We start from the raw sequence: 110,858 nt of genomic DNA, 5'->3' as shown, positions 1-110,858 counted from the left end.
GGCAACTGGCATCAGTGGCGCACCAGGCGATCGACGCCGGGGCTCGACACGGACCGGCGGCGGTTCGGCCGCCTGTTCCTGCAGCCGCTGCTGATCGCCTGGGCCCTGTGGGCGACCCGATGACGTCGCCCTCGATCGTCTGGTTCCGCGACGATCTCCGCCTGGCCGACAACCCCGCGCTGCGTGCCGCCGTCGAGCGCGACGAACCGGTCATCGCGCTCTTCGTCCTCGACGAGGAGTCCCCCGGCATCCGTCCGCTGGGCGGCGCGGCGCGCTGGTGGCTGCACCATTCGCTGGCCTCGCTCGCCGAACGACTGCGTGAGAAGGGGGCGACGCTGGTGCTGCGGCGCGGGCCCGCCGACCGGGTCGTGCGAGAACTGATCACCGAGTCGGGTGCGGGAGCGGTCTTCTGGAACCGTCGCTACGGCGCCGCCGGGCGCGAGATCGACGCCGGGCTGAAGACGACGCTGCGCGACGAGGGGCTCCTGGTGGCGTCTTTCGCGGCGTCGCTTCTGCACGAGCCGTGGACGGTCACCACCGGGAGCGGCACGCACTACTCGGTCTTCACGCCGTTCTGGCGGGCCTGCCTGGCCCTCCCGGCCCCGCGCGCCCCGCTCCCTGAGCCCCGCGAGCTCCGCGGCGCCGCGAGGCGGCTCCCCTCTGACGCGTTGGACGACTGGGGGCTCCTGCCCACCGCCCCGGACTGGGCGGGCGGTCTGCTCGACACCTGGGAGCCCGGCGAGCCCGCCGCGCGGCGCCGGTTGCGGCACTTCCTCGCCGAAGACCTCCGTTCGTACGATCGCGCTCGCGACACCCCGGCCGCCGGTGCCACCTCCCGGCTGTCTCCGCGTCTGCGCTGGGGCGAGCTCAGTCCGTTCACCGTGTGGCACGAGGCGATCGACGTCGACGGGGCCGGCGGGTTCCTCTCCGAGCTCGGCTGGCGCGAGTTCGCCTGGCACACGCTGTTCCACTTCCCGGATCTCGCGACGAAGAACCTGCGGCGCGAGTTCGACGCGTTCCCGTGGCCTCCCCTGGACCCCGCGCGGCTGGAACTCTGGCAGCACGGCGAGACCGGAGTCCCCCTCGTCGACGCGGGCATGCGCGAGCTCTGGCACACCGGGTACATGCACAACCGGGTGCGGATGGTCACGGCATCGTTCCTCGTCAAGAACCTCCTCATCGACTGGCGGCTCGGCGAGGAGTGGTTCTGGGACACGCTGGTGGACGCCGACGACGCGAGCAACCCGTTCAACTGGCAGTGGGTCGCGGGTTCCGGCGCGGACGCCGCCCCGTACTTCCGCGTGTTCAACCCGGAGCTGCAGGCCAAGAAGTTCGACGGCGAGGGGCAGTACGTGGGGCGCTGGGCCGCAGACGCCCCCACCGAGCCGATCGTCGACCTCGGCGAGACCCGCAAGGCAGCGCTCGCGGCCTACGACGTCGTGAAGCGCTCCGGAGCACCGCGGAGCTGACGCCCGGCTCACGCCCGGCTCATGCCCGCGGCGACGGCCGCCGCATGGCAGACTGGTGCCCGTGAGCCCGTCCCGCAAGCCCGCCGTCGTGCGGGGCTTCGCGACCTCGTCGCTCGCGATCTTCGTGGCTCTCGCCGGTCACGTGAGCGGCGGCGGAGAGATGCCGGGCCCTCTGGGCATCCTGGTGCCCTGGCTGTTCGCCTTCATGGTGAGCGTGCTCCTCGCCGGACGGACGCTCTCCCTCACCCGTCTCACCCTCTCGGTGGCTGTGAGCCAGTTCCTCTTCCACGTGCTCTTCGTGCTCGGCACGGTCAGCGCGTCCGGCGTGGCTCTCCGTCACGTGCACGGCGCTCCGCTCGTGCTCCCCGCGGCCGAGGGCACGGCCGTCGTCGCGACCGCCGACGCCTCGATGTGGCTCGGGCACGCCCTCGCCGCCCTCCTCACCGTGACGGCGCTCCACCGCGGGGAGCGGCTGCTCCTCACCCTGCGCGCTCTCGCCGTCCGACTGGTCCGCTGGGTGCGTCGGCGTGCGGACGCGACGCTCGCCCCGCGCGCCGCTGCTTCTCCGTTCCGCCTCGCCGGGCTCTTCCTCGTGCCGGCGGGCCGCGGTCTTCGCCTCCTCACTCCGCTTCTCGGGCGCGCCCCGCCCTCTCTCCCCGCGCTCTGATCCGCGCCCGCGGCCTCCCGCCGTGCGGTGCGTCCTCGCGCCGTCCCCGGTGACGCGCGCGTCCGAACGCAGGTACCCGCGTCGCTCGGCGACGTCTGAAGAGAGGCTCTTCCATGTCCCCTGTCCGCAGATTCGCGGCCGGGGCGGTGCTGGCGGCTGTCGCGATCCTCGCGACGGCGGCGCCGGCGACCGCCCATGACCAACTCATCGAGAGCAGCCCCGCCGGCGGGGAACGGCTCGACACCGCGCCCGTCAGCGTCACGATGACGTTCTCGGGCGAGCTCCTCGTCCTCGACGAGTCGACCGCCGGGGCCGTCATCCTCGTCGTCGACGCGGAGGGCGAGGACTGGGCCACGGGCGAGGTGGAGGTGCGCGGACGGAACGTCACCGCCGCCCTCCTGCCCGACATGCCCGACGGCGGGTACCAGGTGCGCTGGCAGGTCGTCTCCGAGGACGGGCACCCGATCGCGGGGGTCATCCCCTTCGCCGTCGGAGACGCCGTTCCGCTGGAGTCGACAGGGAACCCGGAGCCGACCGCGTCCGCCACGGGCGGGTCGTCGACCGCATCGGATCAGAACGCAGACGAGACGGGCGGCCCGGTCCGGGTCCTGCTCGTCGGCGGGGCGGGAGCGGCACTCGCCGTCGCCGCCTTCGCCGTCCTCCTCATCCTCCGTCGCCGTCGCGCGGCCGCTGTGGCGCCGGAATCCGGCGAAGACACGGCAGAGAACTCCTGAAAGGCATCATCATGAACACTCGCACCTCCCTCCCCCGCCTCGGCGCGGCGATCGTCCTCTCGCTCGTCGCGCTCACCGGGTGCACCGCGCCCACAGCCGAGACACCGACCAGCGCCCCCGCCGGTGACGATCTCCGGATCGACGACGCCTGGGTCAAGGCCGCCGACGACGGCATGTCCGCGGCTTTCGGCGTGCTCGTCAACGAGGGCGAGGAGGACGTGACGGTGACATCGGTCACCTCCGCCGCCTCGCCGATGATCGAGCTGCACGAGACCGTGGAGAACGAGGCCGGGGAGATGGTCATGCGGGAGATCGCCGGGGGCTTCGTCGTCCCCGCCGGCGGCAGCCTCGCCCTCGAGCCCGGGGGGAATCACATCATGATGATGGACCTCTCCGAGCCTCTGGAAGCCGGTGACGAGGTCGCTTTCACCGTCACCCTGTCGGACGACTCCACGTTCGAGTTCGCCGCGCCGGTGAAGGACTACTCCGGCGCGAACGAGAACTACGACGGCGCCGACGACCACGAGGGCATGGACCACTGATGGCCGCGCGCGTCTCGGGCGCGCGCACCGGCCGCACCGGCTCGACCCGGCGGCAGTTCCTCCTCGGAGGGGCTGTCGCCGGTGTCGGCGCCGCCGTCGCGGTCGGGGCCGACCTCGCCCTCACGCGAGCGGACCCGGAGGCTCCCGCGGCCCCCGCACCGCTCAACGGCTCCCTCACCGTCCCGTTCCACGGTGTCCATCAGGCCGGGATCGACACCCCTGCCCAGGCGCACGGCTCGTTCGTGGCGCTCGACCTCCGGCCGGAGGTCGACCGCGACGGACTCCGCCGGCTCCTGCGTATCCTCACGGACGACGCGGCGCGGCTCACCCAGGGACGATCGGCGCTCGCGGACTCGGAGCCGGAGCTCGCACTCGCCCCGGCCCGGTTGACCGTCACGTTCGGCTTCGGCCCGACTCTCGTGGCACGGGCCGGCAACAGCAGTCCGTCCTGGCTCGCTCCGCTGCCCGCCTTCCGCGTGGACCGCCTGCAGCCGGAGTTCTCGGATGGGGACCTGCTCCTCCAGCTCGCCGCCGACGACCCTCTGACCGTCGCGCACGCGCAGCGCATGCTCCTGAAGGACGCGCGCGGCTTCGCGACCGTGCGATGGATCCAGCAGGGCTTCCGCCGGGCACACGGCACAGAGCGACCGGGCACGACCATGCGCAATCTCTTCGGCCAGGTCGACGGCACGAGCAATCCGCAGCCGGGGACGGACGACTTCGACCGGGTGGTCTGGAGTGAGGACGGCTGGCTGGCCGGCGGCACGGGCATGGTCCTCCGCCGCATCCGCATGGACCTCGACGCCTGGGACCGCCTGGATCGCGGAGGCCGCGAGGCCTCGGTGGGGCGGACGCTCCGCGACGGTGCGCCGCTCACGGGGACGTCGGAGTTCGACGAGCCGGACTTCGACGCGACCACGGCCATCGGGTTCCCGGTCATCCCGGCGTTCGCGCACATCCGGCGCGCTCGCGGGGACGGGACGGAGCGCATCTTCCGCCGGGCGTACAACTACGACGAGCGCCCGGCCGGAGACGGCGTCTCCGAATCCGGGCTGCTCTTCGCCGCGTTCCAGGCCGACGTCGCGCGGCAGTTCGTCCCCATGCAGCAACGGCTCGACGAGCTCGACCTGCTCAACGAGTGGACGGTCCCGATCGGATCCGCCGTGTTCGCGATGCCCCCGGGGTGCGCGGAGGGCGGCTACATCGGGGAGACGCTGCTCGACTGAGGTGCGGGGTCAGTGGGGTCCGCGTCGCCGGGCGGCGGCGACCGCGGGCCCCACGCCGTCCAGCACGGGTTCTCCGTGGCCCGTCAGGACGACTCGCGCGCTCGTCCGTGCCAGGGTGTCCAGCGACTCCATCGCCTCCGTGGTGTCGGCCGTGGCCGCCCTGGCGACGATCTGGGGCCCGGTCTCGCCGGTGTACGGGTCGAGCGTCACGAGGGCGTCGCCGGCGATGAGCACCCCGGACTCCTCGAACAGGTATGCGCAGTGCCCTTCCGTGTGCCCGGGAGTCCACAGCGCGATCGGGGTGCCTGGGGTATCGATCGGATGCTCGTGCCGCACGCGCGGCTGCGCCTCGACGCCCCGGACGTTCAGCGCTCCGGCGAGTGCCATCCGGGTGATGGTCGGGATCCCCCGCGGATGGGTGAGCACGTAGGGGACGCGCGGTGAGGCCGGACGGTAGCTGTACGGATGACGAGCCAGGTGTGCGTCGCGAGGGTGGACGAACACGGAGACCCCCTCCTCGTGCAGCCCGCACGCGACACCGACGTGGTCGAAGTGCCCGTGCGTCAGGACGACCGCATCGATGTCTGTCTCTTTCGCCGCGAGGTGACCGAGCAGGTCGCGCAGCACGCCCCTGCTGCGCGGCAGTCCCGCATCGAACAGCGTCAGCCCGTCCGCGGTCTGCACGAGGTAGCAGTTGACGTCCGCCACGCTGATGCTGAAGAAGCCGGGAACGACCTCCGTCCACTGCCACCCTCTGCTCATCCCGGTCCTCCTCGTCGTCGGCGGGTCCGCGCCCCGCATCGAAGTTGCGCTCGTACCGCTCCCTGGCCTCGAGCAGCACGTGTGCGCCGATCACGGCGATGGGTTCCACCTCACGCAGCAGCGGCTCGCAGTCGGGCCCCCGGCCGCAGTGCTCGCCTCGCAGGACCCAGGCGATGCGCTGCGGATCCTTCTCGGCGAGGTGTCGGTACTGACAGAGCTGGCGCGCGAGCCAGTCCTCCAGCGGACGCGTCCACCAGCGCTCGGCATCCAGGGGATTGACGGAGAGGCCGGGAAGCTCGAGTCCGCTCTCGGTGTCGACGCTGGAACGGCGGGCGTCCGCGTCCGGTCCCTCGGAGTAGCGGACATGCAGACCGGGGCACGCGCGGACGACCGCGGCCAGCTGCGCCAGATGGTCGATGCGTCGCAGCCCGGTCGCAGCGTCGCGATCGGTCGAGGTGCCGCAGGTGCGGTCGAGAGCGGCGTCGGTCATGGGCTGAGCGTAAGAAGCGGCCGTGACGACGCCGAGGGGGATTGACAATCCGGGCTTGGAGCTCATCATCGCCGGAGCGGCCGCGGACGCGGACGCGCGAGAAGTTACCGCGCCGCTTCCGCGGCGTCAATGCCCTCTCAGCCCGCACCCCGGGGTTCTACCTTCGGGCAACCGCACCCACCTTGGAGGGGATCATGAGCGACACCACCCGCACTACCCGCTACGCCGAGACACCGATCCAGAAGACGGCGCTGATCGTCGGCATCGTCTTCCTCATCGTCGGTATCGCCGGCTTCATCCCGGGCCTGACCCACTCGGCCGAACACCTGCACGGAGCCGGAGCAGCATCGGAGGCCCTGCTCCTCGGCCTCTTCCAGGTCTCGGTCCTGCACAACGTCGTGCACCTGCTGTTCGCCGTCGCGGGCATCGCGCTCGCCGCCTCGCCGCGCGCCTCCCGCCTCTACCTCATCATCGGCGGGCTCGCGTACCTCGTCGTCTGGCTGTACGGCCTCGTCGCGGTCGGCAACGAGCAGCTGAACTTCCTGCCGGTGAACAACGCCGACAACTGGCTCCACCTCGGTCTCGCGATCGGCATGGTGCTGCTGGGCATCTTCGTCAGTCGAGAGCCGCGCGTCCCGCGGAACGGCGCAGGCACCGCGCGCGTCTGACACTCGGTGCACCCCAGACGGGACGCCTCCTCCTCGCCTCGCGGAGGGGGCGTCCCGTCTGTCGCCGTCCCGTGCCCTACGACAGGTCCAGGTTGCCGGTGACGGCTCTCCCGGCCGGCTCCGGCACGAGATACAGGCCGCTCGGCGAGTTCGCCGTGTACGCCAGCGCGTCGACCCAGGCGCGGTTGATCTCCGGCTGGCGGCTGCCGACGTACTTGAACACCATAGAACTCCCGGCGTGGAGCCAGACGGTGATCCGTCCGCCCCCGACGCTGGCGTCCTCCTTCCAGGTGTACGGGAAGGGCTCGCCCCGCCGCAGCTTCGCGGTGATCACCAGCTGCAGATGCCGCAGCGCGCGGTCCTCGACCTCGACCTTGGTGCTTCCGTCGTAGATGAATCTGCCCATGTCCGCCCTTCCTGAGATGATCGCCACGAGGTCTCGTCCCACGGAGGTGCGATCGTCGATCGCCGGTGGTGATGTCCGTCCACCCTGTCACCGGCACCGCACCCGGGAAGACGAAGACACCGTTGTGCGGACAGGAAACGAACAGTTCGTGCGAGCGGTGTCCATTCCCCGGTCACCCCTCCGCCGGCTGCACGGCATTCCCCCAGACCCAGCAGCGGTAGGTGCGCTCGCCGGCACGGAACTCTATGCCCGCCGCGAGCGGAGTGGAGCGGACGACCTTGGCCTCCACGCGGATCGCCTCCGGGCCGAACCGCACCCACGCCCGCACCCGCCGCTGGAGCGCGTGCGGATAGACGGTGACGGCGGACTCGCGCAAGGCGAGCTCGCGATCGGACAGGGACTGCAGGGGGCCGCGGCGTGCGGCGGCCTCGATGGCCTGATGCTGCGACCGCATGTCGTTGTACGCGGAGAGCGCGCGACCCGAGTTCCCCACACCGGCTCCTTCCTCCGGCCTCTTCCAGGATACCGATATTCGAACACATCTTCGAACTCGATCCCTGCGGCACCGACACGCAGATTCGCACCGAGGTCGCAGGGCTCCGCCGTGAGGCTGCGACCTCGCGCGGATCTGCGACCCCGCGCGCGGGAGGGATGCCCCGCGGGCAAGAAAAAAACCCCCGGCAGAACCGGGGGTTTCAGGTGGTGCGCGATACTGGGATCGAACCAGTGACCTCTTCCGTGTCAGGGAAGCGCGCTACCGCTGCGCCAATCGCGCCCGTTGGGGCTATTCAGTTTTCCCGTGAGGTGGCGACGGGATTCGAACCCGTGTAAACGGCTTTGCAGGCCGGTGCCTAGCCGCTCGGCCACGCCACCGTGTGGATTGACCCCACGTGCCGCCGATCTTCGAGAAGATCTACTGCACTCGAGCGGATGACGAGACTCGAACTCGCGACCCCAACCTTGGCAAGGTTGTGCGCTACCAACTGCGCTACATCCGCATTTCGTTCCCGGTTGTCCCGGGCACTTATGAAACATTAGCCGATGATCCGCGCTCCGCCAAACCCGTGGCGAATCTCGCGCGTGTCTCCCCGACTGGTCATCGAGGCGCCCGCGGGTCGGGTAGTATCGGTTGACGTACCCCGCGGGTATGGGCGATTGGCGCAGTTGGTAGCGCGCTTCCTTCACACGGAAGAGGTCATCGGTTCGAGTCCGGTATCGCCCACAGAATCCCTCCGAAGGCCCCGATCATCCGGGGCCTTCGGTGTTTCCACCGGTCACAGGACCCTGCCGTCCCCCGGTCGCGAGACCCGCAGCCACCGATAGCCGTACGCGGGAAGCTCCAGCTCCACCCCGCCGTCGTCGTCGAGGGGCACGCGCCGCGCGTCGAGGAGGTCGACCAGGGTCGTGCCCGCGGGCTCCTCCCCCAGTCGGAACCGCGTCGTCGCCGGCCGCTCCGCGAAGTTGTGGACGGCGATCGTGCGCCCGACATCCGCCTCCAGGGAGTGCACCAGCAGGGCGTCCTGCGGCTGATCGATGACGCGGAACATCCCCCACCCGAGCTCGGGAGACACCCGGTAGCGCGCGGTCAGGTCGCGGATGAAGTGGAGCAACGATCCCCGGTCCTCGAGCTGCGCGGCGGCGTTCACGTGCGTGGGTGCGTACCCGTCCGTCGGCACCGGCGCGACCAGCCGGGAGGGACGCGCATCCGAGAAGCCGCCATTGCGATCCGCCGACCACTGCATCGGGGTGCGCACGGCCTGCCGCCCCTCGATGGCGATGTTCTCGCCCATCCCGATCTCCTCGCCGTAGAACAGCACCGGGGTTCCGGGGAGGGTGAAGAGCAGGCTGTAGGCCATCCGGATCCTCCGGGGATCGCCTTCCAGCATCGGCGGGAGGCGCCGGGTGACCCCGCGCCCGAACACCCGCTGCCGCTCGTCCGGAGCGAAGGCCTCGAAGACCTCCTCGCGCTCGGCGTCGCTCAGCTTGTCGAGGGTGAGCTCGTCGTGGTTCCGGAGGAAGTTCGCCCATTGCACCTCCGGCCCGAGGACCGGGCGGGCCGTGAGCGCCTCGACGAGCGGCTCGGGATCGCGGCGGGCGAGCGACAGATAGAGCGCCTGCATCGCCACGAAGTCGAACTGCATGGTCAGCTCATCGCCGTCCGCACCCCCGAAGTACGCCCGCTGCTCCTCGTACGGCAGGTTGACCTCGCCCAGCAGGATCGCCTCACTGGACCGCCGCTGCAGGAAGCGCCGCATGTCGCGCAGCAGCTCGTGCGGGTCGGGGAGGTCGGACGTCGTCGGGACCTCGAGGAGGAACGGCACCGCATCGACCCGGAACCCCGAGATGCCGAGCTGCAGCCAGAACCCGATCACCTTCGCGATCTCATCTCGGACCACGGGGTTGGCGATGTTGAGGTCGGGCTGGTGCTCGTAGAAGCTGTGCTGGTACCACTGCCCCGACTTGTCGTCCTTCGTCCAGATCCCGTCGGCCTGCCCGGGGAACACCGTGTTCTTCTGGCCCTTCGGCGGTGCATCGTCCCGCCAGACGTAGTAGTCGCGATAGGGCGAGTCGACGCTCCGGAGCGCCGCGCGGAACCATGGGTGACGGTCGGAGGTGTGGTTGACGACGAGGTCGACGATCACGCGGATGCCGCGGTCGCGGGCGGTGCGGATCACCTCCACGAGGTCGCCGTGGGTGCCCAGGCGAGGGTCCACGCCGTAGAAGTCGCTGACGTCGTAGCCGTCGTCGAGGTCGGGCGAGGGATAGAACGGCATGAGCCACAGGCACGTCACACCGAGCTGCGACAGGTAGTCGATGCGCTGCGCGAGGCCGCGGAGGTCGCCGACGCCGTCGCCGTCCGCGTCCAGGAAGGTCTCCACGTCGAGGCAGTAGACGACGGCCGTCTTCCACCAGAGGTCGCTCGTGTCGGTGATCTTCATGTGCGCTCCCTCAGAGCGGGCAGGATCTCGGACGCGGCCGCCTTCAGGAACCCGGTCTGCTCCCGACCGACGTGGTGCAGATAGATCCGGTCGAAGCCGACACCGACGAGCTCCGCCAGTCGTCCCGCGAGGGAACGGGCGTCATGATCGACGAGGACCGCCTTGCGCAGCCCCGCTTCGTCGACCTCGCCCACCGCGGCGTCGAAGTCCTCCGGCTGCTCGATGTTCCATGCGAGCGGCGGGGTGACGACTCCCTGCCGCCACTGCTCCTTCGCGGTCGCGTACGCCTCGGCGTCGTCGGCGCCCCAGCTCACGTGCGTCTGCAGGATGCACGGCCCCTGTCCCCCGGCCGAGCGGTAGGCCTCGACCACCCTCCGGAGCGCGGACGGCTCCTGGGCGACGGTCGCGAGCCCGTCCGCCCACCCGGCCGCCCACTCCGCGGTCTCCGCGCTGACCGCGGTGGCGAAGAGGGGTGGCGGCTGCGCCGGCCGGGTCCAGATCCGCGCGCGGTGCACGCGCACGAGACCGTCATGGTCGACCTCCTCTCCGGCTAGCAGCCGGCGGATCACGTCCACGCTCTCGCGCAACCGCGCGTTCCGGATGTCCTTGGCGGGCCAGACGTCGCCGGTCACGTGCTCGTTCATGGCTTCCCCGCTGCCGAGCGCGGCCCAGAACCGTCCGGGGAACATCTCCTCCAGCGTCCCGAAGGCCTGTGCGACGATCGCCGGGTGGTATCGCTGTCCCGGCGCGTTGACCATGCCGATCGGGAAGCGGGTGCGGGCCAGCGCCGCGGCGATCCAGCTGAACGCGAATCCTGACTCTCCCTGCTCGGGCAGCCACGGGGCCAGGTGATCGGAGCACATCGCCCCGTCGAAACCGGCCCACTCCGCGCTGACGACCGCGTCGAGCAAGGCGCTGGGCGGGATCTGCTCATGGGAGGCGTGGAATCCGATGAAGACCATAGGCCGAGTCTGGCAAGCGACGACGCCCCACGGCAGTGGTTGACAGAAGCGCCGGGTACTGGCAGGTACGGCCGATGTCCGAGGGCGGACGTAGGCTGCACCGGTGCCGAAACCCCGCCTTCTCCCCGGACCCTGCCCGCTCTGCGGCGGTCTCACCGGGCTGCGGACGGACGATGCCTGGCATTGCGCGCTCTGCGGCTGGCGCTACGGGGACTCCCCCGACCCCGACCTGCCATTCCCGCGGATCGACGTCGTGTACTACCTCCGGTACGACCGCAGGGTGAAGATCGGCACGAGCAGGCAGCCACGGCGCAGACTCGCGAGCATCCGTCATGACGAGCTCCTCGCCTTCGAACGGGGCGACCGGGTGCGCGAACAGCAGCGTCACCGCGAGTTCGCCTCCGCACGCGAAGGCGGCGAGTGGTTCACCCTGACGCCCGAGATCGGCGCTCACATCGGCCGCTTGCAGCAGGACGGCGACCCCTGGCACCAGTACGCCCGCTGGCTCAGCGCCGCTCTCCGGGGCTGAGCCGCCTATCACCACGCGCCGGATCGCACCAGGGGATCCCGTCCGTCGCGGACGGCAGGCAGACTCGCCGATGAACGGGCGCACCCGGCGCCCCGCGTGAGAGGACCGGACATGAACGGACGAGAGAACATCCCCGCCGACGACGTCAGCGCGCAGGATCCGCTCGCCGGCGACGGGAGCGGCGACCCGAACAGCGACCGCCAGTTCCTGCAGGATCTGCCTCCCGCCCAGGTCGACACCGAGCAGCAGCAGGAGCATCAGGCCGAGGCCGACGACGAGGAGTAGTCCTCGCGACGACGAGGGGCGACCGGATCGGCATGCGGTCGCCCCTCGTCGTGTCCGGCGTCAGGCGGTAGCGGCGCGTCCGCGGGTGCTCTGCGGCTGCGGCTGGGAGAACAGCACGACGACGATGACGGCGGCACCGACGACGACGTGCGGGAGCCAGACGTTCAGCGCCTCGCCCGCGAAGCCGAACAGCCACGGCGACAGGGCGAGGAAGAGGCTCGCGACGATGTCGAAGACGAGGTGCACGGGCATGGGGATCAGACCGAACGGACCCCACTCGTACTTCGTGAAGAGGCTGTAGACGATGAGGCCGACGCCGAGGACGATCGGGATGACGACGGGGGCTCCGCCCATGCCGGCGAAGCCGAAGAGCCAGGGCGCGGCGATCAGAGCAATTCCGACGACGTAATCGAGAACTCCATGGACCTTGGTCGGGATGAAACGCATGATTCCTCCTTGGGTGCCGCCGGCGGCGACTCACAGGAAGGTTCGGAGCCCTGCCCCCATCGGATGGGAACGCGGCATCCGCCTCAGCTCTGCGCCCACCCGTATCGCCGCTGGAGCGCCGCAGCGACCCGGGCGTACCGGGTACGGTCCAGGGCCGCTGCCTCCCGGCGGAGACCACGCTCGTGGACGCTGTAGAGCTGTTCGATGTCGACCCAGGACTCGCGGCCCTGCCCGTCCCACTCCCCGCTCCCGATCGAGAGGTAGTCGCGGTCGCCGTCGTGCGGCCGGCTGGTCATCCGCACCGCGTACACCCGTTCGGAGGACTGCCGCCCGATCACCAGCACCGGTCGGTCCTTGCCTCGGCCGTCGTTCTCCTCGTACGGCACCCAGGTCCAGACGACCTCGCCCGCATCCGGGGCCCCGTCCCGCTGCGGCGCGTAGGACACGCGGACGGCCGGCATGCGCCCGGCATCGAGCCGCACGGTCTCGGTGCCGCGGGCGCGTCCCGGCTCGACGCCGGCATCCGATGCCGACCGCCGCTCGCGCTCCTCGGCCGTCCGCAGACGCGCGTCCGGGCGCCGCGGACCGGGAGAGGTCCGCGACGCCCGGGGGGAGCCCACTGCTCGGCGCAGGAGATCCGCGAGTGTCTTCAGGATGCCGTTGCTGGTCGTGCCCACACGGTCACCCTAACCGTCGTCACGCGTTCGCGAGAGCGTAGCCCTCCTCGCCGTGGACGACCTGGTCGACACCGGCGATCTCGTCCTCGTTCGTGATGCGGAACCCGATCGTCTTCTGGATCACGAAGCCGATCACCCACGCGACCACGAAGGAGTAGATCAGCACGCCGGCGGCGGCGATCACCTGGACGGCGAGCTGGCGGGCGTCGCCGCCGACGAAGAGGCCGGTGCCGGTGGCGAAGAAGCCGAGGTACACGGTGCCGATGAGACCGCCGACGAGGTGGATACCGACCACGTCGAGCGAGTCGTCGAACCCGAGGCGGAACTTCAGCTCCACCGCGAGGGCGCAGACGATGCCGGCGACCGCGCCGAGCAGGAGGGACCACCCGGGGGTGAGGTTGGCGCACGCCGGGGTGATCGCCACGAGACCCGCCACCGCACCGGAGGCGGCTCCGACGGAGGTGGGCTTGCCGTCCTTGATGCGCTCGATGAGGATCCAGCCGAGGATCGCCGCCGCCGTCGCGCCGAGCGTGTTCAGGCCGATGAGGCCGACGCCGCCCATGTCCTCGGCGAGCCACTCCGCACCGGCGTTGAAGCCGAACCAGCCGAACCACAGCAGGGCGGCGCCCAGCAGCGTCAGCGGCACGTTGTGCGGCTTGAGGATGCCCTTCTGGAAGCCGATGCGCTTGCCGAGCACCAGGGCGAGGGCCAGCGCCGCGGCGCCCGCGTTGATGTGCACCGCGGTGCCGCCGGCGTAGTCGATCACGCCGATGCCGCTGTCCTCGCCGAACAGGGTGGTGCCGAGGTTCATGATCCAGCCACCGCCCCAGACCCAGGCGGCGACCGGGAAGTAGCCGACCGTGGCGAAGACGCCCGCGAAGATCAGCCAGCTGCCGAACTTCGCCCGATCGGCGATCGCCCCGGAGATGAGGGCGACGGTGATGATCGCGAAGGTGGCGCCGTACGCGACGCTGAGGAGGGCGACGTTCGACCCCTCACCCGAGGCGAGGCTGGACAGGCCGATGTCCGCGAACGGGTTGCCCGCGAAGGCCGTCGGGCTGTCCACGGCGCTCATCGAGAAGCCGAAGAGAATCCACAGCACGGCGACGAGTCCGATCGAGCCGAAGCTCATCATCATCATGCTGACGACGCTCTTCGCCTTGACGAGACCGCCGTAGAAGAACGCGACGCCGGGCGTCATGAGCAGCACCAGTGCCGTCGCGGTGATCGCCCACGAGATGTTGCCGGGAGCATCCATAGGAAAACCTCACATCCGAAGTAGTTGAGAGCTTCAGTGTGACCACGGGCGATTTCGCCCATGCGTGAGGTTTGTTTCCCCGCGGTTACAGCCCGGCTCCGCGTGTGAACATCGCGTTACGCGGGCCTGCGGGCTTACGCAGAATGCGTGAGCGCGTTGAGCCGGGAGATGGCGCGCAGGTACTTCTTGCGGTAGCCGCCGGCGAGCATCTCGTCGGAGAACACGGCGTCGAGCCCGAGGCCCGTCGCGAGGATCGGGATCTGGGCGTCGTAGACGCGGTCGACGAAGGCGACGAACCGCAGGGCCTCGGACTGGTCGGTGAGCTGGCGCACGCCCCGCAGCCCCACCCGGTGCAGGCCGTCGATGAGCCGGATGTAGCGCGAGGGGTGCACCTGCGCCAGGTGCCGGATGAGGTCGTCGAACGCGTCGTCAGAGACGGCGCCGTCCGCCGCGGCGGCGTCCACGGCGGCGCTGTAGGCGGCATCGTCCAGCGCCACGGCGTGACCGTCGATCGCGCGCTGCCGGAAGTCGACGCCGTCGATGCGCAGGGTCTGGAAGCTGTCCGACATCGCGTGGATCTCGCGCAGGAAGTCCTGCGCGGCGAAGCGCCCCTCGCCGAGGGCGTTCGGCGGCGTGTTGGACGTGGCCGCGAGCCGGGTGCCGGTGGGTACGAGCTCCCCGAGCAGACGCGTCATGACCATGGTGTCGCCCGGGTCGTCGAGCTCGAACTCGTCGATGCAGAGCAGGTCGGCGCCCTTGAGAAGGTCGACGGTGTTCTTGTAGCCGAGGGCACCCACCAGGGCGGTGTACTCGATGAACGAGCCGAAGTACTTCCGGCGCGCGGGCATCGCGTGGTAGATCGACGCGAGCAGATGGGTCTTGCCCACCCCGAAGCCGCCGTCGAGGTAGACGCCGGGCTTGAGCTCCGGCTCCTTCTTGGCCCGGCTGAACAGACCGCCGCGCTTGACGGGAGCGCCGCGTCCTGCGAAGCGGAGCAGCGTCTGCTTCGCCTCCTCCTGGGACGGGTAGGCGGGGTCCGCCCGGTAGCTGTCGAACGTGGCGTCGTCGAACTGCGGCGGCGGCACGAGGCTCGCGAGCATCTCGGGTCCGCTGACCGTCGGCGTGCGCTCGGTGAGGTGGACGGTTCCGGTGCGGGTGGTCGGGTCGGTCATCACGGTCCTGAATCAGGCAACGGCCTGTGTCGAAGTCTTACGGATCGGGTCCCGGGGGCGCGCGGAGGATCTATCGTCGAAGGGACGGATCCACACTACGCCGTCCGCACCGCACGCTCGCCCGCTCACCGCTACGGAGACCCCATGGCCATCGAGTTCGACTCCTCCTCCCCCAAGTTCGCCGAGTACGCCGAGCCCGGCCGCCTGGTGACGACCGAGTGGCTCGCCGCCCACCTGGGAGAGCCCGGCCTCGTGGTCGTCGAGTCGGACGAGGACGTCCTCCTCTACGAGACGGGCCACATCCCCGGAGCGGTGAAGGTGGACTGGCACACCGAGCTGAACGACCCGGTGGTGCGGGACTACGTCGACGGCGAGGGCTTCGCCGAGCTGCTCAGCCGCAAGGGCATCGCCCGCGACGACACGGTCGTGATCTACGGCGACAAGAACAACTGGTGGGCCGCCTACGCGCTCTGGGTGTTCTCCCTCTTCGGCCACGAGGACGTGCGCCTCCTCGACGGCGGTCGTGACCGCTGGATCGCGGAGGGCCGCGAGCTCACCCGCGAGGCGACGAACCGCCCCGCCACGGAGTACCCGGTGGTGGAGCGGGACGACACGGCCATCCGCGCCTACAAGGAGGACGTGCTCGCCCACCTCGGCAACCCGCTCATCGACGTGCGCTCGCCGGAGGAGTACAGCGGCGAGCGGACCACGGCTCCCGCCTACCCGGAGGAGGGGACGCTGCGGGCCGGCCACATCCCCACCGCGCAGAGCGTGCCGTGGGCGAAGGCGGTCGCCGAGGACGGCGGCTTCAAGAGCCGTGCGGAACTCGACGCCATCTACCGGGACGGCGCCGGGCTGCAGGACGGCGACGACGTCGTGGCCTACTGCCGCATCGGGGAGCGCTCGAGCCACACGTGGTTCGTGCTGAAGCACCTCCTCGGCTTCGAGAACGTCCGCAACTACGACGGCTCGTGGACCGAGTGGGGCAGCGCGGTGCGCGTCCCGATCGTCACGGGCACGGAGCCCGGCACCGTCTGAGGTGGGAGAATGGCGGGGATGAACGCCTCCGCCCTGCCCGAGACCCTCGCCGAGATCCGCGACGGATTCCTGGAGACCCCGGAATCGGACCGCCTGCTGCTGCTCCTGGAGTACGCGGACGAGCTGCCCGCCGTCTCCGACGAGGTGGCGGCGCATCCGGAGATGTGCGAGCGCGTCGCGGAGTGCCAGTCGCCGGTCTACATCTACGTCGAAGTCCACGACGACGTCGTGACCATGCACGCCACGGCTCCGGAAGAGGCGCCGACGACCCGGGGCTTCGCGAGCATCCTCGTGCAGGGCCTCACTGGGCTGACGGCGGACGAGGTCCTGGCGATCCCCGAGGACTACCCGCAGTCGATCGGGCTCACGAAGGCGGTGTCACCGCTGCGGATCGGCGGCATGACCGGCATGCTGATGCGCGCCAAGAACCAGGTCAGGCAGAAGCGCTGAGCCCCTGCGCCGCGAGCCACTCCGTGATCGCGGTGGTCCAGCCCTTCTCGTCGTAGTTCCAGAGCTTGGTGTGCCTCGCGACCGTGAAGCGCGGCATGGTGACGAGGTCCGGCCGCGCCTCCTGCAGGGCGTGCGAGGCGTCCGCGGGAACGAAGCCGTCGTCGTCGCTGTGCAGGATGAGGATCGGCGCGTGCAGTTCGTCGGCACGGGCGACCATGTCCAGGCGGTCGAACAGGATGGGTTCGTCCGCACCGCTGAGCTTCGCCGTGAGCGGCAGCTGCAGCGCCCCCATGGCGAGGGCGGGCAGGGGCTCGCGCACTCGGGCGACCCGCGCCTGGAAGCGCAGCACGGTGCGCCAGTCCACGACCGGCGACTCGAGGATGATGCCCGCGATGCGATCGCGATGGCCGGAGTTGACCGCAGCCTGCAGGGACACCGCCCCGCCCATGGACCAGCCCATCAGCACGACCCGCTCGGCGCCGTGACGCAGCGCGTAGGCGATCCCGGCGTCCACGTCGCGCCACTCCGACGCCCCGAGGGCATAGGCGCCCGCTCTGGTGCGCGGGGCCTCGCCGTCGTTGCGGTAGGACACGACGAGAGTGGGCAGCCCAGCCGCGTGCATCACCGGCACGGCACGGAGGCATTCGGCCCTGGTCGTGCCCCGACCGTGCACCTGGATGACCCAGGTCGAGGAGTCCCCGGGGAAGAACCATGCGGGGCACGGCCCGGCCGGAGAGCCGATGAGCACGTTCTCCCAGCGCAGGTGCAGCTCGCTCGGCGACGTGTAGTAGCTGCCGCTGAAGGACGCTCCTCGGTCCACTCTGGCGCCGGGTTCGATCTTCGTGAGGAGCTTGCGCCGCACCGTCGTGCCGTCGGCGCTGAGGACGGCACCGAGCTTGACGTAGCCGTAGGTGGCCGTCGTGAACAGGCCGTATCGCCCCGGGAGCTCGGTGTCGAGCGTGCGGCGGAGCTCGATCGTCTGAGCGCCGGTGTCGATCGCGAGGATCTCGGTGTCCTGGATGCGGCTTCGCAACGGGGTGACGACCCGGCGCGCCACCGCGATCACGAGGACCCCGACGGCAGCGCCCACAGCGAGGAGCGCGGGGACAACGATCGCAACGGCGTGCCTGAGACTCTTCATCGCCTTCCGACTCTAGCCTGTTGCCGTGACCGCACACCCCGAGGCCGGGACGCCCTTCGACGCCGCCGTGGCCGAACTGCGCGCGACCGCGTTCCGAGACGACATCGCGGTCCGTGAGATCCCCACGCCCCAGAATCTGGCCCCCTTCGCGATCGCCCTGTCCGCCGACGTCCGCCCGGGCGAGGACGGCGACTCCGTGTACGGGACCGGACGGTTCATCCTGCTGCACGATCCGGACGAGCCGGATGCCTGGGGCGGCGCCTGGCGCATCGTGATCTTCGCCCAGGCGCCACTCGAGACCGAGATCGGCACCGACCCCCTGCTCGCCGACGTCACCTGGTCGTGGCTCGTGGACGCGCTGGATTCCCGGGACGCGATCTACCACTCCCCGTCCGGCACGTCGACGAAGACGCTGTCGAAGGGATTCGGGGGCCTCGCCGACGAGGGCGACGGCGCACAGATAGAATTGCGGGCGTCCTGGACTCCGGAGGGCCCGTTCCGACCGCACGTCGAAGCATGGGCCGAGCTGGTCGGAATGCTGGCGGGGCTTCCGCCGGGTTCCGAGGGCATCGCCGTGATCGGCGCGCGAAAGGCTGTACGTGACTGAATACTCCGTGATCTCCGAAACCGAGGAGTTCCGTGCCGCCTGCGCTGCGCTCGCCGCAGGCACCGGGCCGGTCGCCGTCGATGTCGAGCGGGCGTCCGGCTTCCGCTACTCGCAGCGGGCCTATCTGGTTCAGGTGTTCCGGCGCGAGGCCGGGGTGTTCCTGTTCGACCCGCCCGCGATCGGCGACTTCGCTCCCCTGCAGGAGGCCATCGGCGACGTCGAGTGGGTGCTCCACGCGGCCAGCCAGGACCTCCCGTCGCTGCGCGAGCTGCACCTGGAGCCGAAGGAGATCTTCGACACCGAGCTGGCGTCCCGTCTGCTCGGTCACGACCGGGTGGGTCTGGCCGCCGTCGTCGAGGACACGCTCGGCATCACCCTGAAGAAGGAGCACTCGGCGGCCGACTGGTCCACCCGTCCGCTGCCCGACTCCTGGCTGGACTATGCCGCGCTCGACGTGCTGCACCTCGTCGACGTCCGCGACGCCCTCGTCGCCGAGCTCGAAGAACAGGGCAAGACCGCGTTCGCCGCGCAGGAGTTCGCCGCCACCCTGGCGCGCGCCCCGAAGGCCCCGCGCGAAGACCCCTGGCGGCGGCTGAGCGGGCTCCACCAGGTGCGCGGCGCCCGCAACCTCGCCGTCGCCCGCGCCCTGTGGGAGGCGCGCGAGATGTACGCGCAGCAGCAGGACATCTCGCCCGGGCGCCTCGTTCCCGACCGCTCCCTCGTCGCTGCGGTCCTCGCCAACCCCGCCTCCAAGCAGGCTCTCGCGGGAGTCAAGGAGTTCCAGGGTCGCGCGAGCCGCACCCAGCTCGACCGGTGGTGGCAGGCGATCGTCGACGGCCGTGCCGCCGAGACGCTGCCGCGCGAGCGTGTGCCCAGCGACGCGCTCCCGCCGCCCCGCGCCTGGGGCGACCGCAACCCGGAGGCGGACGCCCGCCTGAAGGCCGCCCGTCCCGCCGTCGAGGCCGTCGCGGAGGAGCTGGGCATGCCCACCGAGAACCTCCTCACGCCCGAGTACCTGCGCCGGGTCGCATGGGACGGCCCTGGGACGACGGCGGAGAAGATCGGCGCCGCGCTCTCCGCGCTCGGAGCCCGCCCCTGGCAGGTTGAACAGACTGCACAGAAGATCGCCGACGCCTTTGTAGAGGCGGCGCAATCGCCGGACACCACGTCCGCGACCGCTTCGTAGGTTCGATCCAACCGATTCCTCCCGGTTTCCGGCCGTTCATAGACTGAGGCCACCGCACTAACTTGGAGGCAGAGTGGCCGAGATCTCGGACGTCTTCTTCGTCGATGGAGTGCGCACCCCCTTCGGGCGCGCCGGCGAAAAGGGCATGTACTGGAACACCCGCGCGGATGACCTCGCCGTGAAGGCGACCATCGGCCTGATGGAGCGCAACGCGGCCGTACCGGCGGACCGCATCGACGATGTCGCCATCGCCGCGACGAGCCAGACCGGCGACCAGGGGCTCACCCTCGGGCGGTCGGTGGCGATCCTCGCCGGACTCCCCCAGACCGTCCCCGGACTCGCGGTGGAGCGCATGTGCGCCGGCGCGATGACGAGCGTGACGACCATGGGCGCCTCGATCGGCGTGGGCATGTACGACCTCGCCCTGGCGGGCGGTGTCGAGCACATGGGGCACCACCCGATCGGCGCGAACGCCGACCCCAACCCGCGTTTCGTGGCGGAGAAGATGGTCGACCCCGGAGCCCTCAACATGGGCGTCACCGCGGAGCGCATCTTCGACCGCTTCCCGCACCTCACCAAGGAGCGCTCCGACCGCTACGGCATGCGCAGCCAGCAGAAGGTGCAGGCCGCCTATGACGCCGGCAAGATCCAGCCGGATCTCGTGCCGGTCGCGATCAAGCGCGCCGACGGGGCCTGGGGCCTGGCCACCGAGGACGAGGGCCGCCGTCCGCAGACCACGATGGAGGACCTCGCCGGCCTCAAGACGCCGTTCCGTCCGCACGGCCGCGTCACCGCCGGAACGTCTTCGCCGCTCACCGACGGCGCGACGATGTCGCTGCTCGCCGGCGGAAGCGCCGTCAAGGAGCTCGGCCTCGCGCCGAAGATGCGGATGGTCTCGTTCGCCTTCGCCGGCGTGCAGCCGGAGATCATGGGCATCGGCCCGATCCCGTCGACCGAGAAGGCGCTCAAGAAGGCCGGCCTCGACATCTCCGACATCGGTCTGTTCGAGCTCAACGAGGCGTTCGCCATCCAGGTCATCTCCCTCCTCGATCACTTCGGCATCGATGACGACGACCCCCGGGTGAATCCGTGGGGCGGCGCGATCGCGGTCGGCCACCCGCTGGCCGCTTCCGGCGTCCGGCTCATGATCCAGCTCGCGGCGCAGTTCGCGGAGCGCCCCGACGTGCGCTACGGCCTGACGGCGATGTGCGTCGGTCTCGGGCAGGGCGGCTCGGTCATCTGGGAGAACCCGCACTACGACGGAAAGAAGAAGAAGTGAGCTACGACGACGTCGACTTCTCGCCCATCCAGGCGCTCACCGAGGGAGAGGTCGTCACGCACTCCCCCGTGCGCGACATCCGCCTCGCATCGGGCAAGGTCCTCGCCCTGATCACGCTGGACAACGGTCGTGACCACACCCGTCCGAACACCCTGGGTCCGGCCACCCTCACCGAACTCGGCGCGACGCTGGACGGCCTCAGGGCCCGCGCGGCGGCCGGCGAGATCCAGGCGGTCGGCATCACCGGCAAGCAGTACATCATGGCCGCCGGCGCCGACCTCTCCGACATCAGCAAGGTCGGTTCGCGTGACAACGCGCGGCTGATTGCCCAGCTCGGCCACAAGGTGCTCGGGAAGCTGAGCGAGCTCGGCGTGCCGTCGTTCGCGTTCGTGAACGGCCTGGCGCTCGGCGGCGGGCTGGAGATCGCCCTGAACTCCACGTACCGCACGGTCGACGCCTCGGCCGCGGCCGTGGCACTGCCCGAGGTCTTCCTCGGCATCATCCCCGGGTGGGGCGGCGCCTACCTCCTGCCGAACCTCATCGGCATCGAGAACGCCCTCGAGGTGGTCATCTCCAACCCGCTCAAGCAGAACCGCATGCTGAAGCCGCAGCAGGCCTTCGACCTGGGCATCTTCGACGCCATCTTCCCCGCGGCGAACTACCTCGAGAACTCGCTCGCCTGGGCGGACGCGGTCCTCGGCGGCACGAAGGTCGTGCGCAAGAACGAGCCGGGCAAGATCGAGCGCCTCACCAAGTGGCCGATCGCCATCAAGATGGCGCGGGGCATGCTGGAGTCCAAGATCGGCACCGTGCCGAAGTCGCCGTACGCGGCTCTCGAGCTGCTCGACAAGGCGAAGAGCGGCACCAAGGCGGAGGGCTTCGCCCGCGAAGACGAGGCCCTGGCGGAACTGGTGACCGGCGATCAGTTCGCCGCGTCGATGTACGCCTTCGACCTCGTGCAGAAGCGCGCGAAGCGCCCGGTCGGCGCCCCTGACAAGGAGCTCGCGAAGAAGGTCACCAAGGTCGGCATCATCGGTGCGGGTCTCATGGCCAGCCAGTTCGCGCTGCTGTTCGTGCGCAAGCTCCAGGTGCCCGTGCTGATCACCGACCTCGACCAGGCGCGCGTCGACAAGGGCGTCGCCTACATCCACGAGGAGATCGGCAAGCTGGAGGCCAAGGGCCGCGTGGACGCGGACACCGCGAACAAGCTGCGCGGTCTCGTCACGGGCACGACCGACAAGACCCTCTACGCGGACTGCGACTTCGTCATCGAGGCGGTCTTCGAAGAGGTCGGCGTCAAGCAGCAGGTCTTCGGCGAGATCGAGAAGATCATCGCGGAGGACGCGGTGCTCGCCACGAACACCTCGTCGCTGTCGGTCGAGGAGATCGGCGCGAAGCTGGCCCACCCGGAGCGGCTCGTCGGCTTCCACTTCTTCAACCCGGTCGCGGTCATGCCGCTGATCGAGATCGTGAAGACGCCGGCGACGGCGGACACCGCGCTGTCGACCGCGTTCGTCGTCGCCAGGAACCTCGGCAAGAACGCGGTGCTCACCGCCGACGCCCCGGGCTTCGTGGTGAACCGTCTGCTCGCAAAGGTCATGGGCGAGGCGGCGCGCGCCGTCTACGAGGGCACCCCGATCGCCGACGTCGAGAAGGCGTTCGCGCCGCTCGGCCTGCCGATGGGCCCCTTCCAGCTCATCGACCTCGTCGGCTGGAAGGTCGCCGCGCACGTGCAGGACACGATGGTGCGCGCGTTCCCGGACCGCTTCTACGCGAACGAGAACTTCCACGCCCTGGCCGAGCTCGACCAGGTCGTCGAGAAGGACAAGGGCGGCCGTGTGGTCGGCTGGACGAAGCAGGCCGAGAAGGTCCTGGCGCCCGCCGTCGGCAAGAGCCCGGCGTCGGCGGCCACGATCCTGCAGCGCGTGCAGGACGGTCTCGCGACCGAGATCAAGCTGATGCTCGACGAGGGCGTGGTGCCGGAGGTCGAGGACATCGACCTGTGCCTCATCCTCGGCGCCGGCTGGCCGTTCATCGATGGTGGGGCGTCGCCGTACCTCGACCGCGAGGGGGCCTCCGAGCGCGCATTCGGCGGCTCGTTCCACACCCCGCAGATCCGCGGCATCCAGAACCGCTGATCAGCTCTCCGCAGGGGGTCGCGCCGTGGGCGTGGCCCCCTGTGTCGTCCGCGGCGTCGGACGGGTATCCGGCTCGCCGTTGCGCGGCCAGTGCGACAGCGCGTGCTCCGCGAGGGCGGTGATGGTCAGGGACGGGTTCACCCCCGGATTCGCGGGCACAGCGGCGCCGTCGACGACGTGCAGCCCGGGGTGCCCCCAGACGCGCTGATACTCGTCCACGACACCCTCCTCCGGTGCACCGGAGATCACCGCTCCCCCGAGGAAGTGCGCGGTGAGCGGGATCCCGAAGACCTCGGGCCAGGAGCCGCGCGCCGCCGTGGGCACCCCGCCCTCACGCTGCAGACGCGCGGCGATGGCTCGGGCGGCGCGATGCGCCTCGGGCAGGTGGCTGGGGTTCGGCGCGCCATGCCCCTGGGCACTCGTGAGCCGCGTCCGCCCGAGGCGACGCCGCAGGGACAGGGTGAGCGAGTTGTCGGCGGTCTGCATGACGAGCGCGATGATCCCCCGTTCGCTCCAGCGCCGGAGGGAGGCGAGGCGGAGGGCCTGCACGGGTCGGCGCAGCACCTGCCCCGCGAGTGCGGCGAGGCGGCCCGGCAGGGCGCGGTCGCCGGGGACCAGCACGGTGGCGAGAGCGCCCATGAGGTTGGATCCCGGACCGTAGCGGACGTTCTCGACATGGGTGCGGTCGTCCACGTGGAAAGAGGTGGTGATCGCCACGCCCCGCGCCAGCTCCACCCGCTCCGGCACCCGGACGGCGACGGCGCCGTCCAAGGCCTCCGAGTTCGTCCGGGTGAGCCGGCCCACCGCGTCGGAGATCCGCGGAAGCGCGCCCGACGCCTTCATCCGATGGAGGAGCTGCTGGGTGCCCCAGGTCCCCGCCGCCAGCACGACCTCTCGCGCGATGACGGTCTGCTCACGCCGCCGGAACCAGGCACCACTGCGTCGTGTCGTGACCGAGAAGCCGCCGTCCGGCAGCTCGCGCACCTCGGTGACGGTGCGCAGCGGCTCGATGACCGCCCCGCGGCGCTCGGCCAGGGCGAGGTAGTTCTTCACGAGGGTGTTCTTCGCGCCGACGCGGCAGCCGACCATGCAGTTCCCACAGAGCGTGCAGCCTGTGCGCTCGGGGCCCTCCCCGCCGAAGAACGGATCAGCGACCCGCTTCCCCGGTTCCCCGAACCACACGCCCACGGGTGCGCGGCGGAACGTCGCGCCCACCCCGAGGTCCTCGGCGGCTCCGGCCATGATCCGCTCGACCGGTCCGTCGTGCGGATAGCGGTCCACCACGCCGAGCATGCGCCGGGCTGTGGCATAGTGCGGGGCGAGCGCGGTGCGCCAGTCCCGGATCGATGCCCACTGCGGGTCGGCGAAGAACGCCGCGCCCGGTTCGTACAGCGTGTTGGCGTAGTTGAGCGACCCCCCGCCCACGCCCGCACCGGCGAGGATCATGACGTGCGGAAGCCGATGGATGCGCTGCACCCCGAAGCACCCGAGCGCCGGGGCCCAGAGGTAGCGACGCACGTCCCAGCTGGTCTTCGCGAAGTCCTCGTCGGCGAATCGCCGCCCGGCCTCGAACACGCGGACGCGGTAGCCCTTCTCCGTGAGCCGGAGGGCCGCGACGGAGCCGCCGAAGCCCGAACCGACGATGACGACGTCCTCATCGAACATGCGCGTCCCTCCGCTCCGCCCGGGTCATGACGATCAGTGCCCCCGCGCGGATCGAGATCGTGCAGGTCTCCTCACCGACACGCTCACCGTCCGCGTAGGCCACGAGCCCCGGGGCGGCGACGGTGACCGTGCGGGCCCGGACGTGCCGCACCTCCCGGCGCGCCAGGTGCGTCCCGCGCAGGAGGAGCGGGAACAGTCGCACCAGGCGGAGGCGGCCGAGCGGACCCACGGCGACGATGTCGAGGACGCCGTCGTCGGGGGCGGCGCCGATGCACACCGGCATCCCCCCGCCGTAGCTCGCGGTGTTCCCGACCGCGACGAGCGTGCCGGGTGCCGCCGTCTCCGGGCCGTCATCGACGCGGATCGTGAAGTCGAACGGACGCAGCCGGACGAGCTCGACCAGCAGCGCGAGGTAGTACCGCAACGCGCCGGAGGGCCAGCGGAGGCGGTTGGTGCGATCGCTCACCCGGGCGTCGAACCCCAGCGCCGCCACGGTGAGGAACAGCGAGGTGCCCGTCGCGGTCCGCACCTCGCCGATGTCGATGGCACGGGGCACGCCGGTCAGCGCGAGCTCCACGGCCTCCGACACGTCCGCGCGCGGCAGCCCGAGGGCGCGCGCCAGGTCGTTCCCGGTCCCGGCGGGAACCACCGTCACCGGGACACCCGCCGCACACACGACCTCGAGGATGCCCGAGAGGGTGCCGTCGCCGCCCACGACGACGAGTCCGTCCGGTCCCGCGTCCAGGGCCACTGCGGCCAGCCGCCTCGTGTCGGCAGCCGAACGCCCGGCGTACACGCGCACGTCCGCCCCGCGCCGTCGGAGGTGAGCGAGCGCGTCGTCCGCGACCCGCTGCCCGCGGCCCTTGCCGGACAGCGGGTTCGACAGCACCGCGATGTGCCCCATCTCAGACGGTCGTCCCGGTCGGGACATCGGCGAGGACGGCGCCCGGGTTCATGATGCCGCGGGGATCGAGCTCCCGCTTCACGGCGGTGAGGATCCGCATGCCGGTGTCCCCGATCTCCTCCGCGAGCCACGGGGCGTGATCGCGACCCACGGCGTGATGGTGGCTGATGGTCCCGCCGTTCGCGAGGATCGCGTCGTTCACTTTCCCCTTCACGAGCGCCCACGCGCCGAGGGGGTCCCGTCGCAGCCCGGCGAGGACCGTGAAGTAGAGGGAGGCGCCCGTCGGATACACGTGGGAGACATGACACATGATGTATGAGCGGGCATCCGCGGCGTCGAAGCCGTCCCGCAGGGCCGCCTCGACCGCTTCCTTCAGAGTGCGCAGGTTCGACCAGGTCGTCGCGGTCTCCAGCGTCTCGCAGAACACCCCGGCGTCGAGCAGAGCGTCGCGCAGGTACGGACCGTCGAATCGTCCCGCCGCCCACTCCTCCGCGTCGCCGGTGCCGGCACTGCGGCCGCCTGCCGCAGCGAGGATCGCGGCGGTCCGGTCCCGGCGGCCGGAGGCGTCCTCGCCCTCGAACACCGTCACGACGCCGGCTCCCTTCGCGAGAGCCTTCCCGATCCGGCCGACCTGGGCGAGGCTCACCGCGGTCTCGGCTTCGTCGGAGAGGCGGATGACCGTGGGACCCGCACCGTGCTGCACCACCCGCCGGAGCGCATCGGCGCCGCGGTCGAAGTCCGGGAAGGTCCACGACTCGAAGATCCGGTCCGTCGGCACCGGATGCACCCGGACCCGGACCTCGGTGATCACGCCGAAGATCCCCTCAGAGCCCAGGAAGAGGCGGACGAGGTCGGGGCCGGCAGCCGATCCCGGTGCGCGGCCGAGGTCGAGGTCCCCCGTGGGCGTCGCGACCCGGATCCCCGTCACCATCGCATCGAAACGCCCGTTGCCCGCGGAGTTCTGTCCGGAGGATCGGGCAGCGGCGAAACCGCCGATCGTGGCGTACCGGAAGCTCTGCGGGAAGTGCCCGAGCTCGAACCCCTGGGCGCCGAGCAGCGCTTCGGCCTCCGGTCCCGTCGTGCCCGCCGCGAGAGTCGCCTGACCACTGAGCGGGTCGAGGTGGAGCAGCCCGGAGAGTCGACGCAGGTCCAGGCTGACGACGGCACGATGCCGGCCGGTCTCCGGATCCAGCGCACCGACCACGCTCGTTCCTCCGCCGAACGGGATGACGGCGATCCCGCGCTCCCCCGCCAGAGCGAGGCAGGCGCGCACGGCGTCGTGGTCCGCAGGGAACGCCACGGCGTCGGGCGCATCCTGCTCGGGATGCCGTCGTCGCAGAAGGTCGGGGGTGGAGCGTCCTCCGGCGTGCCGGAGGCGCACCGACGTCGTGACGTCCACCGCATCGGGGCCGACCACCGCCGCCAGCGCGTCGCGATCATCCGCGGTCAGTCGCGAGGGCCGCACCCGCACGTCATCCAGCGCCGGCGCACGGGGCGGACGGGGAACACGACCCAGCAGCAGGGGCAGCAGGCCGCGCACCGCGAGCGGAAGGTCTTTCGCCCGGTCCGGATCGCCCCAGCCGTTCCAGCGCATCTCGGGCCTGTCGGCCCCTCTGCCGTTCGCCTGCTCCATGGGTTACAGTGTGACACATCATGGAAGAACGTCAACCGCTCGCCGTGCGCTCGGAGATCCTCGCGCCGACCTGGGACGCCACGCAACGCCGGGTGCTCGACGCCGCCGACGAGCTGCTCGTCCGCGCCGGCGTCCACGGGGTGACGATCGCCGCCCTCGCGCGTCGTTCCGGTCTCAGCCGGCCCACCATCTACCGGACGTGGCGGGATGCCGACGACGTCGTCCGATCCGCGCTCCTCCGGCGGGTCGCCGACCTCCTCAGCCGGTTCCCCGCGACGACCGGCTCCCGGGACGCGCTCGTCGCGGACGTGCTGCGGTTCACCTCCCTGTTCCGGGCCGACCCCGTGTACGGCCACCTCCTCGACGAGGAACCCGAGGCGTTCACGCGCTACACCCTGCACCGGGTGGGGTCCAGCCAGCGGCTCATCCTCCAGTGGCTCGCCGACGCGATCGCGGCGGCGCAGGCCCAGGGCTCGGTTCGCGCGGGTGACCCCGGCGAGATCGCCGTCATGCTGCTCCTGATCGCCCAGTCCGCCGTGCTGTCGCACGGCACGGTGGCCGACCTCATCGACGAGAAGGCGTGGGAACGCGAGCTCCGCGCCGCGCTGGACGGCCACCTCCGGCCATGACCCCCGCCCCGACCGCCCTCCACGCGGCCCGCCGCCGAAGCGATCTCGCCGCGGCGGCAGACGGCACCTGCGACGTCCTCGTGGTCGGCGGCGGGATCACCGGGACGGGCGTTGCCCTGGACGCCGCGTCGCGCGGTCTCCGGGTGACCCTCATCGAGGCGGAGGACCTCGCCTTCGGGACGAGCCGGTTCAGCTCGAAGCTCGTCCACGGCGGCCTGCGGTACCTCGCGACGGGCGACGTGGCGACGGCGCGCGAGAGTGCGCGGGAGCGGCATCTCCTGATGTCGGTGATCGCGCCCCACCTCATCCGTCCGCTCGGACAGCTGCTCCCGTTCGCCCCCGGCGTGAGCGGCCGCCAGCGGGGGGCCGGGGCGGCGGGGATGGCCATGGGCGACCTCCTCCGGCTGCAGGCGCGCACGAGCGCGAAGACCCTCCCCGGGCCGCATCCCGTCGGGACCGCGAGGGCACTGCGCCTGTTCCCCGCCCTGAACCCCCGCGGACTGCGCGGCGGCATGGTCACGTACGACGGCCAGCTGTCCGATGACGCCGCCCTCGTCGTCGCGGTCGCGCGTACGGCGGCCGGTCTCGGCGCGCGGATCCTCACCAGGGTCCGCGCCGAGCGGCTGCACGCGGACGGCGCTGCAGCGACGGACACGCTCACCGGGGAACGCATCAATATCCGGGCGCGGACGGTCATCAACGCCACCGGGGTGTGGGCGGCGACCCTCGACGACGGCCTCACCCTGCGCCCGAGCCGCGGCACCCACATCGTCCTGGACGCCGCGGATCTCGGCGATCCGGCCGCGGCGCTGACCATCCCGCTGGAAGGTTCTGTCAGCCGCTACGTGTTCGCCCTGCCACAGCGCGGCGGGCGTGTCCTCGTCGGTCTCACCGATGTCGACGCGCCGGGTCCCATCCCCTCCGTCGCCGAGCCCACCGAGGCCGAGATCGGCTTCCTCCTGGAGACACTGAACCGCCTGCTCGCGGTGCCGGTGGCGCGGGACCGCGTCCGCGGAGCCTTCGCCGGCCTCCGTCCGCTCGTCGACACCGGAGCGGCCGAGACCGCAGACGTCTCCCGTCGGCATCTCGCGCGCGCCTCCGCCTCGGGGGTGATCTCCGTTCTCGGCGGCAAGCTGACGACCTACCGGCGGATGGCCGAGGACGCCGTGGACCTGGCGGTGCGGCAGTACGGCCTCCGTGCCGGCCCCAGTGGCACCGCGACCCTGCGCCTGATCGACGATTCCGCACCGGGCGATGTCGTCGAGGGCGGCGCACTCTCCCGCGCCGCCGTCGAGCACGCTGTGCGTTCGCAAGGCGCGATGACCGCAGCCGATGTGCTCGACCGCCGCACGCGGATCGGGCTCGTCTCCGACGACCGCGCCCGAGCCCTTCCGGCGGTGGAGCGGATCGTCGCCGAGACCCTCGCCGACCTGCCCTGACGGGCAGCGGACGCCGGGGGATCCTCCGTCAGTGACGCTCGTGGAGCGGGAGCTCGATCGCGCCGGTCTCACCGGCGTGGCGGGCCTTCGGGATGCGGGTGCCCAGCACCTGCGCCACGACGTCCTGGGCGATCTTCGAGGCGGTGAGACCGGCGTCGGCGAGGATCTGATCGCGCGACGCGTGATCGATGAACTCGTCGGGAAGGCCCAGCTCGTCCACCGCCGTGTCGATCCCCGCCTCGCGGAGCACCTGCCGCACGCGGGTGCCGATGCCACCCACGCGGATGCCGTCCTCCAGCGTGATCACCAGGCGATGCCGCGCCGCCAGCTCGACCACCGAGGGCTGCACCGGGATCGCCCACCGCGGGTCGATCACGGTGGCGCCGATGCCCTGGGCGCGCAGCCGGTCGGCCACGTCGAGAGCCAGAGCGGCGAACGGGCCGATGGCGACGATGAGGACGTCTTCGCCCTCGCCGCGCGCCAGCACGTCCACGCCGTCCGCGAGGCGCTCGAGCGCCGGCAGATCGGCCGAGACGTCGCCCTTCGGGAAGCGGATGACGGTCGGAGCGTCCTCGACGGCGACCGCTTCGTCCAGCGCCTCGGTCAGACGCGCACCGTCACGGGGCGCCGCGATGCGGATGTGCGGGATGATCTGCAGCATGGCCAGATCCCACATGCCGTGGTGACTCGGGCCGTCGGGACCCGTGACGCCGGCCCGATCGAGCACGAAGGTCACGCCCGCGCGGTGCAGCGCGACGTCCATGAGCACCTGGTCGAACGCCCGTCCCATGAACGTGGCGTACACGGCGACGACCGGGTGCAGGCCGCCGTACGCGAGTCCGGCGGCCGAGGCCACCGCGTGCTGCTCGGCGATGCCGACGTCGTAGACACGGTCGGGGAAGCGCTCCGCGAAGGGGGCGAGGCCGGTGGGCCGGAGCATCGCCGCGGTGATGGCGATCACGTCCGAGCGGCGCTCGCCGACCTTCACGAGGGCGTCGGAGAAGACGTCGGTCCACCCGCGGCCGCCCGAGGACAGCGTCTCCCCCGTCGTCGGGTCGATCTTGCCGACCGCGTGGAACTGGTCGGCCTCATCGTCGCGGGCCGGCTGATACCCGCGGCCCTTCTCGGTGATCGCGTGCACGATGACGGGTGCGCCGTAGGACTTCGCCAGCTCCAGGGTCTCCAGCAGCGCCGGAAGATCGTGGCCGTCGACGGGACCGAGGTACTTGATGTCGAGGTTGGAGTACAGGGCCTCGTTGTTGGTGAACCGCGAGAGGAATCCGTGGGTGCCGCCGCGCACCCCACGGAACACCGCTCGACCCACCGGCCCGAACGCGCGGAAGAGGCGATCGGACTTGTGGTGGAGATCCTTGTACGCCGCCGCGGTGCGGACCCGGTTCAGGAAGCGGGACATGCCGCCGATGGTCGGCGCGTAGGAGCGGCCGTTGTCGTTGACGACGATCACGAGGTTGCGGTCGTTGTCGTCGGAGATGTTGTTCAGCGCCTCCCACGTCATGCCGCCGGTCAGCGCGCCGTCGCCGACGACCGCGACGACGTGTCGGTCCGCGCGGCCGGTGGCGGTGAGCGCTCGGGACACGCCGTCGGCCCAGCTCAGCGAGCTGGAGGCGTGAGAGGACTCGACGACGTCGTGCGGGCTCTCCGCACGCTGCGGGTAGCCCGCGAGCCCCTCCCGGACGCGCAGCTTCGAGAAGTCCTGGCGGCCGGTGAGGATCTTGTGGACATAGGACTGGTGGCCGGTGTCGAAGATGAAGGGGTCGTCCGGCGAGGAGAACACACGGTGCAGAGCGATCGTGAGCTCCACGACACCGAGGTTGGGACCGAGGTGCCCACCCGTCTGCGAGACGTTCTCGACGAGGAAAGCCCGGATCTCCGCAGCGAGGTCTTCCAGTTGCTCCGGCGAGAGCCGATCAAGATCGCGCGGTCCAGAGATGCTCGGAAGAATGGGCATCTGCGCCTCCTCACAGGCCTCGACAGAGCGTCCGAACGGGTGCGGACGTCTTCCCGATCCTACCGCTCGGAGCCGGGAATCCCCCGAGGGCGAGAGACCCTTGACACGCCGAAGGGGCCCGTGTCCGTAGACACGAGCCCCTTCGTCGTCGAGGCTCAGACGAGCGAGCGCAGCACGTACTGCAGGATGCCGCCGTTGCGGTAGTAGTCCGCCTCACCGGGGGTGTCGATGCGGACGACCGCGTCGAACTCGACGGTCTGCTTGCCCTCGGGCGAGTGCTCGCTCGGGGTGGCGGTGACCTTGACCGTCTTCGGGGTGACGCCGTTGTTGAGCTCCTCGAGTCCCGTGATCGAGACGATCTCGGTGCCGTCGAGACCCAGCGACTCCCAGCTCTCGCCTGCGGGGAACTGCAGCGGGACGACGCCCATGCCGATGAGGTTGGAGCGGTGGATGCGCTCGAAGCTCTCCGTGATCACGGCCTTGACGCCCAGGAGGCTCGTGCCCTTGGCCGCCCAGTCGCGGGACGAGCCGGAGCCGTACTCCTTGCCGCCGAAGACGACGAGCGGGGTGCCCTGCTCGGCGTAGTTCATGCACGCGTCGTAGATGTACGACTGCGGGCCGCCCGGCTGCGTGAAGTCGCGGGTGTAGCCGCCCTCGACGACCTGTCCGTCGTTCACGGCCGAGACCATGAGGTTCTTCAGGCGGATGTTCGCGAAGGTACCGCGGATCATGACCTCGTGGTTCCCGCGGCGCGAGCCGAAGGAGTTGAAGTCCTTGCGGTCGACGCCGTGCTCCGTGAGGTACTGGGCCGCGGGGGTGCCCGGCTTGATGTTGCCGGCCGGCGAGATGTGGTCGGTGGTGACCGAGTCGCCGAGCGTCGCCATGACGCGCGCACCTTCGATGTCCTTCACCGGGGTGAGCTCCATCGTCATGCCGTCGAAGTACGGGGCCTTGCGCACGTACGTCGAGTTCTCGTCCCACTGGAACGTGTCGTCGTCCGGCGTGGGCAGGTTGCGCCAGCGCTCGTCACCGTCGAACACGGTGGCGTACTGCTTGATGAACTGGTCGCGCGAGATCGACGAGTCGACGATCTCCTGGACCTCGTCCGGCGAGGGCCAGATGTCCTTGAGGAACACGTCGTTGCCGTCCGCGTCCTTGCCGAGCGCGTCGGTCTCGAAGTCGAAGTGCATCGAGCCGGCGAGGGCGTACGCGATGACCAGCGGCGGGCTGGCCAGGTAGTTCATCTTCACGTCCGGGCTGATGCGGCCCTCGAAGTTGCGGTTGCCCGAGAGGACGGCCGTGACCGCGAGGTCGTGCGAGTTGATCGCCTCGGAGACCTCTTCGATGAGCGGCCCGGAGTTTCCGATGCAGATGGTGCAGCCGTAGCCGACCGTGTAGAAGCCGAGGCCCTCGAGGTCCTTGTCCAGACCCGACTTCTCGTAGTAGTCGGTGACGACCTTCGAGCCGGGGCCGAGCGTGGTCTTCACCCACGGCTTCTGCTTGAGGCCCTTCTCCCGCGCCTTGCGGGCGAGGAGGCCGGCGGCGATCATCACCGACGGGTTGGACGTGTTGGTGCACGACGTGATGGCCGCCAGGGTGACGGCGCCGTTGTCGAGGATGTACTTCTCGCCCTCGGGAGTCGTGACCGGGACCGGGTTCGACACGTTCGCCGGCGCGCCGCTGCTGATGTGCACGGGACGCGTGGTCGGCTCCTCCTCGCCGGGGACCTGACCGGGGTCGGACGCCGGGAAGGAGTGCTTGGACTCGAGGTCGACGATGTCGTCGCTGGTCGACGCCGTGGCGTAGTTCAGGATGTCCTGCTCGAACTGCGTCTTCGCCTCGGAGAGGAGGATGCGGTCCTGCGGGCGCTTCGGGCCGGCGATGGACGGGACGACCGTGCCGAGGTCGAGCTCCATGTACTCGCTGAAGACCGGCTCGTGGGAGGCGTCGTGCCAGAGCTTCTGCTCCTTGGCGTAGGCCTCGACGAGCGCGACGGCCTCCTCGCTGCGGCCGGTGAGGCGCAGGTAGTCGAGGGTGACGTCGTCGATCGGGAAGATCGCGGCGGTCGAGCCGAACTCGGGCGACATGTTGCCGATCGTCGCGCGGTTGGCCAGCGGCACCGAGGCGACGCCCTCGCCGTAGAACTCGACGAACTTGCCGACGACGCCGTGCTTGCGCAGCATGTCGGTGATGGTCAGCACCACGTCGGTCGCGGTCACGCCGGCGGGGATCTCACCCGAGAGCTTGAAGCCGACGACGCGCGGGATGAGCATCGACACGGGCTGGCCGAGCATCGCGGCCTCGGCCTCGATGCCGCCGACGCCCCAGCCGAGCACGCCCAGTCCGTTGACCATCGTGGTGTGCGAGTCGGTGCCGACACAGGTGTCGGGGTAGGCCTGGAGGACGCCGCCGTTGGTGCGGTGGTAGATGACCTTCGCCAGGTGCTCGATGTTCACCTGGTGGACGATGCCGGTGCCGGGGGGAACGACCTTGAAGTCCTGGAACGCGGTCTGGCCCCAGCGGAGGAACTGGTACCGCTCGCCGTTGCGCTCGTACTCGATCTCGACGTTGCGCTCGAGGGCGTTCTCGGTGCCGAAGAGGTCGGCGATGACGGAGTGGTCGATGACCATCTCGGCCGGCGAGAGCGGGTTGATCTTGTTCGGGTCGCCGCCGAGCGCCGTGACGGCCTCACGCATCGTGGCGAGGTCGACGATGCAGGGCACGCCGGTGAAGTCCTGCATGACCACGCGCGCCGGCGTGAACTGGATCTCCGTGTTGGGCTCCGCGTTGGCGTCCCACGACCCGAGCGCCTCGATCTGCGCCTTCGTGACGTTCGCGCCGTCCTCGGTGCGAAGCAGGTTCTCCAGGAGGACCTTGAGGCTGAAGGGGAGCTTGTCGAAACCGGGCACCGTGTCGATGCGGAAGATCTCGTAGTCGGTGCTGCCGACCGTCAGGGTGCTCTTGGCACCGAAGCTGTTCACCGTGGACACGAATCCGTCTCCTTCTATTCGGATGGGAGCGACAGGCGCCTCCATCTTGCTCGCCGGTGCGGCCGCGCGGCTAGCAAGGGGGACCTAACCAGTCTGCTCCGCGCTGGTCACCGGCGAAAGCCCGTGATTTATCTTGATGTCGAGATAAATCTATCACGCCGCCGCGGGGTCGTCGTGCGACGACGCGCGGGGATAGAGCGCACGGACCACCAGCCAGGTCACCGCGATCAGGGGCGCGAACAACGGCAGTCCCATCACGAGCTTGAGGGTTCCGAGAGCGGTGACGTCGCCGGCCAGGTACAGCGGGAACTGCACGATCAGTCGGGCGAAGAACAGCGCGGCCCAGGCGATGCCCAACCAGAAGAAGGCCCGCCGCTTGCGACGGTCCGCACGCCAGGCGGTTCCCTCCCCCATGAGGAAGCCGACCGCGAGACCGATGACGGACCAGCCGATGAGCGCCGAGACGAGGATCGCCGACCCGTAGACCGCGTTCGTGATGAGGCCGGGGACGAAGTTGTCCTCGCCGCGGCCCGTCCACAGGGCCAGACCGGCGGCGGCCACGGCCGCGATCAGTCCGCCGAGGGCGGCCGACGGCGGAGACTTCTGCACCAGCCGGACGACGGTGAACACGGCGGCCAGACCGACGGACACTCCGAGGGGCAGCAGCAGGGGCTCAGGCCGAAGGGTGAACAGGATCACGAACGCGAGGCTCGGGAGCACCGACTCGAGGATCCCGCGCCAGCCGCCCATGGCGGACCAGACGACCTTGTGCGTGCTCGCGCTCTCGGACGGGTCGAGCCCGGCCTTGCGCGCGGCGCCGCCGAGTGCTGCTCCGAGGATCTCCGACGCGCTCTGCGTGCGCGGCTCCTCGGCGTCCGGCGTGGTCACGCGGAGCCCGGCGTCGCCGGCATCTTCAGCGGGATGAGGTCGCGCGGCGGCATGGGCGCTCCCCCGCGGACGACGACGATCGAGCGGAAGAGGTCCTCGACCTTCGCCGCCGCCTCCGGGTCGGACGCCGCCGCGCCGCCGATCACACCACGCAGGAACCAGCGGGGCCCGTCGATGCCGATGAAGCGCGCGAGGCGCAGGCCGGAGCCTTCACTGGCGGTCGCGGGCACCTCCGCGAGCAGCTCCTTGCCGAGCGGCCCCTCCCGCTCCTCGACGCGACCGCCCTGCGCCTTGACCTGGTCGCGCAGCTGGACGCGCGTCTCGTCCCACAGACCGCCGCTGCGCGGAGCCGCGAACGGCTGCACCTGGAGCGACGACTCGGCGTAGTCGAGCCCGACCGCCACGATGCGCTTGCTCTGCTCCTCCACCTCGAGCCGCAGGTTCAGCCCCTCGCGCGGCAGGATCTTGATCCCGCCGAGGTCGATGTACGGGCGGACGGGGTTCGCCTCGGAGTCGTCGAACGGGCCCTCGGTGGCGCGGTTCTCCGGCGCCGACTTGGAAGGAGTCTCGTTGCTGTCGGTCATTTCGCCTGTCCTGCTTCGTTCTCGGGGGTCTGTGCCTGGTAGCCGGTCGAGCCGAATCCGCCGGCGCCGCGAACGCTGTCCGGCAGCTCGTCGACCGGGAGGAACCGGGCACGGGCGACGGGCATCACGATGAGCTGTGCGATGCGATCGCCGACGGCGACATCGTACGCGCTGTGGATGTCCGTGTTGATCAGACTGACCTTGATCTCGCCCCGGTAGCCGGCGTCGACGGTGCCGGGAGAGTTCACGATCGAGATGCCGTGCTTCGCCGCGAGACCGCTGCGGGGCACCACGAAGGCCGCATAGCCGTCCGGCAGCGCGATGCGCACGCCCGTGGGGACGAGAGCGCGCTCCCCCGGCTCCAGCCGCACGGCCTCGGCGGCGACGAGATCGGCTCCGGCGTCACCCGGATGCGCATAGCCGGGGACCGCTGCGGCGATAATGGGGACATCAACGGAATCGGTCACCCCATGAGGCTAATGCAGAACCCCGCAACGGACGCACGTCCCCGCTACCACGAACGCCTGGCCCCCAGCCTGTGGCTGCTGGTCACGATCGCCCTGGCGGGACCGATGGTGTCCCTGATCTTCGTGCCGGTCGGCTCGACCTTCGCGCTGCTGCTCGGCGGAGCGGTGTCCGCGCTGCTCGTGGTGGCGGCCATCGCCCTGGCTCCGGTCGTCTCGGTGCAGGACGGCGTGCTCCGCGCCGGACCCGCCCACATCGACGTGCGCCACCTCGGCGAGCCGGTGGCGCTGACCGGCGACGAGGCACGGGCCGCACGAGGACCGGAGCTCCCGGCTCGCGGGTGGCACCTCATCCGCGGCGGCATCGACGGTGTCGTCGTGGTGCCGAACATCGACGAGGCAGACCCCGTCATCGCGTGGACGATCTCGACCAGGACGCCCGATCGGCTCGCCGCGGCCATCCGCGCGGCGCGGGGCTGACCGCCCCCGGAGAAACGACAGCGCGCCCCTGACCGGATGGTCGGGGGCGCGTGAGGCGTCGCGCAGAGGGCTGCTCAGGCAGCGCACTCCTTGCAGATGGGGCCATCGGGTCCCTCGTGGTCGAGCTGCGAGCGGTGCTTCACGAGGAAGCAGCTCATGCAGGTGAACTCGTCCTGCTGCGCGGGCAGCACGACGACATCCAGCTCGAGATCGGAGAGGTCCGCGCCCGGGAGATCGAAGTTCGACGGGTTGTCGGAGTCCTCGTCTCCGGTCGTGCCGGACAGCTTGTCCGGCACACGCTCCTTGAGGGCTTCGATCGACTCGGAGTCGTCTTCACTCTTTCGGGGAGCGTCGTAATCGGTTGCCATGCGGTGAATCTCCACTTTCATGGTGCGAGTGGGCGGGTGCGCCGTCGGGTAATCGGCGGCCATAGTTTGCATGACCGGCGGGCGTTTCGCAAATGCCCTCCCATGCGACAGGGCAAACTCACGGCACGCCCGCCGTATTCCCTCTCCCGACGCGTCTCCCATGACACCATGAACGCACACCCATCAGAGGGGCATTCGCATGGAAAACGTCACCATCGTCGGCACAGAAGCAGGAGTGCTCGTCCTCGCGACCGAGGCGGGCGAGCGGTTCGCGCTGCCCATCGACGCCGTGCTGCAGCGGGAGATCCGCCGCGCGACCCGCCAGGCCGAGCCGGCGGCGCAGAAGCTCGCCGCGAGTCCGCGGGACATCCAGGCCCAGATCCGCGCCGGTCTCACCGCAGCCGAGGTCGCGGAGCTCCTCGGGATCAGCGTCGACGACGTCGCACGCTTCGAGGGTCCCGTCCTCGCCGAGCGGGAGCACATCATCGGGCAGGCGCTCGCCGTCCCCGTCCTCATCGGCAGCGAGGTCGAGCCCGACGCGCAGCCGACGTTCGGCGCCGCGGTGCGCGCCAAGCTGGCCGAGGTGGGCGCGTCGTCCGAGCGCTGGGCGAGCTGGAAGGAGGAGTCCGGCTGGATCATCAAGCTGGAGTTCTCCGCCAACGACGTCGAGCACGACGCGCGCTGGAGCTTCGACCCTCGGCGGAGCGCCCTCTCGCCGCTGAACGCCGACGCCACGCAGCTCTCGCGACAGGGGTCCCTGCCGGAGGGCCTGATCCCGCGACTGCGAGCTGTGGAGGCCGACCGCGCCGCCTCGCCCTACAAGGACGACAGCCGCTTCGACTCCGGCGCCTTCGGACCGCGCCTCGTCCCGGCTCCCGCGGCCGAGGCAGAGGAGCCGGCGCAGCCCGAGCGCTCGGCGCCGGCGGTCGAGGACGCCGCGATCAACCGCGCCCCCGACGCCGCCTCGACGAGCCCCGAGACCGCCGATCTCCTCGAGGCCCTGCGCCGTCGCCGCGGCCAGCGCGAGGCGGCGCCGATCGAGCACGAGATCGAGGACGTTCAGGACGACACCGATCCGATCGCCCTCTTCGCCGCATTGGAGGAGCCGGACGACGAGCCCGCGGCCCCGGAACCCACGCCTCGTCAGCCGTCCTCGAACGACGCCGGCGACAGCGGCGGCCGTCGGCGGCGCCGCAACGCCATGCCGTCGTGGGACGAGATCGTCTTCGGAGCACGCACCGACGAATGACCGCGGTCGCTCGCGTCAGGAGGCGAAGGCGCCGAGCCGCAGGAACGGCACCCTGGTCTCCTCCGGGGTGAGTGCGCCGTGCTGCCCGATCATGCCGCGGTTGCGCTGGTCCTCGGCCGTGCCGTCGTAGAGAGCGCGCACACCCGTGGCGGCGATCAGCACGTCACCGATCCGGGACCGGGCGTCGTCGCTGACGACGGGGCCGAAGAGACCGGCCCGCAGCGCCTCCTCCCGGGTGGCGACCTCGGCCACCCCCTCCAGATCGCGGCGCAGACGCGTAGCCAGCACCGCGGTGTCGGAGTCCGGCTCCCGGTACAGGTGCAGCATGCGGGGCTCGCCCCCGACGTGCCGGATGCCGACGAGATGCTCCTCCTCGAGCACGACCTGCCGATGGGACGGTACGTCGACCATGCCGTGATCCGAGGTCACCACCACGCCCACGCGCGGCGGGACGTGGACCGAGAGCGCGCCGTCGATCCGCTCCAGCGCGGTGACCCATTCCGCGGAGTCCACCCCGTGCTTGTGCCCCGCCTTGTCGACCTCGGGCAGGTAGCAGTAGACGAGGGAGCCCGGATTCTCCGCGGCCAGGGCGTAGGAGGCCTCGACCCGTTCCTCCGGCGTCGCCGCGGCGACGAATGTCGCGCCGCGGAGGGTCGCACGTGTGAAGCCGCTGTGCGCGTACGCCGCCAGCCCCACGGCGAAGACCGGCCGGCCCGTCGCCGCCATGCGCTCGAACACCGTGGGGGCGGCCTGCCAGGTGAGCGGGTCCAGACCGTCCGTCTCCCACCCGCTGAGCTGATTCACGAGGACATCCCGCTCCGGGTCTCGGACGCGATAGCCGACGAGACCGTGCTCCCCCGGCCAGACCCCGGTGGTGAGACTCGTGAGGGCGGCCGCCGTCGTCGTCGGGAAGACCGTCTGCGCGACGTCCTTCTTCGTCATCGTCGCGGTGAGCGAGCGGGCGTGACCGGCGTGCCCGCGGAGGCTGATCGCCCCGAGGCCGTCGATCACCACGAGCACGGCCGAATCGACGCGCGGCAGCGTGGCGGATTCGCCGCGGAGAGCGGCGCACAGGTCGTCCGCCACCCCGACGACGCTCCGGGCGCCCGGCGGCGCGGACGGTAGCATGAAGGACATCCGAGCCAGTCTGACACAGGCTCCCGTACGCCCTCAGGAAGTCCATGCCGAAAACCCCGCCGCCCGAGCCTGTCGAGGAACGCATCCAGGACATCGATCTCTCTCACGAGATGCAGGGCTCCTTCCTGGAGTACGCGTACTCCGTCATCTATTCGCGGGCACTCCCGGACGCCAGAGACGGCCTCAAGCCGGTGCAGCGCCGCATCCTGTTCCAGATGGCCGAGATGGGTCTGCGCCCGGACCGCGGCCATGTGAAGAGCGCCCGCGTCGTCGGCGAGGTCATGGGAAAGCTGCACCCCCATGGCGACTCGGCGATCTATGACGCGCTCGTCCGCCTCGCGCAGGAGTGGGCCCTCCGGGTGCCGCTCGTCGACGGTCACGGCAACTTCGGATCCCTCGACGACGGCCCCGCCGCCGCGCGGTACACCGAGGCGCGTCTCGCCGCCCCCGCGCTCTCGCTCACCGAGAACCTCGACGAGGACGTCGTCGACTTCATCCCGAACTACGACGGCCAGTTCCAGCAGCCGGCCGTGCTGCCCGCGGCGTTCCCCAACCTGCTCGTCAACGGTGCCAGCGGCATCGCGGTGGGCATGGCGACCAACATGGCGCCGCACAACCTCATCGAGGTCGTCGCCGCGGCGACCCACCTGCTCGAGAACCCGGACGCCACCACCGAGGACCTCATGGAGTACGTCCCCGGTCCCGACTTCCCGTCGGGCGGGATCCTCATGGGGCTCGACGGCGTCAAGGACGCCTACACGACCGGGCGCGGTGCCCTCAAGGTCCGCGGGCGGACGTCGATCGAGCCGCTGGGCCCCCGGCGCACGGGCATCATCGTGTCGGAGCTGCCCTACATGGTCGGTCCGGAGCGTCTCATCGAGAAGATCCGCGACGCGGTGCAGGCGAAGAAGCTGCAGGGCATCAGCGACGTCACCGATCTCACCGACCGCAACCACGGCCTCCGCGTCGCCATCGGGATCAAGACCGGTTTCGATCCGAACGCCGTGCTGGAGCAGCTCTACCGGCTCACCCCGCTGGAGGACTCCTTCAGCATCAACAACGTCGCCCTCGTCGACGGCCAGCCCCGCACCCTCGGGCTCAAGGAGATGCTCAGCGTCTACGTCGGCCACCGCATCGAGGTCATCACCCGCCGCAGCCGGTACCGTCTCGCCCGCCGGGAGGAGCGCCTGCACCTGGTGGAGGGTCTGCTCATCGCGATCCTCGACATCGACGAGGTCATCCAGGTCATCCGGTCGTCGGACGACACCGAGCAGGCCCGCACCCGGCTCCGGTCCGTGTTCGACCTCAGCGAGCCGCAGGCCGAGTACATCCTCGAGCTGCGGCTGCGACGTCTGACCAAGTTCTCGCGCATCGAGCTCGAGGCGGAACGCGACGCCCTCCTCGCGGAGATCGCGTCGCTGCGCGAGCTGCTCGCCAGCCCGGCCCTGCTGCGCGCGGCCGTCGCCCGGGAGCTGGACGCCGTGGCCGAGGCGTACGGGACGCCGCGGCGCACCCTGCTGATGAACGCGGCCCCGCCGAAGCCCCGTGCGACGAAGGGCGCCGTCGACCTGCAGATCGCCGACGCGCCGACCACCGTCGTCCTCTCGACGACGGGCCGCGCCGTGCGCGTGGACCTCGGCGAAGGACAGGAGTTGACGGCTCCGGCCCGGCGGAGCAAGCACGATGCCATCCTCGCGACGGTCGAGACGACGGTCCGCGGCGAGGTCGGGGCGCTCACCAGCACGGGACGCGTCGTCCGCTTCTCCCCCGTGGACCTGCCCTCGGTGCCGGGCACCTCGGTGCAGCTCGCCGCGGGGACTCCGCTTCGCGACTACCTGGGGATCACGACCAAGAGTGAGCGCATCCTCGGGTTCGTCCGTTTCGACAGCGAGACCCCCGTCGCGCTCGGCACCGCCCAGGGCATCGTGAAGCGCATCGTGCCGTCGACCCTGCCCGTGCGGCCCGACCTGGAGGTCATCGGCCTCAAGACCGGAGACTCCGTGGTCGGTGTGGCCGACGCGGCGGATGACGCCGACCTCGTGTTCCTGACGACGGATGCGCAGCTGCTGCGGTTCTCGGCCTCGACGGTCCGCCCCCAGGGCGCGCCGGCCGGCGGCATGGCGGGCATCAAGCTCGGCTCGGGCGCCTCCGTCCTCTTCTTCGGCGCCGTCCGCCCGGACACCGATGCCGTCGTCGCCACGGTGTCGGGCGCGGAGAGCATCCTGCCCGGCACCGATCCCGGCCGCGCGAAGGTCTCGGCCTTCACGGAATACCCGTCGAAGGGCCGCGCGACCGGCGGCGTCCGCGCCCACGCCTTCCTGAAGGGCGAGGACCGCCTCACCGTCGCCTGGGTCGGCCCGAACCCGGCTCTGGCCGTCGACCCCACCGGCGCGGTGCGCAAGCTGCCGGACGTGGGGGCACGACGCGACGCCTCCGGTCAGCCGATCGACGGCGTCATCGGCAGCATCGGCCGCACGCTCGTCTGATCCGTTCCACGAAGAAGGGGACCCGGCCGCGCCGGGTCCCCTTCTTCGTGACTTCTGCTCTCAGGCGTCGATGGACTCGCGCGAGAGCTGGTCGGCGGAATCGATGATGAACTCCCGCCGCGGGGCGACCTCGTTGCCCATGAGCAGTTCGAAGACGCGGCCCGCCGCCTCGGCGTCCTCCATCCGGACGCGGCGGAGCAGACGACCGGAGCGGTCCATCGTCGTGTTCGCGAGCTGCTCGGCGTCCATCTCGCCGAGACCCTTGTAGCGCTGGATCGGCTCGTGCCAGCGCTTGCCGGCCTTGCGGAGCTTCGCGAGCAGCGCGTGCAGCTCCTGCTCGCTGTAGGTGTAGATCGTCTCGTTCGGCTTGGATCCCGGGTTGATGACGATGATCCGATGCAGCGGCGGCACGGCGGCGAACACCCGTCCGTGCTCGATGAGGGGCCGCATGTAGCGGAAGAACAACGTGAGCAGGAGGGTGCGGATGTGCGCGCCGTCGACGTCGGCGTCGCTCATGAGGATGATCTTCCCGTAGCGCGCGGCGTCGATGTCGAAGGTCCTCCCGGAGCCGGCCCCGATCACCTGGATGATCGACGCGCACTCGGCGTTGGACAGCATGTCGCCGACCGACGCCTTCTGCACGTTGAGGATCTTCCCGCGGATCGGCAGCAGCGCCTGGAACTCGCTGTTGCGCGCGTTCTTCGCCGTGCCGAGGGCCGAGTCTCCCTCGACGATGAAGAGCTCGCTGCGCTCCACGTCGTTCGTCCGACAGTCGACGAGCTTGGTCGGCAGGGTCGAGGACTCGAGCGCGTTCTTCCGGCGCTGCGTCTCCTTGTGGGCGCGTGCCGACACGCGGGCCTTCATCTCGGAGACGATCTTGTCGAGCAGCTGCGTGGCCTGGCTCTTGTCGTCGCGTTTGGTGGAGGTGAACCGCTGCTGGAGGTCCTTCCGCATCACCTGGGCCACGATCTGGCGCACGGCGGGCGTGCCGAGCACCTCCTTCGTCTGCCCCTCGAACTGCGGCTCCGGCACGTTGACCGTGAGGACCGCGGTGAGGCCGGCGAGGACGTCGTCCTTCTCGAGCTTGTCGTTGCCGACCTTGAGTCGGCGGGCGTTCTGCTCGACCTGGCTGCGGAGCACCTTCAACAGCTCCTGCTCGAAGCCCTGCTGATGCGTGCCGCCCTTCGGGGTGGAGATGATGTTCACGAAGGAGCGGATGCGGGTGTCGTAGCCGGTGCCCCAGCGCAGGGCGATGTCGACGGCGCAGACGCGCTCGACCTCGGTCGCCACCATGTGCCCGTCCGGCTGCAGGACCGGGACGGTCTCGGTGAACGTGCCCTCCCCCTGGATGCGCCAGGTGTCGGTCACCGGCGGGTCGACCGCGAGGTAGTCCACGAACTCGGAGATGCCGCCTTCGTAGAGGTACGAGGTCTCCACGGGGCCGGTCGGCGCACCGTCCTCCCCCACCCCGGCGCTCGCGGCGCGCTCGTCGCGCACCACGATCTCGAGCCCGGGGACCAGGAAGGCCGTCTGACGCGCCCGCGTCTCGAGCTCGGCGAGCTGGAACGCGGCGTCCTTGGTGAAGATCTGGCGGTCGGCCCAGTACCGCACCCGGGTGCCGGTGACGCCACGCGGCGCCTTGCCGACGACGCGCAGCTCGCTGTTCTCCTCGAACGGGGTGAACGGCGCATCGGGCCGCTTCTCCCCCGAGTCCTGGAAGATGCCGGGCTCACCGCGGTGGAAGGACATCGCGTAGGTCTTGCCGCCGCGGTCGACCTCGACGTCGAGGCGCTCGGAGAGGGCGTTCACGACCGAGGCGCCGACGCCGTGCAGGCCGCCTGATGCCGCATAGGAGCCACCGCCGAACTTCCCTCCGGCGTGCAGCTTCGTGTAGACGACCTCGACCCCGGTCAGACCGGTTCGCGGCTCGACGTCGACGGGGATGCCGCGACCGCGGTCGTGCACCTCGACGCTGCCGTCGTCGTGGAGGATGACGTCGATGCGCGAGCCGTTGCCGGCCACCGCCTCGTCGACGGAGTTGTCGATGATCTCCCAGAGGCAGTGCATGAGCCCGGGCGAACCGTTCGAGCCGATGTACATGCCGGGGCGCTTGCGGACCGCTTCGAGTCCTTCGAGCACCTGGAGATGATGGGCGGAGTACTCGGCATTCACAATCTCCGAGTCTATTCGCGGGACGGAGCCGCCCCTCGCAGACACTCCCCGGGTCGCCGCGTTCGCGGGTGCGCGCGTACGCGCTGAGCGAAACACGCCGTCGACCGGGCATGCCCCCAGGTGCAGCGTGGTTGTATTGAGCACGACCAACAAGGACGCCGACACCCGAGGAGGCCCCGAGATGAATGCAACGACCGAACGTGAGACCTCCGCTGTCGAGTACCGCCTGACCGCGATGGACCGCTGCGACTCGTGTGGAGCGCAGGCCTACATCGCCGCCGAGGTCAACGGTTCCGAGCTGCTCTTCTGCGCCCACCACGGCCGCAAGTACGAAGAGAAGCTGCGCAGCGTGGCCACGAGCTGGCACGACGAGACCGCTCGTCTCATCGAGACGGTCTGATCAGCGCCTGAGCCGGCCGAACCGGTTCAGTCCACGACCCTCCGCCGAATCCGCGGACCGAGGCGGGTGAGGATCTCCTCGCCCACCGTATCGATCCGCTCGGCGAGGGTCGTTGCTGTCTCCTCCCCCTGTGCGCCGGGGCCGAAGATCGTCACCTCGTCGCCGACCGCCATCCCCGGCCAGCCTTCGACCGTCATCGTGGCGACATCTATGGTCGAGACCGCACGCGAGCCGACGGGGGTGCCCACCGTCATCCCGGCCAGCGTGGAGGGGACGCCGTCCAGACTCCCGACGGCGACGATCGCGCTCTCGCCCTCCACCCGCACGACCGGCGCGACGAGACGCGCCGCGGGACGGACCCCGTCGAGGTCCGGACCGTCCGCCGAGCGGATGCCGTAGCAGAACGCGCCGATCCGCGACACGGTCCCGCGCAGCTCGGGTCGCCACCAGGACGCGGCCGAGGCCGTAAGGTGTACAGACGCCGGCTGCGGCCCGGTCAGGCCGACCTGCCGGACGGCGTCGAGGAACACGGCCTGCGCCTCGTCGTCCTCGGCATCGCTCGCCTCGGCGATGTGGCTCCAGACGCCGACGAGGGCGAGTGCGCCGGAGCGCTCGGCCTCTCGGGCTTCGGCGACCGCGGCCGCCCAGTCCTCCGGGCGCACGCCGTTGCGGTGCAGCCCGGTGTCGATCTTGAGGTGGATCCGTGCGCGCACGCCGAGGACCTCCGCCCGCGCGGCGATGCGCCGGAGATACTCGACCGTGCCGACGCCGAGCTCGATGTCCTGCAGGAGCGCCTCGTCGATCTCCTCATCGGTCGAGGTCGCCCAGGCGAACACCGTCACCTCTCCGCCCGCGATGCGCCGGACCTCGACGCCTCCGCGCACGTCATAGCTGCCGAACGAGGTCACCCCGGCCTCGAGGGCCGTCTCGACCGCCCAGCGGAGCCCGTGGCCGTAGGCGTCGTCCTTGAGGACCAGCATCAGCGTGGAGTCGCCGAGGCGGTCACGGACCGCCGCGATGTTCGCGCGGAAGACGGCACTGTCGAGACGCAGTTCGGGGCGCATCGGGCCTCCCATCATGCCTCCCATCCGCGCACGGCGTGCGCTCCCGGGACCGCGACGAGCTCGGCCGGGGTCATCCGAGTGAGCTCCGCCCAGCGCGCGATGGCGCCGGAGGCGGGTCCGGTCCCTCCGAAATAGGTCACCGCGTCGCCCACCTCCGCGAGAGCGCCCTGGAGGTCGATGACGCAGACGTCCATCGCGACACGCCCGACGATAGGGTGCAGTGCGCCGTCGATCTCCACGTCCGCGTGGTTGCCCAGGGCCCGGACGACGCCCTGAGCGTAGCCGCCCGTCACGAGCGCGACCGTGGTGTCCGCCGCCGCCCGGAAGGTGTAGCCGTACGAGACGGCCTCTCCCGCCCGCAGGCGCTTGGTGGACATGACACGGCCAACCAGACGCATGACCGGAGGCGTCGTCGGGAGGCCCTCCGCGGATGGCAGCCCATAGAGGAGACGGGGATCGAGGTCCGGCTCTCCAGTGGTCGTGGCGGTGATGCCTTCGAGACGGAGCGCCTCGACCTCTCCGGGAGAGTCCACGATGACCTCCTCCGCTCCCGCCGCGGTCACCGCCTGGGCGACGGCGAGCAGACCGTGACCCCACGCATCGCGCCGGAGGTCGGCCCGGCGACCCCCCGCCCGGATCGCCGCGGACGCGCCGGCAGCGAGGGCCGAACGCGAGATCATCGCCTGCGGAAGCGCACTCGAACTCGTCTCACACACGTGCTCCAGCCTAGCTTCCGCGCTCCCAGGAGCCTGGGGGCTCCCCGCGTAGACTGGGACGTCGATCCCTAGACCCGGAGCTTCATGTCTCGTCTTTCTCTCGCGCCCCGCATCCGCTACCTCCTCGGCCGTGCCCGCCGCATCGACGTCGGTTCCGTCTTCGAACGTGCCAAGGAGGCCTCGGCCCAGCATCACCGGCCCGTGCCCACGATCGTCGCCGACATGCTCTGGTCGGCGGCCCGTCACAACGTCGGCTTCCAGGACTACATCGACTACGACTTCGCGATGCTGAACCGCGCCGAGCGCGAGACGTACATGACGCACCCCGTGTCCAACCAGCTCTCGCAGAAGTACGACCACCCCGACTTCCGCTGGATCTTCCAGGACAAGATCGAGTTCAACCGCAAGTTCTCCGCGCACCTGCACCGCGAGTGGATGGTGGTCGAGGAGGGGAACGCCGACGAGGTCCGCGCCCTCACGGAGCGCCTCGGCACGATCGTCACGAAGGAGCCGGTCGGTCAGGCCGGCACCGGTGTGCACCGGTATCACGCGGCCGACATCACGGACTGGACCGAGTTCCACCGCGGCCTCCTCGATCGCGGCGAACTGCTGATCGAAGAGGTCATCCGCCAGCACGACGACCTGGCGGCCGTGTGCCCCGGGACCGTGAACACCACGCGCATCACCGCGTTCTTCGACGGCGAGAAGGCGCACATCCTCGCGATGGCCCAGAAGTTCGGCCGCGGCGCGGTGAGCGATCAGATGACCTTCGGCGGCTTCTACACGATGCTCGACGAGAACGGGCACGCGGTGGGCGCCGGCTACGACTCGCACGGCCACGTCCACGAGACGCACCCCGACTCCGGGTTCCGCATCGCCGACTTCCAGCTGCCGTACATCGACGAGGTGCGCGCGTTCATCGATCAGGTTGCCCGCGTCGTGCCGCAGGTGCAGTACGTCGGCTGGGACGTCGTCGTGACCCCGGACGGCCCCGTGCTCGTCGAGGGCAACTGGGGCGCAGGCGTGTACGAGAACAAGCCCAGCGTCACCGGGATCCGGACCGGGCACAAGCCGCGCTACCGCGAGGTCATCGGCTTCTGACCCTGTCGAAGCGTCGACCCGGCCCCTTACGCGCAAACCGGCCCCTTGCGTTCGCACGCAAGGGGCCGGTTCGTTCGTAAAGGGGTGGGTCGACCTGCTCAGACCGCGCGGACGATGCCGAGCGGGGTGGACTCGAGGCCCTGGCCGAGCGGGTTGTCACCCAGGATCTTCACCAGCCGCAGCTCCCCCGCCTTGTCCAGCGTGGAGCCGAGGATGTTGCCGCCGAGATCGTTGATGTCGACCACGGCCACCTCGGCCTGGCCGCCGATCAGCGTCTTCAGGTGCGCCGCTACCCGGTCCGGGTCCTTCGGCCCGAGCACCACAGCCTCGTTGTACGGAGGGATGGTGTGCTTCGTCGGGCCGTCGATCGCGCGCGCCTTGTCCCCCGCGATGCGGTAGAAGTCTCCCTTGCGCCCGAAGGCCTTGGTGACCGCCGAGACGGCCGCCGCGAAGAGGATGCGCGGCGTACCGCACTCGCGCAGCGCCATCTCCATCGTCTCCGGCATGCCGAGACCGATGCCGTACGGCGTGCGGGTGACGTACTTCGACAGGAAGAGCGCGAGCTTGCGCGGCTTGATCTCGTCGAGGCGGTAGGACCGCCCCTGCGTGATCGCGACGATCTTCTCGGTCACGAAGAGGAGGTCGCCCGGTTGGACGGCATCCTTGGCGTACTCCGTGATGATGGCGTCGAGATCGTCGTCCGGCATCACGACACGGGTGCGCAGCGGAATCCGCGCGTAGCTCTTTCCGTCGACGCTCGTCTCGAGCGCCTTGCCCTCGTTCGCCTGCATCACTCGAGGTAGTCCCGCAGCGACTGCGAGCGGCTCGGGTGGCGCAGCTTGGCCATCGTCTTGGACTCGATCTGGCGGATGCGCTCACGCGTCACCCCGAACGTGTCACCGATCTGGTCGAGCGTCTTCGGCTGACCGTCGCCCAGGCCGAAGCGCATTCGGATCACGCCGGCCTCGCGCTCCGAGAGCGAGTCGAGGAGCTGCTCGAGCTGACGCTGCAGCATCGTGAAGCCCACGGCATCGGCGGGGACCACGGCCTCGGTGTCCTCGATGAGGTCACCGAACTCGCTGTCGCCGTCTTCGCCGAGCGGCGTGTGCAGGGAGATCGGCTCGCGACCGTACTTCTGCACCTCCACGACCTTCTCCGGAGTCATGTCGAGCTCGCGGCTCAGCTCTTCCGGAGTGGGTTCGCGACCGAGGTCCTGCAGCATCTGGCGCTGCACGCGGGCGAGCTTGTTGATGACTTCGACCATGTGCACCGGGATGCGGATCGTGCGGGCCTGGTCGGCCATGGCGCGGGTGATGGCCTGACGGATCCACCAGGTGGCGTAGGTCGAGAACTTGAAGCCCTTGGTGTAGTCGAACTTCTCGACCGCGCGGATGAGACCGAGGTTGCCCTCCTGGATCAGATCCAGGAACTGCATGCCGCGACCGGTGTAGCGCTTGGCGAGGGAGACGACGAGACGGAGGTTCGCGCCGAGGAGGTGGCTCTTCGCGCGCTGACCGTCACGGGCGACCCACTGCAGGTCGAGTCCGAGCTGGCTCGTCTTCTCGGCGGGAGACATCGCGGAGAGCTTCTCCTCCGCGAACAGACCCGCCTCGATGCGCATCGCGAGCTCGACCTCTTCGGCCGCGTTCAGCAGCGCGACCTTTCCGATCTGCTTCAGGTAGTCCTTGACCGGGTCGGCGGTCGCGCCGGTGATCTGGGTCGAGTAGACCGGGACCTCTTCGTCGTCCTTGGAGGAGATGACGATCGCACCGGTCGGCAGCGGCTCGGTGAAGGCCGGCTTCGCGTCGTCCTCCTCCTCGTCGCCCGCGGCGTCTTCGGAGCCCTCGGCCGCAGCGGCGTCGTCTTCCTCGACGACGTCGTCCGACTTCTTCTTCTTCGCGGGGGCGCGCTTGGCCGCGGCGCGCTTGGGCGCGGGAGCCGCTTCGGTCGCTTCGACGTCCTCGACCTCGGGATCCGCGGTGATCTGATCGGCCTTCTTCGTCCGCGTGTTCTTCGTCGTGGCAGGAGTCACGTTTCGCCTTTCACGGGGCCGCTGGGAGACCCCGGGACATTTCGGACACTAGTAAGACCCTTGTCAAGTCCAGCGCTCGAAAACACTGATTGACAACGGGTCGGACTCCTAGTATCGCACACGTATGGCGATGAGGACGCATTCGCGCCCGATCCGCACGGACGGATTCAGCCGCGGCCCGGCTTGTCGTCGTCGCCCGACGGACGGGTGGCGAGGTAGCGCTCGAGCTCGGCCGCGAGCTCATCGGCGCTGGGCAGGTCGCGTTCGCTGAATCCGCCCTCGTCGTACGAGTCGTCCTCGGGGTCACGGCCGGCCATGTAGGCGTCGTAGCGACGTTCCAGGTTGTGCACCATCTGCTGCAGCTCGTCGTTCGCCGCGACCTGCTCGTCGACCCGGGCGATGTAGTCCGCGCGCCGCTCCTGCACGGCGTCCAGCATGAGCACGAGACCGGTCGACGCCATGAGCTTCTCCGCCGCCGCGCTGACCGCCTCGGGGTTCTCGGTCTCGGCGAGGTAGTGCGGCACGAGGAGGACGAAGCCGACGACGCGTTCCCCGCGCTCCGCGAACCGGTACTCGAGCAGGTGACCGGCAGTGGCGGGCACCTGCGTGCGCGGACGCCACACGGAGTGCGACACGACGAGGTCGCGCCGGTTCCCGCTCACCGTTGTCCCGATGGGACGCGTGTGCGGCACGGGCATGGCGATGGAGTGCACCCAGTGCAGTCCCGACGCCTCGAACTCCGCTGCGAGGTCCAGCACCGTCTCCGCGAAGGCGTTCCAGGCGAAGTCGGGCTCGTAGCCCGTGAGGAGGAGGAACGGACGACCGAGCGCGTCCGTGGCGAGGGAGAGCTCGAGTCGGGGCGGGCGGAACTCGGCGAGGTGGTCCTGGTCGAACGAGATCACGGGGCGACGCGCGCGGTAGTCGAGGAGCACGTCGTTGTCGAAGATCGCGAGCGGCTGCGGCGACGTCGTCTCCCTCAGGTGATCGATGAGCCCCGACACCGCACTGCCCGCGTCGGTGAATCCGGTGAGCAGCATCACGAGAGGCAGGCCGTGGGGCACCGTGGGAGCGTTCGCGACGCGTTCGTGGATCTCTCCGGAGAAGGGCATGTCTCCATGCTACGAGCCGCACCCGGACCCGGGCTCTGACCTGTCTCGCTGAGAGCGAACACACCCCGCCGGGCGGGCCGACGACCCCGGGGCGGAGATCCTAGGATGGAGACCATGACGCTTCCCGTGCTCTCGCACACCACCGATCAGTTCCCCGGAAGCGCTGCCGATGCCGCAGTGCTCGTCGTCCCCGATCTCTCCGAGTCGGCCGAGCCCCTGGCGGCTCACCCCGGTCTCGCCGACGTCCTCGCGGGCATCGGCTTCACCGGCGCCGCCGGAGCGTTCGCGCGGGTCTACGCCCCCGAGGTGACGACGCTCCCCTTCGCGGTCGTCGGCGTCGGCTCCACCATCGACGACGCGTCCGTGCGCAGCGCTGCCGGAACGGCTCTCCGCTCCTTCACCGGCTTCGACACCGTCTCGCTCGGCCTCGCCTCCGGACTCGAGGCGCACGCGGCCGCGGCGGCGGAAGGCGCCGTCCTCGGCGGCTACCGCTTCGACGACTATCGCGCCGAGAACGGCAGGAAGAAGCGGGCGACGGCGGTCGTCGTCCACGCCCCGCTCGACGACGCGACGATCGCCCGTGCCCACGCGACGGGCGAGGCCGTCGCCCTCATCAAGGACCTCGTGAACGTGCCCGCCGAGTGGCAGAGCCCTGCGCAGCTCGCGCAGAGCGCCGCCGACAGCGTCGCCGACCTCGACGTCACCGTGCAGATCCTCGACGAGACCGCTCTCGCGGAACAGGGCTTCGGCGGCATCCTCGGCGTCGGCCAGGGCTCCGACCGGCCGCCGCGTCTCGTCCGCCTCGACTACGCGCCGGCGGACGCGCAGCGCCACATCGCCCTCGTCGGCAAGGGCATCACCTTCGACACCGGCGGCCTGTCGCTGAAGCCCGCGGCCTCGATGGTCGGCATGAAGTTCGACATGGCCGGTGCCGCGACCTCCCTCGCCGCCCTCCGCGCCATCGCCGCCCTCCGCCTCCCCGTGCACGTGACCGCCTGGCTCTGCATCACCGACAACATGCCGTCCGGCCGCGCCCTCCGCCCCGGCGACGTCATCCGCATCCTCGACGGCACCACCGTCGAGGTGCTGAACACCGACGCGGAAGGGCGCCTCGTCCTCGCCGACGGTCTGGTCGCCGCGAGCCGCGAGAACCCCGACGTCATCATCGACGTCGCGACGCTGACCGGCGCGATCGTCGCGGCCCTCGGCCACCGTCACACCGGCGTCTTCGGCGACGACGAGACGGTCGCGGAGTTCCTCGCCGCCGCCGCGCGCACGGGGGAGCCGGCGTGGCACATGCCTCTGCCCGCCTACATGGAGGAGACGCTCGACTCCCCCATCGCCGACATGATCAACGCCAACATGGGAGATCGGATGGGCGGCGCATCCTTCGCCGGCCTCTTCCTGCGGCGCTTCGTCGGCCGCACCTCGGACGCGGACGACGCGCCGCGCATCCCCTGGGTGCACCTGGACATCGCGGGCTCCGGTGAACACGCCGGCGCCCCCTACGGCTTCACCGAGAAGGGCCCCACGGGGGCGATGGTCCGATCGATCATCGCCTTCGCCGAAGCAGCATCCCACCCGGAGGCATGACACCCATGACAACCCACACCTTCGACATCGTCGTCCTGGGCGGCGGCAGCGGCGGGTACGCCGCGGCACTGCGAGCGAGCGAGCTCGGCAAGTCCGTCGCACTGATCGAGAAGGACAAGGTGGGAGGCACATGCCTCCACCGCGGGTGCATCCCCACGAAGGCGCTGCTGCACGCCGCCGAGGTGGCGGACCACGTGCGTGACGCCTCCTCCGTGGGAGTCACGGCCTCGTTCGGCGGGATCGACGTCGCCGGGGTGCGCGCCTATCGCGAGGGCATCGTCGCCAAGAAGTACAAGGGTCTCGAGGGGCTCGTGAAGGCGCGCGGGATCACGACGGTCACCGGGCTCGGTCGCCTGAACGCGGACCGGAGCGTGAGCGTCGGCGACGACGTCTACGTCGGCACGGACGTGATCCTCGCCACGGGCTCCTACAGCCGCTCGCTGCCGGGGCTCGAGATCGGCGGCCGGATCCTGACCAGCGAGCAGGCCCTCGCCCTGGACGTCATCCCCGAGCGCGTGCTCATCCTGGGCGGCGGCGTGATCGGCGTCGAGTTCGCGAGCGTGTGGCGCTCCTTCGGCGCCGAGGTGACGATCGTGGAGGCCCTGCCCCACCTCGTCCCGAACGAAGACATCGCGATGAGCAAGGGACTCGAGCGCGCGTTCCGCCGCCGCGGCATCCAGTACTCCCTCGGCGTGCGCTTCCAGAGCGCCACGCAGGACGACTCGTCCGTGACCGTCACGCTGGAGGACGGCACGGAGTTCACCGCCGACTACCTCCTCGTCGCCGTCGGCCGCGGCCCCGCCACCGCCGACCTGGGCTTCGAGGAAGCCGGCGTGCCTCTGGACCGCGGGTTCGTGACCGTGGACGGCGACCTCCGCACCGATGTCCCCGGCGTGTGGGCGGTCGGCGACATCGTCCCGGGTCTCCAGCTCGCCCACCGCGGGTTCCAGCAGGGCATCGCGGTCGCCGAGCGCATCGCGGGTCTCTACCCCGTGAACGTGCCCGACGTGCAGATCCCGAAGGTCACCTACTCCAGCCCCGAGGTCGCCTCGGTCGGTCTGACGGAGGAGGCGGCGGTCGCCGCGCACGGTGCCGACGCCGTCCACTCCTACGAGTACAACCTCGCGGGGAACGGGAAGAGCGAGATCATCGGCACGGGTGGCCTCGTCAAGGTCGTCCGCCTCAAGGACGGACCCGTCCTCGGTGTGCACCTCCTCGGCGACCGCGTCGGAGAGCTCATCACGGAGGGGCAGCTCGCGGTCGCGTGGGAAGCCCACCCGGAGGACATTGCGCCGCTCATCCACGCCCACCCGACCCAGAGCGAGGCCCTCGGCGAAGCCTTCCTCGCACTGGCCGGAAAGCCCCTGCACGCCCTCTGAGCACCAACCGGTGCCCGAGTCACTAAGCTAGACAAGCGTCATACAACTTCTGAAGGAGACTCAGTCATGAGCACATCCGTGGTCCTCCCCGCTCTCGGTGAGAGCGTCACAGAGGGTACGGTCACCCGCTGGCTCAAGCAGGTGGGAGACACCGTCCAGGCGGACGAGGGCCTGCTCGAGATCTCGACCGACAAGGTCGACACCGAGATCCCCTCCCCCGTCACCGGCGTGATCGAGGAGATCCTCGTGGCCGAGGACGAGACCGTCGAGGTCGGTGCTCTGCTGGCCCGCATCGGTGACGGCAGCGGCGCGGCCCCTGCCGGCGATGCCCCTGCCGCCGCCGAAGCCGCTCCGGCCGAAGCCGCCGCCCCCGCCGCTCCGGAGCCCGCCGCGGCTCCCGCAGCGGAGCCGCAGGCTCCCGCCGAGTCCGCGCCCGCCGAGTCCGCCCCTGCGGCTCCGTCCGGCGACGCGACCGACATCGTGCTCCCCGAGCTCGGCGAGAGCGTCACCGAGGGCACCGTCACCCGGTGGCTCAAGCAGGTCGGCGACTCGGTCGAGGTCGACGAGGCGCTCCTCGAGATCTCCACCGACAAGGTCGACACCGAGATCCCGTCGCCGGTCGCCGGCGTGCTGCAGGAGATCGTCGCCGGCGAGGACGAGACCGTCGAGGTCGGCGCCGTGCTGGCACGTGTCGGTTCCGGTGCCGCTCCCGCCGCTCAGCCCGAGGCACCTGCCGCTCCGCAGGCCGAGGCTCCCGCCGCGCCGGCCCCGCAGGCCGAGACTCCGGCTGCACAGCCCGAGGCTCCGGCTGCTCCCGCTCCGCAGGCGAAGGCCCCCGCCGCGCCGGCCCAGCCCGCTGCTCCCGCACAGCCCACTGCTCCAGCCCAGCCCGCGCAGACCGAGGCTCCCAAGCTGTCGCTGCCGACCGAGAGCGACAACCTCTACGTGACCCCGCTCGTCCGCCGTCTGGCTGCGCAGCAGGGCGTGGATCTGGCCACGGTCAAGGGCACGGGCGTGGGAGGCCGCATCCGCAAGGAGGACGTCCTCAAGGCGGCCGAGTCCGCCACCGCAGCACCCGCTGCCGCCGCGACCCCCGCTCCGGCTCCGCTCGAGGTGTCGCCGCTGCGCGGGACCACTCAGCCGATGTCGCGCCTGCGCAAGGTCCTCGCCAAGCGCGCGGTCGAGTCGATGCAGCAGACCGCTCAGCTCACCACCGTGGTCGAGGTCGACGTCACCGCTCTCGCCGAGTACCGCGACAGCGTCAAGGCGTCCTTCCTCGAGAAGACGGGCGACAAGCTCTCCTTCCTCCCGTTCTTCGCGCTGGCGGCGGCGGAGGCCCTGCAGGCCTTCCCGATCATCAACGCGACGGTCGACGGCGAGCAGATCGTCTACCCGGCCTCCGAGAACGTCTCGATCGCGGTCGACACCGAGCGCGGTCTGCTCACGCCGGTGCTCCGCGACGCGGCCTCGAAGAACATCGCCGAGATCGCCCATGAGATCGCCGACCTCGCGGCGCGCACGCGCGACAACAAGCTGAAGCCGGACGAGCTCGCCGGCGGCACGTTCACGCTGACCAACACCGGTTCGCGCGGCGCGCTATTCGACACCCCCGTGGTGTTCCTGCCGCAGTCGGCGATCCTCGGCACCGGCACGGTCGTCAAGCGCCCGGGTCTGGTCAAGGTCGGCGGCACCGACGCGATCGCGGTCCGCTCCTACGTGTATCTGGCTCTGTCGTACGACCACCGCATCATCGACGGTGCCGACGCGGCCCGCTTCCTCGGTGCGGTGAAGGCCCGCCTCGAGGCTGCGCAGTTCAGCGGTCAGCTCGGAGCCTGATCCGGCGGCTTCGCCCTCACCTCGGCTGGTCCGCGACGCGATACGCGTCGCGGACCAGCCATTTCTCGTCCGCCCACACCAGTACGACGATCATCGCCCCCGCGCCTGAGCCCTCTCGACCCGCGGACGACGACACCAGCTCCAGCACGGCGATGTCTCCGTAGCGATCCACCAGCACGGGGTCCTCACCGCCGATGAGCTCTGCCGCGACCGCCCTGATCGCCGGCGCTCCCCCCGCGATCGCCGTCGCGCACACCGGATCCTCTCGCGACTCGCACTCCGCGATCCGCGTCATCACGTCCGGCAGGGCGGCCAGCGGATCATCGACCGCCGGTGGCGTGGCGCCCGCGGTGGGCGACGGCATCGGCGACCGCGCGGGTTCCCGCGAGGTCTCGTCCGCGGGATCCGACGTCGACGGACGCGCGGTCGTCGCCGTACCCGCATCGGGGCTTCCGGCCGCAGACCCCTCTCCTCCGCTGGGCCATAACGACCCGGCGACGAGCACAGCCGCCGCGCAGACTCCGGCGACGACGAAGATCCGCCCCCGGCGGGGCCGTGTGCTCCGCCGCTCCGTCCCTCGGGGCGCTTCGACCTCGCTCGGGCGGACGAGGGCGCGCGCTCGGCCGGCGAGGTGGTCGAGGAAGGCGCGAAGGGCGGCGGCGACCGTCGCTCGCTCGCGCACGCGGAGACGGTCCCGCGGCAGGCCGGTCTCCCGCAGCCGACTGCGCGTGGCGGAGTCGGCTCGGAGGCGCCGGAGCGCCGTGGCGGCGCCGACGGAGGCACCCACCTGATCCTCGGTCGCGGACTCCAGCGGCCGCGGCGCCGCGATCTCCAGCAGCTCCCGCTCCCCTTCTTCGAGCAGCCGTCGCGGTACACGGCGTTGCGCGGCAGCCGTGCGGAGATGCTCCCGGAGGCGATCGAGGACGCGGATCAGCGCCTTGTCCGTGCAGTCCGCGTGCAGGCGATCCAGGACTGCCAGGACCGCCGACGCCGCGTCCTGGCCCGCTCCCAGCACGAAGACAGGACGGCCGCGTTCGGTGAGCCACCAGGCCCCCGGCACCTCGGCGGCCGGCATCGGCCCCAGCTCGCTCAGCCCGCGCAGCATGCTCACGACGACCGTGCTGATCTCCCCCGAGGACAGCCCTCCCCGCGCTCGACCGGCCCGCTCCAGGAAGACGTGCAGAGTCTCCGTGCACCACGGAAGCAGCACGTCGTGTCCGCGCGCGCGACGGACGACGTCGAGAGGGGCGGCGACGTGCTGCGACCCCGCGTACCGCCACCCCGCCCATCCGGTGAGGCCCTCCGCATCGCGGCGCACGACCGGACCATCCGGCGAGGCGACGAGAGCGCCCTCCAGGGGTCCCTCCCCAGGATCCAGGAGCCGGATCGTGCGATGAGCCTGCGGCAGTACGGCCTGGTCGAAGGGCGGATTCTCACGCTCATCTGTCATGCGACCCATCCCAACCGATCGCCACGGTCCCGTCCGCGCATTCATCCGCTCCGGGACGGGATCCGGAACCGGGCCGGACTGTGCAGGAGAGATCAGGCGCCGTCCTCTCCGCTGCACGCGAACGGCGGCATCGCAAGGCTCTCGGACTCGGTAGGCTGGTCTCCATGGCAAAGCGTGCTCCCGAACCCGAGAAGCGTCCTGGGTTCTTCTCCCAGATCAAGTCCCTCTTCCGGTTCACGCGCGAGGCCTACCCCTGGCTCCCCTGGGCGCAGGCCGCGATCCTCATCGGCGGCGTGCTCCTCGGTCTCCTGGCCGGCTACCTGATCCCGCCGTTCCAGGTGTGGACCCTCGTCCTGTGGGCCATCACCGGCCTCATGCTCGGCGTCCTCGGCGCCCTCTTCCTCATGACCCGACTTTCGACCTCGGCCATGTACACGAAGATCGACGGCATGCCCGGTGCGACGGGTCACGTGCTCAGCACCAGCCTGGGTCGTCAGTGGCAGGCCTCCGAGACACCGGTGGGCATCAACCCGAAGACGCAGGAGGCCGTGTACCGGACGGTCGGCCGCGGCGGCATCGTCGTCGTCGGCGAGGGCGCCCGCGGACGCCTCACTCGACTGGTGAACGAGGAGCGCAGCCGGGCGCAGCGCGTCGCCCACGGCGTGCCGATCACGGTGCTCTACGTCGGACACGGCGAGGACGAGGTGCCGATCGCCGACCTCGCGAAGACCATCAAGAAGCTTCCGAAGGCCATCGACAAGGCCACCATGGCGGCCGTCATCCGCCGCATCGACTCGGTGTCGCAGTCGCTGTCGTCGCTTCCCATCCCGAAGGGCATCGACCCGACGAAGGTACGGGCGCAGCGTCCGCGCTGACCCGCTCCCCGGAACCGCGAAGCGCGGCCGTCCTCATCGAGGGCGGCCGCGCTTCTCTCATTCCGAGAGCGGCTGCTTGGGGAGGCGGCGCACCTTCGCCCGCCGGCGACGACGCTCGGGGATCATCGAGCGCATCTCATCGAGCTTGCCGAAGCAGAACAGGCGGTCGTCGGCCTCGAGGACCACGTGCTTGCGCGGGTTCGGGATGACGCTGACCCCGCGGTGCAGCGTGAGCACCGTGATGTCGCGTTCCCACAGGCCCGCCTCCCCCAGCGTCTTGCCGACGAGGTCCGCGGCGCCGTGGACCATGAGCTCGGCGACGCCGTACCCCGTGGAGACCGTGAGGCGCTGCCGCACGTCGATCTCCGGGAAGGCGACCTGACCGGCGATGTAGTCGATGATCGCGCCCGCGACGTCGAGCTTGGTCGCGGTCTCGATGCCCTGCAGGCCCGGGGAGGAGTTGACCTCCATCACCAGGGGTCCCTCGTCCCCCTCCAGCATGTCCACGCCGGCGACGCGGAGGCCCATGATCTGGGCCGACCGCACGGCGGCCCGCTCGTAGACCGGGTCGAGCTCGATCGCCTCGACCGAGCCGCCACGATGCACGTTGGAGCGGAACTCGTCTCCGGCCGCCGAGCGGCGCATGGCCGCGACCACGCGGTCCCCGACGACGAGCGCGCGGATGTCGCGCCCCCGGCTCTCGGCGATGAACTTCTGGATGAGCACGTTCTGCTTGGTGGAGTGGAGCGTCTCGATGATGGCCTCGGCCACCTTCACCTGAGGCGCGAGGATGACGCCGATGCCCTGGGTGCCCTCGAGCAGCTTGATCACCACGGGGGCGCCGCCGACGCGCTCGATCGCCGGTCGCACGTCGGCGCGGTTGCGCACGAAGGCCGTCGGAGGCATCGCGATGTTGTGCCGGGAGAGGATCTGGTTCGCCCGCAGCTTGTCGCGCGCGCTCGAGATGCCGTTCGCCGTGTTGGGGGTGTAGACGTCCATCTGCTCGAACTGCCGCACCACGGCGGTGCCGAAGTACGTGATCGAGTTGCCGATGCGGGGCAGGATCGCGTCGTAGTCGCTGAGCTGCCGGCCCCGGTAGTGCAGGTCGGGCTCATCGGAGGTGAGGTCGATCGCGAAGCGCAGCGTGTTGAGCACCTTCACGTTGTGGCCCCGCTGCAGTGCGGCCGCGCGGAGGCGTTGGGTGGAGTACGCCTGCGGCGCACGGGACAGCACTGCGATCTTCACGGGGGATTTCCTGCCAGGATGTATCAGGTGAGTAGGTCTACCCATTCAAACACCCTTACGGGGTGGCGCGAGTGGGTGAGCCTGCCCGATCTCGGCGTCGACTGGATCAAAGCCAAGATCGACACCGGCGCCCGCACCTCGTCCCTGCACGCGTTCGACATCCAGGAGTTCGAGCGCGACGGCGAGGCCTGGGTGCGTTTCCGCGTGAAGCCCTGGCAGGACAGCCAGGAGGACGCGGTCGTCGTGGAGTCCCCCATCCACGATCGCCGGGCCGTCCGGAGCTCGTCCGGGCACGCGCAGGAGCGTCTCGTCGTGCAGTTGATGATCCGGCTAGTCGACCGCGAGGTGATGGCCGAGGTCACGTTGAGCAACCGGGACGAGATGGGATTCCGCATGCTGATCGGCCGGGAAGCGCTGCGTCGCGGCTACGTCGTGGATCCGGCGCGTTCCTTCCTCGGCGGTCGCGCGCCCCGTGAGGCACGTCGGCGCAACCGCGGCCGCGCCTGAGCGTCAGGCGCGGATGAGGACCGTTCCCACGGCCTTGTCGTGCAGGCCACGCTGATCCGGATCCCACACCACGGCCGGGATCACGATCAGGAGCAGCAGCGTGCGCACGATCGGGCGCCACAGGCCGACCCATCCGCCGTCGAGACGGACGACGCGCATGCCGAGGATGCGGTGCCCGGGGCTGCCGCCCGCGGTCGGGATGAAGAGGATCTGCACCACGCCGAAGATGAGCAGCGTGGCGAACGGGTCGTACTGGAAGAACGCGACGGAGAGGATGACAGCTGCCGTCCAGTCGATCGCGAGGGCCCCGATCCGACGTCCAGGGCGACCGATGCTCCCCGGTCCGGACTCCGGGAGTCCGAGTCGCTCACCGGGGTACGTGTTCACAGCATCCGTCACCCCTCCAGCCTACCGAGGCTGTGGATGCCCTCTGATCCTGCTCACGCTGTAACACGGACGAAACAAAGCGGATACCGTGGAGAAATCCCCCGTCCGTACTGTGCAGAGTGGCCCCGAAGCCATCGATCCGCATCACAGGAGTCGTACATGTTCAAAGATTCGTCCGAGGTACTGGCCTACATCAAGGAGAACGACGTCAAATTCCTTGACATCCGTTTCACCGACCTCCCTGGTGTGCAGCAGCACTTCAACATCCCTGCGGCGACGGTCGACGAGGCCTTCTTCACGGACGGACAGCTGTTCGACGGCTCCTCCATCCGCGGCTTCGCCAGCATCCACGAGTCGGACATGCAGCTCATCCCGGATGTGACGACGGCGTACATCGACCCCTTCCGCGAGGCGAGCACCCTCGTGATGATCTTCGACATCTACAACCCGCGCACCGGCGAGATCTACTCGAAGGACCCGCGTCAGGTCGCGAAGAAGGCGGAGAAGTACCTCACCTCCACCGGCATCGCCGACACCGCGTTCTTCGCCCCCGAGGCCGAGTTCTACATCTTCGACGACGTGCGCTACTCCGTGACCGCCGGCGAGAGCTTCTACAAGGTCGACTCCGAGGAGGCCGCGTGGAACACCGGCCGCGAGGAGGAGGGCGGAAACCTCGCCAACAAGACCCCCTACAAGGGCGGCTACTTCCCCGTCAGCCCGGTCGACAAGACGGCCGACCTGCGCGACGACATCACCCTCAAGCTCATCGATGCGGGCTTCATCCTCGAGCGCTCCCACCACGAGGTGGGAACGGCCGGCCAGCAGGAGATCAACTACCGCTTCGACACCATGGTGCACGCGGCGGACGACATCCTGAAGTTCAAGTACATCGTCAAGAACACCGCCGAGGAGTGGGGCAAGGTCGCCACCTTCATGCCGAAGCCGCTGTACGGCGACAACGGCTCGGGTATGCACACCCACCAGTCGCTGTGGAACGACGGCAAGCCGCTGTTCTACGACGAGGCCGGCTACGGTCAGCTCAGCGACATCGCGCGGTGGTACATCGGCGGCATCCTGGCGCACGCGCCGGCACTGCTCGCCTTCACCAACCCGACGCTGAACAGCTACCACCGTCTGGTCAAGGGCTTCGAGGCTCCGGTCAACCTGGTCTACTCGGCCGGCAACCGCTCCGCCGCGATCCGCATCCCGATCACGGGCTCGAACCCGAAGGCCAAGCGCATCGAGTTCCGCGCCCCCGACGCCTCGGGCAACCCGTACCTCGCCTTCGCCGCGCAGCTCATGGCGGGCCTCGACGGCATCAAGAACCGCATCGAGCCGCACGAGCCCGTCGACAAGGACCTCTACGAGCTTCCGCCCGAGGAGGCCAAGAACATCCCGCAGGTGCCGAACTCCCTGCTGGACTCCCTCGAGGCGCTCCGCGCCGACCACCAGTTCCTCCTCGAGGGCGGCGTGTTCACCGAGGAGCTCATCGAGACCTGGATCTCCTACAAGTACGAGAACGAGATCCTGCCGATCGCTCAGCGCCCGCACCCGTTCGAGTACGAGCTGTACTTCGGCGTCTGAGCCGACCGCGGATCGCGAGAGAGCCCGTCCCCATCTGGGGGCGGGCTCTTTCGCCGTCCGGGGGCCGGGAGATGACGGCAGCCCTACCCCTCCGTACTCATTCGAGGTTATTTCATTCACGGATCCAGACATATCGCTGTCTTCTGACTCCGTCTTCGCCTATGCTCGATCCCGCAGCCGGGGGGCTCGCAGGAAGAGGGCGGCATGTCGCAGGACTATGAGGTCGACACGGACGTGTTGCGGACGATGGCGGCGAAGACGCGGCGCATCGTCGCAGACATCGGGGCGACCGACCTCACCCCGCCGACGAGCGCCGGCCACGAGTGGGTGGTCGCAGCCTCTGAGCGGTTCGCCGAAGCCTGGTCTGCGGGCCTCGCAGCCCGGGTGACGGACTCCGACGAGTTCACCGAGCGTTTGGCGACGACGGCCCGGGTCTTCGACGAGGGGACGGATGCCGCGAAGGCCGAGGTCGACGCGATGATCTGGGAAGAATGATGGAGCTCGGGCAGACCGGCTCCGCCACCGCCCTCATCCCCGGCTCCCCCGGCGAGGTCAGGGCGACGGCCGAGGCATGGAAGGCACACGGCGTGGCTGCGGCACGGGTGCACGACCAGCTCGCGACGCTCGACGATGAGGGCACCTGGACGGGCGAGGCCTACGACGCCTACCTGACGCGCTTCGATCGTCAGCTGTTGCATTGGTCGAACGCCGGCGACGGGCTCCGCGAGGGCGCTCACGCCCTGTTCACCTGGGCGGATGCGCTGGAGTGGGCGCAGGAGGAAGCCGCGCGCGCCATCACCCTGTGGGACGAGGCCGAGCAGCAGGCCGCCACGGCACTGGCCGCGCACCGCGCATACGTCCGTGAGCTTCGGGTCGGGCAGGGCCTACGGCACCCGTAGGTGAAGGTGCCGTTCGTCGACCCGTCCGGTCCGGCGCATGAGCAGGCCAGAGAGGTACTGTTCAACGCCCGGGCGACACTGGAGGTCTTCGCCCGGGACTGCGCAGTCCGCTTGGACCAGGCTGCAGAGGCCGCGCGCATGCCGCTCACCGAGGCTGAGGCCGCGACCGCAGCCCAGCATGCCGTCACCGAGGCGGTGTTCACCCTTGCTGTCGTGCAGCCGTTCCAGGCCACGATGGACATGCTCGCCGTCTCCGCGCAGACGCTCTGGGAGCACCCGGACATCATCCTCGAACTCCTCGGCGGGGCTGCGACCTTCATCGGAGGCGCCGCACTCGCTGTCGGCGGCGCAGGCCTGACGGTGACCGGCGTCGGTGCCCTCGCCGGCGCTCCCGCCATCGCCGCAGCAGGCATCGGCGTCGCCGGCGTCGGTGCAGGACTCATCGGCGATGCAACCGGGCGGTCGTTCCGCGAAACCGACCGAGCCTCCGACTCCCGCAAGGGTGTCGATCGCGGGGATGGGCGCGACACCGGTGGGCGCTATGCGAATGGCCAGGAGATCAGGCCCTGGGTCGACAAGGAGAAAGTCGGACTCGACGAGTATGCCTCTGAGGCAGGGGTCGACGTGATTCGAAGGAAAGTTCACGTCACCTATGAGGGCGCCCCGCAAGCGAGCCGCTCGTACGACGGGTTGGTCAAGAATAATGACGGGTCGAACACCTATACCGGAATCGAGGTCAAGTCCGGCTCGGCTATCGATGAGTATGGCAGGGCATCGAGCACCCAGCGCCAGTTCGACGATGCCGTAAACGCAGGTACGCCCGCGCGCGGCAAACTAGACGGTGATGACATCATCATCACGCGAGTAGAGAGCAGGGATGTCCCATGAGAGCGCCATTTACGCATGGCGAAGAAACACCCAGCGGGCAGCGCGGCTGGATCACGGACAGCTTCCGCCCCATTCCCGCGCATCTGAGGCTCATGCTGGGCCACCTGGACGGCGAGCGAAAGCTGACCTACATAATCTGGCCCGGATCCGATCCCTCCAGCACCGTGGGCTTCCGCGAGCCTGCCGGGGATACCTTCATGCAGGCGGCAGGCTCTGCCGACGCAATGACGGTGGAGGTGAAACTGCCTGGACCTGACGGTGAGAGCCACTTGTATACGGTCGGGCGTGCCGAGCCCGTCGACGGGACGACGACGCTGATCCCGATCAGTCAGACCCGTGCGGTGCGCGTGTTCTCGAACGAGGTGTTCACAGCAGACGAAGCCGCGGTCATCTTCTACACGTACTACCTCACCGACGCCGTCGCTCAGCCGTACGTCCTCCGCGAGCTCGACCTCAGCCAGGAGCTGTCGGAGGAACGATGAGAGTCGCGGTCCGCCACGACGCCATTAGCGACACGGTCGCGCGTCTCGCTCTCACCGTCCGGCGATTCGAAGACGCGCTCGATGGCCTCGACGCGGAGGCCACCCTGCTGCGATCCTCATGGTCCGGTGAGGCCCATGCCGCATACGACCGCGCCCACCACGACTGGGACACCGCCATCCGCGGCATGAAGGCCGCCCTCGCCGAAGCCAATCGACGACTCATCACCGCCAACGCCATCTCCATGGAGACCGCCAGCACCGCCGCCCGCCTCTGGAAGTGACGCTCATACGGTTCGGGATGGAACCCCCGCCCGCGCCAAACCGGACGGCGAAGACATCGTCGTCACACGAGTAGAAACGCAGGTTGTGCCTTGACGTTCAAGCCCACCCACGCCTCGGCCTCTCCCTCGGGACTCTACGGATTCGTCACGGACGCGTACCGTCCCATCCCTGACGAGCTCTGCTTCATGTTGGGACGCCTCGACGGGGAAACGAAGTTCACGTGCAGCATCTGGCGAGCCGAGAACCCTGAGAAGGGATTCGTCACGCCGGAAGACCTGACCGGCTCCTTCATCCAGGCGGCGGGATCAGCCGATGGCATTACTGTCGAAGTCCGACTTCTTGGACCTGACGGCAAGAGCCACCTCTATACGATCGGGCGCCCTGAGCCCGTCGACGGGACGACGACGCTGATCCCGATCAGTCAGACCCGTGCGGTGCGTGTATTCCCGAACGAGGTGTTCACAGCAGACGAAGCCGCGGTCATCTTCTACACGTACTACCTCACCGACACCGTCGCTCAGCCGTACGTCCTCCGCGAGCTCGACCTCAGCCAAGAGCTGTCGGAGCAACGATGAGAGTCTTGGAGACCGCCAGCACGCCGCCCGCCTCTGGCGGTAACGGCGCTCCGGGCAGGGCCCGCGTCAGCGCTCCTCGGCGACGATCTCGGCCTTGAACCCCGCGGAGTTCTCCAGCCATCCGGCGTAGTGATCCGGCCCACCGGCGTGCGGGTAGCGCTCCGCGTACAGCGGCCGCCAGCCGTGCTCGGGTGCCGCCGCGATGATCGCGTCCACTCGGCTCGGCGGGCCCGCAGCGAAGGCGAGATGGTTCACGCCCGGGGCGCGACGATCGTGTTCACTGCCGCTGAGATTCGGGGATGTCGTGAGGGTGACATACGCGCCACCCGCCTCCCAGGACTCGCCCTCGGGCCACGCGCTGGCGCGGACGAAACCCACCGCACCGAGCAGCCACCCCCACTCAGCTCGCGCCGACACGAGGTCGGCGACCCAGACCTCCACGTGGTGAATCCCTGCCATTCGACCAGTCTCTCAGCTCCCCGTGGACCCGCCGTTGCAGGTGTCGGCCTCCACGTCAACCCCAACGCAGTGTTTTCTCTGCGCGGATACGGTGAAGACATCGTCGGGATACCCGGTCCCGCCAGTGGAGGACGCCGTGATCACCCAGGAAGCCACGCCGACCGCCGCGCTTCTGGACGGCCGCTATCGTCTGGCGGAGGCCGTCGGCATGGGCGGGATGGCGACCGTGTACCGCGCGGAGGACATCGCGCTCGAACGCACCGTCGCGGTGAAGATGTTCCGCGAATCCGACGATGCCATCGTGTCCGTGGAGCGGGTGCATTCGGAGAAGGCGCTCCTCGCGGGTCTCAACCACCCGGGCCTGGTCACGCTCCTCGACGCGCACCTCGAGCCCGGACGACCGAAATACCTCGTGATGGAGTACGTGCCCGGACCGACGCTGAGCAAGCGCATGGCCCGCGCGACGGTCACTCCGCGCGAGATCGCCACGATCGGTGCGGACATCGCCTCCGCCCTCCACGCCGTGCACAGCGCCGGCATCGTGCATCGCGACATCAAGCCCTCGAACGTCCTGCTCACCCCACCTCTCGACACGAACGGCCGCTGGAGCGCGAAGCTGGCCGACTTCGGGATCGCCTGCGCCATCGACATGTCCCGCGTCACCACTCCCGGCATCGTCCTCGGGACGCTGACCTACATGGCGCCCGAGCAGCTGCGGAACGGCGATATCCGTCCCGCGGTCGACATCTACGCGCTCGGTCTCGTCCTGTTGGAGGCCCTCACCGGCAAGCCCGGCTTCGCCCCCACCCTCAGCGTCGAATCCGCCCTCGCCCGTCTCCACATCGCGCCGGAGATCCCGGCGGAACTGGGTTCGGAGTGGGCCGCACTGCTCAGCGCGATGACGGCGATCGACCCCGACGCACGACCGCACGCTCTGGAGGTCGAGAGCGAACTGCGCCGGCTGATCGATCTCCCCGGCACCGAAGAGGTGGCAACAGACGTCACCGTGCCGCTTCCCGCGCCGACCGCAAGCATCCTCCCCCGGACGCGCGCCGAGGCTCGCGCCCGCCGTCGCGCCGCCTCGGCGCACCCCGCGGCGTCCCCGGCACGGCGTACGCGCCGTCGTCGCGAGTCTCTCCTCATCGCCGCGGTGGTCGTGCTCGGCGCGGTGACCACCGGCTCCGCGGCACTGCTCGGACACGGCGAGCAGGCTCTCGCCAGCTCGGGCGCCGTCTCCGATGGCGCGTCGAGGATCGTCGAGGGCGTCGAGGACCTCGTGCCGGTCGAGCCGGCTCCCGCGGACACCCTCGTCGACTCGGAGCCGACAGAGACCGTCGCCGTCGAGCCGGTGGCCGCGACCCCGGTGGCACCGACCGCATCGGTCACCGAGTCGGTCGCCGAGGAGAGCCTGCCCGAGAACGCCGCACCGCAGGCGCAGGAGAACCGAGGCAAGAGCCCCGGCCGCGACGGCAACAACGGCAAGGGCAAAAGCGCCGGCAACAGCGGCAAGGGCAACAGCAGCCACTGATCCGACGCTCCCGACGCCCGCCGAGCCGGCGGGTGTCGCTGAGCAGCGCGCGGGACCGGGTGGAGGATGATCGAGTGTCGAGTATCGACAGAGGGAGGGACCATGCGTCGCAAGAAGTTGATCGCACCGCCGGATCAGGCACCCAGCGTGTCCGCGCAGCGACGGTCGCCGTCGAGCGTGGTCGCTGGCGCCAGGGCGAACCCGTTCATGTTCGGTCTCCTCGGTGCCCTCGGGGTTCTCGTCGCGCTCATGATCGGCGGCATCGTCGGCCAGCTCGCCACCGTGCTGGTCTACATCGGCGTCGCGCTCTTCCTGGCGCTCGGCCTCGATCCGATCGTGCGGTTCATCGAGCGCAAGCTCCCCCGTCCGGCGGCGGTCGCCGTAGTCGTGATCGGGGTTCTCCTCGCCTTCGCCGGGATCATCCTCGCCATCGTCCCCACCCTCGCGGAGCAGATCGGGAACCTGATCAAAGACGGTCCGAAGATGATCGAGGACTTCACGAACAGCGCCTGGTTCCAGGACGTCAGCGGACAGTTCGGCGGCACGATCAAGGACGCCGTCGACGGCGTGGTCGGCTTCGTGCAGAACCCGGACAACTTCCTCGACATCGGCGGCGGTGTCTTCGCCGTCGGCGCCGGAATCGCCGGCGGCCTGACGGGCATCACGATCGTGGTCATCCTCACGCTCTACTTCATGGCGTCGCTGCGCAGCATGAAGCGGGTGGCTGCCCGGTTCGTCCCGGCGTACCAGCGCGACACGTTCAGCGAGCTCCTGGAGGACGTCTCCAGTGCCGTCGGGCGCTACGTCATCGGTCAGGCGAGCCTCGCGCTCACCAACGGCATCCTGAGCCTCATCTTCCTGACCATCATCGGAGCGCCGGTGCCGGCGCTGCTCGCACTGATCGCCTTTATCGGCTCGATGATCCCGCTCGTCGGAACCCTCTCGGCGTCGATCATCATCTCGCTCATCTGCCTGTTCGTCTCCCCGACGACCGCGCTGATCGCGATCATCTACTACCTGATCTACATGCAGATCGAGGCGTACGTGCTCTCTCCGCGGATCATGAACAAGGCCGTCGACGTCCCGGGCGCACTGGTCGTCATCGCCGCAGTGGCCGGTGGCGCGCTCGGCGGGATCCTGGGTGCGCTCGTCGCGATCCCGGTGGCCGCGAGCATCATCATCATCGTGCAGAAGGTCGTCTTCCCCAACCAGGACAGGAAGAAGACGCCGCCCGCGGTGACCGTCGCCTGATCAGCGGACGAGGACGGCGCCCGGCTGCACGCGCACGGTGAAGGCGTCGATCTCGCCGACCTCCTCGCCGTCGATCTCGAACATCTGCGGCGTGGCGAGCTGCACGCGGATCCGCTCCGCCGACACGTGGGTGGTGGAGTCCGTGCTGACCGCCTGATCGACGTTCCCGATCATGCGACGGATGCCGTTGTCCCAGACGACCGAGCGGACGGTGTCGAGCCACTGCAGCGCGCCGTCGGAGCTGATGAGCAGCATGTCGAGGAGGCCGTCGTCGAGGACGGCGTCCGGAAGCAGGCGGATGCCGCCCTGGAGCATGCCGCAGTTGCCGACGAGCAGCGTGTGCCCGCGCACCTCCTCCGGCTCGTGGTCGTCGAGCTGCAGCGTGATGTCCGTCATCTCGGTGCCGGCCAGTGCGCGCCCCATCGCCTCGACGTAGGCGAGCCAGCCGGCGCGATCCTTGAGGTCGTCGTTGGTCTCCACGAGCATCTGCGCGTCGACCCCGAAGCCGACCATGACGGAGAAGGCATGCTCCTCGCCGTCGAACTCCACCCAGCCGAGGTCGATGCGGTGGGGCTCCGAGTCGCGGATGTGCTCGAGCGCCGGCAGCACGCCCTCCAGCGGCACACCGAGGTTGCGCGCGAGCAGATTGCCCGTGCCCTGCGGCACGATCCCGAGAGCGACATCGGTGCCGACCAGAGCTTCCGCGACGGCGCGGATCGTGCCGTCGCCGCCGACCGCGATGACGAGAGCGCAGCCCTCCTCCACGGCCTTCGCCGCGACGCCGCGCCCGGGGTCGTCCGGGGTGGTCTCCCCCCAGCGCACATCGGCTTCCTCGCCGAACGCGAGGGTCACCGCTTCCCCGAGGACATCCCGGTCGGACTTCGTCGGGTTCCAGATCACGCCGATGCGAGGAGAGGTCATACGCTCACTCTGAGCGACGGAGGGCGATCGTGCAACTCGACCGGCCGTCTAGCCGTAGAAGAGCTGCTCGAAGGTCCGCCGGGCGCGCCGCGTGACCGCCAGGTAGTCCTCCTCGAGTGGTGTCGCCGACCGGGGCGGATAGCCCAGCAGACGGGCCAGGGCATCCAGCTGACGGCGGTCGGCAGGCAGGACGTCGCTCGTCTGCCCCGTGAGCAGGGTGATGCCCGAACGGAGACGGCTCGACAGCAGCCAGGCCGCCCGCAGGCGCTCGGCGTCGTCCTCCTCGACGAGCCCGGCTGCGACCGCGGCGTCGAGCGCGTGCAGCGTGGACGTGGTGCGGAGACCCGGGACGTCGATCGCGTGCTGAAGCTGGAGGAGCTGCACGAGCCACTCCACGTCGCTGAGAGTCCCCGGCCCGAGCTTGAGGTGACGACGCGGGTCCGTGCCCTGCGGCAGGCGCTCCCCCTCGACGCGGGCCTTGATCCGCTTGATCTCCCTGAGGCCCTGGAGGTCGACCGCCTCCGGGTACCGGATGCTGTCCGCGAGCTCCATGAACCGCCCGATGAGCTTCGTGCTCCCGGCGACACCACGCGCCCGCAGCAGCGCCTGGGCCTCCCACGACAGCGACCAGCGGCGGTAGTAGGCCGCGTAGGCGTCGAGCGACCGCACGATCGGACCGTTGCGCCCCTCGGGGCGCAGCCCCGCGTCGAGGTCGAGAGGGAGGCGATGATCGGTGAGGTGTTCACGGAGTCCCGCCACGATCCTCGTCGCGAGCTTCTCCGCTCGGCCCGGGTCGACGCCGTTCGCGTCGTACACGTACAGGACGTCGGCATCGGAGCCGAAGCCGAGCTCGGCACCGCCGAACCTCCCCATGCCGATGACCGCGAAGTCGAGCGCCGCGTCCTCGGGAGGCACGACCTCGCGGAGGACGGCGCGGAGGCCCGCCTGGATCGTCGCGTCCGTGATGTCGGTGAGCGCGGTGGCCACCTCCTCGATGGTGACGACGTCGAGGACGGCCGCCATCGCCGTGCGCAGGAGCTCGCGACGCCGCAGGGCCCGGACGGCCCGCAACGCGTCGGCGACCGTCTCATGGCGCGTCTGGATCGCTCGGGCCTCGTCGTCGAGCGCCTGCGCGCTCCGCGGACGCAGTCGCTCGGCGCTGTCCAGCCACGCCACCGACTCCGGGATCCACTCCAGCAGCTCGCCGATGTACCGCGAGGACGACAGCAGTCGGGTGAGGCTCTCCGCCGCGCCGGAGGAGTCCCGCAGCATGCGCAGGAACCACGAGGTATCCCCCAGCCGCTCGCTGATGCGGCGGAACGCGAGGAGGCCGTAGTCGGGGTCGCTGCCGTCCGCGAACCAGCGCACCATGACGGGCATGAGGTGCCGCTGGATCGTCGCCTTGCGGCTGAGTCCGCGTGTCAGCGCGCCGATGTGGCGCAGCGCTCCCGCCGGGTCGCGGAACCCGATCGCGGCGAGCCGGTCGTGAGCCTGCTCCGCGGAGAGGGTGCGCTCCTCCTCGGGCAGTCCGGCCACGGCGCTCAGCAGCGGCCGGTAGAAGAGGCGGGTGTGGATGTCGCGCACCTCGCGGCGGACGCTCTCCCAGCGCGCCCAGACGCCCTCCCCCGTCTCAGCCAGCTTCGTGCTGCGCGCCAGGATGCGCAGGCCGGCCGGCGTCTTGGGCATGAGGTGGGTGCGGCTGAGGTCGCGCAACTGCAGACGGTGCTCCATGAGCCGCAGCACCCGATAGTCGTCCGCGAAGGTGCCCGCATCCGCCCGGCCGATGTAGCCGCCGGCGACCAGGGCGTCCAGGCTCTCCAGCGTGCCACGCGTGCGCAGCGACTCGTCGGTGAGACCGTGTACGAGCTGCAGGAGCTGCACCGTGAACTCGATGTCGCGCAGCCCGCCCGCGCCGAGCTTGAGCTGGTACGGGGCGTCCTCCGGGTCGATGTGCTCCATGACCCGCTCGCGCATGCGCTGGACGCTCTCGACGAACTCCTCCCTGGCGGCACTCGACCACACGCGCGGCTGCACCGCGTCGATGTAGGCAGCGCCCAGGTCGGGGTCGCCGGCCAGCGGACGAGCCTTCAGCAGAGCCTGGAACTCCCAGCTCTTCGCCCACCGGTCGTAGTACGCGACGTGCGACGCGAGGGAGCGCACGAGGGCGCCCTGCTTGCCCTCCGGGCGCAGCGCCGCGTCGACCTCCCAGAGCGGCGGCTCGACCTCGATGGCGCTGAGGTTGCGCATGGTGTCCCTGGCCAGGCGCGTGGCGATGTCGATCGCCTGCGGCTCGGAAAGCGCCTCTTCATCCGCCGTGCCGCCGACGAAGATGACGTCGACGTCGCTGACGTAGTTGAGCTCCCTCGCGCCGGCCTTCCCCATGCCGATCACGGCCAGCTGAGTGGCAGCGACGGCGTCCCGACCGGCGGACGGCGCCTGGTGGGTGCGGGCGATCGCGAGCGAGGCCTCGAGGGCGGCGCCGGCGAGATCCGCGAGGGAAGCGGCGACCGCGGCGACGACCTCTTCGGGGCGCGAGTGACCGAGATCGAAGGCGGCGATCTCCGCGAGGTTCCGCCGATACGCGACGCGGAGCGCCACGACCGTCCCGTCGTCCGCCGCGTCGGCGAACCCGTCCTCCGCCCCGACGGCGGCGAGGAGGCGATCGCGCCACACGTCCGCCGTGGGGAGCACGTCGATCGGTGCGGCCAGCACGTCCAGCTCGTCGGGATGCCGCAGGAAGAACTCCGCCAGTCCTACAGAGGCACCGAAGACGCGCCAGACGCGCCGGCGCGTCTCCTCGTCGTCCGCGAGCGCCCGCAGCGGGGCAGGGTCTCGTCGAGCGACCCGCAGCATCCCGCGAACCGCCGCATCCGGGTCCGCCGCGACGGCCGCCTCGAGCAGCATCGCGCGCGGCACGCCGAGCAGGCTCTCGAGCTCCGCCAGCGACGCCGCGGCCTCGCTCAGCTCAGCGAACCCGAGCCGGGCGAGGGCCGAGAGCGAGACGGAGGCGTCGGGGCGAGCCATGCCGCGCTCAGAGGAGCTCGAGGTTGTTCTTCAGCTCCAGCGGCGTGACCTGGCCGCGGTACGCCTCCCACTCCTTGCGCTTGTTGAGCAGCACGTAGTTGAACACCTGCTCCCCCAGCGTCTCCGCGACGAGCTCGGAGGCCTCCATGTACTCCAGGGCGTGGTCGAGGCTGGCGGGCAGGGCGGAGTAGCCCAGCGCCCGGCGCTCGGCGTCGCTCAGCGCCCAGACGTTGTCCTCCGCCTCCGGCGGAAGCTCGTACTCCTCCTCGATGCCCTTGAGACCGGCGGCGAGCATGAGCGCGTACGCGAGATACGGGTTCGCCGCGGAATCGAGCGCGCGGTACTCGACGCGCGAGGACTGCCCCTTGTTCGGCTTGTACATCGGGACGCGGACGAGAGCGGACCGGTTGTTGTGCCCCCACGTGATGAAGCTCGGGGCCTCGTCGCCGCCCCAGAGCCTCTTGTACGAGTTGACGAACTGATTCGTCACGGCGGAGATCTCGTTGGCGTGCTTGAGCAGGCCCGCGATGAAGTGACGGCCCGTCTTGGAGAGCTGGTACTTCGCACCCTCCTCGTAGAACGCGTTCTGATCGCCCTCGAACAGCGACATGTGCGTGTGCATGCCGCTGCCGGGCTGGCCGCTGAGCGGCTTCGGCATGAACGTGGCGTACACGCCCTGCTCGATCGCGACCTCCTTGATGACCGTGCGGAAGGTCATCACGTTGTCTGCGGTGGTGAGGGCGTCGGCGTAGCGGAGGTCGATCTCGTTCTGGCCGGGGCCGCCCTCGTGATGGCTGAACTCCACGGAGATGCCGAGGTCCTCCAGCATGCGGACCGAACGGCGACGGAAGTCGTGCGCCGTGCCCCCGGGGACGTTGTCGAAGTAGCCGGCGGAGTCGACGGGGACGGGCCCCTCAGGACCGAACGACGACGACTTGAGCAGGTAGAACTCGATCTCCGGGTGCGTGTAGAACGTGAAGCCCGCATCGGCGGCCTTCGCGAGCGTCCGCTTCAGCACGTGACGGGGATCGGCCACCGCGGGCTGTCCGTCGGGCGTGGTGAGGTCGCAGAACATGCGCGCGGTCGGGTCGATCTCCCCGCGCCACGGCAGCGTCTGGAAGGTCGTCGGGTCGGGCTGGGCGAGCAGATCGGACTCGTACGTGCGGGTCAGCCCCTCGATCGCGGAGCCGTCGAACCCGATGCCCTCGGCGAAGGCGCCCTCGACCTCGGCCGGCGCGATGGCGACGGACTTGAGCGTGCCGATCACGTCGGTGAACCACAGGCGCACGAACTTGACGCCGCGCTCCTCGATCGTCCGGAGGACGAAGTCCCTCTGCTTGTCCATGGCTACTCTGCGCCCTGGCCCTTCTCCGCACCGAAGCCGCTGGACGGCTTCGCGTCCCAGCCCTGCTCCGCGGCTTCTTCCTCGGCCCAGGCACGCGACCGCTCCTTGAGCACCTCGGGGGCGCGACGCGCCTCGGCCTCGGTGTCGAACGGGCCGATGCGGTCGATGGACGGCGACAGCATGCCGAACTCGACCTCGCCCGTGACGGAGTTGTACCAGTACTTGTGATCGCCGTCGGTCATGGCTGCTCCTTCTTCCCGCGAGCGGTTGGGGTGATGTCATCGATCCTACTGGCGTGCACCGTGGTCGCTAAGCTATCGGCCATGGCAAAAGCGATCGGCGTCGACATCGGCGGCACGGGCATCAAAGCGGGAATCGTCGACCTCGAACACGGCACCATGGCCTCGGATCGGGTGCGCGTGCCCACTCCGGCCGGCGCGGCACCGGAAGACGTCCTCGTCGCGGTGCAGACGGTCCTGAAGACGCTCGACGTCCACGAGTCGACCCTGCCGCTCGGCGTGGCGTTCCCCGCGATCGTCAAGCGCGGCAAGACCCTGTCCGCGGCGAACGTCTCGAAGGAGTGGATCGACTTCGACGCCGAGCGCTTCTTCCGCGACGGCCTCGGCCGCAACATCGTCTTCGTGAACGACGCCGACGCCGCGGGCGTCGCGGAGGCCCGCCACGGAGCCGCCCGCGACGTGCTCGGCTTCACCCTCCTGACCACGCTCGGCACCGGGATCGGCTCCGCGTTCCTGTACGACGGCGTGCTGCTCCCGAACACGGAGCTCGGCCACCTGAACTTCCGCGAGTACGAGTCCGTCGAGACCTACGCGGCCACCTCGGCGCGCGAGCGCGAGGGCCTGAGCTGGGAGGAGTGGGCCGAGCGCCTGCAGGCGTTCTACTCCCACATCGAGTTCCTGTTCAGCCCCGACCTGTTCGTGGTCGGCGGCGGCGTGTCGAAGAACGCGGGCGACTTCCTGCCCCTGCTCGACCTCAAGACGCCGATCGTCCCGGCGATCCACCGCAACAACTCCGGCATCATCGGCGCGGCCTCGCTCGCCGGCGACTGACCCTTCGACAGGCTCAGGGACCCAGCGGGACGCTCAGGGCCCTTCGACAGGCTCAGGGACCCAAACGAGGGAAGGCCCCGATGACGGCAGTCATCGGGGCCTTCGGCGTTCGAGGCGAATGGGCCGACCTGTACGCCGGGTTCTGTTCCGGGGTTCTTCGCCCCTTCGACGGCCATCTCTCTCGGCGACACGTTGCCGTGCCGCTCCAGCGGTCTACCCGAGGACTCGGCGGGCCGCGTCATCATCCTCTGTCTGACCTTGCTCCGGGCGAGGTTTACCTGGCGGGCCGTGTCACCACGGCCCCCGGTGGTCTCTTACACCACCCTTTCACCCTTACCCCTCGCGGGGCGGTCTGCTCTCTGTGGCACTGTCTCGCGGATCACTCCGGGTGGGTGTTACCCACCGCCCTGCCCTGTGGAGCCCGGACGTTCCTCGGTGCGGTTGCCCGCCACGCGACCGTCCAGTCGACCCATTCGCCCCTCCAGTCTACGGGGCCTCACTTCTCGGCGGAGTCCGCGATGCGCAGGTCGAGCGGAACGTCGATCGGAAAGGTACCGAACAGGCGGGTGGTGGCGACGGCAGCGGCCTCGCGGACGGCGTCGGCCGCGGCCTCCGCGTGCTCCTGCGGCGTATGCAGGATGACCTCGTCGTGCAGGAAGAACGCCAAGTGCGGCTCCCGGGCGAACGGCCCCGATGCCTCGGCCGCGCCGAAGACCTCGGGAAGCTGTGCCAGGCGGTGACGGATCTCGGCGAGCCAGATGAGCGACCACTCCGCCGCGGTGCCCTGGACGACGAAATTCCGGGTGAAGCGCCCCCACTCCCGTGCGCGGCGGCGGGCGAGGGCAACCACGGCGGCGTCAGCATCGGCGCCCGTGGCATCGGCCTGCAGTCGCATCCACTCCGTGGACGGACGCGGCGAGGAGCGACCGAGCCAGGTCGAGACGATGCCGCCGTCCTCCCCGACCCGCGCCGCGTCGTCGACGAGCGCCATGGCGCGGGGATAGACCTTCCGCAGCCGGGGAACGAGTCGCCCGCTGTCGCCGCTGGTGGCGCCGTACATCGCACCAAGCACCGCGTACTTCGCCTCCTCGCGGGTCGCGACGGCACCCGACGCGACGACCCCCGCGTAGAGATCGCCGCCGCGCGCCGCGGCCGCCATCGCCTCGTCGGCCGCCATGGCCGCGAGCATCCGCGGCTCGAGCTGGGCGACGTCCGCGACGACGAGAGCCCAGCCCGGATCCGCACGTACCGCGGGGCGGAGGTTGCGCGGCAGTTGCAGCGCGCCGCCGCCGGCCGATGCCCACCGTCCGGTCACGACGCCCCCGGGGATGTACACCGGGCGGAAGCGGCCGTCCTGCACCCATTCCGACAGCCAGGTCCAGCCGTTCGCGCTGAGCAGTCGAGACAGCTTCTTGTAGGCGAGGAGCGGCTCGATCACGGGGTGATCGTGCGCGGACAGCTCCCACTTGCTCGTGGACTCCACCGACACGCCCACGCGGTGCAGCGCCCGCAGCAGCTTCGGCTGGCTGTCCAGGTGCAGCGTGGGGTCGTCGAGCAGGGCCCGCACCTCGTCGCCGCGCTCCACCATCCGTCGGGGCAGCCCGCCCGCGGCCGGACGAGCCCCCAAGGTCTCGGTGAGGATCGCGTCGTGCACCCCGGCGTCCCACGGGAGCCCCGCGACGCGCATCTCCTCGGCGATCAGCCCGCCGGCCGACTCTGCGGCGCACAGCAGCGTCAGGCGTCCATCGGCCGCCTCCGCCATCACGGTCCGCTGCGCGCGGTACTGCTCGAGTGCCGCGGCGATCGCGTCCTCGCCGGACTCCTCGTCGAGGACATCGAACAGGGAGGGGGTCGTGTCGACCGGGTCGCGGCGCTCCCATGCCGCGGCGGGTGCCAGCGGCGTGGACACCATGGCCGTGTCGCGCAGGATCGCGTGACAGAGGACGAGGTCGTGGCTGCGCGTGATCCTGACGCCTTCGCTCAGGAGCAGCGCGTAGATCTCGGCCGCGCTGCGGATGATCCACCGCGGGGCGTCGGCGGCTTCGACCGCGGCCACCCATCCCGCGAGTTCCGCCGCGGGCAGGAGCGTGCGCTGCTGCTCCTCGTCGTGCTCGTCCAGCTCGATCGCGGCGTACTCCCCCGCACCGAGGCCGACCAGCGCGAGGCGTCGCTCCGGGCCCGACGCCGGCGCCGTCACGGGCGGTGCAGGCCGGATGCGCTCATGACGAGAGTCCCGACTCCTCGGTGCGCACGAGGATGCAGCCGCACTCGGGGCAGGAGACGACCTCGTCCTCGGGCGCGCGACGGATCTCGTTGAGATCGGTGCCGGGCAGCATCATGCGGCAGCCTTCGCAGGTTCCGCGGGTGAGGAGCGCGGCTCCGGCGCTGTTCGCGGCGCGGCGATCGTACTCCGCGAGAAGCGGCGCGGGAACGGTGGCGGCGACCGCCTCCCGGTCGCGGGCGAGCTGGGCGCCGAGCTCAGTCGCCGCGGCGACGTCGGCCTTGCCCTGCGCGGTGAGGGCACTCCCCTCCGCGGTCGTCGCGTCCAGCAGCGCCTGCTGGGCGGCCACGGCGGCGTCGGCTTCCTCGACTCGGCCCATGACGTCGAGCTCCGCGTCCTCCAGGTCGCTCAGACGCTTGGCGAGGCTGGCGAGCTCGTGCTCCAGAGCCTGCGCCTCCTTCGGGTTGGTTGCCGCCGCGAGGCGCTGGGCGTCGCGGTCGCGCCGCTGCTCGGCCAGCGCGACGTCCGACTCCAGCCGCGAGAGCTCGGTGCGGGCGTCGTCCCTGGCGCCGGTCAGGACCGTGAGCTCGCGGAGCTGCTCCTGACGGATGGCGACGAGCTCGGCGATCCGGCCCGCCTGGCTCGGCTGCGTGCGGGCGCGCTCCGCCTGCGCGATGCGCCGGTCGAGGTCCGCGATGTCGAGCAGGGTGCGCTGGTTCTCCGGGGTGGCGTTCACGCTCTCAAATCTACTCGCTGCCGGGCCGAGGGCCGCATCACCGGATGTCGCCGTCCACGTAGAACCACGTCCGGTTCTCACGGACGAAGCGACTGCGCTCGTGCAGCGATCCGCGCGTGCCGCCCTGCCGCCAGAACGCCTCGAACTCGACCACGCCCTCCGTGTCGAACGGGCCGCCCGCCACGCGGTCCACGATCAGCAGACGCCGCCACTCCAGGTCCGCCTCGAAGGTGATCGTCTCCGGTCGCGTCTCCGGGTGCCAGGTGCGGAGCAGGTACGCCCCGTCCTCCCGCACGAAAGCGGTGTACCGGGAGCGCATCAGCCGCTCGGCGGTCGGGGCAGGAGCGCCGTCGAGGAGGGGGCCGCAGCACGCGGCGACGGTGTCCCCCGAAGCGCAGGGGCAGCGGGTGGGCTCCGTCATGAGAGCGCGACGATCAGGGTCATGCCTGCCAGCATCGCGCGGAGGACCGTGTCGCGCCAACTCGCCCTACGCTGGAGGCACGCCAACGCCAGGAGCACCGATGACCACTGTCCCCACCTTCCGCGCCCACAACGGCTTCGCCCTGCCGGCACTCGGCCTCGGCACGTATCGGCTGAACGGCGACGCCGGAGCCGACGCGGTCGCCCAGGCCCTCCGTGCGGGATACCGCCTCGTGGACTCCGCGTTCAATTACGAGAACGAAGGCTCCGTCGGGCGCGGCGTCGCGGCCTCCGGCGTCCCCCGCTCCGAGGTCATCGTGACGACGAAGCTCCCCGGACGGCACCATGCCCGCGCGACGGCGACCGCCAGCATCGAGGAGAGCCGTTCCCGCCTCGGCCTCGACGCGACCGACCTGCACCTCATCCACTGGCCGAACCCGAGCCAGGACGAGTACGTCGAGGCGTGGGAGGCGCTCGTGGACGCCCAGGCGCGGGGCGTCGTCCGCCAGATCGGCGTCTCGAACTTCCTCCCCGAGCATCTCGAGCGCATCGAACGGGAGACCGGGGTCCGGCCGGTCGTGAACCAGATCGAGGTGCACCCGTACTTCCCGCAGGAGGAGCAGCTGGCCTACCACCGGGAGCACGGCATCCTCACCGAGGCCTGGAGCCCGCTGGGGCGTGCGCAGGCCCTCCTCGACGAGGACGTCGTCCGCGAGGTGGCCGCCGCTCACGACATCACGCCCGCGCAGACCGTCCTCGCCTGGCACGTGGCCAGGGAGACGGTCGCGATCCCGAAGGCGTCGTCCGCGGAGCACCAGGCCGCGAACCTCGCCGCCGCCGCCGTCGTGCTCGACGACGCGGAGGTCGCCGCGATCACCGCACTCGGACGCGCGGACGGGCGCCTGTTCGACGGCGATCCCGCGGTGCACGAGGAGTCCTGAGCGGGGAGGGCTCAGACGCGCTGCGTACCGAGCACGCGCAGGAACTCCAGCTTCCCGGCCGCCTCGCTCCCCGGCTGCGCCGTCAGGACGATGAGCGCCTGCGACTCGTCCTCGGTGAACAGCGCCTGGCAGTCCACCTCGATCTCCCCGAGCTCCGGATGCACGATCACCTTGTGCTGCTCGAAGCGACGGGCGACCTCGTGGGCCGCCCAGAGCCGCACGAACTCGGGACTCCGTTCCGACAGATCCGCCACGATCTCCCCCGCCCGCGACCGCGCGCCCATGGTGCCGTACGCCGCGCGCAACGCCGCCACCAGCGCCCGTGACTGCCGGGGGTGATCGACCTCCCGGTACCGACGCCGTTCCTCCTCCGGTCGCGCGAACCAGCGATGGATGCCGCTCCGGTCGAGCCCGGTCAGACCGCTCGCGTCTCCGATCAGCGCGCGTGAGGCGTCGTTCTGCACCAGCACCTCGTCGAGAGCCGAGACCACGAACGCCGGGGTGTCGTGCAGACGGTCGAGCACGCGGAGGATGCCGGGACGGACGTAGTCGGTGATCACCGCGCGATCGGGAGCGCTGAGCCCGCTGAGCCGGTAGAGGTAGTCGCGCTCGTCCGAGGACAGCCGCAGCGCACGGGCGAGGGCGGCGAGGATCTGCGCGCTTGGCTGCGGGCCCCGACGCTGCTCGAGACGCGTGTAGTAGTCCGTCGACATGGTCGCCAGCTGTGCGACCTCCTCGCGGCGCAGTCCGGCCGTCCGTCGCCGAGTCCCCTCGGGCAGGCCCACGTCGGCAGGACGCAGCGCCTCCCGACGGCGCAGGAGGAAGTCGGCCAGGGCGTCACGATCCATCCGTGCAGTATCCCCCGGACGCGGGACGGGATCCAGGGACCGCCGATCCCCCGATCAGCCGTCTCTGGAACGGCGCGGACGCAGCGTCGAGGCTGGGGCCATGGACATCACCGGAAACACCATCTTCATCCCCGGCGCGACGAGCGGGATCGGTCTGGCGCTGGCCCTCCGGCTGCAGGAGCGTGGCAACACCGTGATCGTCGGGGGACGCCGAGAGGACCGGCTGGCCGCGATCGCCGCCGCGCATCCCGAGCTTCACACGGTCCGCATCGACACGGCCGACCCGGCGAGCATCGACGAGGCCGCGGCCGCGGTGCTCGCCGCGCACCCGACGCTGAACGTGCTGGTCACGATGGCCGGCATCATGCGGGCGGAGGACTGGACCGCGCCGGCCGGCTTCCTGTCCACCGCCGAGGAGACCGTCACGACGAACATCCTCGGCCCGATCCGCCTCATCGCGGCCTTCATCGAGCACCTGCAGACCCAGCCCTCGGCGACCATCATGACCGTCTCCTCCGGTCTCGCCTTCGCACCCCTGAAGGTCACGCCCACATACAACGCGAGCAAGGCGGCGATCCACATGCTCAGCGAGTCGCTGCGGCTGCAGCTCGCGGGCACGACTGTCGCGGTGCAGGAGCTCGAGCCGCCCGCCGTGCGCACGGACCTCATGCCCGGGCATGCGGAGAACGAGGCCGCACTGCCCCTCGACGCGTTCATCGACGAGGTCATGACGCTCATCGAGACTCAGCCCGACGCGACCGAGATCCAGGTCGAGCGGGTGAAGTTCCTCCGCTACGGCGAGGCGCGGGGCGACTACGACGAGGTCGTGGCGGTGCTCAACCGCACGGATCCGCACGGCCGGTGAACCCCGGTGGGGCGGTCCGCCGCCCCACCCGCCGTCACTCCTGCAGGGATGCGGCGACCGCGGTGAGCGCCTCGGCGGACTGCCGCAGCAGCTCGAGCTCGCGATCCGAGAACGCGGTCGTGCGGATCGGGAGGGCCCCGGCGGCGCTGACGATCGACGGCACGGACAGGGCGACGCCGTCGATCCCGTGGAAGTCGCGGAGAACCGTGCTCACGGGCATCACCGCATGCTCGTCCCGGAGGATCGCCTCCACGATGCGGGCGCTGGAGAGCCCGATCGCGTAGTTCGTGGCGCCCTTGCCCTGGATCACCTTGTAGGCGGCGTCGCGGACGTCGACGGCGATCTCGTCCAGCTCCTCCAGAGTGAAGCGCGGGTGCCCCGGGGTCTCCCAGTCGAGGATCGGGACCGTGCCGATCGTCGCCCGCGACCAGAGCGGGAACTCGGTGTCGCCGTGCTCTCCGATGATGTGGGCGTGCACGCTGGCCGTGGACACGCCCGCCCGCTCCCCCAGCTTCCAGCGCAGCCGAGACGTGTCGAGCACGGTGCCCGACGCGAAGATGCGCTCCGGCGGCAGTCCTGTCTCCTGCTGCGCGATGACCGTCAGCACGTCGCACGGGTTCGTGACGATGACGTAGACCGCATTGGGCGCGACCGACAGCAGCTCCGGCATCATGCGCCGGATGATGCCGGCGTTCACTCCGGCGAGCTCGGTGCGCGTCTGACCCGGATTCTGCTTCGCTCCCGCCGTGATGACCACGACATGGGAACCGGCCGCCACGGAGATGTCGCTGCCGCCGATGATGTCGCTGCTGCCGGTGAACTGCGTGCCGTGCGCGAGGTCGAGCACCTCCGCCTCGACCTTCTCCGTCGCGATGTCGTACAGGGCGACGTGGCGGGCCGATCCCCGGATCAGAGCCGCATAGGCCACGCTCGATCCGACGCTTCCGGCGCCGACGACGGTGAGCTTCGAGTTCTCGATGATCTCCATGCGCCCATCCTGACAGCGCGGGCGCCGCGACGGCAGGGGTCTCGCCGGGAGAATGGCGTCGTCGTCAGACCGCCGCGGCCACCGCATCCGCAGCGGTGCGATGGGCGAAGCGGAAGCCGGACTGCTGCAGCGCCTCGGGCCGCACGTCCGCATCCGGGAGCAGCAACGATTCGGCGGCGTCGCCGAGAGCGAGGCGCAGCGCCCACCGCGGAGCGGGCAGCCAGAACGGCCGATGCATCCGCTGCGCGAGCGCGCGACCGATGTCGTTCGCGGACGCCCGGGTGGGCCCGGTGAGGTTGACGGGCCCCGCGAGCTTCTCATCGAGGACATGGCGGATACCGCGCACCTCGTCGTCCAACGAGATCCACGGCCAGATCTGCGTACCCGGCCCCAGCGGGCCGGCGACGCCGAGCTTCGTCAGCGTGATCATGGGTCGGAGCACCCCCCGGCGGTGGATCACCGGTGCCGTCCGCAGCAGGGCGACCCGCGTGTGGTCCTCCGCTCGTCGCGCGGCCGTCTCCCAGCGCACGGTGAGGTCGGCGAGGAAGGTGCTCCCGGGGCCGGAGTGCTCGGTGAGCACCTCGCCGGGAGCCGATCCGTAGTAGCCCACAGCGGAGGCGGAGAGGAAGGCGGGCGCGTCGGTGCGCAGAGCGCGCAGGGCCGTGGTCAGGGTGTTCGTCGCGTCGAGCCGCGACTCGACGAGCTGACGGCGATATCCGCGCGTCCACGGGAGCCGGCCGACGCTCGCGCCTCCGAGGGCGACGACGGCCTCCGCTCCCGCGAGCGCATCCGGGTCGAGCGCGGTGTCCCCCGGCGACCATTCGATCTCGCCCTCCGCCTGCGGAGGACGTCGCACGAGGGTGCTCACCTCGATGCCGTCCGCCCGCAGGGAGGCGGCGAGGGCGGAACCGATGAGGCCTGAGGCCCCGCTGATGACGATGCGTCGCGCCATTGCCGCTCCCCGCTGCAATCGATACGGGTGGGCCCTGCCGGGATCGAACCGACGACATCCACGGTGTAAACGTGGCGCTCTACCAGCTGAGCTAAAGGCCCTGGTGCGCTCAGTCTATCCGGGCGCGGATGCGCACCCGTGTCGTGGAAGAGGGATAGGCTGAGGTCGGCGCGCGTTGTGCACGGCCGACAAGGCTGCCCGTGTCGCTTCCCGTTTCCTTGGCATGACCTGCCAGCTTGACGAAAGGTTCCCCCGTGACCGTCCACGACCAGGATCCGTACTCTCAGGGCCCCCTCGACAGCGATCCGGAAGAGACCGGTGAGTGGCAGCAGTCGCTCGACGAGCTGGTGGACGCCAAGGGCCACGGCCGCGGGCGCGAGATCATGCTCAGCCTGCTCAAGCGCTCCAAGGAACTGCACCTGAACGTGCCGATGGTTCCGACCACCGACTACATCAACACCATCGCCCCGGAGAACGAGCCTGAGTTCCCCGGCGACGAGGAGATCGAGCGGCGCTACCGCGCCTGGATCCGCTGGAACGCCGCCATCACGGTGCACCGCGCCCAGCGCCCCGGCATCGGCGTCGGCGGTCACATCTCCACCTACGCGTCCTCGGCGGCGCTGTACGAGGTGGGCTTCAACCACTTCTTCAAGGGCGCGGACCACCCCGGTGGCGCCGACCAGATCTTCATTCAGGGCCACGCCTCCCCCGGCACCTACGCCCGCTCCTTCCTCGAGGGTCGCCTCACCGAGGACCAGCTCGACGGCTTCCGCCAGGAGAAGTCGCACGCGCCGAACGGCATCCCGTCGTACCCGCACCCGCGCCTGATGCCGGAGTACTGGCAGTTCCCGACCGTGTCGATGGGTCTCGGCCCGATCAACGCGATCTACCAGGCGATGTCGAACAAGTACCTCGAGAACCGCGGCATCAAGGACACCTCGCAGTCGCACGTCTGGGCCTTCCTCGGCGACGGCGAGATGGACGAGGTCGAGAGCCGCGGTCAGCTGCAGGTCGCCGCCAACGAGGGCCTCGACAACCTCACCTTCGTCGTGAACTGCAACCTGCAGCGTCTCGACGGCCCGGTGCGCGGCAACGGCAAGATCGTCCAGGAGCTCGAGTCGTTCTTCCGCGGCGCGGGCTGGAACGTCATCAAGGTGATCTGGGGCCGCGAGTGGGACGACCTGCTCGCCCGCGACACCGAGGGCGCACTGCTCAACCTCATGAACGCCACCCCCGACGGCGACTACCAGACGTACAAGGCCGAGTCCGGCGCGTACATCCGGGAACACTTCTTCGGCCGCGACGAGCGCGCCGCCGCGCTGGTCAAGGACTACTCCGACGACGACATCTGGAACCTCAAGCGCGGTGGCCACGACTACCGCAAGGTCTACGCCGCTTTCAAGGCCGCGACCGAGCACAAGGGCAAGCCGACGGTCATCCTCGCGAAGACCGTCAAGGGCTACGGGCTGGGCCCGCAGTTCGAGGGCCGCAACGCGACCCACCAGATGAAGAAGATGACGCTGGACAACCTCAAGACGTTCCGCGACGCGATGCACATCCCGATCACGGACGCGCAGCTCGAGGAGAACCCGTACCTGCCCCCGTACTACAACCCGGGACCGCAGGACGAGACGATCCAGTACATGCTCGAGCGCCGCAAGGCCCTCGGCGGCTTCCTCCCGGAGCGCCGCTCGACGCACGTCGGCCTGTCCCTTCCCGAGGAGAACGCCTACGCGCTCCCGAAGAAGGGCTCCGGCACGCAGGAGATCGCCACGACCATGGCGTTCGTCCGTCTGCTGAAGGACCTGCTGCGCTCGAAGGAGTTCGGCCACCGCATCGTGCCGATCATCCCCGACGAGGCGCGCACGTTCGGCATGGACGCGTACTTCCCGACCGCGAAGATCTACAACCCCAACGGCCAGCACTACACGTCGGTCGACCGGGAGCTGCTGCTCGCCTACAAGGAGAGCCCGCAGGGACAGATCGTCCACGTCGGCATCAACGAGGCCGGTGCTCTCGCGGCGTTCACCGCCGCGGGCACGTCGTACGCGACGCACGGCGAGCCGCTGATCCCGATCTACATCTTCTACTCGATGTTCGGCTTCCAGCGCACCGGTGACGCCCAGTGGGCCGCCGGCGACCAGATGGCCCGCGGCTTCATCATCGGCGCCACCGCCGGGCGCACCACCCTCACGGGTGAGGGCCTCCAGCACGCCGACGGGCACTCGCACCTGCTCTCCTCCACCAACCCGGCGACGGTCTCCTACGACCCCGCGTACGGCTACGAGATCGCGCACATCATGCGCTCCGGTCTCGAGCGGATGTACGGCGGGCAGCACGAAGACCCGAACGTCATGTACTACCTCACGGTGTACAACGAGCCGATGGTCCAGCCCGCGGAGCCGGCCGACGTGGATGTGGACGGCATCGTCCGCGGCATCCACCGCGTCTCCGTCGGCGAGGGCGACGGCCCCCGTGCCCAGCTTTTCGCCTCCGGCGTCGGCCTGCCGTGGGCGCTTGAGGCCCAGGAGCTGCTGAAGAAGGACTGGGGTGTCGTCGCCGACGTGTGGTCGGTCACCTCGTGGACCGAGCTGCGCCGCGACGGCCTCGTCGCCGACGAGCACAACTTCCTCCACCCGGACCAGGAGCCGCGCACCGCCTACCTCACGCAGAAGCTCCAGGGCGCCGAGGGTCCCGTCGTCGCGGTCAGCGACTTCATGCACGCCGTGCAGGACCAGATCCGCCCGTGGGTCCCGAACCGCTTCGCCACGCTCGGCGCCGACGGCTTCGGCTTCTCGGACACCCGTGCCGCGGCCCGCCGCTTCTTCAAGATCGACGGACCGTCGATCGTCGTGCGCACGCTGCAGGCGCTGGCCGAGGAGGGCAAGGTCGACCGCGGCCTCTCCGCCCAGGCCATCGAGAAGTACCGCCTGCACGACGTGAACGCCGGCACGAGCGGCAACGCAGGCGGCGAAAGCTGAGCCCTCGGTGACAGCTGCCTCCGCCGCCGGCATGGACAAGGCCGCCACGCTCACCTGGCTGCGCCGGATCTCCGGCGACATCGCCACGGTGACGATCAAGCGGCTGGAGGACACCCTCCCCTGGTACGCCGACATGCCACCGGCCCGCCGCTCCGCGGTCGGGCTGGTGGCGCAGGCGGGCATCACCTCGTTCATCCAGTGGTACGACGACCCGACGTCCACCCCGTGGATCGCCGCGGACATCTTCGCCGCCGCTCCCCGTGAGCTGCTGCGGAGCGTGAGTCTGCAGCAGACCCTCCAGCTCATCCGCGTCACGGTCGAGGTGACCGAGGAACGGGTGGCGGGCAAGGGCGAGCACCTTCGCGAGGCCATCCTGCTCTACTCGCGGGACGTGGCGTTCGCCGCCGCCGACGTTTACGCGCGCGCCGCCGAGGCCCGCGGCCTCTGGGACGCGCGGCTCGAGGCGCTCGTCGTCGACTCGATCCTCACGGGCGAGGCCGACGAGGAGCTGCCCAGCCGGATCGCCGCTCTCGGGTGGCACGGCCACGGAGAGGTCGCGGTCCTCGTGGGCACCACGCCTCCGCAGTTCGACGTCGACCTCGTGCGTCGCACGGCGCGGAAGCTCGCGGTCGACGTCCTCATCGGCGTGCAGGGCTCGCGCCTCGTGCTCGTGCTCGGACGCGCGCGCGTCGAGGGCCAGGAGGGCGAGGACGAGGAGCTCGGGTTCCAGGAGATCGCGGCTCGTCTGGAGCCGTCGTTCGGCCCGGGGTTCGTCGTGCTGGGGCCGGCTGTCGCTGCCCTCGTCGACGCCAGCCAGAGCGCGCGTGCGGCGCTGGCCGGATTCGCGGTGGCTCGCGCCTGGCGGAGCGCACCGCGGCCCGTCGAAGCCGACGATCTGCTCCCGGAGCGCGCCCTCGCCGGCGACCCTCTCGCGAAGCAGACCCTGATCGAGCGCATCTACCGCCCGCTGCAGGCGCACTCGACCGACCTCGTCACGACGCTCTGGAGCTATCTCGACAACGGCCGTTCCCTCGAGGCGACGGCCCGCGAGCTCTTCGTGCATCCGAACACCGTCCGCTACCGCCTGAAGCGGGTGAGCGAGGTCATCGGGTGGGACGCGACCGGGCCCCGCGAGGCGCTCATCCTGCAGACGGCGCTCATCCTCGGCTCCATCGGGGCCGCGGAGCAGGTACGCCGCCGTCCGCCGCTGCGCCGCCCTCCGCGCTGACCCACCCGGTGCATTCTGTGCGCCACACACAAGGGTTCCGCGCAATCTTGTGATGGATCATCCACCGTTCTGCCGCGATCGTTGGCAGACTGGGTGGGTGATTGTCGTCGTCTGCCCTGGACAGGGCTCGCAGACCCCCGGATTCCTCGCCCCCTGGCTCGAGCTCGACGGAGTGGAGGAGCGTCTCGCCACCTACTCCGAGGCCGCGCAGGTCGATCTCCGCACGCACGGCACCGAGTCGGACGCGGACACCATCCGCGACACCCGGGTCGCCCAGCCGCTGATCGTGGCCGCCTCCCTCGTCGCCGGTGATGCTCTCGTGGCCGCCGCCGGTCGCCGCGCGGACGGCATCGCCGGGCACTCCGTCGGGGAGATCGCGGCGCTCGTCGGCAGCGGCGTGCTGGACGCCGCGACGGGCATGCGCCTCGTCGGCATCCGGGGGCGGGCGATGGCCGATGCCGCCGCCCAGACCCCGACGGGGATGAGCGCGGTCCTCGGCGGCGATGAGGAGACGCTCCTCGCCCGCCTCGCCGAGCTCGGCCTCGCGCCGGCGAACTTCAACGGCGGCGGGCAGATCGTCGTCGCCGGTCCTCTCCCGGCCCTGGCAGCTCTCGCCGAGGAGCCGGTCAAGGGCACCCGCGTGGTGCCGCTCCAGGTCGCCGGAGCGTTCCACACCGACTACATGGCCTCCGCCGTCTCGGCGCTCCGCGACGCGGTCGCCGACGTGCAGCCGTCCGACCCCGAGATCACGCTCTGGACCAACCGCGACGGCTCGGTCGTGACCGACGGAGCGACGGCGCTCGACTACCTCGTCGATCAGGTCTCCTCCCCCGTTCGGTGGGACCTCTGCATGACCTCCTTCGCCGACGCCGGGGTGACCGGCGTCATCGAGCTCGCCCCCGCGGGCGCCCTCGTCGGTCTCGCCAAGCGCGGCCTGCGCGGCGTGCCGACGGTCGCCGTGAAGACCCCCGAAGACCTCGAAGCCGCCGTCGCGCTGCTGAACGGAGAAGCCGCATGACCGCCTCCCTCGCCCAGATCGCCGGGCCCGCCTACACCCGCATCTACGCGTTCGGCGCGGCTCGCGGCGAGAACGCGGTGCCCAACGAAGACCTCATCGGGCCGATCGACTCCAGCGACGAGTGGATCCGTCAGCGCACCGGCATCGTCACGCGCGCCCGGGCGGACAAGGAGACGGACGCCATCGACCTCGCGACCGCGGCGGCAGCCGAGGCCATCGAGAAGTCGGGCGTCCCCGCCGACCAGGTCGACCTCGTCATCGTCGCGACCATCAGCAACCCGAAGCAGACGCCGTCGGTCTCGGCCATCGTCGCCGACCGCGTCGGGGCCAACCCGGCCGCGGCGTACGACATCAATGCGGCCTGCGCCGGCTACGCCTATGCGGTCGCGCAGGCGGACGCGCTCATCAAGGCCGGCGCCGCCCGCCACGCCCTCGTGATCGGCACGGAGAAGCTCTCCGACGTCGTCGACCCGACCGACCGCAGCATCTCGTTCCTCCTCGGCGACGGCGCCGGCGCCGCTCTCATCGGCCCCAGCGACACGCCGGGCATCGCCCCCGCGGTCTGGGGCAGCGACGGTTCCAAGGCCGGCGCCGTCGGTATGAACGGCACCCTCACGGACTTCCGCGACGGCGTGGTGCCGTGGCCGACGCTCCGCCAGGAGGGCCCGACGGTCTTCCGCTGGGCCGTGTGGGAGATGGCCAAGGTCGCCCGGGAGGCGCTGGACAAGGCCGGGATCGAGGCCTCCGACCTCGCCGCCTTCATCCCGCACCAGGCCAACATGCGCATCATCGACGAGTTCGCCAAGCAGCTCGGTCTGCCGGAGACCACCGTCATCGCCCGCGACATCGAGACCACCGGCAACACGTCGGCCGCCTCGATCCCGCTCGCCAGCCACCGCCTCATGGCCGAGCACCCGGAGCTCTCCGGCGGCCTCGCCCTGCAGATCGGCTTCGGCGCCGGCCTCGTCTTCGCAGCCCAGGTCGTCGTCCTCCCCTGAAGACGCGTCGACCTTCCCTAGACTGTTCCACGGTTCCGAATACAACCCGCAAGAAAGAGGAAGACCACCATGGCTTTCACCAACGATGAGGTCCTCGCCGGCCTCGCAGAGCTGATCACCGACGAGACCGGCATCAACGCCAGCGAGGTCGCCCTGGAGAAGTCGTTCACGGACGACCTCGACATCGACTCGATCTCGATGATGACGATCGTCGTCAACGCCGAGGAGAAGTTCGGCGTCACCATCCCGGACGACGAGGTCAAGAACCTGAAGACCGTCGGCGACGCCGTCAACTTCATCGTCGCGGGCCAGGAGTAATCCCGGCAGGATGCCACCCTCGCCCCGCGCGGGGCGTGGCATCCTCCGGCCCTGCCCATCCCCCGCACGAACTCGTTTCGACAAGGAACCACACCTCATGACCAAGCGCATCGTCGTCACCGGCATCGGCGCCACCTCCGCCATCGGCGGGACGGCCCCGGAGAACTGGGACAACCTTCTCGCCGGTGCCTCCGGCGCCCGCACGATCGAGCACGACTGGGTGCAGGAGTACGACCTGCCCGTCACGTTCGCCGCCTCCGCGAGCGTCCGCCCGGAAGAGGTGCTGCCCCGCCACGAGGCGAAGCGTCTCGACCCCTCTTCGCAGTTCGCGCTCATCGCGGCGCGCGAGGCCTGGGAGGACGCGGGCTCGCCCGAGGTCGCTCCCGAGCGCCTCGGCGTCGACTTCGCGACCGGGATCGGCGGCCTCTGGACGCTGCTCGACGCCTGGGACACGCTGCGCGAGAAGGGCCCCCGCCGGGTCATGCCGCTGACCGTGCCGATGCTGATGCCGAACGCGGCCGCCGGCAACCTGTCGCTGCAGTTCGAGGCCCGCGCCTATGCGCAGACCGTCGTCAGCGCGTGCGCCTCCAGCACCGAGTCGATCATCCACGCCTTCCACCACCTGCAGGAGGGGCTGGCCGACGTCGTCATCGCCGGCGGCACCGAGTCGGCGATCCACCCGATCACGATGGCCGCGTTCGCGTCCGCGCAGGCGCTGTCGCGCCGCAACGACGACCCGGCCCACGCCTCCCGACCCGGCGCGATCGACCGCGACGGCTTCGTGATGGGCGAGGGCGCCGCGGCCCTCATCCTCGAGACCGAGGAGCACGCCAAGGCCCGCGGCGCGAAGATCTACGGCTACGTCCTCGGCGGTGGCGTGACCGCCGATGCGTACCACATCACCGGCAACGACCCGGAGGGCAAGGGGGCGGCGCGTGCCGTGATCCAGGCACTCGAGGAGGCCGGCATCACGCCCGACCAGGTGACGCACATCAACGCCCACGCGACCTCGACCCCGGTCGGCGACCCCAACGAGTACGTCGCGCTGAAGAACGTCTTCGGCGACCGGATCGACGAGATCCCGGTGTCGGCCACCAAGGCGTCGACCGGGCACCTCCTGGGCGGGACCGGCGCGCTGGAGGCGATCTTCTCCCTCCTCGCGCTGCGGGACCGCGTGGCTCCGCCGACGATCAACATGACCGAGCCGGACCCGGAGGTGCCGTTCCGTCTGTCCGGAGAGGCGGCTCCGCTCGGCGACGGCCCGCAGATCGCCATCAGCAACTCGTTCGGCTTCGGCGGACACAACGCCGTGCTCGTGCTGGGCGGCGTCGACTGACCGTTTCCGCGTCCACGATGAAGGCCCCCGGGATGTGATCCCGGGGGCCTTCATCATGCGCGGTCCGCTCTGCCCCTTCGACGGGCTCAAGGGCCCAGGGGCGCGCTGGCCCCGACGGCGAGGCGCTGCGAACGCTCCCGGCGGCGGCGCTCGATCCGCGGGAGGAACCAGCCGATCAACGGGCCGACGCCGAAGGCGAACAGCACGGTGCCGACGCCCACCGGACCGCCGAGCAGGAAGCCGATCAGCAGCACGGACCCCTCGATGACCGTCCGCGCCAGCCAGACCGGCCATCGGGTCACCCGGACGAGCCCCGTCATGAGTCCGTCGCGCGGTCCGGGGCCGAAGTCCGCCGCGATGTAGAGCCCGGTCGCGAACGCCAGCAGCACGAGTCCGAAGACGAACATGGGCGCCCCCACCCACACGGAGGGCGGAGCCGGCAGCACGAGGAGGGTGAGGTCGGCGAACGGGCCGATGAGCAGCGCGTTGAGCAGGGTGCCGAGACCCACCCGTTGACGGAGCGGGATCCACAGCAGCAGGACGACGATCGAGATCAGCACCGTGACGACCCCGTACCCGAGTCCCGTCCAGCGTGCGACACCCAGCGAGAGCACGTCCCAGGGCGCGACGCCGATCCCGCCGCGCACCATGAAGCCGAGCGCGACGCCGTAGAGGAAGAGCCCGCCCACGAGCTGCGCCAGCCGCTCGGCCAGGTCTCGGCGGCTGGTCGCGGTGAAGGGCAGGAAGACGGCACGGAAGAGCATCTCTCCATCGTGGCCCGCACGAAGGAGGGACGAGGCCGACCACTGAGCGAAAAGTGGTCTGCACATGGAAGGCCACTTTGCGGCAGGCTGGAGGCATGGCCTCCCGTCTCGTCACCCAGCTCGGCACCCAGGACATCGACGACGCCTCAGCGTCGGGCCTGGCCGACCGCATCAGGGCCCTCATCCTCGACGGACGCCTCACGGTCGGCGAGCGACTGCCGAGCGAGCGCGCCCTCGCGCTCGAGCTGCGGCGGTCACGCTCGACCATCACCCGCGCCTACGGCGTTCTCGAGGCCGGTGGCTACGTGTCCCGGCATCATGGCGGAAGCACCAGAGTGACCCTCCCGCACGGCCCGGCGGCCGCCGCCCCCGACGCGGACGACGCGGCGATCGACCTGTCGATCGCCTCGATGGACTCGACCCCCGGCCTGTACGACGCGACCGTGCGCTCCCTCCCCCGGCTGGCGGCCCTGCGCGGGACGAGCGGCTACTCGCTGCAGGGCCTTCCCGAGCTCCGAGAAGCCGTGGCCCGCCGATTCACCGAACGCGGCGCGGCGACCTCGGCCGACGAGATCATGATCACCTCGGGCGCCCTGAACGCCGTCAACCTCATCCTCACGGCGATCGGCCGCCGTGGCGAACGCGCCCTCGTGGAGCAGCCGACCTTCCCGCATGCGCTCGAGGCTCTGCACCGGCACGGCTATCGCCTGGTGCCGACACCGGTCGACACCGACGGCTGGGACGCCCGGCACCTCACCGACACCCTGCGGACAGCGCGCCCGCACGTCGCGTACCTCATCCCGGACTTCCACAACCCCACCGGAGCGACGCTGCCGCAGGAGGAGCGGTCCCGGATCGCGACGACGGCCCGCAACACCGGCACGCACCTGATCGTCGACGAGACGACGGCGGAGCTCGACATCGACCGGGGATGGGCCCCGACGCCGATGGCAGCCGAGGGCCCGAACGTGATCACGGTGGGATCGATGTCGAAGATCGCGTGGGGAGGCATGCGCATCGGCTGGATCCGCGCCGAGCGCTCGGTCATCGCCCGGCTGCTGGCCGTCCGCCCCTCGTTCGAGCTCGGCACGGCCCTCCTCGAGCAGTGCATCGCCGTGGAGCTGCTCGACGACGTCCCGGCACTGACCCAGCACGTCCGGCGACGCCTCACGGCCGGGCGGGATGCCGTGACCGCGGGAATCGCCGGGATCCCGGGGATGCGGATGCCGGAGACGCCCGGCGGCCTCTCCGCCTGGATCGATCTCGGCGCTCCCCTGTCGACGACCCTCTCCCTCGCTGCCCGGGAACGGGGACTCATCCTGCCGCCCGGACCGCGCTTCACGACCGGCGGCGTGCTGGAGCGGCGACTCCGGATCCCGATCACGCTCCCGCCCGAGCGTGCAGCGGAGGCGATGACGCGCCTGGCGCAGGCCTGGGCGGACGTGCGCGGCGGTGGAGTGAACACCGTCGACGACCTCGCGCACGCGGCCGTGATCTGACCGGCGCAGACGAAGACCCCGCCCGGTCGCGCCGGGCGGGGTCTTCGTCGAACGGAGCGGGGATTCGTCTTCTCAGCGTCCGGGATCACTCACCGGAATCCGATACTCACGCCTCCGCGCTCCCGGTATCGACGGTCGGTCAGCCGACCTTGTGGAGCCAGACGACGCGCGCGTCGTCGCTGGCGTGACGGAAGGGCTCCAGCTCCTCGTCCCAGGCGGAGCCCAGGGCGATGTCGAGCTCGCGCTGCAGCTCGACGGCGTTGCCCGCGGCGATCTCCATCGCGTAGCGGATGCGGTCCTCGCCGATGACGATGTTGCCGGCGGCATCGGTCTGGGCGTAGTGGATGCCGAGGTCCGGCGTGTGCAGCCACCGACCGCCGTCGCTGCGCGGCGTGGGATCCTCGGTCACCTCGAACCGGAGGTGCTCCCAGCCCCGGATCGCGGTCGCGAGGGCAGCACCGGTACCGACGGGACCGTCCCAGTAGAACTCGGCGCGGCGTGCGCCGGTCAGCACGGGCTGCTCGGTCCAGTCGAAGTTCACCGCACGCCCGATAGCGCGACCCACCGCCCATTCCAGGTGCGGGCAGAGCGCGCGAGGCGCCGAGTGGATGAACACCACTCCGCGTGCGTAAGCCGTCGCCATGATCTCTCCGTTTCATCAGGTGCGTCTTCCCCTACGACCTGAACCACGAAGTGGCGAGAGTATGCGGTTGTGCGCCCATTCTCGCCGAGTTCCCGCGAAATCACAAGCGTGTGATTCGACGACGAAGGCCCCGGTCCGTGGACCGGGGCCTTCGGGCGCTTCGACGAGCTCAGCGACCCAGCTCAGGCCTCGCTCATGGCCTGCTTGACCTGCTGGCCCTTCGCGGCGTAGTAGGCCGCGCGAGCGGCGTCCTTGCGGGCCTGCTCGGCGTAGCCGAACTCGAGCACGTCCTGCGGGACCTCGACGTTCGGGACGTCGTCGGTGCCGTGGTACTTCTCGATGTAGGCGTCGAGCTCAGGACCGGAGGTCCACGAGGTGATGAGGCAGTAGCGCGGGTCGGTGCCGTTGTGCGTAGCCGCGTGCCACAGACGCTGGGTGTCGACGATGAGCTGCGCGCCGGCCGGGAGGGCGATGCGGTACTCGATGCTGGGGTCCGTGCGGTTCTCACGCAGGACGAAGTAGCTGTCCTTGTCGTCCGTCAGGTTGAAGAACCCGCGGACGACCCAGCCGGTGCCGTCCGGGTTCAGGCGGTTGTTGTCGTCCTGGTGGAGGTTGTAGAGGCAGTCGCCGTACGGGGTCGGCTGCAGCTCGATGACGCGGCAGCGGCCGACGTTCGCACCGGGCTCCTGCGCGCGGCGCGTGAGGTTCGGGGCCTTGGCGGTCTGCTCGTCGATCCAGACGCCGTCCTTGTCGGTGCGCGGCGGCTTGTGGTTCCAGAAGCCGTTGCACTCGATGTCGCCGAAGGCGCTGGCGAGGGGCGCGAACCGGGTGTCGCCCGAGGACTTCCAGTCGACGTACTCGATGTCGAGCCACTCCTTGGGGTCGGCCTCCTGGTCGTAGCTGTCGAGGACGACGAAGCCCTTCTCCTCCAGCGCTGCGGACTTGATGTATCCCATGATCGAGTCATGTTCCTTTCATCGGGGGCCAGCACGTTTTAACAGGCCCTGATAAGGCAAGGCTAACAGCGGGACCTGGCGCTCCCCCGGAGGGTCGCCGTGGATAAGCGAATAGACTGGGCGGGGCACCCGGCGCGTCCGTGGCGCCTGTCGCTACGGGAGGACGAGACACCAGCATGAGCACCGCGACCAACGTCGAGGCGACGGCAGTCAACACGATCGAATGGCTCGCGGCGGGACGCACGACCATCGTCGTCCCGGTCTACCAGCGGCAGTACCGCTGGGACATCGGCGGCTGCGAGCGGCTCCTCTCCGACGTCAGGGCGGTGGCCGCGGAAGACGACGCGCATCGCCACTTCATCGGTTCGATCCTCTCCGCCGAGGACGGCTCCGGTCCGGACGCCGACCTCATCCTCATCGACGGGCAGCAGCGCCTCACCACGCTCATGCTCCTCGTCGCCGCGCTGCATCACTCGGTGCGCGACCGCGATCCGGAGCTCGCCGCCGACCTCGCCCGCGTGCTGGTCCGCCCCGACGATCCCGAGCGCACGAAGCTCCGTCCGCACGACGCCTGGGCCGATCTCTACGAGTCGGTCGTGCTCGATCGCCGGGACGACGTCGACCGCGAATCGCGCTTCGACGACAACTACGCGTTCTTCCGCAGCCAGATCCATGCCGACGAGGTGCCGTTCATCTGGCAGGGGCTGCAGCGCCTGGAGCACGTCTCGATCACGCTCGGCGCCCAGGCCAACGCGCAGCAGATCTTCGAGAGCCTGAACTCCACCGGCGAGCCGCTGCGGGATCACGAGCTGATCCACAACTACATCCTCATGGGGCTGAACCACGCCGAGCAGATGGATGTGGAAGCGCGGTTCTGGCTGCCGATCGAGCAGCACACGGGCGAGGCGATCGGCGCGTTCTGGCGCCACTACCTCGTGCTCGTGACGGGGCGTGAGGTGGCGGCGAACGGCGAGCACGGCGTGTACAGCGCCTTCCGCCAGTCGTTCCCGCGCGTCGACGTCGCCCACCTCCAGGCCGACGCCGAGACGTGGCGGCACTATGCGGAGATTTACGGCATCCTCCTCGATCCGACGAAGGAGCAGGACCCGGAGATCGCGCGGCAGCTGAAGTACGTGAACACGTTCGGACGCTCCTCCTCCCCGCTGGTCATGAGCGCCTACAGCGATCACGCGCGTGGCCTCATCGACCGGAGTCAGCTCCTCGAGACGCTCGAGTGGCTGCAGGCGATGTTCCTCCGCCGCGCGCTCGTCAACCTTCCCGCCGAACGCCTGATCGCCCGGCTCTGCCGTGCCCGCCGCGACGGACACGACGCCCTCGCCCGCGCCATCGCGCGCATCACCCCGTCGGACGAGCGGGTCAGCGCCGTGCTCAAATACAGCGAGCTGCCGTATCCGGCCTACGTGCTCGGCCGGCTCGAGGGCGTCGACGACGTGGACGGCTTCGACGTCGAGCACATCGTGCCCGCCGTGCCCGGCGACGCCTGGTCCGGCGACGGCGTGCGTCCCTGGAGCGAGTACTCCGAGGACGAGCAGAACAGCCACCGCGCCCTCGCACCGACCCTCGGCAACCTCACGCTGCTGGAACAGGGGCTAACGGAGCGGGTGTTCGGCGCTTCCTTCCCCGCCAAACGCGATGAGGCCTACGCCCGCAGCGCGGTACCGGCCACCCGCGCCCTCGCCGCGGAGGAATCCTGGGGCACGGCGGCCATCACCGCACGAACAGTGGCGCTGACGGCCGACCTCGTCCGCGTGTGGGCACGGCCCGCGCTGCCCGAGATCGACGACGACGGCCTCACCCCGATCCTCGACGCCGTGCGCCGCCGCGGCTGGCCCGCGGGGTGGGAGCGCGAGTTCGACTACGTGGAGTACCGCGGCGAGCGGTGGGAGGTCTACGACGTCAAGCACCTGTTCAACCGTGTGTTCCGTCGCGCCTGGACCGACACGACCGAGGCCGCTCTGGCGTACTGCGCGACCCACGGCGGCCCGATCTACCGCGACAAGGCGTGGAAGGGGCAGTGGGACGACCTCGATGACACGCACTTCCTCTACATGGGCTGGGACTCGAACTACATGATGACGGCCGTCCAGGGCGTCCTCGACGAGTCCGGCATCGCCGCCGAGGTCTTCGTGAAGTACTCCTACATCGGGAATGTGATGTGACCATGACCACTGTCATCCGCCGCCGCCTGCTCGACCTTGCGATCGAGGACCACACGCTCACGGTCCCCCTCGTGTGGGACGACCCGGCAGACACCCGCACGATCGACGTGTTCGCCCGCGTCGTCGCACGGGAGGGCGGCGAGGCGCTCCCCTACCTGGTCTTCCTGCAGGGCGGGCCGGGCCACGAGGCGCCGCGCCCCTTCCACTCCTCCACGGCGCCGGCCTGGCTGGATCAGGCCCTCGCGCACTATCGGCTCGTGCTCCTGGACCAGCGCGGCACCGGCCTCTCCTCCCCCGTCGGCGACGGCGACCTCGCGCAGGGCGCCGAAGCCGTCGCCGAGTACCTGACGCACCTGCGTGCCGATGCCATCGTGCGCGACTGCGAGGCACTACGGGAGCATCTGGGGGCATCGACCTGGAGCGTCCTCGGGCAGTCGTTCGGCGGGTTCACGACGCTGGCGTACCTGTCGACCCACGCGGATTCCCTCGACGACGTCTTCATCACCGGCGGTCTCAGCACGGTCGAGCGCGATCCGGACGAGGTGTACGCGCTCTGCTACGACAAGATGCGCACGGCCTCCGAGCGGTACTACCGGCGCTTCCCGGAGCACCGCGACGTCATGCGACGCCTGATCGATCTCGCGGACGCCGGTGAGCTCATCATCCCCGACGGCGAGGTCGTATCGCGTTCCCGCCTCCGCTCCGTCGGCTCCGCTCTCGGCACCGACGACGGCTGGCAGACGGTCTGGTCGCTGCTGGAGCGGGATCCCGCGTCCAACGCCTTCCGGCACGACCTCCAGCACGCCATGCCCTTCGGCGGCCGCAACCCGCTGTACTACGCCTTCCATGAGTCGAGCTATGCGAACGGACACACCACGCGGTGGTCCGCCGAGCGCGTCGAACCGACCGATTTCCGCGACGATCCGACGCTCTTCACGGGCGAGCACATCCGCCGCGAGTGGGCCGACACCGTCCCGGCGCTGCAGCCCTGGCGGGAGGTGACGTCGATCCTGGCGGAGCACCCCTGGCCGCGGATCTACGACACCGCCGCCCTCGCCGCCTCCGGGGCGACGGGCGCGGCCGCCGTGTACGTGAACGACGTGTATGTGCCCGTGGAGTTCTCGCTGGAGACCGCCCGTCTCCTCCCCGGTGTGACACCCTGGGTGACGAGCGAGCACGAGCACAACGGCCTGCGGACGGGGCCCGTGCTGGAGCGGCTGATCGACCTCGCCCACGGACGCCGCCTCCGCTGACCTCCGCCCCGCGACGGGTGCCACCGCCGCGCTCCGCGATCTATCCTGGGGCCATGGAGCATCTGCTCGGGTGGACCACGATCGTCCTCGTGCTCGGCACGGGGCCGGTGCTGTTCTTCGTGGGCATCCGGCATTCCCTCTCCCGTCGTCCGGTCGAGGAGAAGTACGAGCAGGCCGGCTCGGGAGGGCTCGTCGGCGTCTTCGACGCGGTGTGGTCCCCCACCGCGCACGAGGCCGGCCAGGAGCGGGACCGGCAGACCCGGCGCACGGCCCCGGCGCCGACCCCCGGAGATCCGCCGGGCCGCATCGAGCGCGGACGCATCGTCATCGACGTCTGAGCGACTCGTCCACCCCGGACATGACGAAGGCCCCGCACTCCGAGGAGTACGGGGCCTTCGTGGGCGGTCTTACTTGGAGGAGCCGCCGAAGCCCTTGAAGCGCTGGTTGAACTTCTCGACGCGGCCGGCCGAGTCCATGATGCGCTGCTTGCCCGTGTAGAAGGGGTGCGAGGCCGAGGAGATCTCGACGTCGATCACCGGGTACTCCACGCCGTCCAGCTCGATCGTCTTGTCGCTCGTGACGGTGGAGCGGGTGAGGAAGGTCTCGCCCGAACCCAGGTCGCGGAACACGACAGCCTTGTACTCGGGGTGAATGTCAGTCTTCATGGGATTCCTTTGTTGCTGCCCTGGATTGTGCCAGGGACGAGGGAAGTCTGTGGTGCCGAACGCACCAAGGATCGATTCTACCAGTACTTCGACAAGCTCAGTAACCCATCGGAACCGAGCTCAGTAACCCATCGGGACCGAGCTCAGCGACCCACGGGGACCGAGGTCAGGAGGCGGCGCGGGCGGAGTAGCGCCCGTCCTCGCTGCTGAGCGCGATCGGCATGCCGAAGGTCTCGCCGAGGGCGTCCGCGGTGAGCGTCTCCGCGATCGGGCCCGCGGCGACCACGGCGCCGTCGCGGATCAGCAGCACGTGCGTGAATCCGACGGGGATCTCCTCGACGTGGTGGGTGACCATGAGCATCGCGGGCGTCGTCGGCGCCGACGCATAGCCGCCGAGCAGAGCCAGCAGCTCCTCGCGCGACCCGAGGTCGAGCGAGGCCGTCGGCTCGTCGAGCAGCAGGAGCTCCGGGTCCGTCATGACCGCCCGGGCGATCTGCACGCGCTTCTGCTCGCCGTCGCTCAGCGTGCCGAAGGTGCGGTCGGCGAGGTGCGCGAGACGCCAGTCGCCCAGCACGCGCAGCGCACGCCGCTCATCGATGTCCTCGTAGCTCTCGTTCCAGCGCCCGAGCACGGAGTACGCCGCCGTGAGGACGGTGTTGAGCACCGTCTCGTCGCGCGGGATGCGCTTGGCCATGGCCGACGACGCGAACCCGATCCGCGGACGGATCTCGAAGACGTCCGCGCGTCCGAGCGTCTCGCCGAGGACGGTGACCGTGCCCGAGGTGGGGTGCATCAGCGTGTCGGCGAGCTGCAGCAGGGTCGTCTTCCCCGCACCGTTCGGCCCGAGGATCACCCATCGCTGATCGTCAGAGACCTGCCAGGTCACGTGATCGATGATGTTGCGCCCCTCTCGGCGCACGACGACGTCGGTGAACTCCAGAGCGATCGGCATACCGAAAGCCTATCGGCTCAGGCGGACAGCTCTGCGTAGAGCGCGCGGGTCTCGTCGGCGATCGCGCCCCAGCTGAACTGCGTGCGGGCCCGCTCCCGACCGGCCTCGCCGTACTCCCGCGCCCGCGCCGGATCCGTGGCGACCTCGGTGAGGACTGCCGCGAGATCGGCGACGAAGCGGTCGGGGTCGGTCGGTGTGCCCGTGCCGTCCTGCACCTGCTCGATGGGGACCAGCCGGCCCGTCACGCCGTCGTCGACGACCTCGGGGATGCCGCCGGTCGCCGTTCCCACGACGGCCGCTCCGCACGCCATGGCCTCGAGGTTCACGATCCCGAGCGGCTCGTAGACGGAGGGGCAGACGAAGGTGGTCGCCGCGGCCAGGATCGCCGACAGCTCGTCCCGCGGCAGCATCCGCTCGATCCACACCACGCCCTCTCGGGTCTGCTGCAGCAGCCGCACCCCCTCCTGGACCTCCGCCATGATCTCCGGCGTGTCCGGAGCACCGGCGCAGAGGATGAGCTGGACCTCGGGCGGCAGCAGCCGTGCCGCCTGCAGAAGGTAGGGCAGCCCCTTCTGCCGTGTGATGCGTCCGACGAAGACGACCGAGGGGCGGTCAGGATCCATGCCGATCGAGGAGAGGAAGGCCGGATCCTGCACCGGACGCCAGCGCTCGACATCGATCCCGTTGTGGATCACCCGGACCCGCGCGGGGTCGACCTGCGGATAGCTGCGGAGGATGTCCGCGCGCATGCCGGCGCTCACGGCGATCACCGCGGCGGCGTTCTCGTAGGCGAGCTTCTCGATGCCGCTCGACACGGCGTAGCCGCCCCCGAGCTGCTCGGCCTTCCACGGCCGCAGCGGCTCGAGGCTGTGCGCCGTGAGCACGTGCGGGATCCCATGGAGCTGGGAGGCGAGGTGTCCGGCGAAGTTGGCGTACCAGGTATGGCTGTGCACGACGTCGGCGCCCGCGATGGCCGACACGATCTCCAGGTCCGTTCCGAGCGTCTGCAGCGCCGGGTTGGCGGCGGAGAGGCTCTCGGGAGCGCGGTAGGCGAAGGTGCCCTCCTCGTCGCGCGGGGCGCCGAACGCTCGCACCGTCACATCGATGTCCCGACGCAGTGCGGAGACGAGTTCGGCGACGTGCACACCCGCGCCTCCGTAGATCTCCGGCGGATACTCCTTGGTGATCATCTCGACTCGCATGCCTAGACGCTATCGAGCGGGTTGTCCAGATGCTAGTTCCCCGCGCCGAACGGGATCTATGGTGGACCCATGTCCGCTCCAAAGAAGGTCTTCGGGATCATCCTCGCCGGCGGCGAGGGCAAGCGACTCATGCCGCTGACGGCCGACCGCGCAAAACCGGCCGTCCCGTTCGGCGGCCAGTACCGCCTGATCGACTTCGCCATCTCGAACCTCATCAACTCCGGGCTGAGACAGATCGTCGTCCTGACCCAGTACAAGTCGCACAGCCTCGACCGGCACATCTCGCAGACGTGGCGGATGTCGGCGCTGCTCGACTCGTACGTCGCCTCGGTCCCGGCCCAGCAGCGGCTCGGCAAGCGGTGGTTCTCCGGCTCCGCCGACGCGATCCTGCAGAGCATGAACCTGATCAACGACGAGAAGCCCGACATCGTCGTCGTGATCGGCGCCGACCACGTCTATCGGATGGACTTCCGCCAGATGCTCGAGGCGCACATCGAGTCCGGCGCGAAGGCGACGGTCGCGGGCATCCGTCAGCCGCTCGCCCTGGCGTCCCAGTTCGGGGTCATCGACGCCGATCCGGAGTCCGGACGCATCCGGCAGTTCCTCGAGAAGCCCACCGACGCCACGGGTCTGGCGGACTCCCCGCACGAAGTGCTGGCCTCCATGGGCAACTACATCTTCGACACCGACGCCCTCATCGCGGCGGTCGAGGCCGACGGCGAGCTGCCGACGTCGAGTCATGACATGGGCGGCGACATCGTCCCGTACTTCGTCGACCGCGGCGAGGCCGGCTACTACGACATGAAGCAGAACGAGGTCCCGGGGTCTTCCCCGCGCGACCGCTCTTACTGGCGCGACGTGGGGACGATCGACTCGTTCTTCGACGCGCACCGGGATCTGATCTCCACCCTCCCGATCTTCAACCTCTACAACATGGAGTGGCCGATCCACTCGCAGGCGGTCAACTCCCCGCCGGCGAAGTTCGTCCGCGACTCCGTGGGGCGGATCGGCAACGCCATCGACTCGATCGTCTCGCTGGGGTCGGTGCTCTCCGGCACGCACCTCGAACGCAGCGTCGTGGGGCCGTGGACCCTGGCCGGCGGCGGCTCGACCATCACGGACTCCGTGGTGTTCGATCACGTCCACGTCGGTCAGGGCGCCCGCGTGCACCGCGCGATCCTCGACAAGAACGTCGTGCTCGCCGACGGCGCCACGGTCGGCGTCGACCGCGAACGCGATCTCGCCCGCGGGTTCACGGTCACGGAGTCGGGGATCACGGTCGTGGGCAAGGGCGTGTTCATCGAACGCTGACGCGTCATGCGGCGCGGGCTCCGGTCCCCCGGTCGCTAGGCTCGGGGGGTGACCACCGCGCGATTCCTCGTCGTCCTCGATGCCGATTCCACGCTCATCCGGAACGAGGTGATCGAGCTCCTCGCCGAGGAGGCCGGCCGTCGCGCCGAGGTGCAGGCGGCCACGGAAGCCGCGATGCGCGGGGAGATCGACTTCGCGACCAGCCTCCGCTCCCGGGTGGCTGCCCTCGCGGGCGTTCCCGTCGAGGCGTTCGCCCGCGTTCGCGCCCGCGTCGAGCCGACTCCGGGCGTCCGCGACCTCACCGCCGCCGTGCACGCACGGGGCGGAGTCGTCGGCGTCGTCTCCGGCGGGTTCCACGAGATCCTCGACGACGTCGCGCCGGGACTCGGCGTGGACCGGTGGCGCGCGAACCGCCTCGAGGCCGCCGACGGCGCGCTCACGGGGCGGGTGGACGGTGACATCGTCGACGGCGCGGCCAAGGCCTTCTGGCTGCGCACCTGGGCCGAGGAGCTCGGCGTGGCGCCGCACGCGACCATCGCGATCGGCGACGGCGCCAACGACCTCCCGATGATGGCGGTCGCCGGCCTGGGGCTCGCCTTCAACGCCAAGCCTGCCGTCCGCGAGTCCGCGAGCCTGGTCATCGGCCCCGTCGACCTCGGAACGGTCATCCCGCTCCTCCCCTGACGCTGGCCGATGTCCGTGGCCGGGTCTACGGTCGGGTCATGGACATCATCCTCATTCCCGGCCTCTGGCTCGACGCCTCCAGCTGGGACGACGTCGTGCCTGCCCTCGAGCGCGCCGGCCACCGCCCTCGTCCGCTGACCATGCCCGGGCTCGACGCGTCTGCGGAGACGGCGGCGGATGTCGGGATCGACGACTGGGTCGCCGCCGCGGTCGCCGCCGTCGATGCCGCGGAGGGCGACGTGGTGGTCGTCGGACACAGCGGCGGAGGCAACGTCGCCTGGGGCGTCGCCGACGCGCGACCGGACCGCGTGACCCGGGTCGTCTTCGTCGATACCGTGCCGCCGCCCCCGGGCTCGGGCATCAGCGAGTTCCCGGTGCAGGACGGCGTCGTCCCGTTCCCGGGCTGGGGTTTCTTCCCCGATGAGGACGTGCACGATCTGGACGACGAGACCCGTGCGAGGACGGCCCCGCTCACGCACAGCGTCCCCGCGCGGGTGCCGACGGACGAGCTCGCTCTGCACGACCCGGCACGGTATCGCATCCCGGTCACCCTGCTGATGGGAGGGCTGGACCAGGACGCCTTCGACGCGGTGATCAGCCAGTGGGGTCCGTACGCCGAGGAGTATCGGGCGATCGGCGACGCCGAGGTCGTCCGGATCGGCTCCGGACACTGGCCGCAGTTCTCGGCGCCCGAGCGTCTCGCGGAGCTCCTCGTGCGCGCGATCGATCGCTGAGGAGGACTGCTGGGGTCAGTGCCCCATGCCGAGACCACCGTCGACCGGGATGACGGCGCCCGAGATGTAACCGGCGTCGTCGCTCGCCAACCAGGTCACGACGCCCGCGACCTCATCCGGCGTCGCGAACCGCCCCGCGGGGATGTTCGCCTTGTACTGCTTCTGCGTCTCCTCGGGGAGCTCCGCGGTCATGTCGGTCTCGATGAAGCCGGGTGCCACGACGTTGGCCGTGATGCCGCGTCCGCCGAGCTCGCGCGTGAGCGAGCGGGCGAAACCGACCAGCGCACTCTTGGAGGCGGCGTAGTTCGTCTGCCCGGCGGAGCCGTACAGGCCCACGACGCTGGAGATGAGGATGACCCGTCCGAACCGTGCCCGCAGCATCCCCTTCGACGCACGCTTGACGACGCGGAAGGTGCCGCCGAGGTTCGTCGCCACGACGCTGTCGAAGTCGTCCTCGCTCATGCGCATGAGCAGGGTGTCCTTGGTGATCCCGGCGTTGGCGACGACGATCTCCACCGGACCCAGCTGCTGCTCCACCTCGGTGAAGGCCGCATCGAGAGCGGCGGCGTCCGTGACGTCGGCGCGCACCGTCAGGGTGCCTTCCGGACCCTCTCCGCTGCGAGCGGTCACCGCCACCCGGTAGCCCTCCCGCACGAAGCGCTCGGCGATGGCGCGGCCGATGCCGCGGTTGCCTCCGGTGACGAGGACGACGCGCTCCGCGCTCATGGGACACTCCTGGGTCTGGGGTCGAGGGCCGGGGTTCCGGGCCGTGATCGATCCTAGCGACGTTGCCGTGCCGCCTTCACGACGACGGTTTGACAGACCGGGAGCCTCCTGGGACTCTGAGGGCGACGAAAGGCACCAGCGTGAGCGATCCCCGTATCTCCGGTTCGTCCGGCGAGCACCCCCCGGCCTTCCCCCCGGCTTCCGGTTCCGCCCCGGCGTACCCGGGGTTCCCGCCGGCACCGCCGGCGAACGCCGCCACGCAGCCGTCCTCGGCGCCTCAGCAGTACTCGACGCCTCAGCAGTACGGGGCCCCGCAGCAGTACGCGGCCCCGCAACCGTATGGAGCCGCGCCTGCGCGGCCGTCCAGCGGACTCGCGATCACCTCCCTCGTCTGCGGCATCGCCGGTGTCGTGCTGTTCTGGGCGATCGTGCCGATGCTCGCCTCGATCGCGGCCGTGATCACCGGTCACATGGCGCTCGGACAGATCCGTCGCACTCCCGGTCTCGGCGGCCGCGGCATGGCGATCGCCGGGCTCATCCTCGGCTACGTCATGATCGGCGTGCTGGTCTTCACAATCGTCTCGACGATCATCGGCCTCGTCGTCTTCGGCGCCTTCACCCTGCCGTTCGTCTTCGCGAGCTGACGCCTCGCCCGGGCATGCCGATGTCGCCACGGCGGCGTAGGCTGGAACCATCGTGAAGAACGCACGTCGAGTCCCGGCCGTCACCTCACTGCCGCAGTCCCCGCGGGATGAGGGAGACCATCGTGTGCGCCGGTACGCCCTGACGATGACGATCCGCATCGTCTGCTTCGGGCTGATGTTCTTCGTGCAGCCGTTCGGCTGGTGGACCTGGGTGTTCGCGCTGGCCGCCGCCGTGCTCCCGTACATCGCCGTCGTCTTCGCGAACGCCGGCAGCGACAGCACGGAGACCGCCGCCGAGTCGCCGATGCGCGAGATCGATGCGCCGCCCGCACCATCGCTCGCTCCGGAGACCGCCCCCGACGTCATCACCATCCGCGAAGGCCGCACCGACCGATGAGCGCGCTCATCTGCTCGCGCGCCGGCTGCCGGAGCGCGGCCACGAGGCAGGTCGTCTGGCGCAACCCGCGTATCCACTCCGCGGATCGCGAGAAGATCTGGCTGGCGTGCGAGGAGCACGTCGGCTTCCTCCACGACTACCTCGCCGCGCGGGACTTCCCGGTGACGGTGCGAGACGGGGTGCCTTCATGAGCAACCGCCTGACCCGCTGGGGCGTGTACGTCCTCATCGCCATCGGCTTCGCGATCGCCTGCGTCTTCCTCTCCAACTGGCAGTTCGAGAGGAACGAATCCCGCGCTGAGCAGATCGCGCTGGTGGAGCAGAACTACAATGCCCCGGCCGTCCCCCTCGCCGACGTGGTCGCCGACGACGAGCTCGACCCCGCGGACGAATGGCGCCCCGTCACGCTGCAGGGCGAGTACCTCGCCGACGAGCAGCTCCTGGTCCGCAACCGTCCCCACGGCGGAACGAGCGCGTTCGAGGTGCTGGTCCCCTTCCGCAACACGGACGGTCGTGTGCTCATCGTCGACCGCGGCTGGGTGGCACCGGGCGAGGGCGAGCTCCCGGACGCTGTCCCCTCTCCACCGTCCGGCGAGGTCACGGTGACCGTCCGCCTGCGTCCCGGCGAGCCGCTTCCCGGGTCCGGACGCGGGGCTCCGGAGGGCCAGGTGCCCACGATCCACCTCCCGTCCATCGCCGACCTCGTCGGCGACGAGGTGATCACCGGTGCTTACGGACGCCTGGTCGAGGAACAGCCCGCCGCGGATGCCGCGCTGGGCGGCTTCGAGTCCCCCACCGACGACCCGGGTCCGCACCTGTCCTATGCGATCCAGTGGATCCTGTTCGCCATCATGGGCTTCATCTTCATCGGGTACATCATCCGCACGGAGATCGTGAAGCACCGCGAAGAGGTCGAGGGGAAGCCGGCACCGGCGAAGGCACCGAAACGCCGCGACCGCGACGCGGACGCCGAGGACGAACTGCTCGACGCGCGCTGACGCACCCGCCGAGCGTCACGCGAGCGCGAGAACGCGCCGGACGCTGCGCTGCCCGGCACCCTTTCGATCCCGGACGGACCGCCCGGCCGACGCAGGATGGGAAACGGGCCTCTTGGACCATCGGCACGCACCATTTCGATCCCCGCCTGCGGGGCGCCTCCGGTCGATCTCGATGTCTAGCGCTCGCGAGCAGAGCCCGTGACGGCATGCCGCCATACGCGGCCGACGACGTCATAGACGATCCGGGTGTGGTTCCGGTCGGACGCCCCCTGCCAGAACTCGACCCGCGTCGGAACCACCCGCCACAGCACCCAGTCCCCCGGTCGGAGACCCGCGCGGGCGCTCTCGGAGCGGGCCGCGAGGTCGGCGTCGCTCTCGGCCGCCGACGCCTCGTGCACGGTTCCCCGTACGCGCACGGCACGCCGCTGCGGCTGCCACCAGAGGTTCAGCGCCGCAGCAGGATGCGCGTCGAGCTGCGCGGCCTTCCGGGAGGACCGGGCCCCGGCGAACGCCCAGCCGCGCGCGTCCACGTCCTTGAGGATCAGGGTGCGCGCGTCCGGGATGCCGTCCGTGTCCACCGTCGCCAGCGTCGCCGCATGCGGTTCGGGGACGCCGGCCGCGGCCGCCGCGCGGAGCCACTCCCGGAAGAGCAGCACCGGATCGTCGGGAAGGTCGTCGAGGTGCAGCGGCGGCGCCGTCCCGGTGAGGGTGGGCTGCGCACGCAACCACGCCGCGAGTTCCGAGGGAGGAAGGATCGGGTGCGCCGCCATCCTCCGACTATGCCACGACCCGCTACGCGAGCTCGATGAGGTCCTGGTACTCCTGGCTCCAGATGTCCTCGACGCCGTCGGGCAGGATGAGGACACGCTCGGGGTTCAGCGACTGCACCGCGCCGGGGTCGTGCGACACGAGCACCACCGCGCCCTCGTATTGGGCCAGCGCCCCGAGGATCTCCTCGCGGGAGGCCGGATCGAGGTTGTTCGTGGGCTCATCGAGCAGGAGGAGGTTCGCGGACGACACGACGAGCGTCGCCAGCGACAGCCGGGTCTTCTCGCCTCCGGACAGCACACCCGCCGGCTTGAGGACGTCGTCACCGGTGAACAGGAAGGAGCCGAGGACCTTGCGGGCCTCCGTCTCCGTGATGTGCGGAGCGGCCGACACCATGTTCTCGAGGACCGAGCGGCTGACGTCGAGGTTCTCGTGCTCCTGCGCGTAGTACCCGACCTTGAGACCGTGTCCGGGCTCGAGCTGCCCGGTGTCCGGCTTGTCGACACCTGCCAGCATGCGCAGCAGCGTCGTCTTCCCCGCACCGTTGAGACCGAGCACGACGACCTTGGATCCGCGGTCGATCGCGAGGTCGACGTCGGTGAAGATCTCCAGTGAGCCGTACGACTTCGACAGCCCGGATGCCATGAGCGGGGTCTTGCCGCAGGGGGCGGGCTTCGGGAACCGCAGCTTCGCGACGCGGTCCTCCTGGCGCACGTCCTCCAGCCCGGAGAGGAGCTTCTCGGCGCGCGCGAGCATCTGGTGCGCTGCTGCCGCCTTCGACGCCTTCGCCCCGAAGCGCGCCGCCTGCTGCTGCAGGGTCGTCGCCTTCTTCTCGGCGTTGGCCCGCTCCTTCTTGCGACGCTCCTCGTCCGCAGCGCGCTGCCGCAGATAGTTCTTCCAGTTCATGTTGTAGATGTCGATGACCTGGCGGTTGGCGTCGAGGTAGAACACCCGGTTGACGGTCTCGCCCACGAGCTCGACATCGTGGCTGATGACGATCAGCCCGCCCTTGTAGTTCTTGAGGAACTCGCGCAGCCACACCACGCTGTCCGCGTCGAGGTGGTTGGTCGGCTCATCCAGGATCATCGTCTGCGCGTCGGAGAAGAGGATGCGCGCGAGCTCGATGCGACGACGCTGGCCGCCGGAGAGGGTCGACAGGGGCTGGTCGAGGATGCGGTCCGGCAGCGAGAGGTTGTGCGCGATCGACGCCGCCTCGGCCTCGGCCGCGTAGCCGCCCTGCGCCTCGAACTTCTCGGTGAGCGCGGCGTAGCGCTTCATCGCCTTGGCGGCCACCGCGGGGTCGTCGGAGCCCATGGCGAGCGAGGCCTCCGTCATGCCGAGGTTGAGCTGACCGAGGCCGCGGGCATCGAGGATCCGGGTACGGGCGAGGTCTTCCGGGTTGCCCGAACGGGGGTCCTGCGGCAGGTAGCCGAGCTCACCCGACCGGGTGACGGTGCCACCCGAGGGCAGCACGTCGCCGGCGAGCACCTTGGTGAGCGTGGTCTTGCCCGCACCGTTGCGTCCGACGAGGCCGATCTTGTCGCCGTCGGACACACGGAACGAGACGTTCTCCATCAGCAGGCGCGCGCCAACGCGGATCTCGAGGTCGTGCACGGCAAGCACAGCGGACGTCCGTTCGTTCGGGAGGAGGGTGATGGCCGAGCGGCCAGCCAACCAGTATATGCCGCCGCGCCTGTGGCGACGCCCGCCACGGATATCCCTCTCCAGGGTGACCGAGGCGATACCCCGGAGTGATGTCCCTCTCCCCACCCGCTGCTTACGGTGCCGGAGTGGACATCCTCAACGATCTCATCCTGCAGGCGATCGCCTCCCCCTGGCTGTACGCCGTGCTGTTCGCGGTGACCGTGATCGACGGGTTCTTCCCGCCGGTCCCGAGCGAGACGGTCCTCGTCGCCGCGGCGGCGGTGGCCGCGTCCACCGGTGACGGCGACATCGTGCTGCTGGGTGCCGTCGCCGCCCTGGGCGCCGCGATCGGCGACAACATCGCGTTCCTCATCGGCCGCCGACTGGGCACGACGAGATTCGCCTGGATGCGGCGCCCCCGCGTCGCCGCCGCCTTCGCCTTCGCGCAGCACGCCCTCGACCGCCGCAGTGCCACGCTGATCCTCGGCGCCCGCTACATCCCGATCGGACGCGTCGCGGTGAACATGTCCGCCGGAGCGCTCGGGTTCCCCTGGCGGCGGTTCCTCCCGCTGAGCCTCATCGCCGGTGTGAGCTGGAGCGTGTTCAGCCTCGCGATCGGGCTGCTCGCCGGCGCCTGGCTGCACGACCAGCCCGTGCTCAGCGCCGCAATCGGCATCGTCGTCGCGTTGCTCGTCGGTGTGATCATCGACCGGATCGCGGCGCTCCGCCGACGCCGTACGCCGGTCGCGCACCTGGCAGGATGAGACGCATGGCACGCCGCCGAGAGCGCACCCCGCGCCCGCCACGGATGAGCCGTCGCACCGGCGCCCTCGTGGCGCTGACTGCGGCGGTCGTCGTGCTGTACGCGCTCCTCGTCTCCCTGCAGACGGTGCTCTCCGGCACGCCGCTGCCCCTGTCCTTCCTGCTCGGCGCCGCCGTGTGCGGCGCTCCCCTCCTCGTCCCCTCCCGGCCGCGGACGGCGATCGTCGTCTTCGCCGCCGGCGCCTTCCTGCTGCCGCTCCTCGTCGAGCCGGCGCGCGCGATCCACTCCCCCTGGCCCTGGTCGGTACCGGCGCTCCTGGCCTTCGTCCTCCTCGTGGGCGTGATGTCCTTCGTGCAGGGAGCCCGCCTCGGAGGCCTCACCCTCGTGATCGGCGCACTGACCTCGCTGACGGCGCCGCTGCTGCGCCCGGACATGGTCGCGAGGCCGGCGAGCTCCGGCAGCGCCACCGCCAATCTCATCGTGACGACCTCAGTCGCTGCCGCGATGCTGCTCATCGCCGTCCTCGTCGCCGGTCGCGTGCGTGTCGCCGCGGAGCTCACGAGGGAGAAGGAGCACAGCGCGCTGGAGGAATCCCGGCGCGCTCTCGTGGAGGAGCGCACCCGGATCGCCAGGGAGCTGCACGACGTCGTGGCGCACAGCATGTCGGTGATCCAGGTGCAGGCGTCGACCGCACGCTACCGGATCGCGGACCTCGACGCCGAGGCCGCCGCCGAGTTCGACGACATCGCCGCCACAGCGCGCACGTCGCTCACCGAGATGCGGCGCATGCTGGGAGTGCTCCGCACCGAGGACCAGCACGCCGAGCTCGCACCGCAGCAGGGACTGGACGACGTTCCGGCCCTCGTCGACACGATCCGCCGGGCAGGGGTGGAGGTCGGCCTCGTGCTGGAGGGGATGGAAGCGGCCTCCGCGGCGGGACCCGGCGTGCAGATCGCCGCCTTCCGCATCGTGCAGGAGGCGCTGAGCAACGCCGTCCGCCACGCGCCTGGTGCCCGCGTCACCGTCCGCCTCCATGCCGACGCCGATGCCCTGCACATCCGTGTGCACAACGCCGCACCGCCGCAGGCGACCGAGAGCCCCTCCGGCGGCTACGGCCTCCGGGGAATGCGCGAGCGCGCCGAACTGCTCGGCGGAAGCCTCGCCGCCGGGCCCTCCGACGACGGCGGCTGGACCGTCGAGGCCGCCCTGCCGCTGTCTGCAACGGCCGTACCGCCCACCCCGACCGCCTCGGCGGAAGACAAGGAGAACCCGTGACGATCAGCGTGCTCATCGCCGACGACCAGGCGATGGTCCGCGCCGGTTTCGCCGCCCTGCTGGACGCGCACGAGGGGATCCGCGTGGTGGGCCAGGCGGCCGACGGCGCGGAGGCCGTGACGCTCGCCGCGCGGCTCGATCCCGACGTCATCCTCATGGACGTCCGCATGCCGGAGCTCGACGGCATCGAGGCCACCCGCCGCATCCTCGGTCCGTCGTACCCTGCCGCGCACGTGCCGCGGATCCTCATGCTCACCACCTTCGACATCGACGACTACGTCTACGACGCCCTCGCCGCCGGGGCCAGCGGGTTCCTCCTCAAAGACGCTCTGCCGGAGGAGCTCGTCCATGCGGTCCGCGTGGTGGCCGGCGGCGATGCGCTCCTCGCCCCCAGCGTGACCCGGCGCATGATCGAGCAGTTCGCCGGACGGCGGCCGGCCTCGCGGCGGTCGGCGACGGCCCTCGCCGAACTCACCGACCGCGAGCGGGAGGTCCTCGTCCTCATCGGCAAGGGCCGGTCGAACACCGAGATCGCCGGCGACCTGTTCATCGCGGAGCAGACCGTGAAGACCCACGTCGGCAAGGTGCTCGCGAAGCTCGGCCTCCGGGACCGCGTGCACGCCGTCATCCTCGCCTACGACACCGGCCTGGTCGAGCCCTCCGCCTGAGTCACCCCTGCGTAGGGGTCAGGACGGCACCACGGAGTGATGTCCCGCCCACCACCGCCTCCATAGCCTCCGAGGACACCGTTCCCAGGAGGACTCATGGTCATCGCCGCGGCTCCACGCCTCAGCACCCCCGCCCCCGCCCCCGCCCCCGC

General features: G+C 70.4%; 108 protein-coding genes, 5 tRNA genes, 1 other RNA gene and 1 pseudogene (1 of these 115 running past the window's edge). 60 read left to right on the top strand and 55 right to left on the bottom strand.

All coding sequences use genetic code 11. The annotated features are described in order from the left end of the window. The 6 genes from BV453_RS13845 to BV453_RS13820 form a co-directional block, all read left to right on the top strand. A protein-coding gene (locus BV453_RS13845) for a hypothetical protein (protein WP_249521860.1) crosses the window boundary here: on the top strand, positions 1-123 show its final stretch. Its footprint begins 255 nt before the window's first position; only the last 123 of its 378 coding nucleotides appear in the window; its start codon lies beyond the left edge, outside the window; it ends in the stop codon at positions 121-123. Beyond that, positions 120-1,469, top strand: a complete 1,350-nt coding sequence (locus tag BV453_RS13840; RefSeq protein ID WP_249521859.1) for a deoxyribodipyrimidine photo-lyase — start codon at positions 120-122, stop codon at positions 1,467-1,469. The genes BV453_RS13845 and BV453_RS13840 overlap by 4 nt, the downstream gene beginning before the upstream one ends. Before the next feature lie 61 nt (positions 1,470-1,530). Next, the gene (locus tag BV453_RS13835; protein ID WP_062634451.1) at positions 1,531-2,136 is read left to right on the top strand and encodes a hypothetical protein; all 606 of its coding nucleotides are present in this window, start codon (positions 1,531-1,533) and stop codon (positions 2,134-2,136) included. Between the two features lie 113 nt (positions 2,137-2,249). Then, the gene (locus BV453_RS13830; RefSeq protein ID WP_249521858.1) at positions 2,250-2,870 is read left to right on the top strand and encodes a copper resistance CopC family protein; all 621 of its coding nucleotides are present in this window, start codon (positions 2,250-2,252) and stop codon (positions 2,868-2,870) included. Between the two features lie 11 nt (positions 2,871-2,881). Continuing rightward, on the top strand, positions 2,882-3,412 hold the full coding sequence (locus BV453_RS13825; protein WP_249521857.1) for a copper chaperone PCu(A)C: 531 nt from the start codon (positions 2,882-2,884) through the stop codon (positions 3,410-3,412). Next, complete coding sequence (locus BV453_RS13820; protein WP_249521856.1) at positions 3,412-4,638, top strand: Dyp-type peroxidase; 1,227 nt, start codon at positions 3,412-3,414, stop codon at positions 4,636-4,638. The genes BV453_RS13825 and BV453_RS13820 overlap by 1 nt, the downstream gene beginning before the upstream one ends. A 9-nt stretch (positions 4,639-4,647) precedes the next feature. Here BV453_RS13820 and BV453_RS13815 read toward each other — a convergent pair whose 3' ends face one another. Next, on the bottom strand, positions 4,648-5,400 hold the full coding sequence (locus BV453_RS13815; protein ID WP_249521855.1) for an MBL fold metallo-hydrolase: 753 nt from the start codon (positions 5,398-5,400) through the stop codon (positions 4,648-4,650). Between the two features lie 103 nt (positions 5,401-5,503). Further along, positions 5,504-5,890, bottom strand: a pseudogene (locus tag BV453_RS13810) (DUF6098 family protein); the annotation flags it as partial. 194 nt (positions 5,891-6,084) lie between these two features. Here BV453_RS13810 and BV453_RS13805 point away from each other — a divergent pair. Then, positions 6,085-6,558, top strand: coding sequence for a DUF4383 domain-containing protein (locus tag BV453_RS13805; protein ID WP_025103544.1), 474 nt, complete (start codon positions 6,085-6,087; stop codon positions 6,556-6,558). A gap of 76 nt (positions 6,559-6,634) precedes the next feature. Here BV453_RS13805 and BV453_RS13800 read toward each other — a convergent pair whose 3' ends face one another. The 5 genes from BV453_RS13800 to BV453_RS13780 all read right to left on the bottom strand — a co-directional run bounded on the left by BV453_RS13800 (position 6,635) and on the right by BV453_RS13780 (position 7,962). Continuing rightward, positions 6,635-6,964: an ATP-dependent DNA ligase gene (locus BV453_RS13800; protein WP_249521854.1), complete on the bottom strand. Its 330-nt coding sequence runs from the start codon at positions 6,962-6,964 to the stop codon at positions 6,635-6,637. A 172-nt stretch (positions 6,965-7,136) separates the two neighbouring features. Then, complete coding sequence (locus BV453_RS13795) at positions 7,137-7,457, bottom strand: hypothetical protein (protein WP_025103546.1); 321 nt, start codon at positions 7,455-7,457, stop codon at positions 7,137-7,139. A 207-nt stretch (positions 7,458-7,664) separates the two neighbouring features. Beyond that, positions 7,665-7,739, bottom strand: a tRNA-Val gene (locus tag BV453_RS13790). 27 nt (positions 7,740-7,766) lie between these two features. Then, positions 7,767-7,837, bottom strand: a tRNA-Cys gene (locus tag BV453_RS13785). A gap of 52 nt (positions 7,838-7,889) precedes the next feature. Further along, a tRNA-Gly gene (locus BV453_RS13780) sits at positions 7,890-7,962 on the bottom strand. Between the two features lie 151 nt (positions 7,963-8,113). Between BV453_RS13780 and BV453_RS13775 the strand changes: the two genes are divergently transcribed. Further along, positions 8,114-8,186 (top strand) — tRNA-Val (locus tag BV453_RS13775). Positions 8,187-8,238: 52 nt separating this feature from the next. Here BV453_RS13775 and BV453_RS13770 read toward each other — a convergent pair. Both BV453_RS13770 and BV453_RS13765 read right to left on the bottom strand, forming a co-directional pair. Beyond that, positions 8,239-9,903, bottom strand: a complete 1,665-nt coding sequence (locus BV453_RS13770; protein WP_249521853.1) for an alpha-amylase family protein — start codon at positions 9,901-9,903, stop codon at positions 8,239-8,241. After that, positions 9,900-10,865 carry a TIGR03885 family FMN-dependent LLM class oxidoreductase gene (locus BV453_RS13765; RefSeq protein WP_249521852.1) on the bottom strand — a complete coding sequence of 322 codons (966 nt, stop codon included), beginning with the start codon at positions 10,863-10,865 and terminating at the stop codon, positions 9,900-9,902. The genes BV453_RS13770 and BV453_RS13765 overlap by 4 nt, the downstream gene beginning before the upstream one ends. 103 nt (positions 10,866-10,968) lie before the next feature. Here BV453_RS13765 and BV453_RS13760 point away from each other — a divergent pair, with 103 nt between their 5' ends. After that, positions 10,969-11,394, top strand: coding sequence for a GIY-YIG nuclease family protein (locus BV453_RS13760; RefSeq protein ID WP_249521851.1), 426 nt, complete (start codon positions 10,969-10,971; stop codon positions 11,392-11,394). 111 nt (positions 11,395-11,505) lie between these two features. Continuing rightward, a complete protein-coding gene (locus tag BV453_RS13755; protein ID WP_153244978.1) occupies positions 11,506-11,679 on the top strand; it encodes a hypothetical protein in 174 nt (57 codons plus the stop codon). A 60-nt stretch (positions 11,680-11,739) separates the two neighbouring features. Here the strand turns inward: BV453_RS13755 and BV453_RS13750 are convergent, their stop codons facing one another. The 4 genes from BV453_RS13750 to zapE form a co-directional block, all read right to left on the bottom strand. Further along, entirely contained in the window at positions 11,740-12,126 is a 387-nt protein-coding gene (locus BV453_RS13750) for an SPW repeat protein (RefSeq protein WP_025103550.1), read from the bottom strand. Positions 12,127-12,209: 83 nt separating this feature from the next. Beyond that, on the bottom strand, positions 12,210-12,803 hold the full coding sequence (locus tag BV453_RS13745; RefSeq protein WP_025103551.1) for a type II toxin-antitoxin system PemK/MazF family toxin: 594 nt from the start codon (positions 12,801-12,803) through the stop codon (positions 12,210-12,212). A 19-nt stretch (positions 12,804-12,822) separates the two neighbouring features. Then, positions 12,823-14,061, bottom strand: a complete 1,239-nt coding sequence (locus BV453_RS13740; RefSeq protein ID WP_025103552.1) for an ammonium transporter — start codon at positions 14,059-14,061, stop codon at positions 12,823-12,825. Positions 14,062-14,195: 134 nt separating this feature from the next. Continuing rightward, positions 14,196-15,233 (bottom strand): cell division protein ZapE, encoded by a 1,038-nt coding sequence (gene zapE, locus BV453_RS13735; RefSeq protein ID WP_025103553.1) that lies wholly within the window; start codon positions 15,231-15,233, stop codon positions 14,196-14,198. Positions 15,234-15,377: 144 nt separating this feature from the next. On the opposite strand from zapE, the gene BV453_RS13730 reads away from it, so the two are divergent. Together BV453_RS13730 and BV453_RS13725 are read left to right on the top strand one after the other, a co-directional pair. Beyond that, positions 15,378-16,271 carry a sulfurtransferase gene (locus BV453_RS13730; RefSeq protein WP_025103554.1) on the top strand — a complete coding sequence of 298 codons (894 nt, stop codon included), beginning with the start codon at positions 15,378-15,380 and terminating at the stop codon, positions 16,269-16,271. Positions 16,272-16,289: 18 nt separating this feature from the next. Then, positions 16,290-16,721: a SufE family protein gene (locus BV453_RS13725; protein WP_025103555.1), complete on the top strand. Its 432-nt coding sequence runs from the start codon at positions 16,290-16,292 to the stop codon at positions 16,719-16,721. Here BV453_RS13725 and BV453_RS13720 read toward each other — a convergent pair. Further along, positions 16,705-17,862 (bottom strand): S9 family peptidase, encoded by a 1,158-nt coding sequence (locus tag BV453_RS13720; protein WP_249521850.1) that lies wholly within the window; start codon positions 17,860-17,862, stop codon positions 16,705-16,707. The two genes, BV453_RS13725 and BV453_RS13720, sit on opposite strands and share 17 nt — an antisense overlap. A 25-nt stretch (positions 17,863-17,887) precedes the next feature. On the opposite strand from BV453_RS13720, the gene BV453_RS13715 reads away from it, so the two are divergent. The 4 genes from BV453_RS13715 to BV453_RS13700 all read left to right on the top strand — a co-directional run bounded on the left by BV453_RS13715 (position 17,888) and on the right by BV453_RS13700 (position 23,072). Further along, positions 17,888-18,469 carry a DUF3000 domain-containing protein gene (locus tag BV453_RS13715; RefSeq protein WP_025103557.1) on the top strand — a complete coding sequence of 194 codons (582 nt, stop codon included), beginning with the start codon at positions 17,888-17,890 and terminating at the stop codon, positions 18,467-18,469. Continuing rightward, positions 18,462-19,655: an HRDC domain-containing protein gene (locus tag BV453_RS13710; protein WP_249521849.1), complete on the top strand. Its 1,194-nt coding sequence runs from the start codon at positions 18,462-18,464 to the stop codon at positions 19,653-19,655. The genes BV453_RS13715 and BV453_RS13710 overlap by 8 nt, the downstream gene beginning before the upstream one ends. 73 nt (positions 19,656-19,728) lie before the next feature. Beyond that, a complete protein-coding gene (locus BV453_RS13705) occupies positions 19,729-20,934 on the top strand; it encodes a thiolase family protein (RefSeq protein ID WP_249521848.1) in 1,206 nt (401 codons plus the stop codon). Then, the gene (locus BV453_RS13700; RefSeq protein WP_249521847.1) at positions 20,931-23,072 is read left to right on the top strand and encodes a 3-hydroxyacyl-CoA dehydrogenase NAD-binding domain-containing protein; all 2,142 of its coding nucleotides are present in this window, start codon (positions 20,931-20,933) and stop codon (positions 23,070-23,072) included. The genes BV453_RS13705 and BV453_RS13700 overlap by 4 nt, the downstream gene beginning before the upstream one ends. Here the strand turns inward: BV453_RS13700 and BV453_RS13695 are convergent, their stop codons facing one another. The 3 genes from BV453_RS13695 to BV453_RS13685 are packed head-to-tail and all read right to left on the bottom strand — an operon-like array spanning position 23,073 to position 27,274. After that, a complete protein-coding gene (locus BV453_RS13695; RefSeq protein ID WP_249521846.1) occupies positions 23,073-24,737 on the bottom strand; it encodes a GMC oxidoreductase in 1,665 nt (554 codons plus the stop codon). Continuing rightward, a complete protein-coding gene (locus BV453_RS13690; RefSeq protein ID WP_249521845.1) occupies positions 24,727-25,641 on the bottom strand; it encodes a YegS/Rv2252/BmrU family lipid kinase in 915 nt (304 codons plus the stop codon). Before BV453_RS13690 ends, BV453_RS13695 begins: the two co-directional genes overlap by 11 nt. Position 25,642: 1 nt before the next feature. Continuing rightward, entirely contained in the window at positions 25,643-27,274 is a 1,632-nt protein-coding gene (locus BV453_RS13685) for an FAD-binding oxidoreductase (RefSeq protein ID WP_238695584.1), read from the bottom strand. 20 nt (positions 27,275-27,294) lie between these two features. Between BV453_RS13685 and BV453_RS13680 the strand changes: the two genes are divergently transcribed. Both BV453_RS13680 and BV453_RS13675 read left to right on the top strand, forming a co-directional pair. After that, entirely contained in the window at positions 27,295-27,903 is a 609-nt protein-coding gene (locus BV453_RS13680; protein ID WP_025103564.1) for a TetR/AcrR family transcriptional regulator, read from the top strand. Further along, positions 27,900-29,342, top strand: coding sequence for a glycerol-3-phosphate dehydrogenase/oxidase (locus tag BV453_RS13675; protein WP_249521844.1), 1,443 nt, complete (start codon positions 27,900-27,902; stop codon positions 29,340-29,342). Before BV453_RS13680 ends, BV453_RS13675 begins: the two co-directional genes overlap by 4 nt. 28 nt (positions 29,343-29,370) lie before the next feature. Here BV453_RS13675 and dxs read toward each other — a convergent pair whose 3' ends face one another. From dxs to dut, 5 genes are all read right to left on the bottom strand, one after another. Continuing rightward, positions 29,371-31,311 carry a 1-deoxy-D-xylulose-5-phosphate synthase gene (gene dxs / locus BV453_RS13670; protein WP_249521843.1) on the bottom strand — a complete coding sequence of 647 codons (1,941 nt, stop codon included), beginning with the start codon at positions 31,309-31,311 and terminating at the stop codon, positions 29,371-29,373. Between the two features lie 155 nt (positions 31,312-31,466). Continuing rightward, a complete protein-coding gene (locus tag BV453_RS13665) occupies positions 31,467-34,346 on the bottom strand; it encodes an aconitate hydratase (RefSeq protein WP_249521842.1) in 2,880 nt (959 codons plus the stop codon). A 108-nt stretch (positions 34,347-34,454) separates the two neighbouring features. Continuing rightward, positions 34,455-35,189, bottom strand: a complete 735-nt coding sequence (locus BV453_RS13660) for a DUF3159 domain-containing protein (protein WP_025103568.1) — start codon at positions 35,187-35,189, stop codon at positions 34,455-34,457. After that, complete coding sequence (locus BV453_RS13655; protein WP_025103569.1) at positions 35,186-35,773, bottom strand: DUF3710 domain-containing protein; 588 nt, start codon at positions 35,771-35,773, stop codon at positions 35,186-35,188. Before BV453_RS13655 ends, BV453_RS13660 begins: the two co-directional genes overlap by 4 nt. Further along, positions 35,770-36,240 carry a dUTP diphosphatase gene (dut, locus tag BV453_RS13650; protein ID WP_126893121.1) on the bottom strand — a complete coding sequence of 157 codons (471 nt, stop codon included), beginning with the start codon at positions 36,238-36,240 and terminating at the stop codon, positions 35,770-35,772. Before dut ends, BV453_RS13655 begins: the two co-directional genes overlap by 4 nt. 12 nt (positions 36,241-36,252) lie before the next feature. Here dut and BV453_RS13645 point away from each other — a divergent pair, with 12 nt between their 5' ends. Continuing rightward, entirely contained in the window at positions 36,253-36,717 is a 465-nt protein-coding gene (locus tag BV453_RS13645; RefSeq protein WP_025103571.1) for a DUF3093 domain-containing protein, read from the top strand. Positions 36,718-36,791: 74 nt separating this feature from the next. Here the strand turns inward: BV453_RS13645 and BV453_RS13640 are convergent, their stop codons facing one another. Continuing rightward, a complete protein-coding gene (locus BV453_RS13640; protein ID WP_025103572.1) occupies positions 36,792-37,085 on the bottom strand; it encodes a DUF4193 domain-containing protein in 294 nt (97 codons plus the stop codon). A gap of 199 nt (positions 37,086-37,284) precedes the next feature. Between BV453_RS13640 and sepH the strand changes: the two genes are divergently transcribed. Further along, positions 37,285-38,334: a septation protein SepH gene (gene sepH / locus BV453_RS13635; RefSeq protein ID WP_249521841.1), complete on the top strand. Its 1,050-nt coding sequence runs from the start codon at positions 37,285-37,287 to the stop codon at positions 38,332-38,334. Positions 38,335-38,349: 15 nt separating this feature from the next. Here the strand turns inward: sepH and BV453_RS13630 are convergent, their stop codons facing one another. Further along, positions 38,350-39,471 carry an alkaline phosphatase family protein gene (locus BV453_RS13630; RefSeq protein ID WP_249521840.1) on the bottom strand — a complete coding sequence of 374 codons (1,122 nt, stop codon included), beginning with the start codon at positions 39,469-39,471 and terminating at the stop codon, positions 38,350-38,352. 44 nt (positions 39,472-39,515) lie between these two features. Between BV453_RS13630 and BV453_RS13625 the strand changes: the two genes are divergently transcribed. Further along, positions 39,516-41,957 (top strand): DNA topoisomerase (ATP-hydrolyzing) subunit A, encoded by a 2,442-nt coding sequence (locus BV453_RS13625; RefSeq protein ID WP_025103575.1) that lies wholly within the window; start codon positions 39,516-39,518, stop codon positions 41,955-41,957. 60 nt (positions 41,958-42,017) lie between these two features. Here BV453_RS13625 and BV453_RS13620 read toward each other — a convergent pair whose 3' ends face one another. Then, positions 42,018-44,129 (bottom strand): DNA topoisomerase IV subunit B, encoded by a 2,112-nt coding sequence (locus tag BV453_RS13620; RefSeq protein WP_025103576.1) that lies wholly within the window; start codon positions 44,127-44,129, stop codon positions 42,018-42,020. A 181-nt stretch (positions 44,130-44,310) separates the two neighbouring features. On the opposite strand from BV453_RS13620, the gene BV453_RS13615 reads away from it, so the two are divergent. After that, complete coding sequence (locus BV453_RS13615) at positions 44,311-44,529, top strand: hypothetical protein (RefSeq protein WP_025103577.1); 219 nt, start codon at positions 44,311-44,313, stop codon at positions 44,527-44,529. A gap of 26 nt (positions 44,530-44,555) precedes the next feature. Here the strand turns inward: BV453_RS13615 and BV453_RS13610 are convergent, their stop codons facing one another. After that, positions 44,556-45,608 (bottom strand): alanine racemase, encoded by a 1,053-nt coding sequence (locus BV453_RS13610; protein ID WP_249521839.1) that lies wholly within the window; start codon positions 45,606-45,608, stop codon positions 44,556-44,558. Continuing rightward, entirely contained in the window at positions 45,605-46,309 is a 705-nt protein-coding gene (locus BV453_RS13605) for an alanine racemase (protein WP_238695583.1), read from the bottom strand. Before BV453_RS13605 ends, BV453_RS13610 begins: the two co-directional genes overlap by 4 nt. 84 nt (positions 46,310-46,393) lie before the next feature. On the opposite strand from BV453_RS13605, the gene BV453_RS13600 reads away from it, so the two are divergent. Beyond that, positions 46,394-47,410, top strand: coding sequence for a sugar-transfer associated ATP-grasp domain-containing protein (locus BV453_RS13600; protein ID WP_126893116.1), 1,017 nt, complete (start codon positions 46,394-46,396; stop codon positions 47,408-47,410). Positions 47,411-47,508: 98 nt separating this feature from the next. On the opposite strand, the gene BV453_RS13595 is transcribed toward BV453_RS13600, so the two are convergent. The 3 genes from BV453_RS13595 to BV453_RS13585 all read right to left on the bottom strand — a co-directional run bounded on the left by BV453_RS13595 (position 47,509) and on the right by BV453_RS13585 (position 50,551). Continuing rightward, positions 47,509-48,201, bottom strand: coding sequence for a coenzyme F420-0:L-glutamate ligase (locus BV453_RS13595; protein ID WP_249521838.1), 693 nt, complete (start codon positions 48,199-48,201; stop codon positions 47,509-47,511). After that, positions 48,201-49,394 carry an RNA polymerase sigma factor gene (locus BV453_RS13590; RefSeq protein WP_370670652.1) on the bottom strand — a complete coding sequence of 398 codons (1,194 nt, stop codon included), beginning with the start codon at positions 49,392-49,394 and terminating at the stop codon, positions 48,201-48,203. Before BV453_RS13590 ends, BV453_RS13595 begins: the two co-directional genes overlap by 1 nt. A 215-nt stretch (positions 49,395-49,609) precedes the next feature. Next, entirely contained in the window at positions 49,610-50,551 is a 942-nt protein-coding gene (locus BV453_RS13585; protein WP_025103583.1) for a proteasome assembly chaperone family protein, read from the bottom strand. A 114-nt stretch (positions 50,552-50,665) separates the two neighbouring features. On the opposite strand from BV453_RS13585, the gene BV453_RS13580 reads away from it, so the two are divergent. The 3 genes from BV453_RS13580 to sucB all read left to right on the top strand — a co-directional run bounded on the left by BV453_RS13580 (position 50,666) and on the right by sucB (position 55,359). Next, complete coding sequence (locus BV453_RS13580; protein WP_249521837.1) at positions 50,666-52,144, top strand: leucyl aminopeptidase; 1,479 nt, start codon at positions 50,666-50,668, stop codon at positions 52,142-52,144. Positions 52,145-52,149: 5 nt separating this feature from the next. After that, entirely contained in the window at positions 52,150-53,523 is a 1,374-nt protein-coding gene (gene lpdA / locus BV453_RS13575) for a dihydrolipoyl dehydrogenase (RefSeq protein WP_249521836.1), read from the top strand. A gap of 66 nt (positions 53,524-53,589) precedes the next feature. Continuing rightward, the gene (gene sucB / locus BV453_RS13570) at positions 53,590-55,359 is read left to right on the top strand and encodes a 2-oxoglutarate dehydrogenase, E2 component, dihydrolipoamide succinyltransferase (protein WP_249521835.1); all 1,770 of its coding nucleotides are present in this window, start codon (positions 53,590-53,592) and stop codon (positions 55,357-55,359) included. A 16-nt stretch (positions 55,360-55,375) separates the two neighbouring features. Here the strand turns inward: sucB and BV453_RS13565 are convergent, their stop codons facing one another. Further along, entirely contained in the window at positions 55,376-56,809 is a 1,434-nt protein-coding gene (locus BV453_RS13565) for a hypothetical protein (RefSeq protein WP_249521834.1), read from the bottom strand. A gap of 164 nt (positions 56,810-56,973) precedes the next feature. Here BV453_RS13565 and BV453_RS13560 point away from each other — a divergent pair, with 164 nt between their 5' ends. Beyond that, positions 56,974-57,684, top strand: coding sequence for a DUF4191 family protein (locus BV453_RS13560; RefSeq protein ID WP_025103588.1), 711 nt, complete (start codon positions 56,974-56,976; stop codon positions 57,682-57,684). A 57-nt stretch (positions 57,685-57,741) separates the two neighbouring features. Here BV453_RS13560 and BV453_RS13555 read toward each other — a convergent pair whose 3' ends face one another. Then, on the bottom strand, positions 57,742-58,929 hold the full coding sequence (locus BV453_RS13555) for a RimK family alpha-L-glutamate ligase (RefSeq protein ID WP_025103589.1): 1,188 nt from the start codon (positions 58,927-58,929) through the stop codon (positions 57,742-57,744). An 18-nt stretch (positions 58,930-58,947) separates the two neighbouring features. On the opposite strand from BV453_RS13555, the gene BV453_RS13550 reads away from it, so the two are divergent. Next, positions 58,948-59,436: an ATP-dependent zinc protease gene (locus BV453_RS13550; RefSeq protein ID WP_036292426.1), complete on the top strand. Its 489-nt coding sequence runs from the start codon at positions 58,948-58,950 to the stop codon at positions 59,434-59,436. A gap of 3 nt (positions 59,437-59,439) precedes the next feature. On the opposite strand, the gene BV453_RS13545 is transcribed toward BV453_RS13550, so the two are convergent. Next, on the bottom strand, positions 59,440-59,835 hold the full coding sequence (locus tag BV453_RS13545; protein ID WP_025103591.1) for an RDD family protein: 396 nt from the start codon (positions 59,833-59,835) through the stop codon (positions 59,440-59,442). A 147-nt stretch (positions 59,836-59,982) separates the two neighbouring features. Between BV453_RS13545 and glnA (BV453_RS13540) the strand changes: the two genes are divergently transcribed. The 7 genes from glnA (BV453_RS13540) (at position 59,983) to BV453_RS13510 (ending at position 64,533) form a co-directional block, all read left to right on the top strand. After that, entirely contained in the window at positions 59,983-61,407 is a 1,425-nt protein-coding gene (gene glnA / locus BV453_RS13540) for a type I glutamate--ammonia ligase (protein ID WP_025103592.1), read from the top strand. Positions 61,408-61,611: 204 nt separating this feature from the next. After that, positions 61,612-61,902, top strand: a complete 291-nt coding sequence (locus BV453_RS13535) for a hypothetical protein (RefSeq protein ID WP_085607639.1) — start codon at positions 61,612-61,614, stop codon at positions 61,900-61,902. Further along, positions 61,899-62,306 carry a putative T7SS-secreted protein gene (locus tag BV453_RS13530; protein ID WP_249521833.1) on the top strand — a complete coding sequence of 136 codons (408 nt, stop codon included), beginning with the start codon at positions 61,899-61,901 and terminating at the stop codon, positions 62,304-62,306. The genes BV453_RS13535 and BV453_RS13530 overlap by 4 nt, the downstream gene beginning before the upstream one ends. Continuing rightward, on the top strand, positions 62,307-63,194 hold the full coding sequence (locus tag BV453_RS13525; protein WP_249521832.1) for a hypothetical protein: 888 nt from the start codon (positions 62,307-62,309) through the stop codon (positions 63,192-63,194). Further along, positions 63,191-63,676, top strand: a complete 486-nt coding sequence (locus tag BV453_RS13520; protein ID WP_249521831.1) for a hypothetical protein — start codon at positions 63,191-63,193, stop codon at positions 63,674-63,676. Before BV453_RS13525 ends, BV453_RS13520 begins: the two co-directional genes overlap by 4 nt. Then, entirely contained in the window at positions 63,673-63,957 is a 285-nt protein-coding gene (locus tag BV453_RS13515) for a WXG100 family type VII secretion target (RefSeq protein ID WP_025103596.1), read from the top strand. Before BV453_RS13520 ends, BV453_RS13515 begins: the two co-directional genes overlap by 4 nt. 90 nt (positions 63,958-64,047) lie before the next feature. Further along, entirely contained in the window at positions 64,048-64,533 is a 486-nt protein-coding gene (locus BV453_RS13510) for a hypothetical protein (RefSeq protein ID WP_126893106.1), read from the top strand. 66 nt (positions 64,534-64,599) lie between these two features. Here BV453_RS13510 and BV453_RS13505 read toward each other — a convergent pair whose 3' ends face one another. Further along, the gene (locus BV453_RS13505) at positions 64,600-64,992 is read right to left on the bottom strand and encodes a VOC family protein (RefSeq protein WP_249521830.1); all 393 of its coding nucleotides are present in this window, start codon (positions 64,990-64,992) and stop codon (positions 64,600-64,602) included. A gap of 136 nt (positions 64,993-65,128) precedes the next feature. Here BV453_RS13505 and BV453_RS13500 point away from each other — a divergent pair, with 136 nt between their 5' ends. Next, on the top strand, positions 65,129-66,520 hold the full coding sequence (locus tag BV453_RS13500) for a serine/threonine-protein kinase (RefSeq protein WP_249521829.1): 1,392 nt from the start codon (positions 65,129-65,131) through the stop codon (positions 66,518-66,520). Between the two features lie 102 nt (positions 66,521-66,622). Then, the gene (locus tag BV453_RS13495) at positions 66,623-67,771 is read left to right on the top strand and encodes an AI-2E family transporter (protein ID WP_249521828.1); all 1,149 of its coding nucleotides are present in this window, start codon (positions 66,623-66,625) and stop codon (positions 67,769-67,771) included. On the opposite strand, the gene BV453_RS13490 is transcribed toward BV453_RS13495, so the two are convergent. The 4 genes from BV453_RS13490 to BV453_RS13475 are packed head-to-tail and all read right to left on the bottom strand — an operon-like array spanning position 67,772 to position 73,303. Continuing rightward, on the bottom strand, positions 67,772-68,692 hold the full coding sequence (locus BV453_RS13490) for a diacylglycerol kinase family protein (RefSeq protein WP_025103601.1): 921 nt from the start codon (positions 68,690-68,692) through the stop codon (positions 67,772-67,774). It lies immediately after the preceding gene. A gap of 48 nt (positions 68,693-68,740) precedes the next feature. Beyond that, positions 68,741-71,716, bottom strand: coding sequence for a bifunctional [glutamine synthetase] adenylyltransferase/[glutamine synthetase]-adenylyl-L-tyrosine phosphorylase (locus BV453_RS13485; protein ID WP_249521827.1), 2,976 nt, complete (start codon positions 71,714-71,716; stop codon positions 68,741-68,743). Positions 71,717-71,723: 7 nt separating this feature from the next. Beyond that, the gene (gene glnA / locus BV453_RS13480; RefSeq protein ID WP_025103603.1) at positions 71,724-73,061 is read right to left on the bottom strand and encodes a type I glutamate--ammonia ligase; all 1,338 of its coding nucleotides are present in this window, start codon (positions 73,059-73,061) and stop codon (positions 71,724-71,726) included. A 2-nt stretch (positions 73,062-73,063) separates the two neighbouring features. Further along, complete coding sequence (locus BV453_RS13475) at positions 73,064-73,303, bottom strand: hypothetical protein (RefSeq protein WP_025103604.1); 240 nt, start codon at positions 73,301-73,303, stop codon at positions 73,064-73,066. An 81-nt stretch (positions 73,304-73,384) separates the two neighbouring features. Here BV453_RS13475 and ppgK point away from each other — a divergent pair, with 81 nt between their 5' ends. Then, positions 73,385-74,131: a polyphosphate--glucose phosphotransferase gene (gene ppgK, locus BV453_RS13470; protein ID WP_025103605.1), complete on the top strand. Its 747-nt coding sequence runs from the start codon at positions 73,385-73,387 to the stop codon at positions 74,129-74,131. 115 nt (positions 74,132-74,246) lie between these two features. Here the strand turns inward: ppgK and rnpB are convergent. From rnpB to BV453_RS13450, 4 genes are all read right to left on the bottom strand, one after another. Beyond that, positions 74,247-74,603, bottom strand: an RNA gene (gene rnpB, locus BV453_RS13465) — RNase P RNA component class A. Positions 74,604-74,627: 24 nt separating this feature from the next. Next, positions 74,628-76,328, bottom strand: coding sequence for a bifunctional 3'-5' exonuclease/DNA polymerase (locus BV453_RS13460; protein WP_249521826.1), 1,701 nt, complete (start codon positions 76,326-76,328; stop codon positions 74,628-74,630). A gap of 22 nt (positions 76,329-76,350) precedes the next feature. Next, the gene (locus BV453_RS13455; RefSeq protein ID WP_136052457.1) at positions 76,351-77,088 is read right to left on the bottom strand and encodes a zinc ribbon domain-containing protein; all 738 of its coding nucleotides are present in this window, start codon (positions 77,086-77,088) and stop codon (positions 76,351-76,353) included. 37 nt (positions 77,089-77,125) lie between these two features. After that, positions 77,126-77,509 (bottom strand): YchJ family protein, encoded by a 384-nt coding sequence (locus BV453_RS13450; protein WP_249521825.1) that lies wholly within the window; start codon positions 77,507-77,509, stop codon positions 77,126-77,128. 100 nt (positions 77,510-77,609) lie between these two features. On the opposite strand from BV453_RS13450, the gene BV453_RS13445 reads away from it, so the two are divergent. Then, the gene (locus BV453_RS13445; protein WP_025103609.1) at positions 77,610-78,449 is read left to right on the top strand and encodes an aldo/keto reductase; all 840 of its coding nucleotides are present in this window, start codon (positions 77,610-77,612) and stop codon (positions 78,447-78,449) included. An 11-nt stretch (positions 78,450-78,460) separates the two neighbouring features. On the opposite strand, the gene BV453_RS13440 is transcribed toward BV453_RS13445, so the two are convergent. Continuing rightward, entirely contained in the window at positions 78,461-79,297 is an 837-nt protein-coding gene (locus BV453_RS13440) for a helix-turn-helix transcriptional regulator (protein ID WP_249521824.1), read from the bottom strand. 100 nt (positions 79,298-79,397) lie between these two features. On the opposite strand from BV453_RS13440, the gene BV453_RS13435 reads away from it, so the two are divergent. Beyond that, positions 79,398-80,162 carry an SDR family oxidoreductase gene (locus tag BV453_RS13435; RefSeq protein WP_249521823.1) on the top strand — a complete coding sequence of 255 codons (765 nt, stop codon included), beginning with the start codon at positions 79,398-79,400 and terminating at the stop codon, positions 80,160-80,162. Positions 80,163-80,196: 34 nt separating this feature from the next. Here the strand turns inward: BV453_RS13435 and BV453_RS13430 are convergent, their stop codons facing one another. The 3 genes from BV453_RS13430 to BV453_RS13420 all read right to left on the bottom strand — a co-directional run bounded on the left by BV453_RS13430 (position 80,197) and on the right by BV453_RS13420 (position 82,203). Next, the gene (locus tag BV453_RS13430) at positions 80,197-81,150 is read right to left on the bottom strand and encodes an L-lactate dehydrogenase (RefSeq protein ID WP_085607657.1); all 954 of its coding nucleotides are present in this window, start codon (positions 81,148-81,150) and stop codon (positions 80,197-80,199) included. Positions 81,151-81,214: 64 nt separating this feature from the next. Then, positions 81,215-82,102 (bottom strand): TIGR01777 family oxidoreductase, encoded by an 888-nt coding sequence (locus tag BV453_RS13425; RefSeq protein WP_249521822.1) that lies wholly within the window; start codon positions 82,100-82,102, stop codon positions 81,215-81,217. A gap of 28 nt (positions 82,103-82,130) precedes the next feature. Beyond that, a tRNA-Val gene (locus BV453_RS13420) sits at positions 82,131-82,203 on the bottom strand. A 153-nt stretch (positions 82,204-82,356) separates the two neighbouring features. On the opposite strand from BV453_RS13420, the gene aceE reads away from it, so the two are divergent. The 6 genes from aceE to BV453_RS13390 all read left to right on the top strand — a co-directional run bounded on the left by aceE (position 82,357) and on the right by BV453_RS13390 (position 89,981). Beyond that, entirely contained in the window at positions 82,357-85,083 is a 2,727-nt protein-coding gene (gene aceE / locus BV453_RS13415) for a pyruvate dehydrogenase (acetyl-transferring), homodimeric type (protein WP_249521821.1), read from the top strand. A gap of 31 nt (positions 85,084-85,114) precedes the next feature. Beyond that, positions 85,115-86,311, top strand: a complete 1,197-nt coding sequence (locus BV453_RS13410; RefSeq protein ID WP_025103615.1) for a CdaR family transcriptional regulator — start codon at positions 85,115-85,117, stop codon at positions 86,309-86,311. A gap of 97 nt (positions 86,312-86,408) precedes the next feature. Next, positions 86,409-87,329 (top strand): ACP S-malonyltransferase, encoded by a 921-nt coding sequence (locus BV453_RS13405; protein WP_025103616.1) that lies wholly within the window; start codon positions 86,409-86,411, stop codon positions 87,327-87,329. Continuing rightward, complete coding sequence (locus tag BV453_RS13400; RefSeq protein WP_249521820.1) at positions 87,326-88,327, top strand: beta-ketoacyl-ACP synthase III; 1,002 nt, start codon at positions 87,326-87,328, stop codon at positions 88,325-88,327. The genes BV453_RS13405 and BV453_RS13400 overlap by 4 nt, the downstream gene beginning before the upstream one ends. A gap of 69 nt (positions 88,328-88,396) precedes the next feature. Further along, on the top strand, positions 88,397-88,645 hold the full coding sequence (locus tag BV453_RS13395) for an acyl carrier protein (RefSeq protein WP_017202249.1): 249 nt from the start codon (positions 88,397-88,399) through the stop codon (positions 88,643-88,645). Positions 88,646-88,742: 97 nt separating this feature from the next. After that, positions 88,743-89,981, top strand: coding sequence for a beta-ketoacyl synthase (locus BV453_RS13390; protein WP_025103618.1), 1,239 nt, complete (start codon positions 88,743-88,745; stop codon positions 89,979-89,981). Between the two features lie 86 nt (positions 89,982-90,067). Here BV453_RS13390 and BV453_RS13385 read toward each other — a convergent pair whose 3' ends face one another. Next, a complete protein-coding gene (locus BV453_RS13385; RefSeq protein ID WP_126893095.1) occupies positions 90,068-90,745 on the bottom strand; it encodes a YitT family protein in 678 nt (225 codons plus the stop codon). A 95-nt stretch (positions 90,746-90,840) separates the two neighbouring features. On the opposite strand from BV453_RS13385, the gene BV453_RS13380 reads away from it, so the two are divergent. Then, a complete protein-coding gene (locus BV453_RS13380) occupies positions 90,841-92,244 on the top strand; it encodes a PLP-dependent aminotransferase family protein (protein ID WP_249521819.1) in 1,404 nt (467 codons plus the stop codon). A gap of 139 nt (positions 92,245-92,383) precedes the next feature. Here BV453_RS13380 and BV453_RS13375 read toward each other — a convergent pair whose 3' ends face one another. Both BV453_RS13375 and BV453_RS13370 read right to left on the bottom strand, forming a co-directional pair. Continuing rightward, a complete protein-coding gene (locus tag BV453_RS13375) occupies positions 92,384-92,887 on the bottom strand; it encodes a DUF3145 domain-containing protein (protein WP_025103621.1) in 504 nt (167 codons plus the stop codon). A 182-nt stretch (positions 92,888-93,069) separates the two neighbouring features. Next, entirely contained in the window at positions 93,070-93,843 is a 774-nt protein-coding gene (locus BV453_RS13370; protein ID WP_025103622.1) for a hypothetical protein, read from the bottom strand. Between the two features lie 176 nt (positions 93,844-94,019). Here BV453_RS13370 and BV453_RS13365 point away from each other — a divergent pair, with 176 nt between their 5' ends. The 3 genes from BV453_RS13365 to BV453_RS13355 are packed head-to-tail and all read left to right on the top strand — an operon-like array spanning position 94,020 to position 97,614. Next, entirely contained in the window at positions 94,020-96,023 is a 2,004-nt protein-coding gene (locus tag BV453_RS13365) for a DUF262 domain-containing protein (protein ID WP_126893092.1), read from the top strand. Next, on the top strand, positions 96,020-97,276 hold the full coding sequence (locus BV453_RS13360; RefSeq protein WP_202976248.1) for an alpha/beta fold hydrolase: 1,257 nt from the start codon (positions 96,020-96,022) through the stop codon (positions 97,274-97,276). The genes BV453_RS13365 and BV453_RS13360 overlap by 4 nt, the downstream gene beginning before the upstream one ends. Before the next feature lie 53 nt (positions 97,277-97,329). Beyond that, complete coding sequence (locus BV453_RS13355) at positions 97,330-97,614, top strand: hypothetical protein (protein WP_126893090.1); 285 nt, start codon at positions 97,330-97,332, stop codon at positions 97,612-97,614. A gap of 69 nt (positions 97,615-97,683) precedes the next feature. Here the strand turns inward: BV453_RS13355 and BV453_RS13350 are convergent, their stop codons facing one another. The 3 genes from BV453_RS13350 to glgA form a co-directional block, all read right to left on the bottom strand. Then, positions 97,684-97,941, bottom strand: coding sequence for a type B 50S ribosomal protein L31 (locus BV453_RS13350; RefSeq protein WP_025103626.1), 258 nt, complete (start codon positions 97,939-97,941; stop codon positions 97,684-97,686). A gap of 166 nt (positions 97,942-98,107) precedes the next feature. Then, positions 98,108-98,893 (bottom strand): ABC transporter ATP-binding protein, encoded by a 786-nt coding sequence (locus BV453_RS13345; RefSeq protein ID WP_025103627.1) that lies wholly within the window; start codon positions 98,891-98,893, stop codon positions 98,108-98,110. Between the two features lie 17 nt (positions 98,894-98,910). Continuing rightward, on the bottom strand, positions 98,911-100,095 hold the full coding sequence (glgA, locus tag BV453_RS13340; RefSeq protein WP_085607679.1) for a glycogen synthase: 1,185 nt from the start codon (positions 100,093-100,095) through the stop codon (positions 98,911-98,913). 69 nt (positions 100,096-100,164) lie between these two features. On the opposite strand from glgA, the gene BV453_RS13335 reads away from it, so the two are divergent. Genes BV453_RS13335 through BV453_RS13325 form a run of 3 tightly spaced genes read left to right on the top strand, consistent with a single transcriptional unit; the run spans position 100,165 to position 102,824 of the window. Then, positions 100,165-101,406: a glucose-1-phosphate adenylyltransferase gene (locus BV453_RS13335; protein WP_062634342.1), complete on the top strand. Its 1,242-nt coding sequence runs from the start codon at positions 100,165-100,167 to the stop codon at positions 101,404-101,406. A gap of 48 nt (positions 101,407-101,454) precedes the next feature. After that, complete coding sequence (serB, locus tag BV453_RS13330) at positions 101,455-102,090, top strand: phosphoserine phosphatase SerB (RefSeq protein WP_249521818.1); 636 nt, start codon at positions 101,455-101,457, stop codon at positions 102,088-102,090. A 38-nt stretch (positions 102,091-102,128) separates the two neighbouring features. Then, the gene (locus BV453_RS13325) at positions 102,129-102,824 is read left to right on the top strand and encodes an alpha/beta fold hydrolase (protein ID WP_249521817.1); all 696 of its coding nucleotides are present in this window, start codon (positions 102,129-102,131) and stop codon (positions 102,822-102,824) included. Between the two features lie 15 nt (positions 102,825-102,839). Here the strand turns inward: BV453_RS13325 and BV453_RS13320 are convergent, their stop codons facing one another. Continuing rightward, positions 102,840-103,550: a beta-ketoacyl-ACP reductase gene (locus tag BV453_RS13320; protein ID WP_060921849.1), complete on the bottom strand. Its 711-nt coding sequence runs from the start codon at positions 103,548-103,550 to the stop codon at positions 102,840-102,842. A gap of 140 nt (positions 103,551-103,690) precedes the next feature. Between BV453_RS13320 and BV453_RS13315 the strand changes: the two genes are divergently transcribed. Genes BV453_RS13315 through BV453_RS13300 form a run of 4 tightly spaced genes read left to right on the top strand, consistent with a single transcriptional unit; the run spans position 103,691 to position 105,588 of the window. Further along, positions 103,691-104,194 (top strand): DUF4190 domain-containing protein, encoded by a 504-nt coding sequence (locus BV453_RS13315; protein ID WP_249521816.1) that lies wholly within the window; start codon positions 103,691-103,693, stop codon positions 104,192-104,194. A gap of 52 nt (positions 104,195-104,246) precedes the next feature. Continuing rightward, entirely contained in the window at positions 104,247-104,591 is a 345-nt protein-coding gene (locus BV453_RS13310; protein ID WP_025103634.1) for a DUF3099 domain-containing protein, read from the top strand. Further along, positions 104,588-104,782 (top strand): hypothetical protein, encoded by a 195-nt coding sequence (locus tag BV453_RS13305; RefSeq protein ID WP_025103635.1) that lies wholly within the window; start codon positions 104,588-104,590, stop codon positions 104,780-104,782. The genes BV453_RS13310 and BV453_RS13305 overlap by 4 nt, the downstream gene beginning before the upstream one ends. Beyond that, positions 104,779-105,588, top strand: coding sequence for an SURF1 family protein (locus tag BV453_RS13300; RefSeq protein ID WP_249521815.1), 810 nt, complete (start codon positions 104,779-104,781; stop codon positions 105,586-105,588). Before BV453_RS13305 ends, BV453_RS13300 begins: the two co-directional genes overlap by 4 nt. Positions 105,589-105,764: 176 nt before the next feature. On the opposite strand, the gene BV453_RS13295 is transcribed toward BV453_RS13300, so the two are convergent. Both BV453_RS13295 and BV453_RS13290 read right to left on the bottom strand, forming a co-directional pair. Continuing rightward, on the bottom strand, positions 105,765-106,358 hold the full coding sequence (locus tag BV453_RS13295; RefSeq protein ID WP_249521814.1) for a pyridoxal 5'-phosphate synthase: 594 nt from the start codon (positions 106,356-106,358) through the stop codon (positions 105,765-105,767). Positions 106,359-106,380: 22 nt separating this feature from the next. Beyond that, on the bottom strand, positions 106,381-107,979 hold the full coding sequence (locus BV453_RS13290; RefSeq protein WP_249521813.1) for an ABC-F family ATP-binding cassette domain-containing protein: 1,599 nt from the start codon (positions 107,977-107,979) through the stop codon (positions 106,381-106,383). A gap of 167 nt (positions 107,980-108,146) precedes the next feature. Here BV453_RS13290 and BV453_RS13285 point away from each other — a divergent pair, with 167 nt between their 5' ends. From BV453_RS13285 to BV453_RS13275, 3 genes are read left to right on the top strand one after another with little or no spacing between them, the layout of a single operon-like run. Next, positions 108,147-108,764 (top strand): VTT domain-containing protein, encoded by a 618-nt coding sequence (locus tag BV453_RS13285; protein ID WP_249521812.1) that lies wholly within the window; start codon positions 108,147-108,149, stop codon positions 108,762-108,764. 5 nt (positions 108,765-108,769) lie between these two features. Then, complete coding sequence (locus BV453_RS13280; RefSeq protein ID WP_249521811.1) at positions 108,770-110,038, top strand: sensor histidine kinase; 1,269 nt, start codon at positions 108,770-108,772, stop codon at positions 110,036-110,038. Further along, positions 110,035-110,706, top strand: a complete 672-nt coding sequence (locus tag BV453_RS13275) for a response regulator transcription factor (protein WP_085607696.1) — start codon at positions 110,035-110,037, stop codon at positions 110,704-110,706. The genes BV453_RS13280 and BV453_RS13275 overlap by 4 nt, the downstream gene beginning before the upstream one ends. The last annotated feature ends 152 nt before the right edge of the window (positions 110,707-110,858 follow it).

Origin of the sequence: Microbacterium sp. ER1, assembly GCF_023383675.1 — a bacterium.
In the GTDB taxonomy this organism is placed as follows: Bacteria; Actinomycetota; Actinomycetes; order Actinomycetales; family Microbacteriaceae; genus Microbacterium.
The sequence above is the reverse complement of the archived record's forward strand: the minus strand, read 5'-3'. Positions and strand labels throughout refer to the sequence as shown.

What these genes read in the sequence shown, in the direction of transcription:
- BV453_RS13840 (WP_249521859.1), top strand. Translation starts at nt 120, where the DNA reads ATGACGTCGCCCTCGATCGTCTGGTTCCGCGACGATCTCCGCCTGGCC.
- BV453_RS13830 (WP_249521858.1), top strand. Translation starts at nt 2,250, where the DNA reads ATGTCCCCTGTCCGCAGATTCGCGGCCGGGGCGGTGCTGGCGGCTGTC.
- BV453_RS13825 (WP_249521857.1), top strand. Translation starts at nt 2,882, where the DNA reads ATGAACACTCGCACCTCCCTCCCCCGCCTCGGCGCGGCGATCGTCCTC.
- BV453_RS13820 (WP_249521856.1), top strand. Translation starts at nt 3,412, where the DNA reads ATGGCCGCGCGCGTCTCGGGCGCGCGCACCGGCCGCACCGGCTCGACC.
- BV453_RS13815 (WP_249521855.1), bottom strand. Translation starts at nt 5,400, where the DNA reads ATGAGCAGAGGGTGGCAGTGGACGGAGGTCGTTCCCGGCTTCTTCAGC.
- BV453_RS13805 (WP_025103544.1), top strand. Translation starts at nt 6,085, where the DNA reads ATGAGCGACACCACCCGCACTACCCGCTACGCCGAGACACCGATCCAG.
- BV453_RS13800 (WP_249521854.1), bottom strand. Translation starts at nt 6,964, where the DNA reads ATGGGCAGATTCATCTACGACGGAAGCACCAAGGTCGAGGTCGAGGAC.
- BV453_RS13770 (WP_249521853.1), bottom strand. Translation starts at nt 9,903, where the DNA reads ATGAAGATCACCGACACGAGCGACCTCTGGTGGAAGACGGCCGTCGTC.
- BV453_RS13765 (WP_249521852.1), bottom strand. Translation starts at nt 10,865, where the DNA reads ATGGTCTTCATCGGATTCCACGCCTCCCATGAGCAGATCCCGCCCAGC.
- BV453_RS13755 (WP_153244978.1), top strand. Translation starts at nt 11,506, where the DNA reads ATGAACGGACGAGAGAACATCCCCGCCGACGACGTCAGCGCGCAGGAT.
- BV453_RS13750 (WP_025103550.1), bottom strand. Translation starts at nt 12,126, where the DNA reads ATGCGTTTCATCCCGACCAAGGTCCATGGAGTTCTCGATTACGTCGTC.
- BV453_RS13740 (WP_025103552.1), bottom strand. Translation starts at nt 14,061, where the DNA reads ATGGATGCTCCCGGCAACATCTCGTGGGCGATCACCGCGACGGCACTG.
- zapE (WP_025103553.1), bottom strand. Translation starts at nt 15,233, where the DNA reads ATGACCGACCCGACCACCCGCACCGGAACCGTCCACCTCACCGAGCGC.
- BV453_RS13730 (WP_025103554.1), top strand. Translation starts at nt 15,378, where the DNA reads ATGGCCATCGAGTTCGACTCCTCCTCCCCCAAGTTCGCCGAGTACGCC.
- BV453_RS13725 (WP_025103555.1), top strand. Translation starts at nt 16,290, where the DNA reads ATGAACGCCTCCGCCCTGCCCGAGACCCTCGCCGAGATCCGCGACGGA.
- BV453_RS13720 (WP_249521850.1), bottom strand. Translation starts at nt 17,862, where the DNA reads ATGAAGAGTCTCAGGCACGCCGTTGCGATCGTTGTCCCCGCGCTCCTC.
- BV453_RS13695 (WP_249521846.1), bottom strand. Translation starts at nt 24,737, where the DNA reads ATGTTCGATGAGGACGTCGTCATCGTCGGTTCGGGCTTCGGCGGCTCC.
- BV453_RS13690 (WP_249521845.1), bottom strand. Translation starts at nt 25,641, where the DNA reads ATGGGGCACATCGCGGTGCTGTCGAACCCGCTGTCCGGCAAGGGCCGC.
- BV453_RS13685 (WP_238695584.1), bottom strand. Translation starts at nt 27,274, where the DNA reads ATGGAGCAGGCGAACGGCAGAGGGGCCGACAGGCCCGAGATGCGCTGG.
- BV453_RS13680 (WP_025103564.1), top strand. Translation starts at nt 27,295, where the DNA reads ATGGAAGAACGTCAACCGCTCGCCGTGCGCTCGGAGATCCTCGCGCCG.
- BV453_RS13675 (WP_249521844.1), top strand. Translation starts at nt 27,900, where the DNA reads ATGACCCCCGCCCCGACCGCCCTCCACGCGGCCCGCCGCCGAAGCGAT.
- dxs (WP_249521843.1), bottom strand. Translation starts at nt 31,311, where the DNA reads ATGCCCATTCTTCCGAGCATCTCTGGACCGCGCGATCTTGATCGGCTC.
- BV453_RS13665 (WP_249521842.1), bottom strand. Translation starts at nt 34,346, where the DNA reads ATGGAGGCGCCTGTCGCTCCCATCCGAATAGAAGGAGACGGATTCGTG.
- BV453_RS13655 (WP_025103569.1), bottom strand. Translation starts at nt 35,773, where the DNA reads ATGACCGACAGCAACGAGACTCCTTCCAAGTCGGCGCCGGAGAACCGC.
- BV453_RS13645 (WP_025103571.1), top strand. Translation starts at nt 36,253, where the DNA reads ATGCAGAACCCCGCAACGGACGCACGTCCCCGCTACCACGAACGCCTG.
- BV453_RS13640 (WP_025103572.1), bottom strand. Translation starts at nt 37,085, where the DNA reads ATGGCAACCGATTACGACGCTCCCCGAAAGAGTGAAGACGACTCCGAG.
- sepH (WP_249521841.1), top strand. Translation starts at nt 37,285, where the DNA reads ATGGAAAACGTCACCATCGTCGGCACAGAAGCAGGAGTGCTCGTCCTC.
- BV453_RS13630 (WP_249521840.1), bottom strand. Translation starts at nt 39,471, where the DNA reads ATGTCCTTCATGCTACCGTCCGCGCCGCCGGGCGCCCGGAGCGTCGTC.
- BV453_RS13625 (WP_025103575.1), top strand. Translation starts at nt 39,516, where the DNA reads ATGCCGAAAACCCCGCCGCCCGAGCCTGTCGAGGAACGCATCCAGGAC.
- BV453_RS13615 (WP_025103577.1), top strand. Translation starts at nt 44,311, where the DNA reads ATGAATGCAACGACCGAACGTGAGACCTCCGCTGTCGAGTACCGCCTG.
- BV453_RS13610 (WP_249521839.1), bottom strand. Translation starts at nt 45,608, where the DNA reads ATGATGGGAGGCCCGATGCGCCCCGAACTGCGTCTCGACAGTGCCGTC.
- BV453_RS13600 (WP_126893116.1), top strand. Translation starts at nt 46,394, where the DNA reads ATGTCTCGTCTTTCTCTCGCGCCCCGCATCCGCTACCTCCTCGGCCGT.
- BV453_RS13595 (WP_249521838.1), bottom strand. Translation starts at nt 48,201, where the DNA reads ATGCAGGCGAACGAGGGCAAGGCGCTCGAGACGAGCGTCGACGGAAAG.
- BV453_RS13585 (WP_025103583.1), bottom strand. Translation starts at nt 50,551, where the DNA reads ATGCCCTTCTCCGGAGAGATCCACGAACGCGTCGCGAACGCTCCCACG.
- BV453_RS13580 (WP_249521837.1), top strand. Translation starts at nt 50,666, where the DNA reads ATGACGCTTCCCGTGCTCTCGCACACCACCGATCAGTTCCCCGGAAGC.
- lpdA (WP_249521836.1), top strand. Translation starts at nt 52,150, where the DNA reads ATGACAACCCACACCTTCGACATCGTCGTCCTGGGCGGCGGCAGCGGC.
- sucB (WP_249521835.1), top strand. Translation starts at nt 53,590, where the DNA reads ATGAGCACATCCGTGGTCCTCCCCGCTCTCGGTGAGAGCGTCACAGAG.
- BV453_RS13565 (WP_249521834.1), bottom strand. Translation starts at nt 56,809, where the DNA reads ATGACAGATGAGCGTGAGAATCCGCCCTTCGACCAGGCCGTACTGCCG.
- BV453_RS13560 (WP_025103588.1), top strand. Translation starts at nt 56,974, where the DNA reads ATGGCAAAGCGTGCTCCCGAACCCGAGAAGCGTCCTGGGTTCTTCTCC.
- BV453_RS13550 (WP_036292426.1), top strand. Translation starts at nt 58,948, where the DNA reads ATGTATCAGGTGAGTAGGTCTACCCATTCAAACACCCTTACGGGGTGG.
- glnA (WP_025103592.1), top strand. Translation starts at nt 59,983, where the DNA reads ATGTTCAAAGATTCGTCCGAGGTACTGGCCTACATCAAGGAGAACGAC.
- BV453_RS13535 (WP_085607639.1), top strand. Translation starts at nt 61,612, where the DNA reads ATGTCGCAGGACTATGAGGTCGACACGGACGTGTTGCGGACGATGGCG.
- BV453_RS13530 (WP_249521833.1), top strand. Translation starts at nt 61,899, where the DNA reads ATGATGGAGCTCGGGCAGACCGGCTCCGCCACCGCCCTCATCCCCGGC.
- BV453_RS13520 (WP_249521831.1), top strand. Translation starts at nt 63,191, where the DNA reads ATGAGAGCGCCATTTACGCATGGCGAAGAAACACCCAGCGGGCAGCGC.
- BV453_RS13515 (WP_025103596.1), top strand. Translation starts at nt 63,673, where the DNA reads ATGAGAGTCGCGGTCCGCCACGACGCCATTAGCGACACGGTCGCGCGT.
- BV453_RS13505 (WP_249521830.1), bottom strand. Translation starts at nt 64,992, where the DNA reads ATGGCAGGGATTCACCACGTGGAGGTCTGGGTCGCCGACCTCGTGTCG.
- BV453_RS13495 (WP_249521828.1), top strand. Translation starts at nt 66,623, where the DNA reads ATGCGTCGCAAGAAGTTGATCGCACCGCCGGATCAGGCACCCAGCGTG.
- BV453_RS13490 (WP_025103601.1), bottom strand. Translation starts at nt 68,692, where the DNA reads ATGACCTCTCCTCGCATCGGCGTGATCTGGAACCCGACGAAGTCCGAC.
- BV453_RS13485 (WP_249521827.1), bottom strand. Translation starts at nt 71,716, where the DNA reads ATGGCTCGCCCCGACGCCTCCGTCTCGCTCTCGGCCCTCGCCCGGCTC.
- glnA (WP_025103603.1), bottom strand. Translation starts at nt 73,061, where the DNA reads ATGGACAAGCAGAGGGACTTCGTCCTCCGGACGATCGAGGAGCGCGGC.
- BV453_RS13475 (WP_025103604.1), bottom strand. Translation starts at nt 73,303, where the DNA reads ATGACCGACGGCGATCACAAGTACTGGTACAACTCCGTCACGGGCGAG.
- ppgK (WP_025103605.1), top strand. Translation starts at nt 73,385, where the DNA reads ATGGCAAAAGCGATCGGCGTCGACATCGGCGGCACGGGCATCAAAGCG.
- BV453_RS13450 (WP_249521825.1), bottom strand. Translation starts at nt 77,509, where the DNA reads ATGACGGAGCCCACCCGCTGCCCCTGCGCTTCGGGGGACACCGTCGCC.
- BV453_RS13445 (WP_025103609.1), top strand. Translation starts at nt 77,610, where the DNA reads ATGACCACTGTCCCCACCTTCCGCGCCCACAACGGCTTCGCCCTGCCG.
- BV453_RS13440 (WP_249521824.1), bottom strand. Translation starts at nt 79,297, where the DNA reads ATGGATCGTGACGCCCTGGCCGACTTCCTCCTGCGCCGTCGGGAGGCG.
- BV453_RS13435 (WP_249521823.1), top strand. Translation starts at nt 79,398, where the DNA reads ATGGACATCACCGGAAACACCATCTTCATCCCCGGCGCGACGAGCGGG.
- BV453_RS13430 (WP_085607657.1), bottom strand. Translation starts at nt 81,150, where the DNA reads ATGGAGATCATCGAGAACTCGAAGCTCACCGTCGTCGGCGCCGGAAGC.
- BV453_RS13425 (WP_249521822.1), bottom strand. Translation starts at nt 82,102, where the DNA reads ATGGCGCGACGCATCGTCATCAGCGGGGCCTCAGGCCTCATCGGTTCC.
- BV453_RS13410 (WP_025103615.1), top strand. Translation starts at nt 85,115, where the DNA reads ATGGACAAGGCCGCCACGCTCACCTGGCTGCGCCGGATCTCCGGCGAC.
- BV453_RS13400 (WP_249521820.1), top strand. Translation starts at nt 87,326, where the DNA reads ATGACCGCCTCCCTCGCCCAGATCGCCGGGCCCGCCTACACCCGCATC.
- BV453_RS13395 (WP_017202249.1), top strand. Translation starts at nt 88,397, where the DNA reads ATGGCTTTCACCAACGATGAGGTCCTCGCCGGCCTCGCAGAGCTGATC.
- BV453_RS13390 (WP_025103618.1), top strand. Translation starts at nt 88,743, where the DNA reads ATGACCAAGCGCATCGTCGTCACCGGCATCGGCGCCACCTCCGCCATC.
- BV453_RS13385 (WP_126893095.1), bottom strand. Translation starts at nt 90,745, where the DNA reads ATGCTCTTCCGTGCCGTCTTCCTGCCCTTCACCGCGACCAGCCGCCGA.
- BV453_RS13380 (WP_249521819.1), top strand. Translation starts at nt 90,841, where the DNA reads ATGGCCTCCCGTCTCGTCACCCAGCTCGGCACCCAGGACATCGACGAC.
- BV453_RS13375 (WP_025103621.1), bottom strand. Translation starts at nt 92,887, where the DNA reads ATGGCGACGGCTTACGCACGCGGAGTGGTGTTCATCCACTCGGCGCCT.
- BV453_RS13370 (WP_025103622.1), bottom strand. Translation starts at nt 93,843, where the DNA reads ATGGGATACATCAAGTCCGCAGCGCTGGAGGAGAAGGGCTTCGTCGTC.
- BV453_RS13365 (WP_126893092.1), top strand. Translation starts at nt 94,020, where the DNA reads ATGAGCACCGCGACCAACGTCGAGGCGACGGCAGTCAACACGATCGAA.
- BV453_RS13355 (WP_126893090.1), top strand. Translation starts at nt 97,330, where the DNA reads ATGGAGCATCTGCTCGGGTGGACCACGATCGTCCTCGTGCTCGGCACG.
- BV453_RS13350 (WP_025103626.1), bottom strand. Translation starts at nt 97,941, where the DNA reads ATGAAGACTGACATTCACCCCGAGTACAAGGCTGTCGTGTTCCGCGAC.
- BV453_RS13345 (WP_025103627.1), bottom strand. Translation starts at nt 98,893, where the DNA reads ATGCCGATCGCTCTGGAGTTCACCGACGTCGTCGTGCGCCGAGAGGGG.
- glgA (WP_085607679.1), bottom strand. Translation starts at nt 100,095, where the DNA reads ATGCGAGTCGAGATGATCACCAAGGAGTATCCGCCGGAGATCTACGGA.
- BV453_RS13335 (WP_062634342.1), top strand. Translation starts at nt 100,165, where the DNA reads ATGTCCGCTCCAAAGAAGGTCTTCGGGATCATCCTCGCCGGCGGCGAG.
- BV453_RS13325 (WP_249521817.1), top strand. Translation starts at nt 102,129, where the DNA reads ATGGACATCATCCTCATTCCCGGCCTCTGGCTCGACGCCTCCAGCTGG.
- BV453_RS13320 (WP_060921849.1), bottom strand. Translation starts at nt 103,550, where the DNA reads ATGAGCGCGGAGCGCGTCGTCCTCGTCACCGGAGGCAACCGCGGCATC.
- BV453_RS13305 (WP_025103635.1), top strand. Translation starts at nt 104,588, where the DNA reads ATGAGCGCGCTCATCTGCTCGCGCGCCGGCTGCCGGAGCGCGGCCACG.
- BV453_RS13300 (WP_249521815.1), top strand. Translation starts at nt 104,779, where the DNA reads ATGAGCAACCGCCTGACCCGCTGGGGCGTGTACGTCCTCATCGCCATC.
- BV453_RS13295 (WP_249521814.1), bottom strand. Translation starts at nt 106,358, where the DNA reads ATGGCGGCGCACCCGATCCTTCCTCCCTCGGAACTCGCGGCGTGGTTG.
- BV453_RS13280 (WP_249521811.1), top strand. Translation starts at nt 108,770, where the DNA reads ATGGCACGCCGCCGAGAGCGCACCCCGCGCCCGCCACGGATGAGCCGT.